Source organism: Aeromicrobium sp. (genome assembly GCF_023146395.1).
In the GTDB taxonomy this organism is placed as follows: Bacteria; Actinomycetota; Actinomycetes; order Propionibacteriales; family Nocardioidaceae; genus Aeromicrobium.
This window is the reverse complement of the sequence record NZ_JAGLCD010000010.1, coordinates 1-111,706: the sequence shown is the minus strand read 5'-3', so window position 1 is coordinate 111,706 and position 111,706 is coordinate 1. Positions and strand designations below refer to the sequence as shown.

The following is a 111,706-nucleotide window of genomic DNA, read 5'->3' as shown; positions in this document are numbered from 1 at the left end:
GGCGACCATCGCGTTCGTGACGTCGTCCTGTCCGCCGGCCCACGCGGCGACGGCCTGGTACGCCGCCTGCCGGTCTTGGTCCGACCCGAGGTCGCGGGCGTCGACGACGACGAGCATCGGCGCGAGACGACCCGGGCCGAACGCCTCGGTCACGAGATCGGAGGCCTCGCGCTGGGTCGTCCCCTCCGACGCCGTGCTGTCGCTCGGCAGCGCGAGGTGCATGTCCTTCGCGGGGATCGCCAGGGCGCCCAGGCCCAGGACCACGACGACGACCGCGACGACGGGGGCGCGGCCCAGGAGCCGGGCCCAGCGGACCCCGTTGTTGATGATCGTGCGGTCGGCCTCACGGCGCGGGCGGTAGTGACGGAAGCTGCCGCCGAAGGCCTTCGACTTGAGCAGCCCGAGGATCGCAGGAAGCAGCGTCAGCGCGACCAGGACCGCGACCGCGACCGTGACGGCAGCGCCGAGGCCCATCGCGGTCAGGAACGAGATGCCGACGACCCCGAGGGCCACGAGCGCGATGATGACCGTCAGTCCGGCGAACACGACGGCCGATCCTGCCGTGCCGACCGCGATGCCGATGGCCTCCTCGCGGTCGTCGGTGTGGTCGAGCTCGCCGCGGAACCGCGCGAGGATGAACAGCGTGTAGTCGATGCCGACCGCCAGGCCGAGCATGCTCGCCAGCGCCGTGGTGCTGGACGGGACCTCCGCGAAGGCCGTCATCGCGGTGATGCCGGCGATGCCGATGCCGACACCGACGCCGGCGGTGAGGATCGGCATGCCGGCGGCCACGAGCGATCCGAAGGTCAGGGCGAGGATCATGATCGCGACGGCGATGCCGATGAGCTCGGCGCTCGCACCGTGCTGCTCGACGACCTGCATGCCGGGACCCGAGACCTCCACGGTCAGGCCCGAGTCGCGTGCGGTGTCCATCAGGTCGAGGACCTCGTCCTGCGCCTCCGGCGACACGTCGAGCACCGTGGGCTCGTCGAACGCGAAGGAGATCGTGCCGATCCGGCCGTCCGCGGACAACGGGGTCGCGGAGGCCAGCTGCGCCTCGGCCGCCGCGAGCGCCGCGTCACGATCAAACGGCTGACCGGCCTCCTGCGCCGCAGCCTGCGCCTGGTCGACTCCCGCCAGGACCTGGGCCTCCAGACCGGCCGCGGCCTCGACGGGTCCGACGACACCCTCGGTGACGTCGGACAGTGCGCCGAGGTCCTGCGTCAGGGTGCTGATCGCTCCCGCGTAGGGCTCGTCGGCCAGCGTCTGGCCCTCGGGCGCGGCCACGACGATCGTGGCCGTCGGGGCGTCGACGGCCTCCGCCTCCGGGAACAGCTCCTGCTGGAGCTCGGCCGTGTCGACGGACTCGATACCGGGGATCGAGAACGAGTTCGACATCGGCTTGGACAGCAGTCCGGCGCCGGCGCCGAGGGTCGCGAGGGCGATGACCCAGGCGGCGAGGAAGATCGGCCAGCGCCGGTAGGCGGTCTTGCCGAGTCGGTAGAGAAGGGTGGCCATGTCAGGGATCTCCTGGGAGTGGTGGCAGATGGGACGAACAGAGGGCGGTGCCCCCGGGTCAGAGCAGGGTCAGTCGGGGTCGGACGGGGTGGGGTCAGGTGCGGGGTGTGGTCGGGGCGTCGCGCAGCAGCTCGACGACTCCGGCGTAGGCACGCCCCAGGTGCTCGACGAAGTCGATGCTGCCGTCGTCGAGCGACTCGTCCAGGGCGAGGTCGATGAGATTGATGGTCAGACGGGTCACGAGCAGGGCCGTCCACGGATCGACCGCGCCCTCGCGTTCGGCGATGACCTCGGAGAACACCTCGACGAGGCCGACGAGGCGCTCGTGCATCGCGGTGTACAGCCGAGCGTCGCTGCGGATCAGCTGCCGGAGCCGCGCCACCTCGGAGAGGGTGAGCTCATCGGCGCCGAACACCGTGCGAAGCAGGTCGATGACGTCGGTCATGAGGTGTCCGGTCGGCCCACCCGCGAGAAAGTCCGCCGCCAGGGCCGGGTCGGGGTCGTCGCCCGGCACGCCGAGCACGGCGTCGATCTTGCTGGGCACGTAGTTGAACAGGGTCCGGCGCGAGACGCCCGCACACGCGGCGAGCTGGTCCATCGTGAATCCGTCGAGGCCGTGCTCGAGGGCGAGGCGCTGCGCGCACTGCGAGATCGCCCGCGCCGTGCGTCGACGCCGCGCCTCACTTGCACTTTCAACCATGGAGTGCATTCTTGCACTATGGCCGACCAAGTGCAATCGGCCGGACGGGTGATTCGGCTCTCCCCTCGCGGACCGAGGAACGTCGCGCCAGGATGTCGAGAAATCTCGCCCTGCTCCGACCCCGGGGTGAGAGCGACCACCGAGGTCGCCGCGAGCAAGGAGAAGTCCATGGCCAAGTACCTGCTGCTGAAGCACTACCGCGGAGCCCCGGCCGCGCGGAACGACGTGATGATGGACCAGTGGACACCCGAGGAGATCTCGGCCCACATCCAGTACATGAACGACTTCGCCGACCGCCGCCGGGAGGCTGGCGAGCTCGTCGCCGAGCAGGCGCTGGCGCCCACGGGGCTGTGGGTGCAGTACGCCGGCGAAGGTCGGCCGCCGGTCACCGACGGGCCGTTCGCCGAGACCAAGGACCTCATCGCGGGCTTCATGATCATCGATGTCGACACCCCGGAGCGGGCCGTCGAGCTGGCCGGGGAGCTCTCCGCCGCACCGGGCAAGAACGGTGAACCGCTCCACGAGTGGCTCGAGGTCCGACCGCTCTACGGCGAGCCACCGCTCGTGCAGGACTGATGGGGACGACCCCGTTCGATCCTGCCGTCGTCCGGAGCCTCGCTCCGGACGTGCTGGCGATCCTCGTCCGTCGCGGAGCCGGTTTTGCGGCGGGCGAGGACGCCGTCCAGGAGGCGCTGGTCGAGGCCTGGCGCACCTGGCCGGACGACCCACCCCGCGACCCCAAGGCCTGGCTCGTCACCGTGGCGTGGCGCCGCCTCGTCGACGCGACCCGGTCCGAGGTCTCGCGTCGCGAGCGGGAGGAGCGGGTCGACGCGCGGCCCGCTCCCGGCCCTGCCGCCTCGACCGACGACTCCCTGCAGCTCTACTTCCTCTGCGCCCACCCGTCGCTCACGCCGTCGTCGGCCGCCGCCCTCACCCTGCGGGCGGTGGGAGGCCTCACGACGCGCCAGATCGCGGAGGCCTACCTCGTGCCCGAGGCGACGATGGCGCAGCGCATCAGCCGGGCCAAGCGCACCGTCTCCGAGCAGCGCCTCGACCGCCCCGGAGATGTCGCCACGGTGCTCCGCACCCTGTACCTGGTGTTCAACGAGGGCTATTCCGGCGACCTCGACCTGGCGTCCGAGGCGATCCGCATGACCCGCCAGCTCGCCGCCGCGGTCGACCATCCGGAGATCTCGGGGCTGCTCGCGCTCATGCTCTTGCACCACGCGCGTCGCGACGCCCGCACCGCGCCGGACGGTTCCCTCGTCCCCTTGGCCGAGCAGGACCGCACCCAGTGGGACACCGCGGCGATCACCGAGGGGGTCGCGATCCTGCAGCTCGCGCTGTCACGTGACCGCCTCGGCGAGTTCCAGGCGCAGGCGGCGATCGCGGCCCTCCACGCCGACGCCCGGGCGTTCACCGCAACCGACTGGGTCCAGGTCGTCGAGTGGTACGACGAGCTCGTGCGCCTCACGCAGAACCCGGTCGCGCAACTCAACCGGGTCGTCGCCCTCGCCCAGGCCGACGGCGCCCGGGCCGGGCTGGCCGCCCTCGCCGAGCTGGACGACTCGCTCCCCCGCTTCTCGGCCGTGGCCGCGCACCTGCACGAGATGGACGGCGACCTCGCGCTCGCGGCCCGGCTCTACGCCGAGGCCGCGACGAAGGCCACCAGCACGGCCGAGCGCGATCATCTGGTGCGCCAGGCCGCCCGCCTCAACGCAGCGACACGGTGACGGCAGTCAGGCGCTGACCGCGTCGCCCACGCTCGTGGCGGGGTCGGCCAGCAGGTCGAGCAGGATCTCCTGGACGACCTCGAGCACATCGGCGTCGGGGGCCACGCTGGCGGCGAAACCCGACAGGTAGAGCAGGTTCTTGAAGAACAGCACGAGGTCCTTCGGCATGCGGAAGCCGTTGCGGGCCAGGACCTGCAGCAGCCGCCCGAGCGTGAGTCCGAGCTGGTCGAACGTGACCGCGCCGCGCGACCTGTCCTGCAGCAGGTCGAGCTCGACCTGGAGCTCGGCGACCAGAGCGTCGATCTCGGCGTCGGCGGCGATCGCTCCGAACGACTGCATCGCCGCGATCTGCCCGGCGGCGTCGTTCATGGCCCACGCGGTCAGGTACTCGACCAGGCCGGCGCGCTGGGCGGAGTCGAGCCGGCCGGCGATGCCGAAGTCGACGAGCGAGAACGCGCCGGTGGCCTCGTCGACCAGGACGTTGCCCGCGTGCAGGTCGCCGTGGAAGACCCCGTGCTTGAGGGTCGCCTCGACGACGCCCTTGATCCCGTGGTGCAGGAGGCGGTGCCCGTCGAGGTCGGCCGCCGGGTCGAGCCGCGAGTACGAGACGCCCGGGAGCATCTCCATGACGAGGACGCGCTCGGTGACCATGCCCGGCAGCGGTCGCGGCGCGCGCATGTGGTCGGCACCGAGCGCCTCGAGCACGGCGCTGGAGTCGACGAGATTGGCCGCCTCCAGGCGGAAGTCCAGCTCCTCGAGCGCGAGCTGGGCGAACAGCTCCACGAATCCCGTGAGGTTCGCGGCGCGCGTTCCCTCGTGCAGCTTCTCGACCGCTGCCGCCGCGATCGCGAGGGTCTCGATGTCGGCGCGGAATCGGCGCCGGAGCCCCGGACGGCGCACCTTGACGACGACGTCGGTGCCGTCGACCAGGCGACCGCGATGCACCTGCCCGATCGAGCCGGCCGCGAGCGGGGTCTCGTCGATCCAGGACAGCCGCACCCGCGCGTCGCCGAGCTCCCGCTCGACGACCTCGAGAACGACGCCCGGCGGCAGGGCGGGAGCGTCGTCGCGGCACCAGGCGAAGGCCGTGACCCACTCGTCGGGGAGCAGACCGTCAGCCGTGGCGATGAACTGGCCGAGCTTGACGTACGTGGGCCCGCCGGCGCGCACCAGGCGCTGCGCACGTTCGAGCGTCCCGGCGCTCGCGTTCGGCGGCTCGACCCGCAGGCCGACCGCAGCCGAGGCGGCGCCCAACAGATGGATCGGCACGTCCGGAGCCGCCGTGCTGACCAGGCGCCACCCCATCGAGAACAGCGACCCGAGAGTGTCGGGCCACAGGCGAGGCGTCGCGAGGCGCTTCGCGTCCCGTGCGACGGCCACCCGCTGCTCGGCCGCCTCGTGGTGCCACTGCAGCGCCTGCTGCGTCAGGCCGGGGACCTCGGCAAGACGCTCGGAGCGGCGGATCAGGGCGTCGATGCTCGGCGGCGGGGGGATGATCATGCCACCGAGAGTGGCACATACCGACGGTATGGCGCGAGGGCTCCCGCGGGTGCGCGTCGTCACGCCACCTTCGGCACACTGGCGACCCACAGGCCTGTGGACGGCGATCCCCACCGGACGCGCTCTGCGCCGAGACTGCCGTCATGACCCCTGAACTCGATCACCCCATCCGCACCGTCCGCGACCTCGCGCAGGTCTGGGAGTTCATCGACGGCGGACACGGCTACGACGCCCCGCAGATGTTCGCGGTCGTCATCGACGCCGACGACCGACTCATACCGACCGTCGTGCAGATCTACGACGAGGAGTTCGAGGACGGCCCCGACGAGGAGGCGATGCGCCAGTTCCTCGCCGTCCACGACGCAGCCCTCGCCGGAGGCGTGTCCGGGGCGTCCGTGGCCGTCATGCGCGCCCGGCCCGGCGGAAGCGCCTTCACAGCGCAGGACCGGGCCTGGTGCGCCATGACCCATCGGCTGATGGGCGAGATGCGGTGCGGGACCCGGCCGCTGTTCTTCGCCACCGACCGGACTGTCGGCGTCGTGCCGCCAGACGTGCTCGTGGGGGCCACCGGGTGAGCCAGCCGCTGGTGGGTACTCCCGTGACATGAGCACCTCCGAGATGGATCGCCTGGTCGAGCTGACCCGAGACTCCCGCTTCTGCATGCTGACGACCCTCGACCCCGACGGCACGTTGGTCAGCCGGCCGATGTCGCGCCAGGAGGTCGACATCTCGACCGAGCTGTGGTTCATCGCCACCCGCGACTCGCGCAAGGTCGAGCACATCCGTCGAGATCCGACGGTGGGCGTCACCGTCGCCGGCGACACGTCCTGGGTCTCGTTGGCGGGCAAGGCCGAGGTCGTCGACGACCTCGAGAAGCTCCGCGAGCTCTGGAACACGTTCGCCGAGGCGTGGATCCCCGACGGGCCCGAGGACCCGAACGCGATCCTGATCCGCGTCGACATCGAGTCGGCGGAGTACTGGGACAACCCCGGCGGGCGCATCTCCACCGTCATCAGCCTCGTGAAGTCCACGATCACCGGCCAGCCCTACGACGGCGGCGACCACGCGAAGATCGCTGACGTCTGAGCGCGCCGGGTCGTAGGCTGACGGCGTGCACCGGATCTTCACCATGGCCGTCAAGGACGTGTACCCGGCCTACGTCGCCAAGGCCGAGCGCAAGGGGCGCACACAGGCCGAGGTCGACGAGGTCATCCGCTGGTTGACGGGCTTCGACGACGTCGAGCTGCAGCGTCACCTCGAGGAGGGCACGACCTTCCTCGACTTCTTCGACGCCGCCGACCTGAACCCCAACGTCGCCCTCATCACCGGGTCGGTGTGCGGCGTCAAGGTGCAGGAGGTCGAAGACCCCCTGATGCAGAAGATCCGCTATCTCGACAAGCTCGTCGACGAGCTGGCCAAGGGCAAGGCGATGGAGAAGATCCTCCGCAGCTGAACGTCAGGCGAGATTCAGCGCGACGGCGCCGCGAACGAGCTCGACGAACGCGTCCTCGTCGAGCGCGTCCGTCGCGCGGATGTCGACGGCGCGCCGGGTGCCGGCATCCAGACTGGCGTTGAACACGTGGTGCGGGTCGTCGATCGACGCGCCCTTCGCGAACGTCACCTTGACCTTGTCCCGGTAGGTCTCGAGGGTGCAGATGAGGCCCCCGAGCGAGAAGGTGGGCACGCCGTCAGGATTGGACGGCTTGCGCCACTTGGTCTCCTCGACCACCTCCGGCGCGGCCTGCGTGATCAACGTGCGGATCCGGTCGACGGTCTCACCCCGCCAGTCGTCGCTCATGACGTCAGGCTAGGCCCGTCCGGCGCGCCCGTCGAGACGTCGCACTTCCGCTCCAACGCCAGCAGAAGACCCTTGCCCTCGAACCCGTGCTCGAGAGCATGGGTGCATGTCCTCCTCGTTCCCGACGTTGCGCGATCTGCGTCGCGTGACGCGCGAAGGCCGAGGCTGCGGAGTGGTCCGCGATGGTCGGCTACCGCGATGGTGCGCTGGCCCGGGTGCGGCGTGATGCGACGCCGATGCGGCAGATGCTGGAGCGCTCGGCAGTCGCGTTGCAGATCGCGGCCGAGACGACCTGTCGGAGGGGCAGGTCGTCAACCGGCTCGCCGCGGCCGACCGGGTCATCGAGCACACCCGAAGGTGTGGACGGCCTTCAGTCGTGGGCACCTCGACGCGGGCCGGGTGCGGGAGATCTCGCTGACGATCGAGAAGCTCCAGCGAGACGACTCCCGCCAACGTCTCGACGACGAAGCCGCCCCCTACGCCCGCACCCACACCCTGGCCGAGCTGCGGCGGTGGTTGCGCCGCTTCGTCGCGCGGGTCGAGGCCGACCTGGTCCGCGAGCGTGCCGAGACCGAACGGACCAGACGCCACGGGCGCGTCGAGCACACCGACGACGCCATGGCCTGAATGCACCACGGGCCGAGCGAAGCGAGGCAGGCGCCCGCGCGAAGCGCGGCAGCGACGGAGTCGCTGATCGGGCGAGCGCCAGCGAGCCCTGCGCCGCTCCGACAAGGCTGACGGCCTCCAGCGGTCCCACGCCCAACGCCGCGCGGACCTGCTGGTCCACGTGCTGACCTCGGCCCCGGCCGACCACCTCCCCGGCACCCCCGGCCTGCGGTGCGACATCGCCGTCACGATCGACGCCGCCATCCTCACCGGCGCCACCGACGGACCCGTCGAAGCCGCCGACGGATCCTGGCAGGTCCCCACCGACTGGGCCCTGGAATCAGCCTTCGCCGGCGAAGCGTTCTGGCACCGCATGCACCTGGACCCCATCACCCACGACGTCCTCGCCCACCAATACGCTCGCGAACCGAGCCGTCGCGCTTGTCCGAACCCCAGGGCGGGCGGAGCCCGCCTGCCGGGCCCTGGCGAGCGCCAGCAAGTCAGGGAGCGAGCGCGAGGAACGAGCGCGTCCCGGCACCACCACGCCTACAAAGGCCACGACATCACCCCCCACCTCCTGGACCACCTCAGACACACCGGCCCCGGACGCACACTCACCATCGAGCTCAACCTCGACACCGCCGCCTAGCTCTTCGCACTGCCCTCGACCTCGTCGGCGACCGTCGAGCGGACATCGGGGCCCGTGCTGTAGGCCAAGGCCTCCTCGGCCTCGACGTGCTCGGGCTCGTCCGCAGCACGCGCGACGCGTTCGGCGACGTCGGCGGGCGTGGGCACGGCGCTGGACGCCGTCTTCTTGGTGGCCGTCTTCTTCGCCGTGGCCTTCTTGGTCGCCGGAGCCTTCTTCGCGGTCGTCGTGGCCCTTTCTGGAGCCGGCTCGACGTTCGTCGCCGCGGGCTTCGGCGCCGCGCGGGGCGGGGTGGGGTTGGGGGCCGGGACGGGCGGGCTGTCGCCATTGCCGCCTCCACGCACGGCCGAGATGACTGACGCGGTGGCGTTCAGCCCGACGTGGAGGGCGCTCAGCGCGCCGTGCTGGGCCATGCGGACAGGGCGCGACAGGACGGAGGGAAGCATCGGGAGGCCTTTCATGGAGGAACGGACGCCGGGGGCGTACCCCGTCCGCGCCGCCTCACGCAGGCCTCAGAGGATGTTGCCGACGAACGGCAGCACGAGCTGGCAGGGCACGGGCCGCGGGTGCGCCGGATCGAGGGCGTTCAGCACGAGGGCTGCCGCCACCGGGTCGGCGACGATCTGGAAGTGCTCGCTCAGATCGAGGCCGCAGTAGTCCTGCACGACGTGGTTGGTCATGCCCGGCTCGATGCCGCTGGTGTACGGGATCACGAGCTCGTCCAGTCGCGTGACGATGTTGGTGTAGGTGATGCCCGGCACAGCGGGGCCGCCGCCGGAGCGCATCTTCTCGATGAAGGGCGAGCCCGCCAGGAGCTGCGGACCAGACGCGAAGAAGGGCTGCAGGGCCGCGTTGATGACCGGCGTGACGCCGAAGGGCGTGCCGATCAGGCTCAGCGTGGCCAGACCGGCCGGGTCGGTGCCGTGCCACAGCGGGGCGATCGAGACGTACTTGTCGATCTTCGGTGCCCCGTCGAGGAACTTGGCGTAGTAGTTGGGCATCAGCGTGCCCTCGGAGTGGCCGACGATGTCGACCTTCGCCGCCCCGGTCGAGGCGAGCACCCGGTCGACGAAGGTCGACAGCTGCGCCGCGCTCTCCTCGATCGGGCCGAAGCCTCCGAACACCTGGTCGTACGGCGGCGACACGATGTTCTTCACCTGGCCGTAGGTCAACGCGTAGACGCAGTAACCCTCGTTGGCGAGCAGGGGGGCGTACGTCTGCCAGTTCGTCGCCTTGCTGCCCGTCAGCCCGTGGACCAGGACGACCGGGTTCGGGTGCGCCGCCGACGGCTGGCACGACCAGTCGTTCGCCCCGGGCGGGTCGGCGTCGATGCCCAGACCGGCGATGACGGCCGGCAGCAGGAACGAGTACGTCACCGGCAGCGGAGGCTTCGGCGCCTCAGCCTGCGCAGGCGCGGCGACCAGGCCCACCGCGAGCGCCGCCGCGGCGAGGACCGTTCCCAGGACTCGAGGTGTGCGCATGGCGAGGAGCCTCCGATGTGAGATGGGTAACACGAAGTTACCCCACCGAGGTCGGATCAGCGACTCTCGATCAGCCGATGACCTCGAGCGCCAGGTCGCGCGCCCGATCGAGCGGCTCGTCCCTACCGAACAGCTCACGGTGCGTGTTCGCCGCGCACAGGAAGGCATCGATGCGGAAGGCGTCATCGGCCGGGTCCGCCGCGCCCGCTGCGCGAAGCTCGCCTTCCAGCAGGTCGAGCCACTCGCGCTTCAACCGGCGCACCGCATCGGCCACGGCGCCGCTGCGCCGGCCGTACTCGGCCGTGCTCGCGACGATGAAGCACCCGCCAGGGAACACGCCGGCTCGCAGGTACGCGACCCAGGAGTCCATCAGGGCCCGCAGCCGCGGCGCACCCGGCTCCTCGGCCCACACCGGAGCAATCACCGACTCGCGGTAGATCTGCCGCGCCTCAGCGACGGCGGCGACCTGAATGGCCTCGCGCGTCCCGAACACGGTGAGGATGCCGCTCTTGCTCACTCCCGCGGCGCTCGCCAGGGAGCCGACCGTGATCGAGTCCAGTCCGTGAGTGGTGGCGATCGCCGCGGCGCGTCGCGCCACGGTGCGGCGCGTGGCATCCCCGCGCGCGCGCCGGCCATCGCGAGCCGATTCTGCTGTCACGCCACCACTGTAAGCGACCGAGTGGACGTGAATCTCCCGGTGCCCTAAGGTCCCACCATTACGTCCGATCGAACGCATAGTTGGGAGAGTGCTGTGACCACTGCCTACGACGAGCTCCTCGAGGAGTCGATCGTCATCGACGCCCCTACCTCGCAGGTCTGGAGCCTGATCGAGGACCCGCGTCGCCTGGCCGACTGGAGCCCCCAGGTGGAGTCGGTCCGGCTCCGCGACGGCTTCGATCGCATCGGCCCGGGCGCCGAGCTCACCCATCTCAACCGCGAAGGGGAGCTGACCTGGACGACCCACAGCACGATCGTGCGGTTCGAGCCCGAGCGCGAGCTGGCGTTCCGCATCACGGAGAACCGTGTCGTGTGGTCGTTCGAGCTCACCCCCACGGCTGCCGGCGGCACCCAGGTGGTCCAGCAGCGCCGCACCCCCGACGGCATCTCCGACTACTCGCTCGACCTCACCGAGAACTACCTCGGCGGCCAGAAGGCCTTCAGCCGGCTCCTGCGCGACGGCATGCGACAGACCCTGGACCAGATCAGGGCCGCCGCCGAGCGCCCGGGCAGGTGAGGTCGAGCCCGGCGCCGGCTACGTGACCTCGGAGCGGCGCAGGGTGAGCAGGCCGACCGCCAGCGGGACGACGATCCAGATCATCGTGGTCGAGCCGAGCATCGCCCACTCCTGGGCGCTGTCCATCGCGCCCTCGAGGAGTGCCACCTGCGTCTCGTTCCAGTCGACCCACGGCTGCAGCTCCTCGAACCACGGACGCACCTGGGCCAGGAGGAGCAGGACGCCCGGCAGGACGAAGGACGCGACGAAGTAGCCCACGATCGCGGCTGCGGAGCTGCGCAGCACGACCCCGATGGTGAAGCCGATGAGCATGCCGATCAGGTTGAAGAGCACCAGCTGCAGCGCCATCGTCACCGAGATGTTCCAGACGGTGTCGACGCCGGCGAGCGCGGAGCCGATCACGTTGCCGAAGGCACCCACCAGGAAGGCGAGTGCGACGGAGCCGACGCCCACCAGCAGGGTCGCGATCGCCTTGGCGCCGATCACGCGCCCGCGGCTCGGCACGAGCGTGAAGGTCGTGAGGCCGCTGCGTTGGCTCCACTCGCTCGTGACCGCCAGGATCGCGATGATCGGCAGGATCAGCGACATCGGGAACCCGCTCGCCCTCGTGAAGCTCTCGTAGGTGACGTCGCTGTCGGGCGCCAGGACGACGACCGATGCGGCCGCCACAAGCGTCAGCACGGCGATGCTGACGAGCAGCCAGAACCCCGAACGGGTGCTGAACATCTTGCGCAGCTCGACCGAGACGAGCCGGGTGATCGGAATGGTCGTGGTGGTCATGCCACGGCTCCTTCGCGCTGGGTGTCGGCGGTGAGCGACAGGAACATGTCCTCAAGTCCGGCGCCCTCGGCAGACCGGAGCTCGGTGAGGGCGATGCCGGCGGCCAGGGCCACGGCCCCGACCCGGGCGGGGTCGGCATCGCTGCGGACCGCGCCGTCACCCGCGACCGCGCTGGGGATCCCGGCGTGCTCGAGGGCACGCACGAGGTCGAGCGGAGCCGAGGAACGGGCCAGCGTCCCGGCAGTCGCGAGGAGCTCGTCCTTGCTGCCGGACGCGACGATCCTGCCGTGGCCGATCACGACGAGGTCGTCGGCGATGACCTCGATCTCGTGCAGCAGGTGCGACGACAGCAGCACCGTGCCGCCCCGTCCCGCGAAGTCCGTCAGGAGGTCGCGCATCCACCGAATCCCGGCAGGGTCGAGCCCGTTGGCGGGCTCGTCGAGGATCAGGACCCTCGGGTCTCCGAGCAGCGCGGTGGCGATGCCGAGACGCTGGCGCATGCCGAGGGAGTAGTTCCGCACCCGGCGCTTGGCCTCTCCGGGGGTGAGACTCACCAGCTCGATCATCTCGTCGACCCGTGCGCGCGGCAGGCCCATCGTGTCGGAGGCGATCGTGAGGGTCTCGCGTCCCGTGCGACCGGCGTGCTGGGCCGAGGCGTCCAAGAGGACCCCGACCTCGCGCCCGGGGTTGGGCAGGGCGGTGAATCGGACGCCGTCGATCGTGGCTGAGCCCGACGTCGGGGCGGTCAGACCCACCATGACGCGCATCGTGGTGGACTTGCCGGCGCCGTTCGGTCCGAGGAAGCCGGTCACGCGACCCGGCTCGGCAGTGAAGGAGACATCGTCGACGGCGGTGAAGCCGGCGTACCTCCGGGTCAGAGAATCTACGGTGATCATGGCTCAACCCTCGCGACATCGCGCCGCGCGCGGATCGGTTGATCGACCGGTCTTGACCTGGCCGAAAGTACGGTTCTCCCCTAGTCCCGAACCCGCCCGGTCTCGTATCCCCACATCGCGATCTCCACGCGGTTCCGGGCGCCGAGCTTGGCCATCAGGCTGCCGATGTGGGTCTTCACCGTGCTGAGGCTGATGTGGAGCTCGGCGGCGATCTCGGCGTTGGTGCGACCCCGTGCGATGGTCAGCAGCACCTGCTCCTCGCGGTCGGTCAACGGATCGATGGGCTGCGCGAGAGGCGCTGCCCGACCTGGGGCCGCGAAGGTCGACAGCAGCCGGCGGGTGATGCTGGGTGAGATGAGCGAGTCGCCTCGCGTGGCGGCCCGGATCGCCTCGCCGAGCAGCTCGGGCCCGGCGTCCTTCAGCAGAAACCCGACGGCACCGGCCGCCAGCGCACCGTGCACGTACTCGTCGAGATCGAAGGTCGTGATCACGACGACCGCGAGGGGATGTTCGACCTCGGGTCCGGCCAGCAGGCGGGTCGCCTCGACGCCGTCGAGGACGGGCATCCGGATGTCCATGAGGCACACGTCAGGTCGGAGCTCGCGGGCCAGTCGCACGGCCTCCTGGCCGTCGCGGGCCTCCCCCACCACCTCGATGCCGTCCAGGGTGCCGAGGATCAGCCGTAGCCCGGTCCGCACGAGGTCCTGGTCGTCGGCGACCAGCACCCGGATGCTCATGCCGGCACCTGGAGCGGCAGGGTCGCGCTGACGGCCCAGCCCCGACCCGGGCACGGACCCGCCTGGCACACTCCGCCCAGGAGGAGCGCGCGCTCGCTCATGCCGGTGAGCCCGAACCCGGCCTCGGGGACGGGGTCGGGAACGCCCGGGTCGCCGTCGTCACGCACGACGAGGCTGACGCTCGACCGGTCACCGGCGACACGCACGTCGACCAGGCTGGCGTTGCGAGCGTGCCGCAGGGCGTTCGTGACAGCCTCCTGGGCGATCCGGAAGACCGCGGCGTCGATCGCCGCGGGAAGGGCGGCCAGGTCGTCCGAGACGGTCACCTCCACGCGCGGTCCGGCGGGCGAGGCCCCGGCCAACCGCTCGAGATCGGCCACTCCGGGCTGAGGGGCGTACTCGACGGGTGCCTCGTTGCGCAGCACGCGCACCATCGCCCGCATCTCGGCCAGCGTGCGCGACGCCTCGACCTCGATGACCTCCAGCGCCTCCAACGGCGCTGCGGGGCCGGTCGTGGCGAGCGCTCGACCCGCCTGGGCGTGGATCGCGATCGCGGACACATGGTGCGCCACGGTGTCGTGCAGCTCCCGCGCCAGCAGGACCCGCTCCTGCGCCTTCGCCTGCACCAACCACCGCTCCCGGGCTCCGTGCTGGGAGCGCACGGCCCACCCGAGGGCGACCGAGGCCACGAGCACCGCGAACCCGCCGATCGCCTCGGCGAACCCGGTCCAGCTGACGACGACGGCCAGGGTGGCCGGGACCAGGATGATTGCCAGACCCGCCACCGCCTCCCGGCCGGACCCCCATCGAAAGAGCGAGTACGGCAGCAGCAGGACGTAGAGCAACGCGTATATGTCGAGTGCCGGCGCGTCGACGGCGACCAGGACGACGTCCACCACCGCGATCAGACCGAAGGTGGCGGCGACCACGGCAAACGGGTGGGTCCGTCGCCACAGCAGCAGCGGCGCCAGCGCGACGACCAGCACCACCGAGAGCACCGGCAGCGGCAGGTCCGGCCGCAGGGCGCCTTCCAGCACCGCGAGGACCACGACGGACGCGACCAGCGCCCAGTCCCGTCCGACCCTGACCGGCGGGGCCGACGGCCGGGGTTCGTCCAGCAAGGACCTCAGTGGAGTACTCACTCGCTCAGGGTAGGGACGCAACGCCGCCAGCGGACCGTCCGAAAGTCTGAGCTGGGGATGACGAAGGCCCGGGACCCCAACTGTCGTTGAAATCCCGGGCCTCTTTGGTAGCGGGGACAGGATTTGAACCTGTGACCTCTGGACGCCATCGGAGGCATCGCGACTGCTACGGTCTCGGGCCGGAAACTACCGATTCACTCGGTGTAGTAAGGGATTCGCCCTCGCTTCCAACCTCAGGATACCCGTCGAGTACCGACTGGGGCGGACCGAATGTGGACACTATCTGGACACCGTCGAATCCCCTTAACCTCGAACTAGTGCGAGGGCAGCTCGCCGGTCAGGCGTCCGTGCCGTTCGGCGCTGGCGTCGTTGAGGCCGACGATCTCGACGGTCTTGCCCTTGCGTTCGTACTTGGTGGTGATGGCGTCCAGCGAGGCGACGGTCGAGGCGTCCCAGATGTGCGACTGGGACAGGTCGATGACGACACGGTCGGGGTCATCGGCGTACTCGAACTGGGTGTAGAGGTCGTTGCTGGAGGCGAAGAAGAGCTCGCCGGTGACGGTGTACACCGCTGTGACGGTCCCGTCCGTGCCCTCGACGAGCTCGCGGTGGGTGTCGGTGAGGTGGGCGACCCGGCGAGCGAACAGGGTCATGGCGACCAGGACGCCGACCACGACGCCGATGGCGAGGTTGTGGGTGCAGACGGTCACGGCGACGGTGGAGACCATCACCATGGTCTCGGACTTCGGCATCCTGCGCAGCGTGGCGGGCTGGACGCTGTGCCAGTCGAACGTGCCGACGCTGACCATGATCATCACCGCGACCAGGGCAGCCATCGGGATCAGGGCGACCACGTCGCCGAACCCGACCACCAGGATCAGCAGGAAGACACCGGCGAGGAAGGTCGAGATCCGGGTCCGGGCGCCGGAGGCCTTCACGTTGATCATCGTCTGGCCGATCATCGCGCAGCCGCCCATACCGCCGAAGAAGCCGGTGATGACGTTGGCGGCCCCTTGGCCCCAGGCCTCGCGGGTCTTCTCGGAATGGGTGTCGGTGATGTCGTCGACCAGCTTGGCGGTCAGCAGCGACTCCAGCAGTCCGACCAGCGCCATCGCCAGGGCGTAGGGAGCGATGATCTCCAGGGTGTGCAGGTTCAGCGGCACGTCGGGGATGAACAGCGACGGGAGGCTGTCGGGGAGCTCACCCTCGTCGCCGACGTTGGGCACGTTGAGCGCCGCCAAGAGGGTGAACCCGGTTAGGGCCACAATGGCGACCAGAGGCGCGGGAACGACCTTCGTGACCTTCGGGAGCCCGACCATGACGGCGATGCCGACGGCGATCATCGGGTAGACCAGCCACGGCACGTCGACTATGTGCGGCACCTGGGCGAGGAAGATCAAGATCGCCAAGGCGTTGACGAAGCCGACCATCACCGAGCGCGGGATGAACCGCATCAGGCGGGCGACCCCGGCGAGGCCGAGGACGATCTGGAAGACGCCCGCGAGCAGCACCGTGGCGATGAAGTAGTCCATGCCGTAGTTGCGGGCGACCGGCGCGATCACCAGAGCGATAGCGCCGGTGGCGGCGGAGATCATCGCGGGGCGACCACCGAGGAAGGCGATGGAGACGGCCATCGTGAAGGAGGCGAAGAGTCCGACGCGGGGGTCGACGCCGGCGATGATCGAGAACGAGATCGCCTCGGGGATCAGGGCGAGCGCGACCACCAGGCCGGCCAGCACCTCGGTGCGCAGCAGCTTGGGTGAGCGCAGGGCGGCGCGCACCGTGGGCTCGGGTGCATGCGTGAGGGTGGTGCTCAAGTGTGGGGCTCCGTTCGTGGCAGCAGCAGGTTGCGTCCATGGCCTCGAAGGCAGGCCCGGACGACTTTGGATCTGGGTTGGGATGGTGCGCACCATGGGGGGGCACGTGCCGGCGTCCTCGCCGGCGGAAGTCTGCACACCACTGTAACCTCACGTAACGTGAGGGTTGAAATCCGAGCGACGTGAGAGAGCCCACCCCGTGACCAGCGAGCCCCCCTCGACCCCCGCCGCCGAGGCAACCCCGGCGGTGATGCAGATCGGTGAGGTCGCCACCCGAACCGAGCTCTCACTTCGCAGCCTGCGGCACTGGGAGGAAGTGGGCCTCCTGCGCCCCTCAGGGCGCACCGATGGTGGCTTTCGCCTCTACACGGAGGCAGACGTCGAGCGGATCATGGTGATTCGGCGGATGAAGCCCCTCGGGTTCACCCTTGACCAGATGAGCGCGGCAATGCGCGACATCGAGGTCATGCGGGACCGTGACGCGGGCGACCGGTATGGGGAGGCACGGGAGCGGCTGACGGCGATCCTGGCTGACGCTGCCGAGCGCCGGGAGAAGCTCGAGAGCCAGCTTGCGATGGCCGACGAGTTCATCAGCCAGCTCGGCCGCGAGCTGACCTGAGCTCCCCGGCTAACTGCGTCCCAGGGACGTCGTCAGCCGCGCGCCTCGGCTCGGACCTCATTAGCCCCAGGTCGCGACTGGAGGTGTACTCCAGCGCCTGGGCGGGGCGGATTTAGCGCTCGATCAGCGTGGACAGGCGCTTGTGGCGGGTCTGGGCGGCGATCCGGTCCAGGGCGACGCCGGCGACAGCGGCGCTGGTGGCGTGCCCGGCGCGCAGTGAGTGCGCGGTGATCCGCTCGGCCGCGAGCCCGGCGGCGCGGGCGCGTTTGCGGAGCACGATCGAGATCGGCTCCCCGGAGATCGGGTCGGTGGTGACCGCCCCGCTGCGCAGGCTGGTGAGCAGTCGCCCGGGGTCGGGTCTGCGGTGGCCCAGCCCGGCGTCGAGGGCGGCGATGGGGTCGGTGGCGACGTGCTGGCCGTGGACGACGGCGACGACCTGGCCGTTGGCGTACTGGTCGGTCTTCGAGCGACGGATGGTCAGCAGGACTCCCCCGGGCCGGAACTCGACGTCGGCCAGAGTGAGCGCGGCCAGCTCGGAGCGCCGCATCGCGGAGGTGAAGCCGAGCAGATGAGCGCGGCGTCGCGGGCACCCAGGGCGGTAGAGCGGTCGATGTGCGCGACGATCTGGCGGATCTCCTCGGTGCCGAGCGGTCGGGCCTGGCGGCGGGGAGCGGTGCCGATGATCCGGCGCAGACCGCGGCGGACCTGCCGAACCCCTTCGGTGAGGACCGGGTCCCTCAGGCCGTGCATCCGGTGGCGGTAGGCGATGGCGCCGCAGGCGAGCTCGATGGTGCCGACCGAGAGGCCGTCGGCGGCGCGTTCGGTGAGGTACGCGCAGATCAGCGCCGGCTCCGCGGGCAGCGGTGTGGCGCCGCGGGTGGAGCACCAGCCCTCCCACTGGCTCCACGCGAACTCGTACACGGTGCGGGTCGACTCGGCATGCGCGGCGGTGATCGCCTCGCTGATCCGGACGGCTTCGTCGACGGTGAGGCCGGCGAGCAGGTCGGGTGGTCGGGCGGCAAAGGTCAGGGCTGGCTTCACCCGGAAGTTGTACGGAGCGAGCACCGCATCTTCGTCGCCGGGTTCACTGCGGCGGTGGCGTCGCCGTCGTCTGGGCCACTCCCCTGGCCGTCCCTGACGAGTGCGGTGGAGGAAGGTGCCGCTCACCCTCGCTCCGCGATGGGGCTGGCGGTCGTGTCGATGAAAGGAGCACGAAGTCGGGAGGTTTACGATTCGAGGGCGAGGATTCGGACAGCGACTTCCGAGATCTTGCGCGCCGTCGCGGTTCGGTCCCACTTGGGCAGGGCCAGATGACTGACCGTCAGGCGCACCATGGTGTCGGCCGCGTCGATGACGTCGTCGGAGGGAAGATCGGGGTAGCTCTCCGCTACCCACCCGGCCAGCGTGTCGGAGGCGAGGTCGAGAAGCCGCGCGGAAGTCGTGAGGAGCGGGAGCATCCCCGTGGACGCATGACCCCCCTCATCGAGCTCACGGTGGGAGATGAGCACCGCCTTGAGCAGAGGGCTGCGTTCCGCCTCCTCCAGGGTGTAGTCGACGGCCGCGGCGATGCCGCGCTTCGCATCACCGACGTGCGCCTCCAACGCCCCCTGGATGCCCTCAAGAAAGCGCGAGGCCTCAGGGAGCACGACGGCCTCCCCGAGGCCGGCCTTGTCACCGAACTCTTTGTACAGAGCCGCTCGTGACACCCCGGCACGGTCAGCCACCTCCCCCATGCGCACCCGGTCCCAGCCGCGCTCGACCGTCAGGTCGTGGGCCGCCTCAAGGACAGCCGACCGCATGTGCTCCCTGAAGCGCTCGCGCATTGAGGGTCCCCGCATGAAAGACAGGCTAGCGATTTCTGTCTCCTTACCGGCTACCGCCACTGGTCTGGACAAGTTGAGGCGCTACTGTGCGTGTTCGTCGGCGAGCCGGTCAACCATTGGTGCGAGGGTGTCATGAAGCCTCTGCGCCGCCGCACGAACGGCCGTCGCCGGCGGCAGCTCTCGGAGGTCCTCGAGGGGCACGGGCTCCCCCACCAGCAGCGTGACCGTACGACGGTGTCCCAGCACGACCTTCCCTTCGTAGGCTGGCACTATCGTCTGAGCGCCCCATTGGGCAACAGGGATCAACGGGGCTGACGTCTCCAGCGCGATGCGCACAGCACCCGACCTGAGCGACATCAGGCGGCCATCCGACCGCTTCGTGATCGATCCTTCTGGGTACACGACGACGAGGTCGCCCCCCGCCACGGCTTCGATGGCGGCTTGGAGCCCGGCTCGGCCGTCGGTACGGTCGATCTCGACGTGACCGGCCGACCGAAACCACCAGCCGACCGCTCGGCTGCGAAACAGGCTTGTCTTCGCCATGAACCGGGGGGTGCGGCCCTGGGCGAGGATCATTTCCGCCAGGAACAGCGGGTCGGCTTGCGAGACATGGTTGACCGCCAGTACCGCGCCTCCCGACCGCGGAAGGCGCTCCGTGCCGCGCCAGTCCGCTCTCCTGGCCAGCAGCAGCAGCGGTTTGCAGACCAGCAGCGCCAGCCACCACGCAGGGCCGCGGGCGTCCGCGCGTGCGCGTCTCACGTCCGCGGACCGACGCGGTTCACTTACGCCCGAGACGAACGGCAGGATTCGCATCGACGTCCCTGCGGCTGACCCGCGAGTCGTTGTTGTACCGAACGGTTGAGCGGTGCCTTGGTGCTCACACGGCCACCTTCGCAGTCAGGGCGGCCACGTCGACCGCGGCCCGTTGGGCGAGCAGACGTTTGCTGGTCATGAAATCCCGGGGACGGTTGACGCAGTCAGCGGCTACCAGCTCGCCCTGCCGGAGGTAGTAGCAGGTGAAGTCGTGGTCACGGGTCGGGTCACCGCTCAGGACGACGTCGTCGTAGCCGGTGTTGAGGCCCGCGATCTGGAGTTTGAGGTCGTACTGGTCCGACCAGAACCACGGCAGCGCCGCGATGACCTTGTCGCGTTCGCAGATGGTCGCCGCTGCGACCTTGGCCTGCTCCACGGCGCTCGGGACCGACTCCAGGCGGATCCGTCGGCCGTAGCGGGGCACGTCCTGCGAAGTGCAGTCCCCGGCGGCCACGATGGTGGGATCACTGGTGCGCGCCTGGGCGTCGATCAGGATCCCGTCGGCCACGACCAGGCCGGCTGCCTCGGCCAGCTCCGTGCTCGGTTCGATGCCGATGCCGATGATCACGAGATCGGCTGGCACCGACTCGCCACTCGCCAGGACCACCCCTTGTACACGGCGGTCGCCGACAAGCGCCTCGACCGATGCATTGTTCCGCACGTCGACTCCCTCGTGTTCGTGGACGCGTGTGAAGAATGTCGACACCTCCGGAGCGCTCACTCGCTCGAGGACACGGTCTGCGGCCTCCAGGACCGTGACGTGGAGCCCCAATGCCCGCAGCGACGCGGCGGTCTCCAGACCGATGTAGCCACCACCGACGATGACGGCGTTGCGCCCGGGGATCGTGTCCTCGCGGATCCGCTCCACGTCCGACGACCGACGCAGGTAGTGCACCCCGTCGAGATCGGCACCCTCCGCGCGGAGTCGTCGGGGGTGTGCTCCCGTGCACAGAGCTAGAGCGTCATAGGCCAAGCGGTCGCCGGTGCCGAGCACGAGCTCGGCCGCCGACCGGTCGATCTCCTTCACGGTGGCGGCCACGCGCTTGATGTCCTGCTTGGCGTAGAAGTCCTCCGAGCGGATGGCCAGTTCCTTCAGTGAGCACTTGCCGGCCAGATATGCCTTCGACAAGGGAGGCCGTTGGTACGGCAGCACCGACTCGTCGCCGACGAGCACGATTTCGCCGGACCAGCCCTCCTGACGAAGGCTGGCGACCAGCTGCGCACCGGCATGGCTGGCGCCGACCACCACCGCGCGCGCTGTGCTCATCGGGCGCCCTTGGGGGTGAGCTCGACCATCAGCTGGCTGATGCCGCGAACGAAGTTGGACTGTACGTACTCCGGCTCCCCGACAACGTCGATCCTCTCGAAGCGCGGGAGCAGCTCCTCCCAGAGGATGCGCAGCTGCAGCTCGGCCAGCCGATTGCCCATGCACCGATGCACGCCGAACCCGAACGCAATGTGATTGCGAGCATTGCGCCGGTCGATGATCAACTCGTCCGGTCGCTCGAACACGGTCTCATCGCGGTTCCCCGACGCATACCACATGACCACCTTGTCGCCCTTGCGGATGAACTGGCCGTTGAGCACGGTGTCGGCCTTGGCGATCCGGCGCATGTAGCCAAGAGGGGTCTGCCAGCGGATGATCTCCGAGACCATGTTCGGGATCAGGTCCGGATTGGCCTTGAGCTTCTCGAACTGGTCGGGAAACCGGTTGAGCGCGAGAACTCCACCACTCATCGAATTGCGCGTCGTGTCGTTGCCCCCGACGATGAGCAGGATCAGGTTGCCGGCGAACTCCATGGGACGCTTGATCAGGTCCTTGGTGTTCTCGTCGCTCTGCAGCATGGTGATCAGGTCGAACCCGGGCTCTTCGCCGGCCGCGAGGCGGGCGGCCTTGTCATGCCACAGCGCGCCGAGTCCACGCGCCATGCCCACCATGCCGCGGAACAGCTCGTCGTTGTCGGAGGGGCCTCCGTTGGCCTGCTCCATCGAGGTGGCCAGATCCGACCACACGACGAGCTTGTGGCGCTGCTCGAAGGGGAAGTCCAGCAGCGTCGCCAGCATGCGGGCGGTGAGCTCGATCGACACGGTGCTCACCCAGTCGAACGGTTCGTTGACGGGCAGGTTGTCCAGGACGTCCCTGACGCGCTCGCGAATGAGGCTCTCCATCTCGCGGAGGTTCTTCGGAGCCACCACCCCTTGGACTGCGCGGCGCTGAACGTCATGCTTGGGCGGGTCCATGGCGATGAACATCGCGATGTCCATGAACCGCGGCGGAGCCCCGATGACGATGAGAGGTTCGGCGGAGAAGACCTCGTGGTTCTTGTCCACCGCAATGATGTCGGCGTGGCGCGTGACCGACCAGAACGGCCCGAAGGGACTGTGGGCCTGGTAATGGACAGGGGCCTCGTCGCGTAGGCGCTTGAAGTAGGAGGCCCAGCGCCCCTGCCGATAGAGGAACGGGTTGCTGAGGTCGATGTCTTCGAGCGCGACTTCCTCGACCGGCGGGATCGGACCTTCGACGAACATCTTCTGCCCGTTCGTACCGGTCAGCCAGCGTCGCCCCTTGTCGTAGAGGTGCGCGGCCTGGACCTGTCGATCCAGCGGGATGGCGGCCTCGACCTTCGTCTTCACTGCTTCAGGGATCTTCATCTCGTCGGACACCTCCTGCTACATCTGGAACTCGGGCAGTTGCACGGTCAAGCCGTCCCATGACTCGGAGACCTTGATCTGGCAGGAGAGCCGAGACGTCGCCTGTCGCTCAGGATTCATCGACAGCATCTCCTCCTCCTCCGGACCGGACGGGCCGACTTTGTCGGCCCACGTGGGATCGACGATCACGTGGCAGGTGCCGCATGCGGCCTCTCCGCCGCAGTCACCATCGATGCCGGCGATGGCGTTGTTCGTCGCGACCTGCATCAGCGAACAGCCCTCATCGAGGGGCGCCTCGCACTTCTCCCCGTCGTGCGACACGAACGTAACCGCTGCCATGTACAACTTCTCCACTCTTGACCGCCGGATAGACATTTCCTTCATGATTGTTGTTGACAACGGCCGGGGCCATGTTGAACCGTCTCACCCTGTTGTGAATTCGGATCACGAGAGGTCGCTGTGTGGAGAGACGATCCAGGCGTCCCAGCTCTTGCCTTCGCGCAGCTGCTGAGCAGTTCGGCGATCGATCAGGACTCCGTGGAGCGGTTCCGCGCCATCATGGCGCGCGAGGGAACCGACGAGCTGACTCTGATCCAGACCCAAGCCCAGGCGCCGCTGCGGTGGTTTCGCGGGGCCTACCCCGAACTCGATGCCGAGCAGGCGACCAGGCTGGGAATCGCCTGCGCAGAACAGGCACAGCTCACGTCCTTCGGGCCGCTGAGCGTGCCGCTGGTCAGCGCGGGAACCGTCGCCGAGGTCGTGCAGCTGCTGACCTACCTCCCGGTGATCACCCAAGCCGTCACCGCCCAGTTCCATCCCCAGCGCGATGACCTCACGATCCGGGTGTCCGGAAACACTGGAGATCCCGACCTGGACTGTCTGGTCGTCACCTACTGCGGACTGGCCCTCATGCGGTTGATCGACCTGCTTGCCGGGGACGCGTCAGAGGTGACGATGCATAGTCGCTGGCCGGAGCCGAAGTCCCTGCCTGCAGGGTCCGAGGCCGGGTCTCGGCTCATCTACAACGCGCCCTTGAACTACCTGCATGTCCCTGCACGGACGCTTCACACGAGCTGCCGCTTCCCCGACCCGCTCGCCTACGAAGTCGCCATCACCCACCTCGATCAGGCCCTCGAACGTCGGGCCGGCACCCCGGACTTCACCCGCAAAGTGCGGGCACTGCTGGACCACGGGCCAGGAGTGAGGACAATCCAGTCGGTCGCGAACGAGTTCTCAATCTCCTCGAGCACCCTCAAACGCCGCCTCGCCGCGGAAGGAACCAGCTTCCGCGAACTCCTCCAAGAGTCACTCCTCAACCGCGCCCAGCTACGGCTGCTCGACCGCTCCACGTCGGTCAGCGAGGTCGCCGCCGAACTCGGCTACAGCGACGTCACCAACTTCTCGCACGCCTTCAAGAGCTGGACCGGCACCTCACCCAGCCACTTCCGAAGCTGCGGGCCGGGAGTTCATGTCTGATTCGACGAAGCAGCCAAAGTCCCCGGTTGGAGTGATGTCTCCGTGGCGCAGATGTACAACTTGTCCCCTCGCCACCCACTCCTCGTGATGTCGGTCAAGCCAAAGCTGTTCGGAGCGTCCTAACAATCAATGGCCTGGGTATCGTCGAAGGCCGTCAATGCCGGGACAATCCACTTCCCGCATATTGCACACGCTGGTGACTCCGCGAGAGTTCTCATGGCTCCGGGCTGCCATCAACCCCCCGATCTCACCAACCCGCCATCCACGGCTATGGCCTGGCCGGTGATCCAGCCAGCATCGTCGGATGCCAGGAAGGCGACCGTCGGGCTGAGGTCATCAGGCTGGCCAACGCGCTTCAGAGCTTGCATTCCCATGACCATCTCGGTCATGGCCTCCATGTTGTCGAGCCCGGCAATCTCGTGGGGAAAGAGTCCAACAAGAATCGCGTTGACCGTGATGTTGTCCGTGCCCAGCTCGGTCGCCAGCGATCGAGTGAAGCCGATGACGCCGGCCTTTGCGCTGACGTAGGGCAAGAAGTTAGGCATCCCGATCATCATGGTGCCCGAGGAGATGTTCACGATCCGTCCGGAGCGTTGCTGCTGCATGGTCGGGTAGACCGCGCGGGCGCACATGAACATGCCCTTCAGATCGACGGCGAGGTTCCGATCCCATTCATCGGGGGTGAACTCTGTCCACGGCTTTTGGATGTTGGCTACGAGGGCCGCGTTGTTGACGAGGATGTCAATGCGCCCGTACTCCGCGCGCGTGTCATCGGCCATGCGCTGGACATCATCCCAGCTCGTCACGTCGACCCTTTGGAAGATGGCCTCGCCGCCAGCCTCGGTCACCGCGTCGACCGTCTTCTGCCCATCGATGATGTCCGTCACGACGACCCGGGCCCCCTCGCGTGCCATGTGCACGCTGTGAGCCATGCCCAAGTATCCGGCTGCGCCGGTCACGATAGCGACCTTGCCCTCTAGCCGTCCTGCCATCGGATCCTCCTCTAGTTTTCTTCTTCGTTGTCCCACGAGATAGGTGGCCTACTTGTCACGGCTCGGCCCGGAAATCGGCTTTGGGTGATGCCGATGAAGATCCGCGGCAGGATCTACCAACGAGTCGTGCCCAGCTCAGTCGAACAGATCGCCCATCAGCGGATCGGTGAGTGTGAGACCGAGGTCTGGTGTGGCAGCGAAGAAGGCGAACAGCATCAGCGCCGCCCCGGCGAGGGAGAGGTCCTTCAAGAACTGTGTCTGCTCCATCTGCTTGCCCTGCGGGTCAGACACGCTCCAGAAGCCGTGCATCACAATCGCGGTCGGGAGGAGGAACGCCACCAGAAGCAACGCACCCAAGTCCGCCCACACGCCCAGCAACACCATCGCGGCGCCCACGATGATCAGGACGCCGGTGCCCAGAACCGACGCTCGGGCGAACGGCACCCCTTTGCTCTGGGCGTAGCCAGCCATCATCTGCGTCTGCGTGAGGTGCCCTACTCCGCTCCCCAGAAACAGGACAGCGAACAATACCCGCCCGCCGAGCACGAACCACTCGACCACGGCTGTACCTCCTCGATATTCGCTTACGAAGCGTAGTTACTATTAGTAATCTACGGCGTAGCTGGCATTCGTGCAATGCTGTGAAGGTGGTGATCGAGGACTTGGATGCGAGCCACTGCCCGCGCTTCCAGGAGTCGATCGAGTTCCTGGGGAGACGGTGGACGTCTGCGATCGTGCGGCCGATGTTCGCCGGCCCGGTCCGCTTCACCGACCTGCTCGACGCGGTTCCGCATCTCTCATCGCGCTTGCTGACTCAACGGCTCGAGGAGCTCTGTCAGGCCGGCGTTGTCGTTCGGCGCTCCGACGATGGCTGCCTGCGCTATGAACTCACCGCCCGGGGGCGCGACCTCAGGCAGGTGTTTCTTGCCGTCGACCGGTGGAACGGTCGGTGGAATGCGGAGACTCCGGAGGGGCAGGAGCGCTAGTTCAAGCTCCAGTCGCGCACCCGGCCCTTGGCTTCGTGCAGCCAAGTCGACCGAGCGGCTGGGCGAGTGGTCAAAGATCCGCTTCGTCGCCTCTGCTTTGGGGCCGCCGTTTCGTCTCGGTTCCTTCCGCTGTCGCGACCGGCATCTCGTGTTGCAGGAAGTGTTCGACCTGCCGCAGCCCGACGTCGATTTCCCGCTGCAGGCGGCGCTCGGTCCGTTGCAGGCGCCGCTCGGCTCGTCGTTGACTCCAGTCGCGGTCCCATTCCTGCCACGCCCGGTATCCCCCATAACCCAGGCACCAGCAGCTGCCGAGGGCGACGAGGCCACCGTAGGTCAACCACATGAGGTACCAGCCTACGTCGAGGAGCAGGCTGGCCAGCGCTTGCCAGTCATTGTGAGCGCGCATCGCGACACCTCCGCCGGACATCGACCCTCTCGATCGTGTGCCTTGCATCGAGCATACATGCCGTCATGCATGTATGTAAGTCAGGGCAGCGTGGTACTACGAGTGCGTTCGCTTGTAGGTGAACGCGGTCCGGAGCCGACCAGAGGGACCACGACCGTGCACCTCATCCATTTCGGAGCACAAGGACTTGGTGTCGTTACGGACGCTTGGGCGCAGCGGTGCTCACGTGGCTGACCAGCGCTCGGCCAGCTCGGCGACGCACTCCTGGGCCAAGGCGATGCATTGGCGGGTCGACTCGAATCTGGCCCGGCCAGGGCTGCCCGGTTCGAGGAGCGACACGGCCGCGTCCAGGGATGCGAGGTAGTGCTCGAACTGGGCGTGCCTGGCGGCGATGAGGGTCGCCCAGACGTCTCCGTCGACAAGTCTGTACACGTCGCCGCGACCAGAAGGTCGGCGTTCCTTGACAACGAGTCCGTGCTGGGTGAGGAACCGCACCGCGCCCGAGACCGCGGCGGGTGAGACCCGCAAGGCAGCGGCCAGCTCCGCTGCGGTGCACTGCCCCCGGTCTTCGGCCATGAGGTGGGCGAGGACCCGGGACGGCATGCGCGGCATGCCGTTGTCCTCCAACGCGCTTCCCAGACGTTCGACCGCCCGCTGGACATCCTGCACAGACGGATCGTATCGAGCCCGCGCGTCGTTGAAGCGCCGACGCGGTCGACCACGGCCCCACGCACTTGCGGCGCAGACTAGGTGCCCGGTGGGCAGTCCATCCGGTTAGTTCCCCACGGGAGCTGTCAGGCAGTGTTGAAGGATGCCGCCGAGTGCCGTTGTGAGTCGGTCGAGGTCGCTGGCGCCCATCGCGTCGACCTCAATGATGTGCCGCGCGAAGATGAATCCGGAGATCTGAGCCATTGCGAGCTCGGCACGCAGTTCGGCGTCGGCCACGTCGAGGGCTGTCGTGATGGGCATCAGTACGTCGCCAACGACTGCCAGACGGATGAGTGTCGCGGTTTCGCGATCGTGACTGGCCGACCGCAGGAGTGCCAGCATCGCGGCACGGTTCCGGGCGTCGGCCAGCGTTTCGAGGACCACCCGGGCCAGGCGTCTTCCCACGGCTGCTCGTTCGCCGTCAAGCACGAGGCTCACGACTTGGGGTGCTTCGATGGGAAGACGCGTCACCTCATCGAACAGGCCGCGCTTGGAGCCGAAGAAGTACGCGATGAGTGCGGGGTCGACGCCCGCCAGTCGCCCGATCGATCTGACGCTCGCACCCTCGTAACCCGATGCGGCGAACTCGTGCAGGGCCGCCGTTGAGATGGCCGCCCGGGTGGTGCTAGGGCCGAGGCGGCGTCCCGTCCGCCCTGACGGCCCACGGCCCTGCGGGCCGCGATCTTCGGCGCCCCCGTCACGCATGGGACGTCTCTCGCCGGCGCTGGCGAGCCGGCAGCGGGAGCGGGCATCGCATGGTCGAAGGTTGATCTGAGCCAGTCGTGCCCATGACTCCCCCAGGCCCGGCCGTCACGGCGTTAGGAGGCTGCGTGGCGCAACGCTGCGAGTGCTCGATCCGCGTGTGCGTCCATCCGCAGTTCGCTGTGGACCACGGTCATGATGTGCCGATCAGGCGCGATGACGCACGTCGAGCGGCGCATCGGCAGGAGTCGGGCGGGGGCGCCGGTTCGGGCTACGCCGTACTTGCGGCAGACCTCTCCGGTCACATCCGCCAGCAGGGGGTAGCCCAGGTGGTTGGCCTCGTCGAACTGACGCTGGCGCTCCACGGAGTCCTGGCTGACGCCCACCAGGCTGGCACCGAGTTCGGCGAACTCTGCGCCGAGGTCGCGGAAGTGGAAGCTCTGTGCGGTACAGCCCGGACTCATTGCCGCCGGGTAGAAGAACATGACGAGGGCACCGTGACCGAGCAGCCCGGTCAGGCTGACTCGGTCTCCCGTCTGGTCGGGTAGCTCGAAGTCCGGTGCCAGTTCACCCACCGAGAGCAGGCCCGTTGCCGCCATTGCGCACCTCCATCATGAGTGAACAGATTGTGGTCGGCCTTCCCGACCTTGCGCCGCCACAGTGCGGTGCTGTCTGTGTGGCGTGCTCGGACATCGAGTGATTGCCGGAGCGCCTGCGTCGCCGTGCCTGTGGCCCTGTCGTCATTCGTCATCGATTCTTCCGGTCATGTCCCGGTGGAAGTGGTCCACACCGACGGTGACGAAGGTGGCTGTCGACGTTGCCACTTGTGCGCCGTTCGCCCCAGCGAGGGTGGCGGTGACGAACAGCCTGCGCCCTTCACGGCCGGTCACGGCTGCCTCCAGTGAGTAAGGCGTGCCGATCAGCGCCGGCGAGAGATACTCGACACTCAGCTGCCGGGTTACCGCGGGCTCGCCCGCCAGGTACAGGAGGAAGCCGAACAGGTCGTCAAAGACGGTCGCGACTGCTCCCCCGTGCACGATGCCTGGCGCGCCCTCATGACGATCGTCGAAGACGTGCTGCGCGACGACGCCTTCACCTCGGCGAGAGACGCGCAGGTGATGACCGTGGGGATTGTCGGGCCCGCATCCGAGGCATTGGCCATGGTGTGCGGGCAGAAGCGCGCCGTCGGGGTGCGGGCCGAACTTCTGCTCCCACGTCGCCAACAAAGCTTGGATGTCAACCACGAGGGTGCCCGGTCAGACGTCGCGTCCAGGCCGACAGAGCCTCGATCTCATGTGCCCGTTGATGAGGGATCAGCAGGCCGCTGACCCCGCGGCCAAGGAGCAGGTCGAGGGTCAAGCGAATCTCCACGGGATCGTCGGTGACGTAGGTGCGGCAGATCTCGGCAAGCTCGGCGTTGACGCGGTCTTCCGCCGGCACCAGCTCCTCCCGCAGGGTGGGGTCAGCACGGGCGGCCACCCACAACTCGAGCGACGCTGCATACAACGGTCCCGACAAGGCTTCCGCCAGAAGTCCCAGAGCAGCCTCCGGCCCCGCAGGCATCGCGTCGCCCTTCGCGCCCAGCTGCGACAGCTGCTCGCGCACGGCCCCCAGACGGAGGTGGGCCAGGTGCTCCACGGCGGCGACCACCAACTGATCACGACTACCGAAGTGGTGCAGCTGCGCTCCACGCGAGAAGCCAGCCCGATCCGCAACCGCTGCGCTGGTGGTCCCGGCGTAGCCGACCTCGGCCAGACAGGCCACGGTGGCGTCCAGCAGCGCTCGGCGGGTGGAGGCTGAGCGTTCCTCTTGCGTCTTCGTCTTCACAGGCACGACACTGGAGCATACATGCACGCACGTATGTATCGAAGGCTTGGGGCCGAGTGCCACTCCGCGCCGGCACTCGCTTTCACGATTACGGAGCACACACGATGGCAGGCAGACTGCAAGGGAAGGTGGCGTTCATCACCGGCACGGGCGGCGGCCAAGGCCGCGCGGCAGCGCTCCTCTTCGCGCACGAGGGGGCGCGCGTGGTGGGTGCTGACGTCAAGCAAGAGGGGGGCGACGAGACCGTCGAGCTGGTCGACGCCGCCGGTGGCGATTCAGTCTTCCGCGTGGTGGACCTCGCCGAGGGGGACGAGGTGAAGAGCTGGCTCGACTGGGGAATCGACCGCTATGGCCAGATCGACATCCTGTACAACAACGCCTCCGCGCCAAAGTTCGCCCCGGTGGAGCACATGACCTGGGACGTGTGGCAGTTCACGATCCGTAACGAGCTCGACCTGATCTACGGGGCATGCCATCACGCCTTCCCGCTTCTCAAGACTCGCGGCGGCGCGATCGTCAACACCGCGTCCACCGCCGGACTCATCGGCTTCGAGTCTCTCGGCGACTTCGCGCATGCGGCGACCAAAGGGGGCGTGATCGCGCTTATCCGCCAGCTGGCGGCGGAGGGTGCGGCGTTCGGTGTCCGCGCCAACAGCATCTCGCCCGGCTTGGTCGCCACTCCCGCGACGGCGCCCATGATGGAGGCTCCGGAGTTCCAGGACACGATGGCAGACCTGCTCCAGAAGCACATGATCAAGCGGGCTGGCACAGCAGACGACATCGCCTACGGAGCCCTCTACCTGGCATCGGATGAAGCTTCTTGGGTGACCGGTGCGAACCTGGTCATCGACGGCGGGCTCACCGCATGGTGACTCGCCTACCAGCGCGCGCCTGGTGACGAGCGGCATCTCGCCCGAGCGAGGCCTCCGTTGGTCGCGACTCGTGCTTCACTGGGCGACAGCGGCGGTGGGACAGGGCCCTGGCGCACCGCTGTAGGCGCCAGTCTCCAGAACCGCGGGACTGGCGCTGCACAAGCAGCGCCTGCGCGGGCACCACCGAGCGCAGTCCCCGGTCGCGACTGGCCTCACTCCTGCGGGTGAGTGCCTTCGCGGGCCCCCCGCCGTGGTTGACCGCGATCAAGCCTGTCCGTCGCGCGTCGCCCGCTCGCCTCGGTCCGGAGGTAGGCACTGGTGTTGAATGCCGCCACTCGTTCGACAGCGGAGTAACGCGACGACCAGCCATGCCTCGAGAACGGGGCTGCTTACGCCCACGAACGTTGCGCCCGCCCTTTGCTCCTGCCTGCTACCTCGTGCCAACCGTCTCAGAGCGCCGTCCCTCATCATCGTGCTCGTGCCGCTCGAGCATCTGCAGCAGGCGGTCGCCTTCGACGTCGAGGTCGGGCAGGATCCGGTCCAACCAGCGAGGCAGCCACCAGGCCCTGTCGCCGAAGACCGCCATCAGCGCCGGCGTCAAGGTGATGCGCACCAGGAACGCGTCGATGAGAATGCCCACCGCGAGGGCGAACCCGATCTGCTTGATCATCACGTCGTCGGTGAAGATGAACCCGGCGAAGACGGACACCATGATCACCGCGGCCGCGACGACTACCCGGCTCGCCTGGTCGAAGCCGTGCACGACGCTGGCTTGGCCGTGGTAGCCGTGCACGTAGGACTCGCGCATCGAGGAGACCAGGAACACCTGGTAGTCCATCGCCAGGCCGTACAGGATCCCGGTGACGATGACGGGGATGAAGCTCATCAACGGTCCGCCGGTGTCGACGCCGACCAGCCAACCGAACCAGCCCCAGGAGAAGACGGCGGTGGTCACGCCGAAGGTGGCCAGGATGCTGAGCAGGAACCCGAGCGTGGCCTGGACCGGCACGACGATGGACCGGAAGACCACCAGCAGGATCAGCAGCGAGAGGGCGACGATGAGGGCGAGATAGACCGGCACGACCTCGGCCAGCCGGTCGGACATGTCGATGCCGATCGCGGTGAAGCCGGTGACGCCCACCACGACGTCGTAGTCCTGGGCGATGGACGAGGACGGGGCGCGCAGGGTCTCGACGAGGTCGGCCGTGGCATCGTCGTCTGGACCGGAGGTGGGGATGACGCTCAGCACGGAGATCGCACCGTCAGGGCTGGTGCCGACCGGCACCGCGGCCACGATGTCGTCACGTTGCTGCAGCTGCTGGGTGACCTCACCGAGGGTTTGCGGGCTGACGGCAGTGCCCTGGGCGGACTCGACGGTCACGAGCAGGGGCCCGTTGAATCCCTCACCGAAGCCTCGGGTGACGGCCTCGTAGCTCTGCCGGGCGGCGGTATCGGTGTTCGCCGTGGCGCCGGTCGGGAGACCGAGATCCAAGCTGGCCGCAGGCACGGCACCCACCCCGAGTACGGCGACGACGCCGAGGACCACCGGCCAGCGGAAGCGCAGCACGGCCTTCACCCAGTGGTCGGCCACGGTGTGGGTTCCCTCTTTCTGCTTGGCGTGTCCCTTCTGCCGCGCCTTGGTGGAGACGATCCGCTCGCCAATGAGTCCGAGCAGCGCCGGGAGCAGGGTCAGCGCGATCAGGACGGCCAGCAGCACGGTGCCTGCGGCTACGAGAGCCATCGTGGTGAGCAACGTGATCCCGATGACGGTCAGCGCGACCAGAGCCACGATCACGGTCAGTCCGGCGAACAGCACGGCGCTGCCCGCGGTACCGACCGCGCGGCCGGCTGCTTCACGCGCCTCCAGCCGCTGGTCGATGATCAAGCGTCGTTGCCGGTTGACCACGAACAGCGCGTAGTCGATGCCCACCGCCAGACCCACCATCAGTGCCAGCACCGGGGTGGCGTTGTTCATCTCGACCGAGGTCGACAGCGCGAACGCGGAGCCGACGCCGATTCCGACGCCGACCAAAGCGGTGATCAAGGGCAGCCCCGCGGCGACGAGCGAGCCAAGGGTGAGCACCAACACCACGGCCGCGACCCCCAGGCCGACGACCTCGGCAGCACCGACCGGGATCTCGATCGCTTTCAGTGAGTCGCTCGGCAGCACGCGAAGGCCGGCTCCCCCGTTCTCGGCGTCCTCGACGACCTCGAGCACCGCGGACACCTCTTCGTCGGTCAGCGACGTCGAGGGCACGGTGAACTGGAACTGGAACAGAGCCACGGGCGCCTGGGTTGAGACCAGCACACCCGGTACAGGGGTGCCGTCGACGACGAGCGGCTGGTAGGGCGGCGGCTCTGCTCCTGGTTGTTCTGGGTTCGTCTGACCCGCGTCCGGAGCCTCCGGACCTGCGTCGGGCTGGTCCTGGCCAGAGGCACCCGGCTGCGCCTGGGCGTCGACCAGGTCGGCTGGATTGACCACCTGCTCCAGGGCGTAGACGTCCTGCACGGTCTGCGCGATGGTGGCGAGCCGTTGCGGCGTGTCCAGCTGTTCGCCCTCGGGAACGGTGAAGACCACGCTGGCCTGACCGCCAGATGCCTCGGGCAGTTCTTCCACGACGCGGTCGAGGACCTGCTGGGCCTCGGTGTTGTCAATCTTCATCTCGGAGGTGACCTTGACCCCGTTGACCACCAAGGCGCCGCCGACCGCGACAAGGACCAGCGCCCAGCCGAGGATCACCGGCCAAGGCTTGCCGTAGATGCCGCGACCGAGGCGGTACAAGAACGTGGACATGCAGGTCTCTCCTCTGGAGGAAGGGGGTGGATCCGGGATCAGAAACCGGTGCGCAGGTGGTTGAAGGCCACGTCGAGGAACTGGTCGAAGTCGATCGAATCAGGACTTACGTCGACGTCCCCGGGAAGACGGACATCCACCGACCCTTCCAGCGCGGCCGAGACCATGCCGTAGAGCGCGCTGAAGAGAAGTGGCACATAGGTCTGGCCGTATCGGTCGCCCGCCACCGATCGCACTCGCTGCTCAGCCTCCAGCCGCATCTGGTACTGCACAGCAAGCACGTGCGGTTGTAACGAGGGGAACCTGTCAGCCAGCCTGATGACCTCGCGCATGCGCGAGAGGCTCTCGGTCGTGAGCTGCAGCTGGAGCACCGCCTGGATCGCGTCGAGCAAGGGAACGTCCTCCGAGACGTCCTCCAGCGCGTCACCCGCTGCGGTGATGCCTGGGTAGGTCACCGCCGCCACGGCCGCCTCCTTGCACGAGAAGTGATTGGCAAACGTACGGCGCGAATACCCCGCCAGCTCTGCCACGTCATCGATCACGAAGCCGTCGAGCCCGCGCGTCCTGGTCAGCACGAAAGCAGCCTCGGCGAGGGCCTGTGCGGTCGCCTCACGTTTCAGCTCGCGCAGTCCCGTTCGCGTCATGTCATCAGCGTGGCAGTTCAGTGCCCAAAAGGCAAAACAGCACATTGGGAACCCAATCGGGGCGCTGCGCGTCCAGATGAGGCGTTCACCGGGGCTCGACCTCGGCAGCCAGCCCGCGCACGAAAGCCTTGAGCATCCGCGTCAGGACCTGGCGCATGGCAGCTTGAACAACGGCAGAGCCTGAGCGTGGCAGAGGGAGGCGTGCCGTCACGGTCATGGTGAAGTCCAGCAGCGTCGACCGATTCCCCTGGACAGGCGAGAGATCGAAACGGCCGTCGGCTCCAGCTACCTCCGGGCGGTCGCCTGGCAGATGGGTGAAGGTGAGGCAGCGCGGCGAGATCCGCCGCATCCGCTCGGTCATCACCGCCCCAATGGTGCCTCCGGGCCAGGCAATGCCCGCGATCTCCCATCGCCAATGATCCTCGTCAAGAACGGTGATGGCGCGAAGGAACGGGGTGTGACGCACCCAGACGTCGGGCTGGAGCAGCACGCTCCAGACGTCATCGATCTCCTGATCGATGACGATCTCCTCGCGACGGGTGACGCTGAAGCTGTTCAGCATGGGGATACTCGCTCTCTCGTGCGGGGACCGAGGCTGCGATCTGCCCGGGTCCTCAGGCCCCTGCCGGGCCGGCGTCGGGCCTCGAGGCGGACTCGCGTCGTCCCAGCGTCCGGTCGAGATATCCGATCACCCGGTCGAACAGTTCTCCCGCGCGGCGCAGGTCCTCGGAGGCGGGCGCAGGGTCGTCGAAGGGAATGAGGTCACTCAACGATCTCTGTCCGGGGAGGTGGTCGTCCGCGAGCGCCGCTGCCACCCGTGCCGCACTGCGCACGACGGCAGGGTCGGCGGACCAGACCATCTCGAAGGTGCGACCCCCGTCCGGGCGTGGGCGGCTCGCTGGCAGCTCCACAGCGATCAGCAGCGCCGGCAGATCCTCCGCATCGCAGATGACGAACCACTCCCTTCTCAGAGGCGATGCCGCAGGCGTGGGGATCTCCATGAGGGCACTAGGCGCCTCGTTCCGTCGGCTCGCCGATGCAACATCGACGAACGCGACCGTCACCTGGGAGGTTCGCGCCAACTCGTTCCACCGGATGCGCGAGGCGCGCAGAAACTCAGATGTCTGGAACCCCCCGAACAGCCGCGGAAGCGCCGCCCGCGCACAGCACTCGTCCTCGATCGCATGGCTCACAGCGGTGAGCGCAGCTTTCGACATCACCCGAGGCGTGAGTTCGGGATGCAGCCGACGCACCTGGGCGAACACGGAGCTGCCGTGACCCGAATCGATGGCAACTCGCCGGACTGCGGCAGCGAGGCCCAGGCCGGCACTGCGGTGCCGCTTCACCTGAAGGACGTCCTCGACGTCACCCTCGGAGAACCGACGATGACGCCCGGCCTCCCGGGCTGCCGACGGGAAGCCGTAGCGCTGCTCCCAGCTTCGCAAGGTGGCGACCGGTACGTCGGTGCGCGCGGACAGCTCACCGATGCTCAGGCTGTGGACCACACCGTCCGACATCAACCGATCCATTCATGATGCGTAGATTGAGTTGTCACTCTTGCATAGATTACTGTCAGACCTCCCGAGGAAAGAGACGCCATGCAGAACCGATCGACGGATGAGGCGCTGGCACGGCTGCTGGGCGCCGGTCGGGCTCGAGCCGAGTTCGTGGGTCCCGAGCAGGTCGCCTTGTGGGACTCACTGCGGTCCGCGACGGAGGGCGGCAGACGGTTCCGCCCGTACCTCCTGATGTCGACCCACGACGCGTTGGGTGGACACCAGGAGGCGGCGGCCGCCGAGGTGGGCGCCGCACTTGAGCTGCTCCACACGGCTTTCGTCATCCACGACGACCTCATCGACGGCGACGTGATGCGCCGGGGTCGACTGAACGTGAACGGTACGTTCGCCCAGACGGCGCTTTCCCTGCATCTGAACTCCGAGGACGCCGACCACTACGGCCGCACCGCAGCCATCCTCGCCGGCGACCTCGCATTGGCCACCGCGATCCGGGCGGTCGCCGTCTGTGGCGCACCCGCACCGGTGGTGCGTCAGCTCCTCGACCTCTTCGACGTCGGCCTGCACACCTCCGCCGCCGGCGAACTGGCCGACGTTCGACTCTCCCTGCATCACGCACGCGCGAGCCTTCAGGAAAGTCTGGCGATGGAGGAGCAGAAGACCGGCGCATACTCCTTCAGCCTTCCTCTGCAGGCTGGGGCACTGCTTGCTGGCGCCGACGAGGACACGGTCGAGCGGCTGGGGCAGGCCGGGCGTCTGGTTGGCATCGCCTTTCAACTCAAGGACGACCTCATCGGTGTCTTCGGTGATCCCGAGGTGTCCGGCAAGAGCGCGACCGGCGACCTTCGCACCAACAAGCAGACGCCGCTCATCGTCCACGCTCGATCAACGCCGACGTGGGCAGACCTGTCGCGCTATGTGGGTCGAGAACTCGACAGCGATGAGTTGCAACGCGCCCGGGACCTTCTGATTGCAAGCGGATCCAGACGTTTCGTCGAGCACCTCGTCGGCGAGTACGTGCAAGACGCGCGGTCGCTCCTGGACGAGGTCGGGCTCCCCACGCACATGCTCGTCGAGGCGCTCGCACAACCCGACGCGCTCACCGGCGGCCCGGGAGCCGCTGCATGACCCCGTGTCGGCGTCGAGATCGGATCGGCAATGTCTACGACGGTGTCGCCGAGAGCAGCGCCGCCGTGGTGATCCGCCAGTATTCCAGTTCCTTCGGGCTCGCCTCGCGGCTGCTGGCACAACCAGTTCGTAGCCAGGTCCGAAACGTCTACGCGCTCGTCCGGGTTGCCGACGAGATCGTCGACAACCCCGACCCCGGTCTCAGTCGAGCCGCCCGAGAGCGCATGCTCGACTGGCTACAGCAAGACGTGAACCACTCTCTCGACGTCGGCTACAGCGGGAACGTGGTCGTCCATGCGTTCGCCCGAACGGCTGTGTCCGTGGGAATTCGTGAGGATCTCGTGACCCCCTTCTTCGACTCAATGCGGATGGACCTGCGCCTCAGCGAGCACACCACAGCATCCTTCGGAACCTACGTGTACGGCTCGGCCGAGGTCGTAGGCCTGATGTGCCTTCGGGCGTTTCTCGCGGCACCGGACGGACCATCGGATCCGGCGGCAGCCTACGACCGGTTGTCGAACGGCGCGCGGCGGCTTGGAGCCGCATTCCAGAAGCTGAACTTCCTGCGGGATCTGGCCGAGGACCACGACCTGCTCGGGCGCGCCTACTTTCCCGGTCTCGACGTCGCCACCTTTTCTGAACGCGACCGTGATCGTCTTCTCGACGACCTCGACGGAGACCTCGTAGCCGCCGCAGCTGCGATCGAGCAGTTACCTCCGAGCAGTCGCCGGGCCGTGGTCGCGGCGCATGGAACCTTCACTGAGCTGTCCACCCGCCTGCGAAGCACACCCCCGTCGGAGATCCGTCGATCCCGGGTGCGTGTGCCGGATGGAGTCAAACTTCGAATCGTCGCGGGTGCGCTCTGGATGGGACACAAGTGAATTCCTCGTTCCCGGATCGGAGTCCTGTGTCTGCATCAACGCCACGGAGCAGCATCCTCGGCGTTGCATTGTTGCGGTTCCCCCGGGGATGCGGCCTGCAGCGCACCGACGCGAACTGCGGAGATCGCGCGTGAAGATCGGGCTGCGCGGCCGTCGAGTGACCTCGCCCCGGACTGGGTCCTCGCTCGAGGTCGTCGTCATCGGTGGCGGCATCGCGGGACTGGCCACGGCGGCCCTGCTTGCGGCGCACGGCCACCGCGTCGAACTGCTGGAGAAGAACGATGAGCTCGGGGGTCGGGTCGGCAGCATCGAGCGCGACGGCTTCCGCTTCGACACCGGCGCTTCGTGGTACCTCATGCCCGAGGTGTTCGACCACTTCTTCGCGCTGCTCGGCACGACCGCCGAGTCCGAGCTCGACCTGGTCACGCTCGACCCGAGCTACCGGGTCTTCTTCGAGCGCCACGGCGACCCCGTCGACGTCCGTCCCGACGTCGCGCACAACCGCGCACTGTTCGAGCGGCTGGAGCCGGGCGCCGGCGAACGCTTCGACGCCTACCTCGCCTCGGCGGGCGAGACGTACGACGTGGCGCTGCGAAGGTTCCTCTACAGCAACTTCGACTCCCCCTCCGCCTTCCTCCACCCCGACATCGTGAGGCGCGCGCCAACGCTGGCGCGTTTGCTGACGCGGTCACTCGAACAGCACGTGGCGTCTCGCTTCGAGGACGAGCGGATCCGGCAGGTGCTGGGCTACCCGGCGGTCTTCCTCGGCTCCTCACCGAACAGGGCCCCGAGCATGTACCACCTGATGAGCAGGCTCGACCTCGGCGATCGCGTGCTCTACCCGCAGGGCGGCTTCACCCGACTCATCGAAGTGATCGCAAACCTTGCTGAGAAGCACGGTGCTCGCCTTCGTACCGGCGCACCGGTCACCCGGGTCCTCGCGGCGGAGCGGGACGGGAGGATGGTCGTCACCGGAGTCGAGCACGGTGGTCCCAAGGGGCCGCGCACGGTCATGGCCGACGTGGTCGTCGGTGCGGCCGACCTCCACCACCTCGAGACCGCGCTGCTGCCACGCGAACTGCAGACCCATCCAGAATCCGCCTGGCGCGACCGCTCCCCCGGACCCGGCGCGGTGCTCGCGATGCTGGGCGTCGATGGTCGACTGCCCCAGCTCCCGCACCACTCGCTGTTCTTCACCTCCGACTGGGAGGCCAACTTCGGCGACATCTTCGGCACACACGCCCGGGTGCCTGAACCCGCGTCGGTCTACGTCTGCAAGCCCTCGGCTACCGATCCCTCGGTGGCGCCCCCGGACTGCGAGAACCTCTTCGTCCTGGTCCCGGTGCCGGCCGACGTCTCGATCGGGTCGGGCGGTGAGGACCGGGAGGGATCGGCACAGGTCGAGCGCGCTGCGGACGCCGCCATCGACCAGATCGCGGCGTGGGCAGGCATCGCCGACCTGCGCGAGCGGATCCGGGTGCGCCACACGATCGGCCCGCAGGACTTCGCGACCCGCTACCACGCCTGGCGGGGCGGCGCCCTCGGCCTCGAGCACACCCTGCGGCAGAGCGCCTTCTTCCGGCCGGGCAACGCCTCCACCAAGGTCGACGGCCTTCTCTACGCCGGCGCGAGCACGGTGCCCGGCGTCGGCCTGCCGATGTGCCTGATCAGCGCCGAGCTCGTGCTCAAGCGGCTCGCCGGTGACCGCTCGGTGCTCCCGGTGAGCCGATGAGCGACGCCCCATGACCTGGACCCACTGGGCGTACGTCGCCATGCTTGCCTTCTGCCTCGCCGGCACACTGCCGCTAGTGCCTGCGTTCGGGCTTTCGGTGCTTCGACAACCGCGCAGGCTGTTGCTGACCATCGGGCTCGCCGGAACACCATTCCTGCTGTGGGACCTCTGCGCCACCCACGCCGGGCATTGGTGGTTCGACGAGGACCAGACCCTTCCGCCGCGCGTCGCCGGACTACCGCTGGAGGAGATCGGGTTCTTCGTCGTCATCCCGATCGTGTCCGTGCTCACCTTCGAGGCCGTAGCGGTCGCCCGCCGACGCGGCCTGCAAGGGGGTGGGCGATGAGCTACACGGCCCTCGCGATGCTCGCAGTGGCGCTCGCCGTCGTCCTCGACAGATGGGTCGCCGGGACACGCGTGACGAGCACCCGGGACTGGTGGTCGGCCTACGCGATCATCGTGTTCTTCCAACTGCTCACCAACGGCTGGCTGACCGGACGCCGTATCGTCCAGTACAACCCCGAGACGATCGTCGGCAACGACCGCGTGGTACGACTCGGCGAGGGTCGCATCCTGTACGCGCCCCTCGAGGACCTTCTCTTCGGCTTTGCCCTGGTCCTCACCTCGGTCGTCGCCTGGGTCTGGCTCGGGCAGCGGTCCCGTGAGCCCGAGCCACACCGGACCAGCGCCGAGGAGCGCGACTCCACGTGAGTATCACCACCACCCGCCTCCAGTCGATGCAGCCCACCGACATCGGCGTCGACGGACCGACACCCTTCGACATGGCGAAGGCCTTCCACTCGGTGCGCCGCGACCCGCTGTCCTTCCTCAGACGGGTATCGGAGCAGTACGGCGACCTGGTGGCGTTCCCGGTCCCCGGCCCGCCTGCCCTGCTGGTCAACGACCCTGACGACGTTCGGCATGTGCTGCAGGAGGCCAATCGCAACTGGGTCAAGAGGACCGTCCAGTACGGCGCCCTGGCGCGAGTCACCGGTCAGGGACTGCTCGCCTCGGCGGAGCCGGCCTGGATCGAGCACAGACGGCTGGCGGCGCCGGCCTTCCACCACCAGCGGCTCGAGGCGGTCAGCGACGAGGTTCGCATGGCTGCTGACCACGCCCTCGTGGAGGGTCTTGGGCACCTCCAACCGGGCGCGAGTGACGTCGTCGACGTCGCGGCGCTGACCCACCACGTCGGGCTGGGCGCCGTGGGTCGGGCGCTCTTCTCTGCCGACCTGTCCGGCCACGCCCAGCGGCTGCTCGATGCGACCAGCAACGCCGCCGGCCTCGTGGTCCGGCTCGGTCGGTCGGTCCTGCCGACGGCCGACTGGGCGCCGACGCCGACGAACATGCGGCTCCGGATGACGCGCCGCCGACTCGACGCGATCACCGCCGACCTCGTGGCCGAGAGACGTGCATACGGTCGAGGCGGCCCCGGGTCCGTGTACGGCGACGACCTGCTGGGTCTCCTCCTCGACAGCGGGCTGAGCGACGCGCAGGTCCGCGACGAGCTGGTCACCATGGTGATCGCGGGTCACGAGACGGTTGCCGCGGCGCTCGCCTGGACCCTCATGCTGCTCGCCGAACAACCGGACGTGCAGGACCGGGTGCGCGAGGAACTGGTCGAGCTCGGCCGCCCGGTCTCGATGCTCGACCACCGCAAGGCCGTTCCCTGGACGCGGGCCGTGGTCGACGAGGCGCTGCGACTCTACCCGCCGGCCTGGGCCATCTCGCGCCGCTCGGTGGGTCCCGACATGATCAGCGGCATCGACGTCCCGGCCGGGACGATGGCGATCATCAGCCCGTGGCTCGTGCACCGGCGGGCCGCGTCGTGGTCCGAGCCGCTCGCGTTCCGGCCCGAGCGATTCCTCGGCGCAGGAACTGGACGAACCGGCTACCTGCCATTCGGTCAAGGCCCACGGCTGTGCATCGGTCGTGAGTTCGCGATCGGCGAGATGGTGGTCGTGCTGAGCCGACTGCTCATGTGCAACCGCGTGTCCGTACCGTCCGATTGGACGCGGCCGCGGCCCGCGGCACTGGTGGCGGTGCACCCCCGCGGCGGAATGCCGCTGCTCCTCACCCGCCTCGGACCGGGCCGTGGCTAACCTCCTGGTCCTCATGCTGGTGACGGCTGCGACGGCCGTGCCGTGGTGGCTGCTGCGCGTCCCGCGCGAGCTGACGACCGAGCCCTCTTCGGTCGCCCCGCCGACAATCTCAGTCATCGTCCCCGCGCGCGACGAGGAGGCGACGCTGCCAGCGTTGCTGGCCTCGCTGGCCGCCTCCGCAGGCCCGGTCGCTGAGGTGGTGGTCGTCGACGACGGCTCGCGCGACCGGACAGCCGCGATCGGCCGGGCGGCGCGCGCCCGCGTGGTCCCGGCTGGCACGCCGCCAGCCGGGTGGACCGGCAAGGCGTGGGCCTGCCACACGGGTGCCTCGATCACCACCGGCGACGTCCTGCTCTTCCTCGACGCCGACACCGTGCTCGCCACCGATGCGCTTGGCGGGCTGCTGCGACTGCACGCCGCGCACGGCGGGCTGATCTCGGTGCAGCCGCACCACCGGGTGGTCCGCTGCTACGAGCATCTCTCAGCGGTCTTCAACGCCGTGGCGCTCCTCGCGAGCGGGGCCTTCACCGGGCGACCGTCCGCCCGCCCGATGGCGTTCGGCCCGTGTCTGTTGACCACCCGCACCGACTACCAGCGGGTCGGCGGCCACGCCACGGTCCGCGCAGAGATCCTCGACGACGTTAGCCTCGCGGTGGCGTACGACGACGCCGGTCTTCCCGTCACCTGCGCGCTCGGCGGGCAGGCTGTCACCATGCGCAGCTACCCCGGCGGCCTGGGGCAGCTGGTGTCGGGCTGGACGAAGAACATCGCCTCCGGTGCCGCCGCGTGCGGGCTGCGCGCTGCGCTCGCGACGGTGCTCTGGATCAGCGCACTCCACGCAGTCGTGGTCGGCACCGTCCTCTCCCTGACCGGGTCATCGCTCGCGGCCGGGGCGCCCCTGGTCTGGGTGGCCGGCTGGGTCGGCCTCGCGCTCGGGCTGCGCGGCGTGCTGCGGCATGCCGGCTCCTTCGCCTGGTGGACGTGGGCAGCCTTCCCGCTGCCGCTGCTGTTCTTCGATCTCGTCTTCGCGCGCTCGGCGGCGCTGACCGTCGTACGTCGCTCAGTGCTCTGGCGCGGCCGGCCCGTCGACCTGCGACGCGACGGCGCACCGTCGCCGGACGGGCCCTCGGGAGGGGTGGCCTGATGCTCCGCCTCGTCATGCCGCAGTGGCTCACGGTCGTCCTCGACGTCCTGGCCTGGGGCCTTTTCCATGCGGCCACCGGCTACGCCGCGCACCGGCTCCCGGCACGACGGCTCGCTCGCGACGGCTGGCTGATGCGGCCCCGACACTTCGAGGACGGCGGGCGGTTCTATCGCCGACGGCTCCGCATTCACCGATGGAAGGACCGACTGCCCGAGGCCGGCGCGCTGTTCGAGGGAGGCGTCAGCAAGCGCGAGCTGCCCTCCCGCGACGCCGCCGGGCTCGAGGTCTTCGTGCGCGAGACCCGCCGCGCCGAGCTCGGCCACTGGTGGGCGATGCTCTGCTCGCCGCTGTTCCTCCTGTGGAACCCGCCGCTCGCCTCGGCGCTGCTGGTCTCCTACGGAGTCTTGGTGAACATGCCGTTCATCATGATCCAACGCCACAACCGCTTCCGCACCCAGGCACTCCTCGCCCGCCTCCATCGCCGCGGGAGCCCGCGGTGACGACCGAGGCTCAGCGACGCACGGTTCACGCTCCGACCGCGGCGACCGAGGGAAGCCCACTGACTCGCGTCGCCGTCAACCCTGGTCGAGCTTGGACGTCCTCGTCGAGCGTGGCATGCGGTTGGAGGACGTGCTGGCCGACGTCCTCGCGCCCGATGCGCGCCTCAGGTCGTCCTACCGGCGTGAGGAAAGCCGGCCGCTGCGACAGCACGCCCGAGCCCGCTCCCCCGGCCGGACAGCCATCGAGGCAGGCGGGTACGTCGGTGCCGTCACCGGCGAGCGGATCTCCCTCGGGCCGCCGCATCGGTCCGTCGCCGGCCTCGCTGCCGGCCGCAGCGAGGGCGACCACCGCGTCGCGCGCCGGCCCACGCTGCGTCAGGAGCACCTCACCCGCGCCCTGCTGAGCTGCACGCGGCACGCACCCGTGCGCCGACCCCTCGTGCCCATTGCCCACCGCGTCCCGAGGCTCTTCAGCGTCACCGTCAACCAGCCCTCCCGACCGATCGAGGTACCGACATGACCACCGACCCCGAACGCCCTGGCATCGCGGCCCCCACCCAGTCAGAGGCCGTCGTGCTCCTCGACGATGACGGCCACGCCATCGGGATCATGGACAAGCGGTCGGTCCATCACGCCGACACCCCGCTGCACCTGGCATTCTCCTGCTACCTCTTCGACGACGACGGCCGTGTCCTGATCACGCGTCGGGCCCTGCACAAGCACACCTTCGCCGGCGTGTGGACCAACGCCTGCTGCGGCCACCCGGCGCCCGGGGAGGCCCTCGATGACGCCGTACGCCGACGCGTGCGGCAGGAACTGGCCGTCGAGATCGAGGATCTACGGCTGCTGCTGCCGGCGTTCCGCTACGTCGCCGAGCAGGACGGCGTCATGGAGAACGAGATGTGCCCGGTCTTCGCGGCCCGCGTCACCAACCCGGCGGCCGTGCAGCCCGACCCCGAGGAGGTCGCCGACGCGTGCTGGGAGTCCTGGCCAACTTTCCGCCACGCCGTCCTGTCCGGGTCGCGAGCGGTCTCTACCTGGTGCCGCGAGCAGATCCGGCAGCTCCCCGCCGACCCGGCCTCCGCGATCGCCGTCGCACGCGACGCCCTGCCGCCAGCCGCGCAGCATCCATGAGATCAGCAAGTCACGACAAGGCCAGTATCGCCGCCCCAGCCCGCGCCCCAAGCTCACGTCCATGCCAGATCGCATGACCCCGGCAACGCGGAGCTTGTGCTCGACGCGGGATGGTCTGAGAAGGTCCTCAACGATGCCGTCTCGGTGTACGCCCTCTTCAACTTCATGAACCGCCTTGTCCGCGGTCTCGGCGTGAACGCCGACGCAACTACCTCGAGGCGTCGGGCGCGGCTGGCCAACGGTGGCTACGGAGCTCAAACGAGCTCCGCGAGCTCACCGGACGGCGAGCAGCGCGACACAGATCTGATGACGCGGGCGAAGGTCAAGCCGACGTCGCGGTTCACCCCAGACGGCCGCGCCTGTGACCACGCCGGCCCAGCCTCCCAGAAACGTAGGTGAGGGACATTCACCCCTCTGCGTGCTGCTCCGTTAGGTTCAGACGCGGCAGCTCTGGAGTTCACCAGGCCCGGCTTCCGTGAGCATCTGGATCCGGCGGGCGTTCAGCGGCGCCAGGACGCGGTCGAGTACCGTCTCCGCCAGTGCCTGCCATCCCCCGAAGTGCTAGTAGATCGCGCCGGGATCGGCGTCCGCCTCCCGCATGATCGAGCGGAGCGAGCCGCCGTCAAAGCCACCGCCTGCAAACTCCCTCTCGGCCGCGTCCAGCAGTGCGTCAACGCCGAGGCTAGGCATCCTCGAGGATCCTCTTGAGTGCTGCGAGGTTTCTCGTGGCGGCACGTCGCATCGCGATCCGGACAAATGGCGCCATAAACCAGGAGAAGCCCTAAGGGGCACCTCGGTTCCGCAATGTAACTGCGGTCGAGCCGTCGGGCAGAGGCTCATAGCGATAGCTGGTCTCCATCGGGAAGGGGCCCTGGGCCGTACGCATCACGAGCGATACGGGCGTGTCCTCGATGACCTCGTAGGTGTAGCGGAGCTCCCTGCCGAGGAAGCGAGCTACGAAGGCGCCCTCGGTCCCGACCTGCAGGGGTAGCGGCGCCTTCCACGCCACGGCCGCGATGTTTGCATACCACTCCGGAGCCCGAGCGGGGTCGGTCATGTAGGCAGCCACCACTGCGGACGGCCGTTCGATGATCTCCGTCACAACAACGTCAACGGATCCCGCGGGCCAGGCATCAGTCACCCGGACGATGGTAGTCCGGTCAAGTGACTGAATGGCAAGACATGAGACCGACTGTAGTCTCCTGCAACAGCACAAGGTCGTCGCGATCGTCCGGGTGGGTGATCACCGGCCCACTACCACCACCCGATGCCAGCCTCAGCGGCTATGCAGTGGGCTCATTCGACAATCAAGCCGCATGCTGGCGATGCGCTTCCCCACGCGCAAGGCCTAGCAGACTTCGGACGCAGCCCCAGAGACAGCGCAGCGCGTACACAGCGGATCCCGACCACCGCGCTGTCAGGACTCGCTGCGGAAGCAACCGCGCCGAGGCGGTGCGCCGCCGAGCGGGCCCGCGCGCGAGACCCGCGCCCGGCTGAGGAGCCTCAACGCTGCCGCCGTCTACAGGCCGCGACGATGGCCTGTCGGTGGTCGAGTACACCCCGCAGCAAGGTCCGAGACGTGCTGGACTACTGGGCCGAGACGTCGTACTCGAGGTCCGATACCGGGCCTGTCGTACAGCCATCCGCGCCGAGCGATCCCGCCGACGCCTCGCGACGATGAAGGTCGCCGGCAGTGCGAAGGCGCCGTTGGGTGCCAGTACCGTGAGGGGGGTGAGGCCGCCTGCAGAGACCACCGCGACCGCCCGTACTGGCACCGTTGACGTGGGTGCGCTGGTGAGCTTTCGAGCGGCGAAGCCGTGACCTGGGCTGACACGAACATCCCGAGCCAGCGTCACGCTGGATCCGGAGCAACGGCGCTGCGCCGGGGCGCTTACGTCACCGGGTTCGTCGCTGCCGGGTTCGTCGGGCGCGCCACCATCGTCGACGACCAAGCCCTCGCCCTCATCTGGCCGGCCGCCGGCGTCGCGTTGTTGTGGTTCCTCGGCGGGCCTGAAGGGCGGTGGTCCTGGGCCGATGTTGCGCTCCTCGCCGCCGCGACGTTCACAGTCAACGGGCTCACGGGATCAACTCCTGCTGCCGCCGGGATCCTTGTCGTAGCCAACGTCGTGCAAGTGGTCACAATCGTTGCCCTAACCCACCGTTGGGCGCCTGAGCTTTCTGGCCGCGAGCAGCACCGCACCCTGGACAACCCCGCCACGCTGAGCCGTTTCATCCTTGCCATCAGCGCTGGCGCTGCGATCGGCACCGCCATCGGAGTCGCCGGACTCGCGGCAATCACCGGGTTCTTCTCGGTCGAGGCGACCCTGACGTGGTGGGGCCGCAACGTGTGCGGCGCCCTCGCCGTCGCAGCCACCGGGATCCTGCTGACACACCGAGTCCTCCAACACCGCGGCGGGCTCCCGTTGCGGCCGTACCCCACCGCGCGCCTGGCGGAGCTCGGCGCGCTCGCTGGGTCCAGCGCACACTTCACGACGTGCTGCGTGATGACGTCGAACCGCACCCGGCGCCCGACACGGTTCGGCTGTTGGCCAGCCAGAACGGCAGCACCCGCTTCGTTCCGCAGCCTCCCTACGCAGAGGATCCGCTGCTGCGAGACACCTTCGATAAGCAGCGCCCGCTGCTTTCCGCCGAGGCCGGACTCACCAAGCTGACTCGGTACCTGTCCCTGACCAGGCTCGACGACGCTGTAAGACCTCAGCGCTGCCGTTCGGGGAGCACCACGATTCGACTTACGACGAAGTGGCCAAGCGCATCCAAGGCATCAAGCCGTATCTGTTCGCCCTGGTGCGGGCGGAGAACTCAAGTGCCGAGAACCGCGTTCGGCCCGCTCTGAGAAGCCTCGAACTGGTTGTTTGCGATCAGCTGCAGCTGAAGTATGACTACGACGGCACAGAGGTGACTCGCGACGACGCCGTCTGCTTCATCGCTAGCCGTCAAGAGAAGCGCGGGCGGCGCACGGTCAACGTCGGTACGGCCTACCTCGAACTCGACCCCACGTCGGGCCAGCCACACTGGTTCCCGCTCGGTCGGCAGCTTGCTCAGTTCCTGAACGTCCCCACGTTGTCGGATGCCTTCACCATGTTGCTCACGGCTGCCCCGGAGGACCGCAAGCGCATGATGGCCGATCGACAGATCCAGGACAGCGATGTCGCTGAGGCGCGCAAGCTCCTGCGGATCACCGCCGACGAAGATGAGGAACTGAGCAACGTCCTCGACAGCTTGGTCCCTGAGCCAGATGACGAAGACCAACGAGAGCCCGCCGAAGTTGCTGCGCTCAATCAAGCTGCCGCCGCGTCGGTCACCGCTAAAGTCACCGGCATTGACGACGAGCCGTCCAAAGGCTTCCACGTCGATGCCGGGTACCGCGGTGACCGCCGCAACGTCGCCGACCCGCTGCGTCGCTTGGGCTTCTTCGTTGAGAACCTCAATAGCGAGACCGAGAGCCCGGTGCACGCGGAGCTATCCGACATCCAGAGGTGGATGAGAGCATTCTCCGGACCGACAGATCAGTGGTCGGTGCGCAAGGCCCGTCGCGAACAAGCGATCCTGAGGGGTGCGCTGGGAATCGGTACCGGCGATGCTTCTCGTCTCCACGCTTGCGGCCTCTGCGAGCGGGATGTTCCGGAGATCCTGGTCGTCGCAGCGCATATCAAGCCCCGTCACCATGCAGTGATGCCGAGCGCCTCGACATCCCCCACATTGCGTTCCCCGCCTGTTTGCTCGGCTGCGACGCACTCTTTGAGCAGGGCTATATCGCTGTGGATTCGGATGGACGGGTGCTCGCCGCCGCCGACGCGCTGACGTTCGTGCAACATCACGGCAAGCGAGCACCCGCCTGGAACCGCAACCGCGAGGTGTACTTCGCGTGGCACCGCGCGAACCGCTTCCGGGCCCGCAACCACGACCCTGACCCGCGGCGCTAACGGACCACCTCGCTAGCGGACGCCAGGACCGGCCGGATCAAGCTCGCCAACGAGCCCACTCAAGCGCTCTGCGGCGACGGCGTCCTTCTACGGTTCGACCGGCGCGTCCAGGTCATCCCCCAGGCTGTCCTCGTCGACGTCGCCATCCTCCTCATCGGCCACCTGCACAACCGGGTCAGTGGCCGACTCCGACCATGTAAGCCCCAGCCAGTCCTTCAGGCGCAAGTACACGAGCCGGAGCAATACCTCGGCCCGGTCGTCCATAAAGACTGGATCCCATTCCGCATCCCGCTGGCCCAACGCGCGGAGATGTGGCATGTACCGGGACAGCGCTGCTAGATCCTCTGTGCTCTGGGCGAACACGATCCCAGAATTGGTGAGAACCGTCTTCGCCTCATCTGCGCTTGGCGCGCCGAGGGCCGAGTACAGCACCTTCTTCTCGGTCCACGGGCGCGAACTAAGAGAAGCGTTTGCAGCCCCGGGCGCGAGGACCAGATTGCCAAGGCGGTGGACAATCTCCTTGTCGCTGTAAAAGTCGGAGTTCCACCCGCTCGTCTCCTGCTGAGGTGCGATGTGCTCGAGGGCCAGGTGTGTCTCATCTGTGATGTCCAGGCAGGTTGTTGATCCTGCTGATGGGTGGGCCGCCGATGGCGGAGTGGGTCCGGTGGTGATTGTAGGAGTGGATCCAGGCTGGCAGGGCTGAGCGGCGTTCGTTCTCGTTGGAGTAGAAGCGGGCGTAGGCCCAGCCGTCGGCGAGGGTGCGGTGGAAGCGTTCGATCTTGCCGTTGGTCTGGGGCCGGTAAGGCCGGGTCTTCTTCGGGACGATCCCGAGCTCGTTGCAGGCCTCGCGCCAGCGGTGAGAGCGATAGCAGCTGCCGTTGTCGGACAGCACTCGTTCGACGGTGACGCCGTGGTCAGCGAACCAGGCCACGGCCCGGCGCAGGACTCCGATCGCGGTGACGGCCTTCTCATCGGTGCAGATCTCGACGTAGGCGACGCGAGAGTGGTCATCGATGACGGTGTGCACGAATGCGGTTCCGATGACTGGCCGGTAGGTCGGGCTCCGCTCACCGGTTCTGGTCGCGGTGGCAATCGCGTTGGCTCGTCCTCGCTGGCGGCCGACGAAGCGGTGCCCGCCTCCGTGGGGGATGTTCGCGAACTTGGTGACGTCGACGTGGATCATCGCCCCCGGGTGCGGGTGCTCGTAACGGCGGATCGGCTCGCCGGTGACCCGGTCGATGTGACTAAGCCGGTTGAGCCGGCAACGCACCAGGACGGCGTGAACGGTGGACGGTGCGACCCCGAGTTGACCACCGATCTGCACCGGACCAAGCCGTCGTCGCCATCGCAGCGCGACGATCCGCCGCTTCACCACCTCGGGCGTGCGATGCGGACACGTCCGCGGTCGGCTCGAGCGGTCGAGCATCCCGGCGGGCCCCTCGGACCGGAACCTCGCGGCCCACTTGCGGGCGGTCGGCACCGAGACCATGAACATCTTGGCCGCCGCCGTGGGTGACCAGCCGTCCTCGACGATCAGTCTCGCGAGCCTCAACCGGGCGCGAGGAGTCAGAGCAGCGTTAGCGTGGGACACGAAGGCCTCCTGGTGCGTGAAGCGGTTCCTAGACAGCTCCACTCTCACCACAGGAGGCCTTCACCCGTCACCCAGGTCGACAATAACGTCCCTGGACATCACACCTAGCCATGAGCCATCACGCCCCGTCGGGCACATGGCCGGGCTCCCGCTCGCGCTGACTGGCGAGCCAGTCGTGCACGTCGCTGACGAAGTAGCGCAATTGTCGACCGACGTGGATGGCGCATGGCCCCTTGCCAGCGAGGCGCCAGTCGTACAGCGTCCTGACCGGCACGTGGAGGTACTCCGAGAGTTCCTCGATGCTCATCAGCGGCTCGAGTCCGCTCAACGTGGGCGTGGTGGTCTCCATGCACCCTAGGTGCGCGGCCGGGTCCGCACAGGACCGCACCTACCGCTTCGACTCCGCAGCGCCTTCGTTTCCGAGGCTCCGGGGAGGTTCGTGGATCGGGTTCTTGGACCGTAAGTGGTACCTGGATCAAATCTCTAAATGCTTTCAGGCTCGGAATCCGTAGATTCCGAGCCTGAAAATTTGTAGCGGGGGCAGGATTTGAACCTGCGACCTCTGGGTTATGAGCCCAGCGAGCTACCGAGCTGCTCCACCCCGCGTCGCCTGCCCCACTTTACAGACCGGTGACGGGAGAGCCAAATCGGGGTGCCTCCGTTACCGTCAGGCGGGTGATCGCAGATCGGTACGAGCTCGACGAAGAGATTGGCCGCGGCGGAATGGGCGCGGTGTGGCGCGGCCGTGACACCCGCCTCGGACGAACCGTCGCGCTCAAGCGCCTCGGCGAGGTCGGCACGGCCGACGGGCCCGGACGCGAGCGCGCACACCGCGAGGCGCTCCTGGCCGCCCAGCTGAACCACGCCAACATCGTCTCGGTGCACGACCTCGTCGAGGACGACGAGGGGTGGACCTGGCTCGTCATGGAGCACGTCCCCGGCATCACGTTGTCGCAGGCCATCGCCCAGGGCTCGTTGCAGACCGAGGCGATCGCCCGCATCGGTCGGCAGGTCGCCGAGGCGCTCGCCGCGGCGCACGCTGCCGGCATCTCCCACCGCGACGTCAAGCCGTCGAACATCCTGCTGACCGAGGACGGCACCGCCAAGCTCTCCGACTTCGGCATCGCTCGCGGCGAGAACGATGCGTCGGTCACGCGCACGGGTCAGGTCACGGGCTCCCCGGCGTACCTGCCGCCGGAGGTCGCCCGCGGCAAGAGCGGCGGTCCGGCCGGCGACATGTGGTCGCTCGGCGCGACCCTGTTCCACGCCGCGAGCGGTCACACGCCGTACGCCGGCGAGGGCGACGGGGTCGCAGTGCTGTTCCGCATCGTCCACGAGCCGGCCCCCCGGCTCACCGGGCGTGGGGAGCTGGCAACGGTCGTCGCCGACCTCATGAACCACGACCCCGAGCAGCGGCCCGACGCCGCCAGCACCGCGGTGGCCCTGGCGGTCATCGCCGGCGAGTCCCGATCCGAGGCGACGCAGGCCATCGGACCGCTGGCCGGAGCGCCCGAGCCCGATGCCCAGGCGACCTCGGTCATCGCCGCGGCCGCAGCGGTGCCCGACAGCCCCACGGCCGCCTACGCCGCCGTGCAGCCGGACCCACCGAACCGCACGCCGTGGATCGTCGCCGGGATCGTCGCCGTCGCGGCCCTGGTGCTGCTCGGGGTGCTGGCCCTCGGCCTGGGCCGGGACGACGCCGGTACGCCGGAGGACGAGCCCTCCACCCCCGCGCCGAGCGAGTCCACCTCCCCGACCCCGTCCACGATCCCCACGCCGACCCCCTCGCAGACGCCGAGCCCGACCCCCACCCCGACGCCGACTCCGTCCGCGACCCCCTCCTCCACACCGACGCCGACGCCAGCGCCCACGACGACCGCCCCAGACCCGGACCCGCCGCCGAGCGAGCCAACAGTCCCGTCCCTCCTTCCGGCGCCCTGACGCCGGGCGACGATTCGGCTCCTCCGCTAGCGTCGGGCGGGTGATCGCAGGACGGTACGAGCTCGAGAGCGAGATCGGTCGGGGCGGCATGGGCGCGGTGTGGCGCGCGCACGACACCCTGCTCGGGCGGACCGTCGCGCTCAAGCGGCTGGGCGGCGTGGGCACCTCCGACGGCCCCGATCGTGCCCGCGCGCATCGGGAGGCCACGCTCGCGGCCCGGCTCAATGATGCCCACGTGGTCGCGGTCCACGACCTGGTCGAGGACGACGAGGGCTGGTCGTGGCTCGTCATGGAGCTGGTCGCGGGGCACACGCTCTCGCAGGAGATCGCTGCGCACGGGGCCCTTCCCGCCGCCCAGGTCGCCTCGGTCGGCCAGCAGGTCGCCGACGCCCTGGCCGCTGCGCATGCCGCCGGGATCGTGCATCGTGACGTCAAGCCGTCGAACATCCTGCTGACCCCCGCGGGCACCGTGAAGCTGTCCGACTTCGGCATCGCCCGCGGCGACGGCGACGACGCCCTCACCCGCACGGGGCACGTCAGCGGCTCCCCCGCCTACCTGCCGCCCGAGGTGGCGCGCGGCGAGACCGCGGGCCCGGCCGGCGACCTGTGGTCGCTGGGCGCGTCCCTGTTCCACGCCGCGAGCGGCCGTGCGCCCTACGCCACCCCCGACGGCGAGGCGTCGAACGCCGTCGGCACGCTGTTCCGCATCGTCCACGACAACCCGCCGCGGCTCGAGGGACACGGGGCCCTGGCGGCCCTCGTCGCCCGCCTCATGAGCCACGACCCCGCCGCACGTCCGAGCGCGGCCGAGGCGTCCGCCGCGCTCGCGCCCCTCGCCTCCGGGATCGGCACGGTCGAGGAGCCGAGCACGGCGGTCATGGACCTTCCGCCCGTGCCACTGCCCCTGCCTGACCTCCCGCCCCCGCCCGGCCGAGCCGCGACCACCCGTGGCCGCCGGCGAGCCCTCGTGGTCGCTGCCGCAGCACTCCTGGTCGTCGCCCTCGGCACGTTCGCCCTGGCGCTGGGTGGCGACGACTCCACCGACCTCGCCGACGCTGCAGAGACCAGCACGGCAGCACCGCCACCCACCGCGGAGGAGATCGACGCCGTCGTGCGTCAGTACGTCACGACGTCCGCAGCCGACCCGGGGGCCGGTTTCGCCCTGCTGACCGACGAGGCGCGCGACGACGTGGGGGGCTTCGAGCCGTTCCAGGCCTCCTGGGCCTCGATGCCCGGTGTCGTGATCGCCGCGATCACGACCGACCCGGAGGCCGGCACGGCCGAGGCGACCCTGCAGTACACCGTGACGTCGACCGTGGAGGTGCCGGCCGGCCCCGAGGAGAAGAAGGGCAAGAAGAAGGACGACGACGAGGATGACGACGACGCGGGTCCCGGCCCGGGCACGCGGACCGAGACCGTGTCGGAGACGGTCACCCGCACGTTGCAGGTGGGCGTGACACGCGAGGACGGCGAGCTGCGGATCGACCGCAGCAGCGTCAGCTGACGACCGCGCTGCCGATCACGGAGTTCGGCCGGAACGACACCGGCCCACCCCGCGTGGTGGGGCGCACCAGGTCGAAGCCGGCCGTGGTGACCACGACCCACTCCTGCGGCGCCTTCGCGTGACCCAGCACCGCCCCACGGGGCGCGTGCTCGCGCACCGCTTCCTCGGCGCACGTCGCGTGGCACGGCGGAAACAGGAACTCACCCGCGGACGCCTCCTCGGCCGAGCCGAGGAAGGCCACGGGTCGCGTGAGCACCTGGGCGCAGATCCCGCAGATGCGGCTCAGGGCGCACCGGATGACGCGAGCCTTCACGACCGCGTCGTGCCGGCCGCCGTCGGCATCATCGACACACGCGAACGGGAGCCGCACCCCGTCGACGACGGGCCGGTGCAGCCCCTCGATCACGCTCACAGGATCGACGCGGCGGCGTTGGTCCACCGCCCCAGCTCAGAACGGCGGCCGGGACGCTCGTCGTCGCGCTTGCGCCCCTTCGGGACCGGCGGCGGCGTGCTGTCGTCCTTCGTACGCCGGTTGGGCAGCGAGAGCTTCAGGATCGTGCGCAGCGTCTGCCCGTACTGGCGGTGGAGCGGACCCGTGGTGTACGGGATGCCGTACCGCTCGCAGAGGTCCTTCACCTTGACCGAGATCTCCGCATAGCGATTGCTCGGCAGGTCGGGGAACAGGTGATGCTCGATCTGGTAGCCGAGCTGACCGCTCATCAGGTGCAGCAGCTTGCCGCCGTCGAAGTTGGCCGACCCGAGCATCTGACGCAAGTACCACTCGGCGCGGGTCTCGTCCTCGAGCTCTTCCTCGTCGAAGTGCACTGCCCCGTCGGGGAAGTGGCCACAGAAGATGATCATGTACGCCCACACGTTGCGCACGAGGTTGGCCGTGACGTTGGCGCTGAGGGTGTGGAAGAAGGCGGGGCCGGTCAGGGCCGGGTAGACGATGTAGTCCTTGAGCGCCTGCTTGCCGATCTTGTCGCCGATCTGCTTGAGCTGCTTCTTGAGCAGCTTCGGGTCCTTCTTGCCCGTGCGGATCGCCTCGATGTCGAGGTCGTGCAGCGCCACGCCGTACTCGAAGAACAGCGCGAGCAGGGCGTTGTAGACCGGCTGGCCGAGGTTGTAGGGCGTCCACTTCTGGTCGCGGCTCATGCGCAGGATGCCGTAGCCCACGTCGTTGTCGTGACCCAGCACGTTCGTGAACTGGTGGTGGATGTAGTTGTGCGAGTGCTTCCACTGCTCGGCCGGCTGGGTCGTGTCCCACTCCCAGTTGCTGGAGTGGATCTCCGGGTCGTTCATCCAGTCCCACTGGCCGTGCATGGTGTTGTGGCCGATCTCCATGTTCTCGAGGATCTTGGCCGACGACAGCAGGGCCGTGCCGAGCAGCCAGGCCGGCGGGAACATGCTGGCGAACAGCGTGATGCGGCCGGCGACCGCGAGCCGGCGCTGCAGGGCGATGACCCGCAGCACGTAGTCACGGTCGGCCTGGCCCCGTGAGGCCTCGACCTCGGCACGGATCTCGTCCAGCTCCCGCCCGATCGCCTCGACCTCGTCGTCGGTCAGGTGGGTGTACTCACGCACGTCGGAGTAAGCCATGGGATCTCCTTCTGGGGTGGGAACGGACTGATGGGTCAGAGTGAGAGCGTGCAGTCGCCGACAGCGACCGAGACGCAGGTCTGGATGTACTGGCCGGGCTCGCCGTGCTCGTCGCCGTTGCGCAGGTCGCGGACACGCCCGGAGGCCAGCGGCACGTCGCACGTGTGGCAGATGCCCATGCGGCAGCCGAACAGCATGTTGACGCCCGCGCGCTCACCCGCTTCGAGCAGGGTCTCGGCGCCGTCGACCTCGACGGTCGGTCCACCGACGCCGAACGTGGCCGTTCCGCCGGCGTCGCCGCCGTCGACGCGCTGGAGCGTGAAGCGCTCGACGTGGATGTTGTCCTCCAGGCCTGCCTCGGCGTAGTGCTCGGTGAAGGCGTCGAGCATCGGCCCGGGACCACAGGCCCAGGTCTCGCGCTCGCGCCAGTCCGGGCACACGTCGTCGAGCTGGTCGGCGGTGAACATGCCGTCGCTGTCGGTGAAGCGCTCGTGGAACGTGAAGGTCGGGTACCGCAGGGCCAGCACCCGCAGCTCGTAGAGGAACATCATCTGCTCCTCGCTGACCGCCGAGTAGACGAGCTCGACGTCGGGCATCTGATCACGCCGGTCGAGCGTGCGCAGGATCGACATGACCGGGGTGATGCCACTGCCGCCGACGATGAACAGCATCTTGGCCGGCGGCGGCTCGGGCACCGTGAAGTCGCCCTGCGGGGCGGCCAGACGCACGATCGTGCCCGGTTCGACGCCTTCGACGAGGTGGTTCGAGAGGAATCCCTCGGGCATCGCCTTGACCGTGATGCTCACGGTCTTGCCCTCGACCAAGGGCGTGGACGACAGCGAGTAGGAGCGCCAGTGGAACTTGCCGTCGACCTCGATGCCGATGCCGATGTACTGGCCCGGCTTGTGGTCGAACTGCCATCCCCAGCCGGGCCGGATCACCAGGGTCGCCGCGCGGTCGGTGACCGGCTCGACCCGCTCCACTCGGCCGCGAAGCTCGCGCGCGGACCAGAGCGGGTTGACCAGGCTCAGGTAGTCGTCGGGGTGCAGCGGCGTCGTCAGCGCCTTGCCCACGCGGCGCACCTGACGCAGCACGCGCGACCTCTCGATCAGCGAGTCCGCCACGTCGACACTCCTTCGCCCAGACCAGTGTTTCCTCACTGTGACACCCGGTTACATCTCAGGCAAGCCGAAATCTGGCGGGTTCACAACGCCGCAGGTCAGAGGGGTCCGGCGTGCGCGACATCACGGGCCGAGGCCCCCGGGGAGCTCCCCGGGGGGCCTCGGTCGTGCCGGGCCTACGACGCCGGCTGGTTGAGCGACTCGGTCGCCCCGTTGATCGCTGCGTTCATCTCGTCGATCTTCGACTGGTAGCCCGAGAGGTCGCCCGCGGCCAGGGCGTCCTGGGCCGCGTTGTAGGCGGCCGACGCCTCGGCGAGCCACTGGGCCGTGGTCTTACCCCCGGTGTCGGCCGGCGGCTGCGCGACGTCGTCGTCGTTGCTCGGCGGCGGCTCCTCGGTGTCCGTGGGGATGTCCGGCGGCTGCAGACCCAGGGCGTTAGCCAAGGCGTCCTCCAACGTCGTGCCGAAGCCGACGTCCTCACCGAACGAGACGGCCACGAACTGCAGGACCGGGAACGAGCCGTCACCAGCACTGCGCTGGATGTAGACCGGCTGCACGTAGAGCAGGGCTCCGCCCACGGGCAGGGTCAGCAGGTTGCCCCGCAGGATCCGTGCCTCGTTGGACTGCGCGAACGGCAGCAACGCCTGCGTCACGGCGCTGTCGGTCTCGAACTGGTTGGCGATCTGCGACGGTCCCGGGACCTGCGTGTCGCTCGGCAGCTGCAGGATCTGCATCGTGCCGTAGTCGTCGCTCGAGGCCTCGGAGTTGACCGACACGAACGACGCCAGGTTCTGACGGCTGTTCGGCAGGAAGACGCTCGTGAGCGAGAAGTTGGGCGTCTCGTTCGCGCCGGGCCGGCTCATCGTCAGGTAGTACGGCGGTTGGAGCACGCCGGAGTCGCCGCTCTGCGTCGGGTCGCTCGGCACGCGCCAGCGCTCGCCGTCCTCGTAGAACGTCTGGGCGTCGGTCACGTGGTACCGGGCGAGCACGTCGCGCTGCACCTTGAACAGGTCCACGGGGTAGCGCAGGTGGCGCAAGAGGTCCTCGCTGATGTCGGACTTCTTCTCGACCGTGTCGGGGAAGACCTTCATCCACGCCTTGAGGATCGGGTCGTCCTCGTCCCACTGGTACAGCACGACGCTGCCGTCGTAGGCGTCGACCACGGCCTTGACCGAGTTGCGCATGTAGTTGATCTCGTCGGACGGCAGCGCCGCCTGGGCGCTGTTCTGCGTCAGCGTGTCCGCGGTGGCCGTGCGCAGCGAGCGGTGCTCGGAGTACGGGTAGGAGTTGCTCGTCGTGTAGCCGTCGACGATCCACACCACGCGTCCGTCGACCACGGCGGGGTAGACGTCGCCGTCGACCGTGAGCCACGGCGCGACCTTCTCGACCCGCTGACGCGGCTCGCGGTCGTACAGGATCTTGGAGTTGGAGTTGACCCGGTCCGAGAGCACGATGTTCGGCTCGTTGAACTTGACCGCGTACAGCACCTGGCGGAACAGGTTGCCGATGCCGACACCGCCCTCGCCGTCGTAGGTGTTCTGTGTGGCCTGTGCGTCGCCGTCGGTGCCGCCGTCGTCGCTGGCCGAGCTGCCACCGCGCGGGATATCGACCTCGATCGGGTCGGCTCCGGCGGGACGTCCGACGATCGAGTAGCTCGGCGAGTTCTCGCCGAAGTAGATGCGCGGCGGGATGTCGGTCTCGATCTGACCGACCGGCGGGATGTCCTGCACGGCCCACACGGGCTCGCCCTGCTCGCCGCGCTGGTTGCCGTACGCCGCGATGACGCCGTAGCCGTGCGTGTACACGGTGTGGTCGTTCGACCACGTCCGCTGGCTCTCCTGCAGTCCGGCGAGATCGACCTCGCGTGCCGCGATGATGACGTCCTGCGGGACGTCGCTGCCGTCGAGCAGGTACCGGTCGACGTCGAGGGTCGACGGCACGGTGTAGTAGCCGCGCACCTGCTGCAGCTGCTGGAAGGCGTCGGAGATCAGCGTGGGATCGAGCAACCGGCTGCTGACACGGGACTCGGCCGATCCGGCGAGCTCCTCCGGCGTCAGCTCGGTCTTGGCGGTGTAGTCCTCGGTCTCGGAGTCCGCCACCCCGTAGGCCTCGCGGGTCGCCTCGATGTTCTTGGCGATGTAGGGGCCCTCGCGGTCGGGCTCGGACGGACGCACCTGGAACGACTGCATCGCGTAGGGCCAGATGCCACCGATCACGATCGACGCGAGCAGCAGACCGGCCAGGCCCAGGCCCGGGAGGGTCCACGACTTCAGGAAGATCATCGCGAAGAACAGCAGCGCCACGACGATCGCGACGATCGCGAGCACGTTGCGGGCCGGGATGCGGGCCATCGCGTCGGTGTAGCCGATGCCGTCGAACAACGAGGAGTTGCCGACCGCGTAGCCGAAGCGGTCCAGGTAGTAGCCGAACGCGCGCAGCAGCAGACCGACGCCGACCAGGACCGACAGGTGGACCTGGGCGGCGCGGGTGACGCGGATGCCGCCCATGACCCGGATGCTGCCGAACACGTAGAGCGTGAACGCCGTGACGACGAACGCGATGATGAGCGTCGTGAAGCCGAACGTCGACAGGAACCGGAACCACGGGTAGTCGAACACGAAGAACCCGATGTCACGCGAGAAGTGCGCATCGGTCACGCCGAACGAGCCACCGGCGCGCCACAGCTGGAACGTCTGCCACTGACCCTGGGCGACCGAGCCCGCGAACGCTGCGAGCACCAGCGCACCGACGATCGTGACCGGGCGCAGGATCGGCGACAGCGCCTGGCGGTACCGGACGGCCGGATCGTCACGACGCGCCGGCGGGTTCTCGGGGCGGAACCGCCACGCCAGGTACGCACTGCCCATGACGACCAGCGCGAACAGCAGCCCGAAGACGGCGAACATGCCGATGCGGGTGAGCAGCACCTTGGTGAAGACGTCGGTGTAGCCGACTGACCTGAACCACAGCCGGTCGGTGTAGATGTTCGTGAAGATCGACCCGAGGAAGATCAGTACAGCCACCGTCACGAGCGTCGGCACCAGCACGCGGCGACGCCGCTCTGGGGCAGGCTGGACGGGCTGGTCGGGGGTACCGAAGATGTCGCTCACAGCGTCACTGGGCTCCTGCGTAGGGATGAGTCCGTGGATCCCGAACTCTACGTCACGGGTCCTCAGCGAGGGTCTGGTCGAGAAGTGCAACCAGTCCGGGCACCAGGTCGGGGCCCTCGAGCAGGTCGGAGTCCGGGAGCTCCTCCCCCGCTCCGCGCCGGCGGACGGCACTGTGCGAGCTGCCGCCGCGCAGCACGGCCGCAACGAGCCTGACCTCCTGGCGGTCGGGGTGCGCCGCGAGCGCCGTGGCGGCCAGGGCGGGGTCGTCGGGCAGCCCCTCCTCGGCCTCCGGAGGCACCATGTAGCGCTCGATCACCGCGGCGCACCCGTGCACCTCGCCCGGCCAGGTGAGGCGCGTCAGCGCGGACTCGAAGTCGTCGGTGGGCACGCCGTCCTGCTCGATCGGCGTGAGCGACCCGTCGGCGCCGTCCCCGACCTGGTCGGCCAGCGCCGGCTGCTTCGCGACGAGCTCGGCAGTGCGCACGAGCGCGAACAGCCGGGGCGGCTGGTCCCACCCGGCCTCGGCGACGTGCTGCTCGACCTCGAGGGCGGCGCGGCGCAGGGGCGAGTCGGGGTGCAGCTCCAGCACGCCGTCGTCGGTGGGCAGGTCGATGTTCATGAGCAGCTCGGGACCTTCGCGTCGGGATCTGCGGCGAGCGACTCCAGCGAGGAGATCGCGTCGTCGAGGGCGGTGATCTTGACCAGGGTCATGCCGAAGTCGTCGCCGTCCGCGGCCTCGGCGCAGTTGTCGGCCGGCACCAGGAACACCTCGGCGCCGTCGGCGTGCGCCCCGGCCATCTTCTGCCGCACGCCGCCGATCGGTCCGACCACGCCCTCGGGCGAGATCTCACCCGTGCCCGCCACCCGCCGGCCGCCCGTCAGGCTGCCAGGGGTCAGCAGGTCGTAGATCGCCAGGGCGAACATCGTGCCCGCACTCGGTCCACCGACCGAGTCGCCCACGTTGTTGTCGATCTGCAGGGGCAGGTCGAAGCTCGCCGCGAGGCTGACGCCGATGCGCGGCAGCTCCGGGTCATCGGCTGCCGGTCGGGTCGTGATCGCGACGTCCTGCGACACCCCGTCACGCTCGATCGCGAGCGTCACCACGTCACCGGGTGTCACCCCCGCGACGGCGTCGACGGCCTCCTGCGGCGTGCCGACGGCCGTGCCGTCGACCGCCTGCACGACATCGCCGCTCTCGAGCAGGTCGGCCGAGGCGCCGTCGTCGGCGACGTCGCCGATGCGCACCTGCTCGGGCACCTCGTAGCCGAGCGCACGGAGCGCCGCGACCGACGAGTTGTCCTTCGACGACGCAAGCTGCGCGGCGGACTGGGCGTCGGACTCCTCGGCAGTCTCGCCCTCCGGGTAGAGGAAGTCCCTCGGCACGACGTTGACGTCCGGGTCGAACCAGGCCAGCAGCGCCTCGCTGAACCCGACCTTGCCGTCCGGGCTCGTGACCGAGACCGTCGTGAAGTCGAGCGCGCCGTCGGTGGGGTACGTCTGGACGTCGCCCGAGATCGAGAGCATGGGCTCGCCGTTGAAGTCACCGAGGGTGTCGAACACGGGCCCCGGCTGGAGCGTCGCGTACGGGACGGGCAGCAGGAAGGCCACGATGGTCAGCACGATCGTCGTGACCGCGGCGACCACGACCGTCACGTACCGGCGGCTCACGGTGGGCTCGAGGCCGATCCACGGGTCGTGATCAGGCTGCGAAGGGGTCAGGGACACGGGCCCACGATAGGGCCGGTCTGGTTGGGACGGCCCCGATATCGTGGGTCCATGTCCGACCATGGCGCAGACCGCCCCGACGACTCCGGCGACGACACCCCGCAGAACCCCTTCGCGGGCACTCCCTTCGAGGCCCTGTTCTCGCAGCTCGGCATGCCCGGGCAGCCCGGTGCGGCCGGTCCCGCCGGCTTCCTGCCCAACGGCCCGTCCGGCGGCGCCGCACCCGACCTCAACGCGCTGATGGCCCAGGTCCAGCGCATGTTCCAGCCGCACGAGGGCACGGTCGATGCCTCCGTCACGCTCGACGTCGCCCGCCACACCACGGCGGCCGCAGGCCCTGATCCCTCCCCCACGGCCGCCGAGGAGGCCGCCGTCGCCGATGCCGTGCAGCTGGCCGAGATGTGGCTGGACCACGCGACCGGTCTGCCGCGCGGCGCCACCACGGCAGCTCCCTGGAGCCGTGCCGAGTGGATCGAGCACACCGCTGACACCTGGCACACCCTGGCCGAGCCGGTCGCCGAGCACGTGGTCGACGCGATGAGCCAGGCCCTGCCCGAGGAGATCAAGACGATGGCCGGCCCGCTGATCGGCATGCTGTCGCAGGCGGGCAGCGCCATGTTCGCCCAGCAGCTCGGCCGCGGCCTCGGCGAGCTGGCCGGCGAGGTCCTCAGCTCGACCGACATCGGCCTCCCGCTCGGGCCCGCCGGCGTCGCCGCCGTGCTCCCGGCCAACCTGGCGTCCTTCGGTGACGGGCTCGAGCTGCGCACCTCCGACGTCCTGCTGTACGTCGTGCTGCGCGAGTGCGCGCACCACCGCCTGTTCGCCGCGGCACCGTGGCTCAAGGGAGCCCTCGTCGCCGCGGTCGAGGAGTACGGGCGCGGCACCCGCATCGACCTCGAGGCGATCGAACGGCGCGCAGCCGAGTTCGACCCTTCCCGTCCGCAGGAGATCGTCGACGCGCTGCAGAACGGTCTGTTCGACCCCGAGCCCACGCCCGAGCAGCAGCACGCGCTCGCTCGTCTGGAGCACCTGCTGGCGCTGGTCGAGGGGTGGGTCGACGAGGTCGTCACGCAGGCCACGCACGACCGGATGCCCGCGGCCGTCGCCCTGGCCGAGACGATGCGCCGCCGCCGCGCCAGCGGCGGGCCCGCGGAGCAGACCTTCGCCAGCCTCGTCGGGCTCCAGCTGCGTCCGCGTCGTCTTCGCGACGCCGTCAACCTCTGGGCCGCGGTGCGCGACCGACAGGGCGCCGAGGCGCGCGACCGTTTCTGGCAGCACCCCGACGTCCTGCCCGCCCCGGCCGATCTCGACGACCCGCTCGGCTTTGCCGAGCCCCGCTCGACGCAGGACGGTGACGACGCGTTCGACGACGAGCTGCGCCGGCTGCTCGACGGCGACGCGTGACCGGAGGCCTGCACGCCGACGCGGTCGCGACGCTGACCTCCTGGCGCGCGCCCAGCCCTGAGCAGGAACGCCTCCGGGAGCTGTACCTGACCGTGCTGGCGCAGCGCGGCGACGCGATGTACCGGTCCAGCCGCCCCGATCACCTGACCGGCAGCGTCCTGGTGTTCTCCGCCGACCACCGGCAGGTCCTGCTCACGCTGCACGCCAAGGCGGGCCTCTGGCTCCAGACCGGCGGCCATTGCGAGCCGTCCGACACGACTCTGGCCGGCGCGGCCCTGCGAGAAGGCGTGGAGGAGTCGGGCATCGACGACCTCGCGATCGACCCCGTACCCGTGCTGCTCTCGCGGCACGCCGTGCCGTTCTGCGTGCCGGGCGGGCACCACCTGGACGTGCAGCTCGTGGCCGTGGCTCCCGGCGGCGCCACCGCCGTGCGCTCGGAGGAGTCTGCGGACCTGCGCTGGTTCGACGTCGCGCACCTGCCCGCCAACACCGACGACGACGTGCGCCACCTCGTCAGTGCTGGTGCGCGACGCCTTCGAGAAGATCACGTGGCCGCTCCGCCCGCGGAGAACGACTGAAAGTCCGGCAGGAAGCGGCTGTTCCCACACCCCGTCCACCGACGCGTCCACACCTCATCCCGGCGATTCCCCCAGGCTGTCCCCAGGTTTATCCACAACGGTGGACAGTTTGTTCGCGAACCCCTTGACGGACCGCCTCTCCCGCCCTATCGCTTCCTGACCCTATGCTCGGATGTGATGGGCATCACAGTGGTGCCGCCGGACGGAGGAGTCGACCATGTCGGAGACCTGGAGTGGTGAGTTCTACTGCGTGAAGTGCCGCGAGAAGCGCGAGGCCAGCGGCCCGATCGAGGTCAACGCGAAGGGCACGAAGCTCGCGAAGGGCGTCTGCCCGGTCTGCTCGACCAACCTGACCCGCATCCTCGGCAAGGCCTGACCCCGCACTCGGACCGGTCGCCTGTGGACGGGGGCGCGCGGCCGGCGGCCGCTGGCCTGAGGCTGGGCCCATGGTCCGACGTCCCGCCCTCGCCCCGGGCACCCACCTGACCCGTCACGACGCCCTCCGCCTGCGCCTCGGCTCGCACCCGGGCGTGGTGGTCGACGACTCCGCGCTCCTGCGCGCCCTCGTGGCCGCGATCGACGGCGTGCAGAGCCGCGCCCTCGTGTGCCGCGCTGCGGCCGAGGCCGCGGGTTGTGCGGCCCGTGCGGCCGACGCACTGCTCGACGAGCTCGTCGCTCGCGGCGCCGTCGTGGAGGCGGCGGACTGGATCCGGTGCCGGGCCCCGCGCGACGAGGTCGCCGCCGCGGTGCTGCGCGGGCGCGACCCGGCCGCCCTCTCGGCTCGTGCCCGCACCGTGCTGTCGGTGCACGCCGGTCCTGGATGTCACGACCTCGCCGACCTCGTGCGCCTGGGCGCCCGTATCGCCGGCGTCTCCCTGCGCGGGGACCGGCCGGCGCACGTGCTCGTCGTCCTGACCGTCGGTGAGCCGCACCGCGACACGATCGAGTCGCTCACGGCCACCGGCGCCATGGTGCTGCCGGTCGTGCTGGACGAGGGGCGCTGCGTCGTCGGGCCGTGGACCAGCCCCGGTCGGACGCCGTGCCTGCGCTGCGCCGATCTCGCCCGCGCCTCCTGGTCCACGAGCTGGGCCGGGCACTGGCCCTCGCTCGACCGCCCGGACCGCCCGCACGCCGTCGGTGCGGAGCTGACCCAGTCGGTCGCGGCCCTCGTCGTCTCCGACGTCCTCGCCGCCTGTGACCGGCAACCGGTCCGGACGGCAGGCGCCCAGCTCACGGTCGGACCCGAGCCGGACCACGCGACCCGGCTCAGCGTCGCGTTCCACCCCGACTGCCCGTGTCACCTGCTGACGGCGCACGAGACGGCATCATCCGTATCCTGAAGGCGTGGCACAGGGCGATGACTCATCGGACGACCGCAAGACGGTCATGCCGGGCAGCGCCTTCGGACGCACCGCCCGCCTCGCCGCCCTGCCTGTCGGTTTCGCCGGTCGCGCCACCTTGGGTGTCGGCAAGCGCATGGTGGGGCGGCCGGCCCAGGCGGTCCTGACCGACGTGCAACGCCGCACCGCCGACCAGATCTTCTCCGTGCTCGGCCAGCTCAAAGGCGGCGCCATGAAGTTCGGCCAGGCCATGAGCGTGTTCGAGGCGGCCCTGCCCGACGAGCTCGCCGGCCCGTACCGCGAGGCGCTCACGAAGCTGCAGGACGCCGCTCCCGCGATGCCGGCGTCGACGGTGCACGGCGTGCTGGAGAACGAGCTCGGCGAGTTCTGGCGCGACCGGTTCACCTCCTTCGACGACACCCCGGTGGCCGCCGCCTCGATCGGACAGGTACATCGCGCGGTCTGGGCCGACGGGCGCGACGTCGCCGTCAAGATCCAGTACCCGGGCGCCGCGCGAGCGCTGCGCGCCGACCTGCGTCAGATCGCGCGACTGTCACGCCTCTTCTCGATCCTCGCGCCGGGCCTGGACGTCAAGCCCCTCATCGCCGAGCTGCAGGCCCGCGTCGAGGAGGAGCTCGACTACTCCCTCGAGGCCGCCTCGCAGGCCGTCTTCGCGGCCGCCTACGCCGACGACCCGGTGTACCTGGTGCCCGGCGTCGTGGCCCACACCGAGCGCGTCCTCGTGAGCGAGTGGATCGAGAGCACGGGATCACTCGCCCAGGTCATCGCGACGGGCAGCCAGGAAGAGCGCGACCTCCGCGGCGAGCAGTTCGCGCGCTTCCTGATCGGCAGTCCACGGCGATCGGGCCTGCTGCACGCCGATCCGCATCCGGGGAACTTCCGCACCCTGGCCGACGGCCGTCTCGGCGTGGTCGACTTCGGTGCCGTGGCGCACCTCGAGCACGGCTTCCCGCCCGCGATCGGCACCCTGCTCCGGCACGCCATCGCCGGCGATGCCGAGGCCGTGACCCAGGGGCTGCGCGACGAGGGCTTCATCCGGCCCGGGGTCACGATCGAGCCCACGACGATCGCCGCCTACGTGGCCCCGTTCGTCGAGCCGGCCACGGTCGAACGGTTCAGCTTCAGCCGGATCTGGCTCCGCGACCAGCTGGCGCGCGTGACCGCACCGGGCGCCGAGGGCATGGGCACCGCGATGAAGGTCAACCTGCCGCCGGAGTACCTGCTGATCCACCGGGTCTGGACCGGGGCGATCGGGGTCCTGAGCCAGCTCGAGGCCACCGCGCCCTTCCAGCAGATCCTGCAGGAAGACCTACCGGGCTTTGCCCACGATGTCGAGCAGTGACTCGCCGAACTCGTCGAGCTTGCGCCGCCCCACGCCACTGATGCGCAACAGCGCCGGGCCGTCGGCGGGCTTGACCTCGGCGATGAGCTTGAGGGTGTGGTCGTTGAAGACGACGTAGGCCGGGACCTTGCGGTCGGTGGCAACCTCGGTGCGCCACGAGCGCAGGCGCTCGTACAGCTCTTCGTCGTACGTGACCGGACAGTCGGCGCAGCGCCCGCGCTTGCGATCGGCCGAGGTGGCCAGCACCTGCCCGCAGACCGGGCACGTGCGCACCTTGCGGTCGGCGCTGCGACTGGCTCGAGCGGCGTGCCCCGCCGGCAGGAGCGGATCGAGGAAGCGGGTGGGGTTGCGCTTGGTGCGCGCGGTGGCGGTGCGGGCCGTGGCCCAGGTCAGGTACAGGTGACGACGCGCCCGGGTGACGCCGACGTAGAACAGCCGCCGCTCCTCCTCGACCGCCTCGGGGGTCTGCGCGTGGACGATCGGCATCATGCCCTCGTGCAACCCCGTGCAGAACACGGCGTCCCACTCCAGGCCCTTGGCGGCGTGGAATGTGGCCAAGGTGACGCCGTCGGCGGTGGGTGCGTGCGCCGACTCGGCGCGCCGCTCCAGGTCGGCCACGAGACTCGCGACGGTGGCCTGCGGGTCGGCCTCGGCGAGGTCGGCCGCCATCGTGGTGAGCGCGTGCAGCGACTCCCACCGGTCGCGGGCCGCGCCGGTGCCCTTGGGCGCCTCGTCGGGATGCCCCATGCCCGCCAGCACCGCACGGACGTCAGCCATGAGATCGCCGGAGTCGGCCGCGACGGCCGCGCCCCGCAGCAGCGTGACGGCCTGGCGCACCTCCGCGCGCTGGAAGAATCCCTCGACGCCGCGCAGCATGAACGGCACACCCCGGGCGCCCAGCGCCTCCTCGAAGGCCTCCGACTGCGCGTTGATGCGGAACAGCACGGCGCACTCGCGGTAGGGCACCCCCCGGCGGTGCAGCGCGACGATCTCCTCGGCGACGGACTCGGCCATCGTGGCCTCGTCGGCGTAGCCGGTGTAGTCGACCGGATCGCCCGCCGGGTTCTGGGGCTGCAGCGTGACGCCCGTGCGCTGGGACCCGCTGAACACCGCGTTGGCGGCCGCCACGATCTGCGGCGACGACCGGTAGTTGCGCACGAGCTCGACCCGCGTGGTGTCGTCGAACCGGCCCGCGAACGTGCGTAGGGCGGCGGGTGAGGCCCCCGCGAAGGTGTAGATGGTCTGGTACGGGTCGCCCACGACGCACACGTCGGAACGTCCGCCGAGCCAGAGGTCGAGCAACGTGGACTGGAGCGGGTTGACGTCCTGGAACTCGTCGACCACGAACCAGCGGTACTGGCTGCGCACCTGCGCGGCGATGCGTTCGTCGGAGTCGAGCATCGAGGCCGTGAAGAGCAGGATGTCCTCGAAGTCGATGACGCGACGCTCGCGCTTGAGCTCCTCGTACGCCGCGTAGGTGGCCCCGACGTCGCCGAGGTCGAGGTCGCCGACGGACCGACCGGCCGCGCGACCGGTGTAGTCGTGCGGGACGACGTTGCTGACCTTGGCCCACTCGATCTCGGACGCCAGGTCGCGGATGATCGCGTTGTCGGCGCGCAGGCCCACCCGGCGCGCCGCACCCGCGACGAGGGCGAACTTCGAGCCGATGATCTCGGGCAGGTCGCCGCCGTAGAACTGCGGCCAGAAGTACCGGAGCTGCCGCAGCGCCGCCGAGTGGAACGTGCGCGCCTGCACCCCCGGGGCGCCGAGCCGCGAGAGCCGCCCGCGCATCTCCCCCGCGGCCCGGGTGGTGAACGTGACCGCCAGGACCTCCTGCGGCTTGTAGACGCCTGTGTCGACGCCGTAGGCGATGCGATGGGTGATCGCCCGGGTCTTGCCCGTGCCCGCGCCGGCGATGACGGCAACAGGGCCCTTGAGGGCGACCGCGACCTCGCGCTGCTCGGGATCGAGCGCGTCGAGCAGAGGGTGGGACGTCGTGCTGATGCTGGGCTCCTGCGAGGAATCAGATGCTGGGGGGCGTGGTTGACTCCAGCGTAGAGGTCGAAGGAGACAGTCCATGAGTGAGACGTTCACGATGTACAGCACCCCGTGGTGCGGCTACTGCCACCGGCTCAAGTCGCAGCTCACGCGCGAGGGCATCACGTTCGACGAGGTCGACATCGAGCAGGTCCCCGAGGCCGCCGCGATCGTCGAGAAGGCCAACAACGGCAACCAGACCGTGCCGACCCTCGTCTTCGCCGACGGCACCGCCCTGACCAACCCGTCGGTCGCCCAGATCAAGGCCCAGCTCGCCCTGGCGTGAGGGTCAGGCCTTTCCGCTGGTTGAGGTGCGAGGAGCTCTCGGCGACGAGCCTCGAAACCTCCGGCACCTGACCGAATCCCGTCGTCACGGACAAGCGGCACGGACCAGAAGCCGATGGCCCGCCCGGCGGTCACCTGACCACATCCCACGGCTTTTGGTGACTTCCCAAGGCACCTGTGCCGTGCTAAGTAACCAGTCGCCGTGGGATGCGAAGACCATGGCGGGAATCCGCGGTGCCGTCACCACGCTGTTCGTCCGAGGCCGCTTGTCCGTCCGGTTCGCTGAGCCGATCCTCGCGTCCCGCTCCGCCCGTCAGGAGCTCCGGAGGTCCACGTCGCCGGAGTCGGACTCGACCGCGATGAACCCCTCGGCGTTGTCACCGCCTGGCTCGAGATCGGACTCCACGCCACCGGACGCCGACGTCGTGACGACGTCGTAGGAGACCTCGCCCTGCGGTACCGCGACGTCGACGTCGCCGGACGTCGTCGTGGCCTTGACGCTGTACGGCTGCTGCGCGAAGGCCAGGTTGACGTCGCCCGAGCCCGTCGTGACACCGAGGTCGACGAGCGCCAGGTCGCGTCCGGTGACGTCGCCCGACCCGGTCCGGACCGTCGCGACGCCGTCGATGCCGGCGAGGTCGACGTCCTGGCCCGTGGCCTGCAGCTCGAACTGGGTCCCCGCCGGCACCCCGATCGTGACGCTGCCGCCACACCCGGGGATCAGCAGTGGCTGACAGCTCGCGGCGAGCAGGATGTCGCCACCGTTCTGCTCGCTGTCGAAGTCGGTGCCCAGCCATCCGCTGACGAGGTCGACGTCGACCGTGATGGTGTCGGCCGTTGCCGGCACGACCGTGACGTCGAGATTCTCGACGACGAAGCGCAGCGGCTCCACGGGGTCCACCGCGAAGGTCTGGGACGTCGTCGAGGTCGACCGGGTGAGCCGCCCGACGCCGAGGACCAGGCCGATGACCAGCAGGACGACAACCGCCGTGGCGGCCACCGTGATGAGGGTCCGGGACAGCGGTGACCGCGGGTCGCCGAGGTCGTCGATCTCGGGCTCGACCGGGTCGAAGCCGCTCACGCGCTCACCTGCACGGGCACGACGTCCGGCGCCCCCATCCGGGCCGCGTCGGCCGTCTCGTCGTCCGGCATCGTCTGGCTCTCGCGCTCGGCCTCGACCCGCTTCAGGTAGTGCTCGACCTCACGCTGGCGCTGCGCCTTGTTCCAGCCGAGCGCCTTGCCCATCAGCTCCGACACCTCCCGGGCGACCTCGGTGCCCCGGTCGAAGGTCTCGAACGAGATGCGGGTGCGACGGGCGATCACGTCGTCGAGGTGACGCGCGCCCTCGTGGGTCGTGCCGTACACGACCTCGGCGCGCAGGTAGTCGTCCGCACCGCCGAGCGGCCTGCCCAGGTCGGGGTGTCTGCCGACCAGGTCGAGGACCTCCAACGCCAACGATCCGTAGCGGTTGAGCAGGTGCTCGATGCGGGAGACGCTCAGACCCGAGGACACCGCGAGCTGGTGGCGCTGGTTCCACAGCGCCTCGTAGCCGTCGGCACCGAGCAGCGGGACGTCCTCGGTGCACGACGGCGGCACCTTGCGGTCCAGGTCGGCACTCATCGCGTGCACGGCGGCGTCGATCGCGTCCTTGGCCATGACGCGGTAGGTCGTGTACTTGCCGCCCGCGACGACCACGAGGCCCTGGGTGCTGGTGGACACGGCGTGCTCACGCGACAGCTTGCTGGTGGCGTCGGACTCACCGGCCAGGAGCGGGCGCAGTCCGGCGAACACGCCCTCGACGTCGTCGTGGGTCAGCGGTTCGACGAGGACCGCGTTGACGTGGTCGAGCAGGTAGTCGATGTCGCTGCGGCTGGCCGCGGGGTGGTCTTTGCTGAGCGACCAGTCGGTGTCCGTCGTGCCGATCATCCAGTGGCGGCCCCACGGGATGACGAACAGGACCGACTTCTCGGTCCGCAGGATCAGGCCGGACTCGCCGCGGATCCGGTCGCGCGGCACGACGAGGTGGATGCCCTTCGAGGCGCGGACGTGGAACTGCCCGCGCTCCCCCGCGAACGACTGGGTCTCGTCGGTCCAGACGCCGGTGGCGTTGACGACCTGGCGGGCGCGGACCTCGATCTGCCGACCGGTCTCGAGATCGGCGACCCGCGCGCCGACGACCCGGCCGCCCTCGCGTAGCAGGTCGACGACGCGGGCCCGCGTAGCGACGTGCGCCCCGTAGGCGGCGGCGGTGCGGGCGATCATCATGGTGTGGCGGGCGTCGTCGACCTGTCCGTCGTAGTAGTGCAGCGCGCCGACCAGCGCGTCCTTGCGCAGCGCGGGCATCATCTTGCGCGCACCCCGGCGCGTCAGGTGCGTGTGGTGCGGCACGCCGCGGGACCGGCCGGACAGCCGCGCCAACGTGTCGTACAGCAGCACGCCGGAGCCGGCGTAGAAGCGCTCCCACACCCGGTGCGTGAGCGGGTAGAGGAACGGCACGGGCTTGACCAGGTGCGGGGCGAGCTTCTCGATCAGCAGGCTGCGCTCGGCCAGCGCTTCCGCGACGAGGCGGAAGTCGAGCATCTCGAGGTACCGCAGGCCGCCGTGGATCAGCTTGCTGGACCGGCTGGAGGTGCCGGAGGCGAAGTCACGCGCCTCGACGAGGCCGACCGAGAGGCCGCGCGTCGCGGCATCGAGCGCGGCTCCCGTGCCGACGACACCACCACCGATCACGAGCACGTCGAGGTGCTCCGTGGCCATGGCCTCGAGCGCGGCCTGCCGCTGGTCCGGGGAGAGCGCTACCGATCGCATGCGCCCAGTCAATCACCCACGGCAGGCGCGCGCGCCTCAGCGCACCGGCCACTGCAGCTCGGTGACCCAGGCGCCGGGATCGTCCATGGGCATGTGGATGTAGACCTCACGGACCGCTGCCCCGCTGGGCTCCAGGCCGTCGCTCGCCATCGCGGCGCCCAGCGCCTGCCACGCCTCGGCCGCCTCGTCGAGCGGACCGAGGTGCTGCGTCACGATCGCGTGCTCCTCGGCCGGCAGGAGCGTCACGGTGTTACCGACGCCGGGATCGTCCCCGGTCGGCAACGGGAACGCCACGTGAACCCCGACCGTGCCATCGTCGTGCAGCTCGTAGAACGCCATGGCCGGGTCCTGCAGCGGTGCTCCCGTGGCCGCGAGTGCCCCGGCCAGCTCGCCGAACAGGGGCTGGACGACCGCGGCGACCTCCTCGAGCGATGCAGCCTCGCCCCGACGCTCAGCGACACGGATCGAGGGCAGGGTGGTGACGGTGGTCTCAGTCATGTCGTGCTCCTTCTCGATGGTTCGGAGACGCCGTTCGACGCGGTCGAGCCGCGACCGGTCGGCCGCGATCTGCTCGACCAGCTCGGCATGGCGCAGGCGCAGCATGCCGCGAAGCTCGTCGGCCTCGAGCGCCTCGTCGAGGAGGAGACGGACCTGGTCGAGCGAGAAGCCCAGGTCCTTCAACGCCACGAGGCGGTTGAGGCGCGCGAGCTGAGCAGCGGCGTACGAGCGCCGACCCGTGAAGGGGTCGACCTCAGCGGGCTCGAGCAGACCCAGGGCGTCGTAGTGACGCAGCATCCGCACCGAGACGCCCCCGAGGCGAGCGAGCTCTCCGATGGTGAACATGTGACCACTCCACCTCCTGACACCGTGTCAGGATCAACCCTGCGCGTCAGACCCAGCCGTGCGTGCGCTCGACGGCCTTGGTCCACTGCGCGTGCGAGACCTCGCGATGCTCGTCGTCCCAACGGGGGGCCCACTGCTTGCTCTCCTGCCAGTTGTCGACGAGCTCCTCGCAGCTCGTCCAGAAGCCCACCGCGAGGCCGGCGGCGTAGGCCGCGCCGAGCGCCGTGGTCTCGGTCACGACGGGGCGGCTGACCTCGACGCCGAGCACGTCGGCCTGGATCTGCATGCACAGGTCGTTGGCCGTGACACCCCCGTCGACCCGCAGGATCGAGAGCTCCAGGCCCGCGTCGACGACCATCGCGTCGACGACATCCTTGCTCTGGAAGCAGATCGCCTCGAGCGCCGCGCGAGCGAGGTGGGCCTTGGTGTTGAACCGCGAGAGGCCCACGATGACGCCACGAGCGTCGGGCCGCCAGTGCGGGGCGAACAGGCCGGAGAAGGCCGGCACGAAGCACACGCCGCCGGTGTCCTCGACGCTCGCGGCGAGCGTCTCGGTCTCGGCCGCGTCCTCAATGATGCCGAGCTGGTCGCGCAGCCACTGCACCGCCGACCCGGTCACGGCGATCGATCCCTCGAGCGCGTAGACCGGCGCCTCGTCCCCCAGCTGGTAGCCGAGTGTCGTGAGCAGGCCGTGGCTCGACCGCACGATCTCGGTGCCGGTGTTGAGCACCAGGAAGTTGCCGGTGCCGTAGGTGTTCTTGAGCTGGCCCGGCTCGAAGCACGCCTGCCCGACGAGGGCCGCGTGCTGGTCGCCGAGGTCACCGGCGAGCCGGACCTCGCCGCCGAAGGGCCCGTCGGCCAGCGTCGTGCCGTAGACCTCCGACGAGGACCGGATCTGCGGCAGCATCTGCTCGGGCACCCCGAAGACCTCGCGCAGCTCGTCGTCCCACGCCAAGGTCTCCAGGTCCATCAGCATCGTGCGGCTGGCGTTCGTGACGTCGATCAGGTGCTGACCGCCGTCGGGCCCGCCCGTGAGCCACCACAGCAGCCACGTGTCGATCGTGCCGAAGATCGCGTGACCCGCCTCGGCGTCCTCGCGCACCCCCTCGACGTTCGCGAGGATCCAGGCGATCTTGCCGCCGGCGAAGTAGGCCGCGGGCGGCAGGCCGGACCGGTGACGGATCAGGTCGCCGTGCTTCTCGTCGGCCTGTGCGGCGATCTCGGCCGTGCGGGTGTCCTGCCACACGATCGCGTTGGTGTAGGCCTGCCCCGTGCGGCGGTCCCACACCACCGTCGTCTCACGCTGGTTGGTGACCCCGACCGCGACGAGGTCCTCGTGGGTCAGCTCGGCGCTCGAGAGCGCCTCGCGGATGCACAGCTCGGTGTTGCGCCAGATCTCGGCCGGGTCGTGCTCGACCCAGCCCGCGCGCGGCAGGATCTGCTCGTGCTCGACCTGGTGCCGGACGACCTCGGCGCCAGCGTGGTCGAACACCATGAAGCGGGTGCTCGTGGTGCCCTGGTCGATCGCTCCGACGTACCGGGCTCGTGCGGAGGAGGCCTGCGTCATGGGGGCAGCCTAGTGACGCAGGCCTCCTTCCGTCAGAACTCAGACCAGCGTGCGGAGCGTGTCGACCAGGGGCGTAGTCGGCCGACCGATCAGGGTCGACAGGGTGCCGGGCGTGGCGGCCAGGTGGCCCGCGGCGATGTGGCCGTCGGTCGCCACGACGAACTGCACGGTGCCCTCGTCGAGACCGGCACCGCTCAGGATCTCGGCGTGCTTCTCGGCGTCGACGTCGAGCACCGACACCTCCGAGCCGATGACCTGTGCGATCGCGGCGGCCAGATCGGCCTGCGACCAGGCGACGTCGCCGGACAGCTCGTAGACCCGCTCGGGGTTCTCGGTCGTGACGACGACCGCGGCGGCCGCGGCGAAGTCGTCACGCGACGCGCTGGCGACCTTGCCGTCGCCGGCGCTCGTCACGACGGCGCCCGAGGCGCGCGCCGCGTCGATGCTGGTGGCGTAGTTCTCGTGGTACCAGCCGTTGCGCAGCAGGCTGTAGGACAGGCCGGAGTCGGCCAGCAGGGCCTCGGTCGCGACGTGCTCGGGGGCGACCAGCAGCGGCGAGCCGTCGGCGTGCAGGACGCTCGTGTACGCGATGAAGCCGACGCCTGCGGCCTTCGCGGCCTCGATCACGTTGCCGTGCTGCACGGCGCGCTGCCCGATCTCGTTGCCCGACACGAGCACGACCTTGTCGACGCCGGCGAATGCGGCGTCGAGGGCGGGGACGTCGGTGTAGGTCGCGACGCGCACCTGGACGCCCTGCTGGGCGAGCGGCGCGGCCTTGGCCTCGTCCCGGACGACGGCGACGATCTCGGACGCGGGGACGCGCTCGAGGAGCTGGGCGACGATGCGGCGGCCGAGCTGGCCGGTGGCTCCGGTGACGGCGATGGTCATGGGGTTCTCCTGAGTTCGAAGGGGGATTCTACTCACCCGAGGTTAGCACTTACTTCTCGTAAGTACTACCTGTGGGTTAGCATGAGCTCAGGAGGTCGACCATGAGTGCACCCGAGTACGACGTGTTCGCGACGCAGTGCCCGTCGCGCGAGACGCTCGAGCTCGTGACGAGCCGCTGGGGCACCCTGACGCTGGCGGCCCTGAACGACGTCGAGAGCGCACGCTTCGGCGAGCTGCGGCGCCGGATCGACGGCATCAGCGACAAGATGCTGTCGCAGACGCTCAAGCAGCTCCTGGCCGGCGGGCTGGTCTCGCGGACCGAGCACGACACGCTCGCCCAGCACGTCGACTACGCCCTCACCGACCCCGGGCGGACCGTGGCCCGCTCCGTCATGGCGCTGGTGCAGTCGGTCTACCGCGTCCAGCCCACGCTCCGCTGACCTGCGCGGTGGAGCGGTGAGTTGTCCACCTTTCGGAACCCTCCCGGGGGTGGGCGGTGAGTTGTCCACCGCATGAGCGCTCATACCGTGGCTGAGCCACCGCCCTGGGTGGAACACTCACCGCCCGCACACCGCGGGGGCTCAGAAGACCCCGGTGACGGCCTTGTAGAGCTCGTTGGCGCCCACGGCGATGAACATGACGGCGCAGATGCTGAGCACGACGTTGCCGAGCAGGCCGTTGCGCCACTCGCGCGGCACCCGGTCGGTGTTGAGCAGGCCCAGAAGCGTGAGCGCCAGGAACGGCATGAAGATCGATCCCAGCACGCCGTACGCCAGGATCACCGCGACCGGCTCGTCGAGGAACAGCAGCGCCATCGACGGGAACGTCAGCCACAACACGTAGGCGCGGTAGTACGTGCCCCGGGCGTGCATCCGCGGATCGTCCTGGTCCAGGCCGCGCGACGTGCCGAGGTAGTCCGCGAACATCAGCGAGACGCCGTGCCAGACCCCCAGCAACGACGAGAACGACGAGGCCCAGAAGCCGAACAGGAACAGCTTGCCGAAGAACTCGCCGTACCGGTCGTCGAGCACGTCCGAGAGGCCGATCAGCGCTCGGTCGCCCGTACCGACGGCGATGTTGCTGCTGTAGAGCAGCTCGGCGCCGACGACCAGCATCGCGACGACGAAGATGCCGGTCATGACGTAGGCCATCGAGTTGTCGAGGCGCATGACGCGCATCCAGCCCGGCGTCGACCAGCCCTTCTCGCGCAGCCAGTAGCCGTACGCCGCGAGCGTGATCGTGCCGCCCACGCCGCCCGCGACCGCGAGGGTGTTGACGAGGCCGCCCTCGGGGATGCGCGGCGCGAGCCCACCCACCATCTCGGGCAGGTTGGGCGTGGCCAGGATCGCCGCCCCCACGACGGTCGTGAACATGATCCCGACGAACGTCGCCATGAGCTTCTCGACCAGGCCGTACCGTCCCAGCCACACGAGCGCGAAGCCGGCCAGGCCCATCGCGATGGCCCAGACCTTGAGGTCGGGACCGTCGGGGAACAGCGCCACGAGCGGGAGCGCCGAGGACGACATCGCGGTCGCTCCGTAGACGACGCCCCAGATCACGATGTACGGACCGAAGTACCACCCGGTCCATCGGCCGAGCGTCTGCCAACCCTGGAAGATCGTGCGGCCCGTGGCCAAGGTGAACCGGCCGGCCCCCTCGACCAGCGCGATCTTGAACAGCGTGCCGAGCACGACCGCCCACAGCAGCGCGTAGCCGAACTTCGAGCCCGCCGTCAGGGTCGCGACGAGGTCACCCGCACCGACACCCGTGCCGGCCACCACGAGCCCTGGCCCGACCAGCTTCCACCGCGCCCTGACCTGACGCGCCTCCTGCTCTCCCCCGTGATCGTCCATCGACCCACCGTAGGTTGAGCACGTGACCAGCACCACCGAGCACCGTGACGTCGTGATCGTCGGCGGGGGCCACAACGCCCTGGTCGCCGCGACCCTGCTGGCTCGCGCCGGCCTGGCCGTGGCGGTGCTGGAGCGCCTCGAGCACGTGGGTGGTGCCGCGGTGAGCGCCCAGGCGTTCCCGGGCCTCGAGGCCCGCCTCTCGCGGTACTCCTACCTCGTGAGTCTCTTCCCCGACCGTCTGCGGGAGGAGCTCGGCCTGCGCCTCGAGCTGCGGTCGCGCGACACCGCCTCGTACAGCCCCTACGTCCGCGACGACGGCTCGCCCGACGGACTCCTGGTCGAGACTGTCGTGGGTGATCCCACGCGGGAGTCGTTCCGACGGCTCACGGGCGGCGACGACGAGCTGGTCGCATGGGAGCGCTTCTACGCCGATGTCGAAGGCCTGGCGGCGGCCGTGGCGCCGACCCTGCTCGGGCCCCTGCCGTCGGTCCGCGACGTCCGCGCTGGCATCGATCCCGCGACGTGGCGCGACCTGGTGGAGCGACCCCTCGGCGAGGCGATCGAGCGCCGGTTCACCGACGACCTGGTGCGCGGGGTCGTGGCGACCGATGCGTTGATCGGCACGTTTGCCTCGCTGCACGAACCGTCCCTGAGCCAGAACCGCTGCTTCCTCTACCACCTCGTCGGGAACGGGACGGGTGAGTGGCGCGTCCCCGTGGGCGGCATGGGGGCCGTCACGGGTGAGCTGGAGCGAGTGGCTCGCGAGGCCGGAGCCGAGATCGTCACAGGCACCCCGGTCGAGACCGTCAGTGCGGGCGAGGACGCGGTGCTCGTGACCTCCGGCGATCGCACCTGGCGCGCCGCGCACGTCCTGTCGGGCGTGGCTCCCGCGGTCCTGGCCGATCTGCTCGGGTCACCCGTCGACACGCGCCCCGAAGGGTCGCAGCTCAAGGTCAACCTGCTGCTGTCGCGTCTCCCGCGCCTCCGCAGCGGACTCGACCCGCAGGTCGCGTTCGCCGGCACGCTGCACCTCGGCGAGTCCTACACCGAGCTCGAGACCGCGCACGCCGAGGCCTCGGCTGGCCGCCTGCCCACCCGCGCCGCGGGCGAGGTGTACTGCCACACCCTGACCGACCGCAGCATCCTCGGCCCCGAGCTCGCGGCCACCGAGGCTCAGACCCTGACCTACTTCGGACTCCACACGCCGCCTGCCACGCTGGGCGATGCCCCGGCAGCGGAGGAGGCCTACGCGCGGGTCGTGGCGGCGATCGAGGAGCACCTGGCCGAGCCGCTCTCCCCTTTGGTGCTCGGCGTCGAGGTCAAGACCCCGAGCGACATCGAGACGGCGCTCGCGATGCCCGGCGGCCACATCTTCCACGGCGATCTCGCCTGGCCGTGGCTGGAGGAGGGCGAACCGGCCGACACTTCCGCGACCCGCTGGGGCGTGGCCACCGCGCACCCGCGGGTGCTGTTCTGCGGCAGCGGTGCGCGGCGCGGCGGTGCCGTCAGCGGCCTGGGTGGCCATGCGGCGGCCGCAGCGCTCGTGGAGCAGCTGGGGCTCGGGGACCTGGACCTGTCGTGAGTCCGCGCTCGGAGGCCGCCCGATTTCAGAACCGGGGCCCCGGCTGGTAACGTTCTTCCCCGCGCACCCCTAGCTCAATTGGCAGAGCAGCTGACTCTTAATCAGCGGGTTCTCGGTTCGAGTCCGAGGGGGTGTACCACTCGCCCTCCGACCTCCGGGTCGGAGGGCGTTTCGCGTTTCTGGGCTGCGGTGCCCGTCAGGCGCGCATGGGGTAGTCGGTTCTTCGCGCGCGTGCGGCGTGGCGGATGGCGCGGAGGTGGTGGCGGGTAGTGCGGCGTCGGGTGAGGTCGATGGGTCTGCCGTCGCGGGTGGACAGGTCGAATTTGCCGTGGCCGAGGGCGTCGATGATGAGTAGGCCGCGGTGGACGAGTGAATGGCAGTTGGTGCAGAGGCCGATGAGTCCGTCGAGGTCGGTCTTGCCGCCGTTGGACCACCAGGTGGTGTGGTGGATCTCGAGGTGGGTGTGGGTGCAGCCGGGTGCTGCGCACTGGCCGTGCTGTCGGGCGTTGACGGCTTTGCGTTGGGGTGGGGTGGCGAGGCGGATGGTGTCGCCGACGTTGAGGATCTGTGCCTGCTCGATGTCGTCATCACTGGTGAGGATGGGGGTGATGTCGCCGGTGCAGGCCAGGTAGGAGAGGAGCTGGGGTCCGATGGGCCCGAAGCCGGTCAGCTCGGCCGGCTCACCGACCGGTTGGGCCGTCCCGGGTTCCGCGGTCATGGCCTCGTGGAGGGTCTCGACCCCCACGATGACCGAGAGCTGGGGGCGGATGCCCTTGCTCGACGGCAGCCCGGATTCGAGGACGGACGAGAGGAGCCGGTCGAGTCCGGCGACACGACGCTCGGCACTGCTGCGGTCGTCGTTCGCGACCGTGGGGATCGACAACGAGTCGAGGACGGCCTTGAGCTTCGCGCCGGTCTCAGTCTTGAGGAACCCCGTCAGGTGCCAGCCCTCGGGCACGGGTGAGAGTTGGAGGTCTTCTTTGGCCATCCCGTTGATCCACGCCTCATCCAACGCCTCGGGGTAGACCGCATCCCGCAGGGCGCGAACCACCCGGCGCAGCTGCACGGGTTCATGGGTGGTCGCGACCGCCAGGAGCCACGGTTCAGCATCGGTGACGATCTCCGTGCCGATGTGCTTGAGCCCGAAGGTGAAGAGCTTGACGTGGTCCAGACGGATGTCACCAGCGACAGCCGCCTCGGCCACGGCGGGCAGCTCACGCATCGTGTGGTCCGCGGCGATCAGGCTGCGGGTGGTGCGGGCGTCGAGGCGCAGGTGGTCCCGCGCCCAGGCGGTGACGGTCGAGGCGCCGTCGAGCTCGTGGTCGGCGGTGCGTTCCAGCTCCGCCAGATGGTGAGCCTTGGCGGCGTCGAGCGCGTCCTGGGCGGTCTGGATCGCGACCAGGGCGGATCGGTGGTCGGTGCCGGTGACGGCGTGCGCGGCGGTACGGAGCGCGTGCACTGTGGGCCCCGAAACCATGATTCGAGTGTAGTCGAACAGGTGTTCGATGGCAAGGGGTTGGGGGCAGATTTCCGCTGGGGTTGCAGGTCTTTCTGACAGGCAGTCCGGTCAGATCGGGGCGGGCGGAAACCACCTGCTTCTGGTCGTTGCTGCTTGTACGGGGTGACGGTTCGCGGTCAGCTGTCCGGGGTCTCGATACTGGTCCTCGTCCCTCGGACCAACTCGACCACCGGGTGGGGTGGTGACGGCGCGAGGTCGGCTGTCCGGGGTCTCGATACTGGTCCTCGTCCCTCGGACCAACTCGACCACCGGGTCGGGTGGTGGCGGGGTGCCGTGAGGTGTCGGGGTCTCGCTCCCCCTAGGACTTCGTTCTGGGAGGTACCCCCACGGCCGCTCGCAGAGCTCGCGAGCCACCCGACCAGCAGGGGGCGGGTGGCGACGACCTGCTCTGGTCCTTGCTGCTTGTCCGTCACGACGGCGCGAGGTCAGCCGTGGGGGTCTCGATACGGCCGCTCGCAGAGCTCGCGAGCCACTCGACCAGCGGTGGGGGCCGCGCTCGCGAGCCGCTCGACCGGCGGGTGGCGCTGGCGGGCCACTCGACCGGCGGGGGTGGTTAGCGGCGGTTCCACTCGATCGCGGGGCAGGTGTCCATGACCATCGGCACACCGGCAGCGGCGGCCCGGTCGAACGCGGCCTCGTCGATCACCCCGAGCTGGAGCCAGATGGCCTTCGCTCCCACCTCGATCGCCTCGTCGACGAACTGACCCGCGGCCTCGGACCGGCGGAACACGTCGACCACGTCGATCTCGAAGGGCACGTCGGCGAGGGTCGCGTACCCCTGCTCCCCCAGCACGACCGGCGCGTCCGGGTGGATCGGCACGATGCGCTTGCCACGCTGCTGCAGGAGCGCCGCGATCGAGTGGGCGGTGCGGCTCGTGTCGGTCGACAGGCCGACGACGGCCCACGTGTGCAGCTCGTCGAGCATCAGGTCGACGGCTGCCTTGTCCTGCCAGTTCGCGCTCATGAGGCCACGGTAGGCCGGAACTCCCGGAGCCGCGCGCGCGTTGCGTGATCAGAAGGAGCTGATGACCACGATGAAGTGCCCCACCGACGGAACGACGCTCACCATGAGCGAGCGAGCCGGCGTCGAGATCGACTACTGCCCCGAGTGCCGCGGCGTCTGGCTGGACCGCGGCGAGCTCGACAAGATCCTCGACCGCGCCGCCGCCGAGGTCGCCCCGGCTGCACCCGCCGCGCCGCCGATGACGCCCGCGGCCCCGCAGCCGCCCTACCGCGACGAGCCCTACCGCGACGATCGCTACTCCGGGGACCGCGGCTACCGGGGCGACTCTTACGGCAAGCCGTACCGCCGGAAGAAGAAGGAGCACTGGCTCTCCGAGCTCTTCGACTGAGCCGGGAACACCCCGCCGCAGCTCCCGGTTGAGGATGACATGAAGATCGTGCTCACCGGGGGAACCGGCTACATCGGGTCAGCCGTGCTCGACCGTCTCACGACGGCCGGTCACGAGGTCACGGCGATCGTGCGCAGCGACGCCTCACGCGCCACGGTCGAGCAGGCCGGCGCTACCGGCCTCGTCGGCGATCTGTTCGACTCGACCTGGCTGCGCGAGCAGCTCGTGCAGCACGACGCCGCGATCCACACCGCGGCCGGCAGCGACGCCGACGACCAGGCGCTCAACACCTCCGTCGTCGAGGCGGCGATCGCGGCCTTCGGCGGGACGACCAGCCCGTTCGTGCTGACCGGCGGGGTGTGGACCTACGGCTCGGGCACTGACCTCGCCGAGGACGCCGCAGCGAACCCGGTGCCACTCACGGCGTGGCGAGTGCCGCTCGAGCGACAGCTGCTGGCGTCCGACGTGCGAGCCAGCGTCATCCAGCCCGGCATCGTCTACGGTCACGGAGCCGGCATCCCGGCGATGATCATCAGCCAGAAGTCCTACCCCGGCACCGGCGACCAGCACTGGACCACGGTCCATGTCGACGACCTCGCCGAGCTGTACCTGGCGGCCCTCGACGCGCCCGGCGGCCAGGCGTACCTGGGCGTCAGCGGCGAGAACCCGATGGTCCGCGAGATCGGCGGGGCCATCGGCCCCGAGGTGACGGCCCAGGGCGACGAAGCCACGCTCGAGACGCTCGGCGCGTTCGGCGAGGCGCTGCTGCTCGACCAGCAGGCCTCCGGCGCCAAGGCCCGAGCCGATCTCGGCTGGACTCCGAGCCGTCCCACGCTCGTCGAGCTGCTGCGTGAGGGCTATTCCTCGGACCGCTGAGCCACCAGGCGGTACCCCTGGCCCGGATCGGTCAGGAACAGCACGGGGTGCGCCGGATCGGGCTCGAGCTTGCGCCGCAGCTGCGCCAGGTAGACGCGCAGGTAGTGCGACTCGCGCCCGTAGCCGGGACCCCAGACCTCCCGGAGCAGGTCCTGCTGCGAGACGAGGTGGCCAGCCCGTCGGGCGAGCACCTCGACGAGATGCCACTCGGTGGGCGTCAGACGCACGACCTCGCCCTCGCGCTCGGCTCGGCGCTCGGTCACGTCGAGACGCACACCTGAGCCCGTCACGACGAGCGGGGGCTCCCCCGCTGCCGTGCGCCGGACCGCGGCCCGCACTCGTGCCATGAGCTCCTCCATCTCGAAGGGCTTCGTCACGAAGTCGTCCGCACCGGAGTCGAGCGCCTCGACCTTGTCGTCGGTCTCGTGGCGGGCCGAGAGGATCACGACGGGCACCGCATGCCGCTCGCGCAGCCGTTGGAGCACCGCGAGCCCGTCCAGGTCCGGCAGACCGAGATCGAGGATCACGGCATCGGGCAGACGCTCCTGCACGATCTGCAGCGCGGAGCGGCCGTCCGCCGCGGTCTCGACCTCGTAGCCGCGCGCCCGCAGGTTGATGCCGAGCGTGCGCACGATCGCCGGGTCGTCGTCGACCACGAGGACGAACGTCATCGAAGCCCTCCCTCCTCGCCCCGCGCCGGCAGGTCGACCACGAAGGTCGTGCCGCCGCCGGGCGTGTCGTCGAGCGCGAGGGTACCGGCCATCGCCTCGGTCAGCCCTCGCGCGACGGCCAGTCCCAGCCCGATGCCGGAGCCACCAGGCACGTCGCCGAGCCGTTGGAACGGGGCGAAGACCCGCTCCCGATCGGCCGCGGCGATGCCCGGGCCGGTGTCGGTGACCCGCAGCACGACCCGCGCCCCGACGAGGGTGGCGTCGACCCGCACGGCGGCGGGGGCCGGGGCGTGGCGGACGGCGTTGCTCACGAGGTTGTCGACGACGCGCTCGAGCAGGCCGCCGTCGGCCCAGGCGAGCAGCCCGGGGTCCAGGTCGATCTCCACCCGCTGCGCGTCGCGCGGCTCCAGGGTGGCCACGACGACCCGCACCAGAGCGTCGAGCTCGACCGGTCCGCTCCGGGTGCTCACGGCCCCCGCCTCCAGCCGGCTCATGTCGAGCAGATTCGCGACCAGGGCGTCGAGACGGTCGGCCCCCTCCTCGATCGTGGCCAGAAACGCCTCGGTGTCGTCCGGGCTCCAGTCGATCGCGCCGTTGCGCAGGCTCGACGCGGCGGCCTTGACCGAGGCGAGCGGCGTGCGCAGGTCGTGCGAGACGGCCGCGAGCAGGGCCGCGCGCGCCCGGTCGGCCTCGGCGAGCGCCTCGCGCTCGGCACTCTCGCGGGCCGCCGCCCGCCGTTCGGCCAGGACCCGCACGTGGGCCGCGTAGGCCGTCATGAGCCGCAGCTGGTCGGGCGAGGGCGCGTGGCCGGTGAACACCAGCGAGGTCGTCTCGTCGACCTCGATCGTGGTCCGGACGTCGCCCGTGTCGCCAGCCCCCTCGTCCGACACCACCAGCTCGGCGCCGTCGCGGTCCACCACGGCCACGCGGCGCAGGCCGAACACCTCACGCGCCCGGCCGACGACGTCGCCCACGTCGAGGCCGGCGTGCAGGAGCCCGTGCGCGAGGGCCGACAACGCGTCGGCCTCGGCGGTGGCCCGCAGGGCCTGCGCCGTGCGGCGGGCTGCCAGGTCGACGACCGAGGAGACGGCGACCGCCACCACGATGAACAGGGCCACGGCGTACGCGTTCTCGGCCGAGCCGATGATCAGCGTGCGCAGTGGAGGCGTGAAGAAGTAGTTGAGCGCGAATCCGCTGACGAGCGCGGCGACGACGGCGGGAGCCAGGCCCCCCACGAGCGCGGTCGCCACCACCACGACCATGAACAGCATCGACTCGCTCGGCAGCGAGTGCAGGTCGGGCGTCACGAGCATGCCGGCGGCCAGGGCGAGCGGCCCGAGCACCGCCAGCACGAAGCCGGCGATCCGTCGCCGCACCGCGAGGGCGGGTCTCGCGCGGACGTCACCGCGCTGCCGGCGGGCCTGGTCGTGCGTCACGATGTGCACGTCGATGTCGCCGGACTCCGCGATCACGACCTCGCCGATGCCGGGGCGCACCAGGGTCGAGACACGGCCGCGCCGGCTCGCACCGATGACGACCTGGGTCGCGTTCTCGGCCCGGGCGAATGACAGGATCGCGCCGGCCGCGTCGTCTCCCACGACGCTGTGGAAGGACCCGCCCAGGTCGGCGGCCATCGCGCGCAGCTCCTCGAGCCGGACCGTGGGGTGGTGCACGAGCCCGTCGCCGCGGGCGACGTAGAGCGCCATCCACTGCCCGCCGCCCGTGCGCGAGGCGATCCGGGCCGCCCGTCGCATGAGCGCCTCGGACTCCGGCCCTCCGGTCACCGCCACGACGAGGCGTTCCCGGGCGGCCCACGTCGCGTCGATGTCGTGCTGGGCCCGGTAGCGGGCGAGGCCCTCCTCGACCCGGTCGGCCAGCCACAGCAGGGCGACCTCGCGCAGCGCGGTGAGGTTGCCCTCGCGGAAGTACTGCCCGAGGGCGGCGTCGACCCGGTCGGCCGGGTACACGTTGCCGTGGGCCATGCGTCGCCGGAGGGCCTGCGGGCTCATGTCGACGAGCTCGATCGCGTCGGCCGACCGGACGAACCGGTCCGGCACGGTCTCGCGCTGCTGCACCCCCGTGATGGCCTCGACGACGTCGTTGAGCGACTCCAGGTGCTGCACGTTGACCGTCGTGATGACGTCGATCCCGGCGGCGAGCAGGGCCTCGACGTCCTGCCAGCGCTTGGCGTGCTCCAGCCCCGGCACGTTGGTGTGGGCCAGCTCGTCGACGACCGCGACCTGTGGGTTCCGGGCGAGCAGACCGGGCAGGTCGAGCTCGGTCTGCTCGGTGCCCCGGTACGTCACGGTGCGCCGCGGCAGCACCTCGAGCCCGCCGATCCGCTCGGCGGTGTGGGTCCGGCCGTGCGTCTCGACGACCCCGACCACGACGTCGGTGCCGCGGCCCGCGCGCCGGCAGGCCTCGTCGAGCATCCGGTAGGTCTTGCCGACACCGGGAGCCGCGCCGAGGTAGACCCGCAGGGCACCTCGCCCCGGCTCCTGGAGATCGCTCACGGGATCAGTCTGCTCCCTCGAGGGCGCGGTTGAGCGCCAGGACGTCGACCCGGGGCTGACCGAGGAAGCCGAGCTGGCGGCCCGAGGTGTGGGCCCGCACGAGCCGCTCGACCTCCGCGACCGACAGCCCCCGGTCCTGCGCCACCCGGTCGACCTGCAGTGCCGCGTACTCCGGGGAGATGAACCGGTCCAGGCCCGAGGCCGACGCCGTCAACGCATCGGCCGGCACCGATCCCGGGTCGACGCCCTCGACCTGCGCCACCGCGGCGCGGCGCTGCTCGATCAGGTCGAGCAGGTCGGGGCTCGACGGGCCGAGGTTGGAGGGGCCGGACGCGAGGCCGTCGTCGTCGTTCGCGGACGGACGGCCGTGGAACCAGTCGTCGTCGGCGACCGGGAAGTCCTGGCCGATCGAGGCCTCGTGGCCCGGCACGACCTGACCTGCGGCCCAGATCACCGCGGGGTACCCGATGCCCAGCAGGAGCGTGGCTACGAGGAGCAGACGCGCCCCGACCCAGGCCTGGCGGCCGGTCGACGTGAGCACGTGCGTGAGGTTCGACATCTGGTTCACCCGATTCCCGGAATCATCGACACCACGAGGTCGATGAGCTTGATGCCGACGAACGGGACGACCAGGCCGCCGAGTCCGTAGACGAGGACGTTGCGGCGCAGCAGCGCCTCGGCCGACAGCGGCCGGTACTTCACGCCGCGCAGCGCGATCGGGATGAGCGCCACGATCACGAGCGCGTTGAACACGACCGCCGACGCGATCGCCGACTGCGGCGTCGAGAGCCGCATGACGTTGAGCGTGTCGAGCGCGGGATACGCGGCCAGGAACATCGCCGGCAGGATCGCGAAGTACTTGGCCACGTCGTTGGCGATCGAGAACGTCGTCAGGGCACCGCGCGTGATCAGCAGCTGCTTGCCGATCGCGACGACGTCGATCAGCTTGGTCGGGTCGGAGTCGAGGTCGACCATGTTGCCGGCCTCCTTCGCCGCCGACGTGCCGCTGTTCATCGCGACGCCGACGTCGGCCGCGGCCAGGGCGGGGGCGTCGTTGGTGCCGTCGCCGGTCATCGCGACGAGGCGTCCGCCCCGCTGCTCGGTGCGGATCAGCGCGAGCTTGTCCTCCGGCGTCGCCTCGGCGAGCACCTCGTCGACCCCGGCCTCACGGCCGATCGCGGCGGCCGTCCGGGGATTGTCGCCCGTGACCATGACGGTCCGGATCCCCATCGCGCGAAGCTGGGCGAACCGCTCGACCATGCCGTCCTTGACGACGTCCTTGAGGTGCACGACCCCGAGCGACCGCCTGCCGTCCGGCCCGGACTCCGCCACGACCAACGGTGTCCCGCCGGCGCCGCTGACCTCGTCGACCTGCTCCTGCACCGCGGCCGGGAGGTCGGCGCCGAGCCAGGCCTGCACGGCGGAGCCGGCGCCCTTGCGCAGGGACCGCCCGTCGGCCAGGTCGACCCCGGACATGCGGGTCTGGGCCGTGAACTCGGCGAACGTCGCGCCCGCCGGGAGGTCGCGGTCGTCGGCCCCGCGCTCCAGGGCGAGATCGACGATCGAGCGGCCCTCCGGCGTCTGGTCGGCCAGGCTCGTGAACCGCGCGACGTCGCGCAGCTCGTCGGCCGTGACCCCGGGGGCCGGCCGGAAGTCGGCCGCCCGCCGGTTGCCGTACGTGATCGTGCCGGTCTTGTCGAGCAGCAGGGTGCTGACGTCGCCGGCGGCCTCGACGGCGCGTCCGGACATCGCGAGCACGTTGACCCGGACCAGCCGGTCCATGCCGGCGATGCCGATCGCCGAGAGCAACGCCCCGATCGTGGTCGGGATCAGACACACCAGCAGCGCCACCAGCACGAGCGGCTCCTGCGGCGCGCCGGCGTAGTCCGCCATCGGCGCCAGCGTCACGACCGCGACCAGGAACACGATCGTCAGGGTCGTGAGCAGGATCGACAGGGCGACCTCGTTGGGTGTCCGCCGCCGCTCCGCGCCCTCGACCAGCGCGATCATCCGGTCGAGGAACGTCTCCCCCGGGGCCGCCGTGATCTGCACGACGATCCGGTCCGACAGCACCCGCGTGCCGCCCGTGACGGCCGAGCGGTCGCCGCCGGCTTCCCGGATGACCGGCGCGGACTCCCCCGTGATGGCCGACTCGTCGACGGACGCGACGCCCTCCACGACGTCGCCGTCACCGGGCACGACCTCGCCGGCCTCGACCACGACGCGGTCACCGATCGTCAGGGCACTGCCTGGCACGACGGTCTCGGTGCCGCCCGGCTCCAGGCGCCGTGCGGTGACGTCGTTGCGCGCCGCCCGCAACGAGTCCGCCTGGGCCTTGCCGCGCCCCTCCGCGACGGCCTCGGCGAGGTTGCCGAACACGACGGTGAGCCACAGCCACACGGCGATGAACCAGGCGAAGACCGACGGGTCGGTGATCGCGACCGCAGTCGTGGCGATCGAGCCCGTCCACACGACGAACATCACGGGGCTGCGCCACAGGTGGCGGGGGTCCAGCTTGCGCAGGGCTTGCGACAGCTGAGCCGCCAGCATCGGCAGCAGCGACGAGGTGGTCACGAGAGGGCTCCGTTCGTGAGGGCCTCGGCGACGGGCCCGAGGGCGAGGGACGGCAGGTAGGTCAGGCCGGTCACGAGCAGCACGACCCCGACGAGCAGCGAGCCGAACAGCACGGTCTGGGTCGAGAGCGTGCCGGCCGTGGTCGGCACGGGACGTTGGCGCGCCAGCGAGCCCGCCAGAGCCAGGACGAGGACGATCGAGCCGAACCGGCCCAGCAGCATCGCCGTGGCCAGCGCGAGCTGGAAGAACGTCGAGGTCACGGTGATGCCGCCGAAGGCGCTGCCGTTGTTGTTCGCCGCGGAGGTGAAGGCGTAGACGACCTCGCTGAAGCCGTGCACGCCGGTGTTGCCCAGCGCGTCACGGGTGGACGGCAGCGCGATCGCCACCCCCACCCCGATCAGCACGATCGCCGGCGTGATGAGCGTCGTCAGCGCGACCCACGTGATCTCGGGCCGCCCGATCTTCTTGCCGAGCAGCTCGGGCGTGCGCCCGACCATGAGTCCGGCGACGAAGACCGTCACGACGGCCATCACGAGCATCCCGTAGAGCCCCGATCCGACGCCGCCGGGCGAGACCTCGCCGAGCATCATGTTCACGAGTGCCGCACCACCACCCGCGGGTGTCAGCGAGTCGTGGGAGGCGTTGACGGCGCCGGTCGAGGTGCTGGTCGTCGCGGTCGAGTACAGGATCGAGCCCCACGCGCCGAACTGCGTCTCCTTGCCCTCCATCGCCGCTCCTGCGGCGCGGGCGGCGACGCCCTGACCCGTGGTCTCGGCCCAGGCCGCGACGGCCAGGGAGGCCGTGAACAGCGCGGCCATCGCGCCCAGGACCGTCAGGCCCTGGCGACGGGAGCCGATCATCGTGCCGAACGTGCGGGTCAGGCAGACCGGCACGAGCAGGAGCATCAGGATCTGCAGCAGGTTCGAGAACGGCGTGGGGTTCTCGAACGGGTGCGCCGAGTTCGCGTTGAAGAAGCCGCCGCCGTTCGTGCCGAGCTGCTTGATCGCCTCCTGGCCGGCGACCGGTCCGCCGGGCACGACCTGGCTGCCACCGGTGACGGTCGTGATGGTCTGGTCCGCGAAGCTCTGGACCACCCCCTGCGTGAGGAGGAGGACGGCACCGACGACCGCCACCGGCAGCAGGACTCGGCCGGTCACGCGCACGAGGTCGACCCAGAAGTTGCCGACCGTGCCGGACCGGGAGGCCAGGAAGCCGCGCACGAGGGCCACCGCGACACAGATCCCGACGGCTGCGGAGAGGAAGTTCTGCACCGCGAGGCCGGCCATCTGGGCCGTGAAGCCGAGCGTCGACTCCCCCGCGTAGGACTGCCAGTTCGTGTTGGTCACGAAGGAGACGGCCGTGTTGAGGGCCATGTCCCACGGCATGCCCGGCAACCCGCGCGAGAACGGCAGGTGCTGCTGCCCCATGAGGATCGCGACGAGCAGGGCGATGCCGACGGCCGAGAACGCGAGCACGCTCGTGGCGTAGGAGCGCGCACTCTGCTGCGCCTCGGGATCGACGCCGAGCAGGCGGTACAGGCCTCGCTCGAGGCGGGCGTGGCGCGTGCCGGTCACGACGCGCGCCATGTGGTCGCCGAACGGGGCCCACAACAGGGCCAGCAGGAGGCCCAGGACCGCGATCGTGAGCAGGCCGGAGGTGGTGTCGTTCACGCGCGCCTCAGAACCGGTCCGCCAGGACCAGCGCGACGAGCAGGTACACGATCAGGGCGCCGGCGAGCCCCAGCCAGAGCGCGGAGGAGAGTTCCATGCGCTCATCGCACACCCGCGGCGAGCCCGCTGCGCCGCCGCTGACGGAGCCTTGACCGGTCTTGACGCGATCTTGACGCCGGTGGGGGTGCCCGAGGCGGGCAGCTCCGACGGTCGGCATACTGACCCTCGTCGTGACGCCTGTCGAAAGGGACCTCGTGCGCAATCCCCGTGCCTTCCTCCGCCCCCTCGCCGTCGGCGCTCCCGCGCCCGTGTCGGAGGTGCCGTTCCGGCCCAGCCGGATGATCCACTTCTTCGACCCGAGCAACGAGAAGATGGCCGCGAAGGTGCCGGACATCGCCGCCAAGGTCGACATCATCCTCGGCAACCTCGAGGACGCGGTGAAGACCGAGAAGAAGGAGGCCGCCCGGCTCGGCCTGGTCGAGATCGCGAAGCAGACCGACTTCGGCGACACCCAGCTCTGGGTCCGCGTCAACAGCCTCGACTCCCCGTGGGTCCTGGACGACCTCACGACGCTCGTGACCGAGATCGGCGACAAGCTCGACGTCATCATGGTGCCGAAGGTCGAGGGCGCCCAGGACATCCACTACGTCGACCGCCTGCTCGCGCAGCTCGAGGCCAAGGGCAACGTCCAGAAGCCGCTGCTCGTGCACGCGATCCTCGAGACCGCGCTCGGCGTGACGAACGTCGAGGGGATCGCGGCCGCCAGTCCGCGCATGCAGGGCATCAGCCTCGGCCCGGCCGACCTGGCCGCCTCGCGCCGCATGAAGACGACCCGTGTGGGGGGCGGCCACCCCGGCTACCTCGTGCGCCAGGACCCCACGGGCGAGGACCTCCACGAGGGCCGTACGACGTACCAGCAGGACCTGTGGCACTACACGATCGCGCGCATGGTCGACGCCTGCGCCGCGAACGACATCCTCCCGTTCTACGGGCCGTTCGGCGACATCAAGGACGTCGTGGCCTGCGAGGACCAGTTCCGCAACGCGTTCCTGCTGGGCTGCGTCGGCGCCTGGAGCCTGCACCCCGTGCAGATCGACATCGCCAAGAAGGTGTTCTCGCCCTCGAAGGAGGACGTCGAGCACGCCAAGACCGTCGTCGAGGCGATGGGTGACGGCTCCGGCGCCGTCATGATCAACGGCAAGATGGAGGACGACGCGTCCTGCAAGCAGTGCCTCGTGATGCTCGACCTGGCCCGTGAGCTGGCCGAGCGCGACCCCGAGCTGAAGGAGCTGTACGACCTGTGAGCACCGATTCCGTGGAGCTGCGCCCCCGCCGTTCCGTGCTGTACATGCCGGGGGCCAACGAGCGCGCGCTCGAGAAGGCCAAGACGATCGACGCCGACGCGCTGATCCTCGACCTGGAGGACTCCGTCTCGCCCGACGCCAAGGAGGACGGCCGCGCCAACGTCGTCGCCGCCGTGCGGTCCGGCGAGTACGGCCACCGCGAGCTCGCGATCCGCGTCAACTCGATCGGCACGCAGTGGCACGACGACGACGTCAAGGCCGCCTCCGAGGCCGGTCCCGACGCGATCCTCGTGCCCAAGGTCGAGTCGGCCGAGCAGGTCCGTGGCCTCGTCGCCGCGATGGAGGCTGCCGGCGCGCCGGAGCACACCCAGCTGTGGGCCATGATCGAGACGCCTCGCGCCCTGCTGCACGCCGAGGAGATCGCGGCGGCCCACGATCGCCTGACCGTCATCGTGATGGGCACGAACGACGTCGTCAACGAGACCTACGGTCTGCACGTGCCGGGCCGCAACGCGGTCGTGCTGACCTCGCTCGCCTGGACGCTCCTCGCGGTGCGCGCCGCCGGCAAGGTCATCATCGACGGTGTCTACAACGACGTGAAGGATCCCGAGGGCTTCGAGGCCGAGGCGCGGCAGGGCCGCGAGATGGGCTTCGACGGCAAGACGCTGATCCACCCGTCGCAGGTCGAGCCCGCCAACGTCGCGTTCAGCCCGTCGGAGGCCGACATCGAGCGCGCCGAGGGCATGATCGCCGCCTTCGAGGAGGCCGCCCGCGAGAAGAAGGGCGTGGCCACCTACAAGAACAAGATGATCGAGGAGCTGCACATCCGCGACGCGAAGCGCATCCTCGCCTTCGCGGAGGCCCTCAAGAACCGCTGACCCCAACCCCCGGGCGGTGAGCTAGTCGCCTATTCCACCCGCGGGCGGTGAGCTAGTCGCTCATGGGGAGCCTCCACAGGCGACTAAGTCACCGCTCCCGGGGAGCAGCAGCCGTCACCGCAGTCGCCGGTGGCGGCTGCTGCCGATCCTGGCATGGCAGGGGCGCAGCAGGCGTCGCCGCGCCAGGCGCGCCGGGCCTCGACCAGGGCCACGGCGGCGATCGCGAGCGCGACGACCGGGTCGGCCCAGGTGATGCCCCAGGCTGCGTTGAGCAGCAGCCCGAGCAGCAGCGCGCCCGAGAGGTACGTGCACAGCAGCGTCTGGTGGGAGTCGGAGACCGCCGACGACGAGCCGAGCTCGCGGCCCGCACGTCGTTGGGCGAACGACAGGAACGGCATCAGCATCGTGCTGACCGCGGCCAGCACGATGCCGGTGCGCGACTCGTCGGCCTCCGCGCCGGTCACCAGCGCCTCGATCGCGTGGTAGCCCACGATGAGCGCGAGCCCCACGAACGAGGCGGCGATGACGCGCAGGGCGACGCGCTCGCGCCGCTCCTGAGAGGCGTGGTCGCGTGCGGCGAACTGCCACGCCACGGCCGTCGCCGAGGAGACCTCGACGACCGAGTCCAGGCCGAAGCCGATCAGGGCCGTCGACGACGCCGCGAACCCCGCGGACAGGGCGACGACCGCCTCGACGACGTTGTAGGCGATCGTCAGGGCCACGAGGAGGCGGATGCGGCGCACGAGGGTGTCCCGCCGGGAGGGCGCGGGACCGAGGATCAGCGACACGTGCACGCCCCCGTCGCGCAGTCGCCGTCGCACGACGCCACGAGGTCGAGAGCCACGATGGCCGAGAGGACGCCAGCCAGGGCCGGGTCGGCCAGCTCGTACCGCATCCGCCGCCCCTGAGGAACGACGACCACCAGCCCACACCCCCGCAGGCAGGCTAGGTGGTTCGAGACGTTCGACCGCGTGAGCCCGAGATCGGTCGCGAGGTCGCCGGGGTATCGCGGTGCCTCCGTGAGCGCCAGCAGGATCCGCGCCCGATTCGCCTCGGAGAGGGCGTGGCCCACTCTCTGCACCACGTCGACCCGTGAAGAAAGCGTCAGCATGTAGTGAACAGTACAGCAGTCGCTGACGCTTTGCTCCCCGTGGGGCGGGTCAGGCGGTGAGTCGCTGGGCGGCGGCGGCAATGCGCTCGTCGGTGGCGGTGAACGCGATCCGCACGTGCTGGGCTCCGGCCGGGCCGTAGAACTCCCCCGGCGCGGCGAGGATGCCGCGACCCGCGAGCCAGTCGATCGTGGCACGGCACGGCTCCCCGCGGGTGGCCCACAGGTACAGGGCGCCCCCGGAGTGGTCGATCGTGAATCCCGCCGCCTCGAGCGCCGCACGCAGCTGCAACCGGCGGCGCGCGTACCGCTCGCGCTGCTCCACGACGTGCGCGTCGTCGCCGAGGGTGGCGGCCAGAGCCTGCTGCACCGGGGTGGGCACCATGAACCCGAGGTGCTTGCGCACCGCGAGCAGCTCCCCCACCACGTCGGCGTCGCCGGACAGGAACGCCGCCCGGTATCCCGCCAGGTTCGAGCGCTTCGAGCTGGAGTGCAGCGCGACCAGACCCGTCAGGTCGCCGCCGCAGACGTCAGGGTGCAGGACCGACACGGCCGGAACGTCCCACGCGAAGTCGAGGTAGCACTCGTCGGACACGACCAGGACGTCACGCTCGCGCGCCCAGTCGACGACCTTGCGCAGGTGGTCGACGCCCAGGATCTGGCCGCTCGGATTGGCCGGCGAGTTCAGGTACAGCAGCGCCGGCGTCCGCGGGCCGATCGCCAGCGTGGAGTCGGCGGCGAGCACGTCGCAGCCGGCGTAGCGCGCTCCCACCTCGTAGGTCGGGTACGCCAGCTCGGGGTAGACCACGAGATCGCCCTCGCCCAGGCCGAGCTGGGCCGGGAGGTTGGCGATGAGCTCCTTGGAGCCGATCGTCATGAGGACCTGGTCGCGGGTGACCGAGGCGGCACCCGTGGCGCGCTCGACCCAGGCCGCCACGGCGTCGCGGACCTCGTCAGGACCGGCCACGGTCGGGTAGCCGTGCGCGTCGACGGCCGCCGTCAGCGCCTCACGGGCCACCGACGGCACCGGGTCGACCGGGGTGCCGATCGAGAGATCGACGATCCCGTCCGGATGCGCCGCGGCCCGGGACTTGGCCGCCGCGAGGGTGTCCCACGGGAAGTCCGGGAACCGGGCCGAGACACGGGCCACCCGGGTCAGTCCTGGTTCTGGGGCGGGAGCTCGGCGATCAGCGGGTGATCGGCCTCGATCACGCCGAGCTTCGCGGCGCCGCCGGGCGAGCCGAGCTCGTCGAAGAAGTGCACGTTCGCGTCGTAGTAGCTGGCCCACTCCTGCGGCGTGTCGTCCTCGTAGAAGATCGCCTCCGGCGGACACACCGGCTCACACGCACCACAGTCGACGCACTCGTCAGGGTGGATGTAGAGCATGCGCTTGCCCTCGTAGATGCAGTCGACCGGACACTCGTCGACGCACGCGCGATCCTTCACGTCCACGCACGGCTGGGCGATCACATACGTCACTGCTCTGACTCCTTGTCGACGGTCCGCCCACCAGTATCGCGGCTCGCGGGCACTCCCCACACGTTAGGTTCGCCTGATGGACACCAGCCCCGTGCGCCCGCCTGGGGCAGACGTCGTCGGCCGCCGCGTCAGCGTACGGCACCGCACTCCAGACGGTTCGGCGAGCGACGTCGTCGGGCGTCTCCTCGCGGCCGGGCCGGTCCTGCGGCTCGAACGTCGCGACGGCTCGGTGGCCACGGTCGAGGCAGCCACCGTGATCATCTGGCGGCTCGTGCCGGACCGTCCGGTGCGCTCCCGTCGCGCGACCGCCACGCCGGTCGACCAGCTCGCGCGGATCATGGCCCGCGGGTGGCCCGCCCTCGAGACCGCGCCCCTCGGGGAGTGGCAGCTGCGCGGCTCCGGCGGGTTCACCAAACGGGCGAACTCCGCCGCGGCGTTCGGCGACCCCGGGACCGACCTCGACGAGGCCCTGACCCAGGTGCAGGCGTTCTACGCCGACCGGGGGCTGCGCCCCCTCGTCGCCCTCGAGGCCGCAGGGCCGTGGGAGGCCCCGCTCGCCGCCCGCGGGTGGACGCCCGTCGCGGGCGGCGACACCGCTGCGCTCGTCGCCCAGCTCGACCGGCGCTGGCCGCTGGACGCCGCCGCCGAGGTCGCGAGCGATCCCGACGACGCCTGGCTGGCCGCCTACGTCACCCCCGGCGAGTCGGTCGACCTGGCCCGGAAGGTCATGACGGGCGCGCCGACCGCGGCGCACCTCAGGCTCGACGGGGCCATCGCGCGGGTCGTCGTGACGGGCGAGTGGGCCGGATTGAGCGCACTCTGGGTGCCCGAGGAGCAGCGAGGACGGGGCCTGGCTCGGCGTCTGGTCACGACCTCGCTCGGCTGGGCGGTCGAGCAGGGCGCCGACAAGGCCTACCTGCAGGTCGTCACCGACAACGAGCCGGCCGAGCGGCTGTACCGCACGTTCGGCTTCGTCGACCACCACGAGTACCGGTACCTGACGCTCCCCGAGCCCGGGCCGCCGAGCTCCTGACGGTGTCCCGGCGCTGCGCCCGGACAGGCGGTGGATCGCTCAGGCGGGTGGGGGCCCGCAGACCACGGCGTCGCCCGCGCGGTAGACCGCGGTCTTGGTCTCGGTCTTGACGACCTGCCCGTTCTGCTTGAACGTGCGGGTGACGTCGACGTCGAATCCCTGGATCGCCGCCTGGGGCGAGCACTCCGGCGAGGTGTCGTAGATCGTCGACCCGGAGCGGAAGTTGCGCTTGGACGAGACGCTCGCCTCGATGTCCCAGTACTTCGTGCTCCACATCTCGACGTGCATCGTGCCCTGACGGCTGGAGTTGCTCGGGACGACCCAGGCCTTGATCAGGATCCCGTAGGGGGTCGAGTTCGTGAACTTGAGATCGATCGTGCCCCAGTTGACGGTGGCCTCACGGCCGAGCGGATACCGGCTCAGGTAGAGCGAGTGCGGCTTGTGCTCGTCGTCGTCCAGTCCGGCGAAGAACGCCGCGTTGTAGGTCGTGGTGGCCACCTGCGACACGCCACCGCCGTACGACTCCACGAAGCGGCCGCCCTCGATGACGCCGCCCTGGACGAAGCCGTTGGCCGCCGTGCGCTTGCCAACGACCTTGTCGAAGCTGAACTGCTCGCCGGGCTCCAGGATCGTGCCGTCGATCAGCTCGGCCGCGCGGCCCTGGTTGATGTTGCGGTACTGCGTGTTGGGGTAGTTCGTCTCGAACTCGCTGACCTTCTCGACGATCTGCAGGGCCTCGGCGTCGGCGGTCGTGAACTCGGGCTCGACCGGCTGGGCCTCCACGGGCAGGATCCGCTCGGGCCCCGAGGCGGTCAGCACCGGCAGCAGGTCGACCGCGAGCACATCGGGCTGCAGGCCGATGCCGGGCTTGCCGGGGGTGATGACCGGAACGCCTCCCTCGATGTCGATCGTGGCGTCGACGGCCTTCTCCCCGATGCCGGTCGTGGAGTCGGTCAGCGGACCGGCCAGGGCGGCCGGGTCGATGAACGGCACCATCTCGTCGCCGTCGGTCTGGATCTGCAGGGCCGGGGCGTAGGCCGTGACCGGGAGCTCGACCTGGGTGCCGCCCACGTCGAGGACCACCGGGGCGCTGACGGCGGGAATGGCGATCTCCTGCATCGCCTGCTCGAGGCCCTCGGCATCGACGCCGGGCTCGACGACCGCCGTGGGGATCTCGATCGGGTCGTCGCTCAGCAGGTACACCTCCCGCAGCGCCTCGAGCAGGTCGTCGGACCTGACCTGACGGCCGTCCGCGGGCTGCACGGCGACGGGCTGGGCCTCGGGGAACGTGATGAGCGCCTCGGTGACCGGGATGTCGACGGCCTCGCCGATCCCGGCGCGAGCGGTGTCGAAGAGCTCCTGGTCGACCGTGAGCACGGCGTCGTGGTCCTCGCCGCCGAACAGGGTCGTGACCATGTCGACGGGATTCCAGCTGCGTTGGCCGCCGGCCGCCTCGACCGACCCGGCGGCGTCCAGGGACAGCCCCATGTCGGCGGCGGCGAACGTGAACTGCTGGTCCTCGAGCACGAAGACCAGGTTCTGGTTCTCGCGCGGGCCGAGCTCCTCGGTCAGGGTGGCTTCAGCCGTGGCCGGGTCCTGGCCGCCGACGTCGACCCCGGCGATCGTGGTGTCGGCGGCGAGCCGGTCACCGATCAGGACGTAGGCGCCGACGTAGACGACACCGAGCAGCACCGCGGCGGCCGCCGCCGCGACCCAGGGCCAGCGCCGGCGGCGGCGCGGCTCGTCGCCGTCGGCGTCGGTGGGCGCCGCGTCGACCGGCGGGTCCTGCGGCGGCTCGTCGACCGGTGGGAGGTCGGACGTGGCGTCGTCGTCGACGCCCGCGGCCTCGCGGACCGCGGCATCGGGGTCGACGTACTCCGGCTCGTCGGCCAGCCCGTCGTCGGGCTGCTGCTGCGGCGGTGCCCCCGCACTCTCGTCGCTGCTCATGACACTCCCTGACGACTCTCTGACGATGTCTCCCGCGACCGTGCGATGGCGCCGGAGCCGGCCCAGCATCGCACGGGGAAGACCGTGTTCATCGTCTCAGCCTAGAGTTCTGGAGCACGACCGCCACGAGCAGGGCCAGACCGAGCAGGGTGAACGTCCAACCGACGCGGTCCCCGGCGATCAGGTACTGCCCGCGCCCGGTCGCGCCCTGCAGCACGAGGACCAGGCCCCAGCCGATCATGACCGCCGCGCTGCCGAGCGAGACCGTGCGGTCGGCGAGCAGCCCCACTGGCACGAGCGGCGCGACCGCCAGCAGCAGACCCCACGGGACGTCGACGCCGAGCACGCCGGTGTCGTGCCGGTGCACGAGCGCGCCGAGCACCCCGACGTAGAGACCCGCCAGGACCCAGGCCCCCCGGGTCAGAGCCCGGCGAACAGGTCCTCCTCCAGGCCCGACGCGCCCACGGGGCCGCGGGTGCCGCGCACGAGTCGGTAGTGCTCGGTGCCCCAGGCGATCGTGGCCAGGTCGACCCCCATCGCGAAGAACATGCCGTCCGGCGTGATCTGCGAGGCGTGCGCCCGCATCGCGGCGAGCTTGGCGCTCGTGTGCTCCGGCGACTCGATCACGGCGTCGAGCTGGTCGTCCTCGACCATGAACGGCGGCAGGTTGTCGGGGTCGAAGTCCTCGAAGCCGCCCACGCCCGACTCGCGCATCATCCGGATGCCCTCGCGCATGCGACCGGCCGACATGGCCCCCCAGTACAGCTTGGCGACGTCCCAGGCCTCCCCGAGATCAGGACGGTGGCTGCGGGCGGCGGCGAGGTCGACCGCGTAGTGCGCGACCCGGTGGGCCTGCACGTGGTCGGGGTGGCCGTAGCCGCCGAACGTGTCGTACGTGACGACGACCTGGGGGCGCACCTCCCGGATGATCTCGACCAGCAGGTCGGAGGCCTCGAGGAGGTCGGCGTTCCAGAACGACCGGGGATCGACCTCGTCGGCCGCGGTGGCGTGGCCGTTCTCGTCCCACTTCATGCCCGAGTCGCGGAACCGGCCCGGTCCGCCCAGGATCCGATGGTCGGTGACGCCGAGCTCGGCCATGGCGGCGGCGAGCTCACCCGCCCGGTGCTCACCCAGGCCGTCGTCGCGGTCGGCGGCCAGGTGCTCGAGCTCGGGCACCAGGATCTCGCCGAGATCGCCGAGCGTGCAGGTCACGAGCGTGACGTGGGCTCCCTCGGCGACGTAGCGCGCCATCGTGACGCCGTTGCCGATGGACTCGTCGTCGGGGTGCGCGTGGACCAGCAGCAGCCGGCGGTCGGGAAGGGTCATGGGGTCAGATTAGAGGGCCGGCATGATCGAATGGCGCCATGACCGACGACGCCCCGTCCTACCCCCGGCTCGCCGCCCGCACCCTGCGCTTCACCCTCGGGGTGCCGCGGGCCGTCACCGTCTCGCCCGACGGCTCGACGGTGCGATTCATCCGCACGCCCGACGGGGTGACCCGCACGGGCCAGCTCTGGGAGCACGACGTCGAGTCCGGGGTCGAGACGCTCCTGGTCGACCCCGTCGCACTGCTGGGCGCCGGCGACGAGGAGCTGTCGCCGCAGGAGCGCGCCCGACGCGAGCGCAGCCGCGAGGGCGCCGCGGGGATCGTGGGGTACGACGTCGACGAGACGGGACGCTGGGCCACCTTCGCCCTGTCCGGACGCCTGTGGGCCACGCACCTGGGCACCCGGGCCACCCGCGAGCTCCCGTCGGCCGGTGCCGTGATCGACCCCCGGCTCGATCCCACGGGCCAGCGCGTCGCCTACGCGGCCGCGGGGGGCCTGCACGTCGTCGAGCTCGGCGACGCGGACCACACGACGCTCGCGACGCCGACGAGCGACACCCAGGTGTGGGGGCAGGCCGAGTTCATCGCCGCCGAGGAGATGGAGCGCATGCGCGGCTTCTGGTGGGCGCCTGACGGTCGCTCCCTGCTGGTCGAGTGCTACGACGAGGCCGAGGTCGCGATCTGGCACGTCGCCTCGCCCGAGCACCCCGAGCGTCCCGCGGCGGCCCACCGCTACCCCGCGGCCGGCACGACCAACGCGGAGGTCTCGCTCTGGCACGTGGGCCTCGACGGCGGTCGCACCGAGGTCACCTGGGACCGCGAGGCCTTCGAGTACCTCGCACGGGTCACGTGGACACCGGAGGGGCCGCCCCTGCTGCAGGTGCTGTCGCGCGACCAGAAGCTCTCGCAGGTGCTTCGGGTCGACACCACGTCCGGGACCACCGAGGTGCTGCGCACGCTGCAGGACCCCGCCTGGGTCGAGCTCGGCCCCGGCCCGCGCTGGTCACCGGCCGGCGCACTCCTGACGATCGAGGACGCCGGTGGCTGGCGCCGCGTCGTGGTCGACGGCGAGCCCGTCAGCCCGGACGGCTGGCAGGTGCGCAGCGTCGTCGCCACGCTGGACGACGCGGTCGTCGTGACGGCGTCCCAGGAGCCCACCGAGGTCCAGGTCGTGCGGATCGGCACCGACGGGGCGCTCGAGCCGCTCACGCAGGGACGCGGCGTGCACGGTGCCGTGATCGGCGGCGGCACGACCGTGCTCACCCGCACGAGCCTGGACGACACGCTCGTGCACCACACGGTGCTCCGCGACCACGGACCCGAGGAGACCGTCGAGACCGCGACCCTCACCAACGTCTCGGTGCCCCTGCCCGTGATGCCGTCGGTGCACCTGCTCAGCGCCGGACCGCACGAGATCCGCACCGCCGTGGTCTTCCCCTCGGACCACGAGCCGGGAACCCCGCTGCCGGTGCTGCTGGACCCCTACGGCGGCCCGGGAGCGCAGCGCGTGTGGGCCTCGGCCCGGGCGTTCGCCGAGGCCCAGTGGCTCGCCGACCAGGGATTCGTGGTCGTCGTGGCCGACGGCCGCGGCACGCCGGGCCGCGGGAGCGCCTGGGACCGCGCGCTCCACCACGACTTCGCCGGGGTGACGCTGGACGACCAGGTGGAGGCGCTCGACGCCGTCGCGGCCGCGTTCCCGGCCGAGGTCGACCTCAGCCGGGTCGGCATCACGGGCTGGTCGTACGGCGGCTACCTCGCCGCGCTCGCGGTGCTGAAGCGGCCGGACGTGTTCCACGCGGCCGTCGCCGGCGCGCCCGTGACCGAGTGGCGCCTCTACGACACCTGCTACACCGAGCGCTATCTCGGCGATCCCGCCGAGGTGCCGGAGGTCTACGACCGCAACTCGCTCCTGCCGCTCGCCGCGGGCCTGGAGCGTCCGTTGATGCTGATCCACGGACTCTCCGACGACAACGTCGTGGCGGCCCACACCCTGCAGCTCTCGTCGGCACTGCTCGCCGCCGGCCGCCCCCACACCGTCCTGCCGCTCTCGGGCGTGACCCACATGACGCCGCAGGAGACCGTGGCCGAGAACCTCAAGCTGCTCCAGGTGCAGTTCCTGCGCGAGCACCTGGGCTGACACCGCACAGTCGCACGCACAGGGCCCCCGCACGCACAGCACCCCCGCACGCACAGGGCCCCCGCACCGGTGTCGGTGCGGGGGTCCTGTGACGTCAGGCGTGAGTCAGCCCTGGCGACGCGCCAGCGCCGCGTCGACCTCCGGATCGCCGAGCTGGCCGAGCCACTCGAGCATGCCGGGGTAGGCCTGCGGGTTGCCGGCCGCGGCGGCCCGCGCCTGCGGGTGGTTCTGCACCAGGTCGGCCAGCTCGGCCTGGGAGATCGTGGGATCCGAGGCCCGCTGCACGATCGGGTCGACCGCGACCTGCTCGGTGGGGGCCTCGGCCACCGGGATCTCCTGCGTCGGAGCCGGGGCGTCCACGGCAGGTGCCGGGGCGGGAGCCGCCGGAGCCGGAGCAGAAGCCGCCGGAGCCGGCGGGGTCACGATCGGGGCCGTCGGGGCCGGGGCGCCCGGGAGCGGCGCGCCGGGCGCCGGGCCCGCGGCCTGGGCGTTGGCGAAGAGCTTCTTGACCGCACCGCCGATCGTGCCGGCACCCAGGATCGCGAACGCGACGAACAGCCCCGCGAGGATCGAGCCGAGCCAGGTGTGGGCCGGGATCGAGCCCGCGCTGCCGATGCTCGCGAAGCCGGGCGAGACCTCGTCGATGATCGCCATGATGATCGAGGCGAGGATCCCGAGGACGGCCCAGACCGCAGCCGCGACGAGCGGCAGGGCCTTGGCCCCGGTCGACGACGTCGTGACGAAGCCGAAGACCGCCACGACGGCCGCGAGCACCGAGAGGATGATCGAGACGATGACCGCGGCGCCGAAGTCGTCGGAGGCGATGCCGACGAACACCGCGCCGAGCACGTGGAGCAGCGAGGCGAGGGCCAGCAGCAGGAAGCCCGACTTGGCGGCGCCGGCCAACGAGATCGGGTGAGAGGCCCCGCCCGTGGCGCGCGAGGCTCCCGGGGACAGCGCCGCCGCGGCGGCCCCCACCAGGAGGAAGGCACCGAAGCCCGGCGCCTGGAAGGACTCGAACCCGGCGAACAGCGTCGCGAAGCCCGTGAGCTGCGAGGCGTTCTCACCGTCGATGTGCAGCATCCCGAGAATCAGGACGAGGAGTCCGAACCCGGCGATCAGGGCGATGCCCGCAGGCTTGGAGAGCAGCGCCTGCACGGCGCCGTACGCCAGCAGGACGGTGTAGACGATCGCCGCGATGACGAAGACGATGATCTCCGGAGCCTCGGCGCCGAAGTCGTCGAGGTCACCGATGTAGAGCAGCGACGTGACGAGCGCGAGCAGCGCCGACAGGGCGACGAGGCCGCCCGTGACGTAGACCCAGATCCTGTCGCTCGGGGCGAGTGACGTCGGCGGCAGCTCGTGCTTGCGCGGCTGCGCCACGAGGATCGCGGCGAACAGGCCGATCGCGACACCGATGCCGACGGCGCGCTCGTCAGCGAGGTCGAGAATCACCACGGCGAGGACGCTGACGAAGTAGGGGACGGCGGCGATCAGGCGGATCAGACCGTTGGTGCGGACGTTCCAGGCCTGCCCGAACACGCCGAGCTTCCAGAGGTACGTCGCCCCAAGCGAGACCACGGCGAGACCCGTGGCGACGTCGACGTACCAGAGATTGGCGCCGCTCTTGATGCCGGCGTCGAAGTTCCAGTCGTAGAACAGTGCGGTGACCAGGAGCAGGAGGGCCGCGACGTCGCGCAGGACGTCGACCACCGGGATGCCCGAGAAGGGATTGGCGACCTGGGCCGGAGCGCCGGGAGCCTGCTGGTACTGCGGCTGCGGCTGCTGCGGTGGATAGGGCTGCGAAGTCATGAGCAGCACCCTAGCCCGATCGGGCCATGCAAGCAGTGCGGCGTCCACCACCCGGCATGGGGAGCAGTCCCCCGTCTCACTCCCGCTTGAGCCGCTTCGGGGCATCCGGCAGCGGCGGCCCCTCGACCGGCTCGCCGGGCAGCCGTTCGTCGCCCGGCATCCAGCCGCCGTACACGTCGACCATCTCCACGACCCGGTCGTCGAACGGGGTCACGACCAGGACCCAGGCGCGGTCCTCGGCGTCGTCGTCACCGGCGAAGGCCTCGCGGCGCAGATCGGTGGTGTAGCCCTCGGACTGCAGGGCCTTGACGAGCTCGGTCGCGTCGTCGGCCTCGTCGAAGAAGATCTCGGGTCTGGGTCCTGGCACGGTCTACCTCCGGATGAGCTCGAGCACCTCGTCGCGTACGCGCGCCATCGTGGCCTCGTCGTCGCCCTCGACGTTGAGGCGCAGCAGCGGCTCGGTGTTCGAGGCGCGCACGTTGAACCACCAGGTGTCGGCCGTGACCGTCAGGCCGTCGAGGCGGTCCTGCTCCTGGTCGGCGTAGGTCTCGACGAGACGAGCGATGACCTCGTCGGCGTCGGTGACGGTGCTGTTGATCTCCCCGGACGCGGCATAGCGGGAGAACTGCGCCATGAGCTGCGAGACCGTGCCGTCGGACTCGGCGAGCGCGCCCATGACGTGCAGCGCGGCCAGCATCCCGGAGTCCGCCAGGTAGAAGTCACGGAAGTAGAAGTGGCCGGAGTGCTCGCCGCCGAAGACCGCGTCGGTGCGCGCCATCTCGGCCTTGATCAGCGAGTGGCCCACGGGCGTGCGGATCGCGGTGCCCCCGTGCTCGGTGATGATCTCGGGCACGGCGCGCGAGCAGATCACGTTGTGCAGGATCGTGGCACCGGGCTGCTGGGCGAGGTACCGGGTGCCGATCAGCGCCGTGATCGCCGAGGGGGCCACGAGCTCGGCGCGCTCGTCGACCACGAAGCAGCGGTCGGCGTCACCGTCGAACGCGAGGCCGAGATCGGCCCCGTGCTCGGTGACGGCCGCCTGGAGGTCGACCAGGGTCGAGGAGTCGAGCGGATTGGCCTCGTGGTTCGGGAACGTGCCGTCGAGCTCGAAGTAGAGCGGCACGACGTCGACGTCGATCTTGCCCAGGACGGCGCGGGCGGTGTGCCCGGCCATGCCGTTGCCGGCGTCGACGACGACCTTCAGCCGGCGGCCCGAGACCGGCGCGAGCGAGACGACGAGCTCGGCGTAGTCCTCGAGGAAGTCACGCTCGGTCAGGGTGCCACGCAGCGCCCCGGCCGGTTGGTCGAGCAGCTCCCCGGCCGCCTCGGCGATCGTGCGCAGGCCGGTGTCCAGGCCGATGGGGCGTGCACCCGCGCGGCACACCTTGAAGCCGTTGTACCCGGCCGGGTTGTGGCTCGCCGTGATCATGACCCCGGGCAGGTCCAGCTGGCCGGACGCGGCGTAGAGCAGGTCCGTCGACGCGAGGCCCACCAGCAGGACGTCACCGCCCTGCGCGCGGATGCCGTCGGCGATCGCTGCCGCGAGCTCGGGCGAGGAGTCGCGCATGTCGTGACCCACCACGACCTCGCCCCCGCCCTCGCTGACCCCGACCTCGTCGGCGTAGGCCCGGCCGAAGGCCAGAGCGAGCTCGGCGTCGAGCTGGTCCGGGGTCGTGCCACGGACGTCGTACGCCTTGGTCACGGCAGCGAAACGGGGGTGCATGGGACGGGGTCCTCCTGCGGTCGGCCGACGGGGTGCCACGAGCCTAGTGGTGCCGGGTCGCACCCACTCTGTGAGTCGATGCCGTCAGTCGCGCGGAGGGACCGAGCGGAGCCCGGGCGGCCCCGGTGGCTCGGCCTCGGGGCGAGGCCGCCCCGCCTCGCGGACCGCGTCGGCCAGGGCCAGCAGGTCGTCGCGCGACGGCTCGCTCGTGGCCGTGTCGATCGCGAGCCGGATGACGTTCCACCCCTGCGGCACCGAGAGACGCTGGGCGTGCTCGACGCACAGGTCGTAGGTGTGCGGCTCGGCGGCCGTCGCGAGCGGGCCGATGACGGCGGTCTGGTCGGCGTAGACGTAGGTGAGCGTGGCGACGGCCGCGGCGGGGCATGCGGCTCGGGTGCATCGTCGGACACTCACGCGGCGAGACTACCTCGCGACGCGCGTGGGGCTGGCTAGGCTCGCACCGTGGGTCACCCTCCGCGCGGCACGCGTCGCTTCGTCGGCCCCGGGCTGGATCCGATCGTTCTCGGACCACGACCCGGGCGACTGCGCGACCGCCGAGGCCGGGGCGCCCGCGGACCGCTGGCGCTGCCCGGCCCCCTCTCCCCGGCGAGCGTTCCGCTGCACCGCTCCCCCCGTGACGCGTTCGACCGGATCGTGTCGGAAATCCTGGCCGCGCTCGAACCGCACTTCGTGCGCGAGACCGACGACGTCGACATCGTGGTGGAGGAGGCTCCGCTGCTCCCCCCGGAGTGGGACGACCCGGTCCCGAGCAGCGTCGTGGCCCAGCACCTGACACCTGCCCGGCTCATCTTGTACCGCCTCCCCCTCAGCCGTGGCTGCACGAGCCGGGCCGACCTCGAAGACGCGGTCTGGGACGCGGTGCTCGACGGCCTGGCCGAGGTCTGGCACGTCCCGCCGGACTCGTTGGATCCGAGGTGACTCAGCGCCGAGCGCACCCCAACCGGGGCTCGTGGAGCGGGACAAGCGGCCAACCCGAGGGGTTGAGGGTGCCAGAACACCCTCAGCCCCTCAGATTCAGCCGATCGGCCCCTCGCACCTGCCGTGGCTAGAACCCGGGCTCGACGTTCGGGCCGAGGGCCGTGAGGGGCGCCTCCACGAGGCTGACCAGCGCGAGCAGGTTCGAGGTCCGGTAGACGGCGGTGCCGTGGACCGGGGCATCGGATCGCACCACGACGTAGGCGACGTCGGGAGAGGCGAATGCCTCGGGATCGGCGAGGTCGACCGCTGCGAGGACCTCGTGGCCCACCGTGACCGTCGTCGACCCGACGGAGGTCAGCGTCGCGTCGAACGCCTCGACGGTGACCTGCGCCTCGGCGTCGTCGGCGAGCAGCTGGAGCACGGGCCGCACGGGTCCGAGACCGGTGGCGACCGGGACGACGACCGGACCGGTGACGGCGGGCGCGGCCGTCGCGTACGCGAAGTCACGATCGGACGACGTCACGCGGACGACCGAGAGCACCGGCTCGTCGGAGGTGATCCGGAAGGCCGTGGCCTCGGTGCCCGAGGCCTGCGGTATCGGCACCGCCAGCACCGTTCCGGCCGGCACCTGCACGGCGTCGAGTCCCTCGGGCACGAAGTCGGCGTCCGCCCCGGTCTGGTTGACCGTGACGGTCGCGGCGGTCGAGCCGGGATTGGCGAGCAGCAGCGACCGGGTGCCCGCCGCGGCGACGCCCGGGAGCACGGTCTCGGTCGACGGCTCGCCGGACGAGCTCAGCACCTCCGACCCCGCCAGCACCGAGGTCGAGGTGTCGACCATCGACGTCACGACGGCTCCGCGCGTGCGCGTCACGTGCACCGCGACGTCGTCGGCCCCGACAGCGAGGTCACTGATCGCGATCGTGCGGGTCTGGCCCGGCTCGACCACGATCCCGGTCTCGTCGACCGCGTCGATCGGACCCGCTGGCCCCCACAGCTCGACGTCGACGCTGCCCACGACGTCGGCGACGTTGGTCAGCACGAGCGACGACGCATGCCGCTCGCTGGTGCCGGCGCCCAGGTACCACGAGTCGTCGGCGACCTGCGGGCACGGAGTCACGACCAGACCGTTGCCGGGCGGCAGCTGCCCGGCGGCGTACGCGACTCCCCCGGCCGAGCCCTCGTGGCGCACGATCGCGGCGTCACCCGCGCCGGCCGACGCCGTCCAGGCAGCCGGATCGAGATCGGTCGTGACGGACTCCTCGCCCGTGATGCTCGTGATCTCGCTCGCGCCGCCCGCCTCCGGCTGGCCCACGGACGCGGTCAGCGCACCCTGGAGCGGGCAGGCGACGACCGAGGAGACCAGCGGCACCTCGCGCGGACCGGTGGCCGGCTGCTCGGCCGGGCCGACCACGACACCCACCGCGACCAGCAGCACGCCCACGACCGGCAGGGCCAGCACCTTCAGCGCGTCGGCACCCGCGCGGCGCTGCACCGCACGACGCCGGCTCATGCCAGCACCACGCTGTCGGTCTCGTCGTCGGCCTCGTCGACGTAGGGCTCGGGTTCGGGCCGGCGGCGCACGGGAGCGGTGAGCACGAGCGCCAGGAGCCAGACGAGGGTCTGCACGGCCCCCAGACCCACCCGCCACCACGGCGCGTCACGCGCCGGGTCGTCGGCGTCGCCCTGGACGGTCCAGACCCGCGACGTGGGGCTCTCGCTGCCGGCCGGCTGCATCGACGGGGCCGCGTCGACGCGCGAGGCGAGGCGGTCGTCGGCATCCGGGAGGTAGACGGCGGTGATCCCAGCGTCGAGCAGGACCTGCACGTCCTCGTCCGACGGCGAGCTGAGCAGCCGGTCGACCGCGGCCCGGACGTCCTCGGCCGTGTCGGAGGGGCCGATCATCGCCTCCTCGCCGAGCACGGGTCCGCTGCCGCGCACCACGGTGTACCGCACGCCGGCGTCGAGGCTGCCCCGCACGACGAGGGTCGAGCCGTCACGCTCGGCCAGGTAGGCCGGCACGATCTCGTTGGACGCGTTGGTGAGCGGGTCGCTCGAACCCCGCACGAGCCAGTGGACGCCGGCGGCCACCGGGAAGACGAGGGCGACCGCGACGACCGCGGCCGCGAGGCGCCGCGGCAGGAACTCGAGCTCCTCCGAGGCCAGCAGTGCCGCACCGAGCATCGCGCCGAGGAAGAGCCCGGCCGGCAGAGCCAGCGAGGGCGTGATGCCGAGCTCGCCGCTCGGGGTGCCGTAGGTGACCAGGTGACCCAGCACGGCCACGGCCAGACCGACCAGGCCGATGGCCCACGCCCAGCGCACCTCGGCGCGCGTCAGCGCCGGCACGAGGGCCAGCACGCCGAGAACCACGATCGAGACCCCCATCCACCCCGGGGCCGATCCGGCCCCGTCCCAGCCTCCGAGCACGGCCGAGGGGAGCGAGGTGTCGGCGGCGGTGGCGAGACCGGCGTCCCACCACACGCGCACGGGGTTCAGGGCCCGCTGCGCCAGCCACGGCCCCAGCAGCACGGCCGCGACACCGAGCGCGGCACCGACGTGGAGCGCGAGGGTGCGCAGCTCCTCGTGGCCACGTCGCGCGACGAGCACGATCGCCAGGACCGCGATCGTCATCGGCAGCAGAAGCGGGGCGAAGGCCGCCCCCACCGCGACCCAGATGCCCAGCCGCAGCGCGGTCTGCCAGTGCGGCACCGTGACGAGCTGCAGCGCGACGTTGACGAGGATCGGCGCGACGACGAGCCCCAGGACCGTGCCGATCCGGCCCTGGTCGATCGCGCCTCCGGCCGCGACGACCAGGGCGTAGGAGACCGCGAACAGGATGCGGGCGGGCCGCTGGCTGCTGACGAGTCGCGCGAGCCGGTGGGCCGTCAGCCCGGCGAGCACCGGCGCCAGCAGCAGCAGGACCCACACCAGCAGCTCAGGCGCGAACCACACTGGGACCGCGCCGAGGCCGAGCAGCAGCACGTACGGCGGCGCGAGCGCGAGCGACGGCAGCCCGATGTCCTGCGCACCGCGCAGCACGAGGTCCCACCACCCGCCGGTCGTGGGCGGGGCCGGGAGCAGGGCGCCGCCGGACAGGCCCGGCGTCAGGGGGCGAGCGGCCAGCACGGCCGCGACGAGCAGCAGGACCGTGGCGGTCAGCCACGGACGGCGGCGCCAGATCGAGGGGCCCTCCTCGACCTCGAGCTCCTCGCCGTCCTCGGGGTCCGGGGCGAACGTGCGTCGCCCGACCGTCTCGGTGGTCTCCGGGCGCACCATCGCGCGCACCGTCTCGACCAGACCGTCCCACCCGTGCTGGTACGGCTGCCACCACGGCGGGAACAGGTGGGCGATGTCCTCGTGCTGGCGCCGCGATGTCGACTGACGCCAGCGACGCGCGTTCTTCAGGCGGCCGGGGTGGAGGTAGATCGACCGCAGGGCGAGCAGCTCGTCGGCAGCTCCCTCGGGGTACCGGCCGACCAGCTGGGTCACGAACCGCAGCAGCGAGCCGAAGAACAGCCGGACGTACTGCCACGCGAACCGGCGCCGGGACACGTTGGCGAGCACCGTGAACATCTCGGCCCGGCGGCGCTCGTGGTGTGGCGGGTCGCCGGCGCTGCGCTCGCGCACCCGGCGACGGCTCGCCTCGGCGTGGAACACCACGGCGCCGGGTGCCGTGCGGACGCGGTAGCCGGCGCGATTGGCCCGCCAGCCGAGGTCGAGGTCGTCGGCGAACAGCGGCAGCTCGGGGTCGAGGCCGCCGAGCTCGTCCCAGACGTCGCGGCGCACGAGCATGCCCGCGGTGTTGACGGCGAGGACGTCCTCGGCCCAGTCGTGCTGGCCCGCATCGGGCTCTCCCGTCTCCAGGCCGGTCTCCCGCGAGGCCGTGCCGGACAGCGTGAGTCCGACCTCCAGGAGACGGCGGAGCGAGGGCCACTCGCGGATCTTCGGACCCACGATCGCGACGTCGTCGGACGCGGTGGCCTCGTCGAGCAGGCCCGCGAGGGTGCCCGGCGTCACCGTCAGGTCGTCGTGCAGCAGCCAGATCCAGTCGGTGCGGGGCAGCTCGGCCAGGCCGAGCCGGACCGCCTGGCCGAAGCCCGTGCCCGACGGTGCGTACGTGATGCGCTCGCCACCGAAGGAACGGCGCAGCAGCTCGGCCGAGCCGTCGGTCGAGCTGACGTCGACGGCGTGCCAGGCCGTGGGGGCGTGGCTCAACCCCGCCAGGGAAGCCAGAACCTTGGGCAACCAGGGCGCTCCGTCATGGCTGACCAGGACCGCGGCCACGGTGGGTGGACTGCTCCGCCACGCCGCGATCACCTGCTCGTCGTCCACGAGCGTCGACACTACTGGACCAGCGGTTGCCCCTCAGGCGCGCTTCTTGAGCTTGCGCCTCTCGCGCTCGGAGAGGCCGCCCCAGATGCCGAAGCGCTCGTCGTGCTCCAGTGCGTAGTCGAGGCAGGTGCTGCGGACGTCGCACGTCAGGCAGACGCGCTTGGCCTCGCGGGTGGACCCACCCTTCTCGGGAAAGAACGCCTCGGGATCAGTCTGGGCGCACAGGGCGCGCTCCTGCCACAGGAGTTCCTCGGTATCGCCCACCGGTAGGCCCAGATCGAATGACATGCATGTGATTACAGTCCCTCAACTGCCACACGTCAAGCCGAATGGTCAAGATTCAGCCCCTCGACGGCGTGTCGCGCTGACGTTGCGGCACGATGGGTGTCATGCGACTCGTCCTGCTCGCCGGTGCCGCCGGCACGGGCCTCGCCCGGGAGCTCGCCGATCGGTGCGAGCTCACGGTCGTCGCTCCCACGACCCGAGACTCCTGGGCCGACGGCCTGAAGCGCTCCCCCGACATCGACGCCTTCCTCACCGACCCGGCCCACGAACCCACCTACGGGGTCGCCCGGGCGCTCGAGGAGCTGGCCTTCGGTGCGGCGTGGCAGCGCGCGCACGACGACGAGGTCGCGCTGCGGATCATGCGCACCGAGCTGCTCCACGCCGACTTCACGCTGACCGACGCCGTCAGCGCGCTGGCAGCGCGCCGCGACCTGGGATTCACCCTGCTCCCGCTCAGCGACGACCGCGGCGAGATGCGCTACGTCGTCACCGACGACGACGGCTCGCGCGCGGTGCACCACGACGAGTTCCACGCCGGCCTGCCCGAGGGCGACGCCCCCGAGCCCGCGGTCGTCGCGCTGACCTGGGGCGTGACCGACCGCGTCGTCGAGGCGGTCCGGGCGTCGCACGAGACGACCGTGGCGGTGCACGGGGCCGACCCGGTCCTGCGCCACGCCGTGGAGGCCATCGCGGCGCAGGTGCCGGAGGCCCGCTTCGTCGACGTCGCCGACGCGGGCGTCGCCGAGGTCCTGCGCGCGGTCACCGCCCCCCGATGACCCGCACCCTCGTCGACCTCGCGGCCCACGTCGACCGCCCCACGTCGCCCCTCGTCACCTACTACGACCTCGACACCGGCGAGCGGGTCGAGCTCAGCGGCGTCACGACCGCGAACTGGGTCGCGAAGACCGCCAACTTCCTCAACGACGAGCTCGACGTCGAGATCGGCACCCGCCTGCGGATCGGCCTGCCGAGCCACTGGCTGCGCCTGGTCTGGCTGCTCTCGGCCTGGCAGGTCGGGGCCGTCGTCGTGCAGCACGATGCACGGATCGCCGTGACGGGACCCGATCTCGCGGCCGACGAGCCCGATCGCGTGGCGTCGGCGCTCCTGCCGTTCGGCGTCCGCTTTCCGCAACCACCGGCCGGGTTCTGGGACATCGGCGCCGAGGTCCCCGGCCACCCGGACCTCTACCTCGGGACGAACTTCCCCTCCCCCGACGACGCGGCCGTCGACCTCCCGGGCCTGGCGGCGACACACGCCGACCTGCTCGCCACGCCCCCCGACCCCCGACGGCTCGTGCTGACCGAGGGCGAGGTCGTGCGCGACGTCGGGCTCCTGGTCGCCGCATGCCTCGGGGGCGGCTCGCTCGTGCTCTGCCGCGGGGGCGACCCCGAGGCCGTCGAGCGCGCGGCCGTTCAGGAGCAGGCCACCGTCTGGACCCCGACTGTTTGACTCCGGGCCCTAGCGTCCCGTCGCGTGGTGACCACCGACCGTGACGCGCTCGTCACCGCGACGACGCCAGGTCCGGAACCGCTGACCCTGGTGGGCGGCCGGCCGACCCTGCCTGCGTACCTCCGCCAGGTCTGGCAGCGCCGCTCCTTCATCGCCGCCCTGGCCCGGTTCCGGATCGAGGCCGAGAACCAGCAGAACCGCCTCGGCATGGCCTGGGTGGTCCTCAAACCACTGCTCAACGCCGGGCTCTACGGCACGATCTTCGGCGTCCTGCTCGCGAGCGGGCGGCCGCCCCACTTCGTGGAGTTCCTCGTGATCGGCGTATTCCTGTTCGAGTTCTTCGCGACCTCGTTCACGAGCGGGGCGAAGTCGATCACCGCCAACACGGCCCTGGTGCAGAGCCTCGCGTTCCCGCGGATGGCCCTGCCGGTCGCCGTGGTCGTGCAGCGACTGCTGCAGTTCGTGCCGATGCTGGCGATCATGGTCGTCGCGGTCGCGGCGCTCGGCCACCCGGTGGAGGTGGACTGGCTGCTGCTCGTGCCGCTCACGGCCCTGTTCTTCCTGTTCAACACCGGCCTCGCGCTGATCGCGGCCCGGCTCACGGTGCACGTGCGCGACCTGACGCACCTCCTGCCGTTCCTGACCCGGATCACGTTCTACACGACCGGGATCTTCTTCAGCATCGAGCAGCGGTTCGCCGACGACCCGCTCGTGCTCCGCATCGCGTCGTTCGTCCCGCTCCACGAGTTCCTGACCCTCGCCCGCGGGATCCTCCTCGACGATCCCGCCTTCGCGGCGCCCGGTGAGTTCTGGCTCTACGCGACCGGGTGGTCGGTCGCGATGCTGGTCCTCGGCGTCCTGTTCTTCTGGTCCGCGGAGGAGCGCTATGGCCGCACCGACTGACTCCGCCCGGCGACCCGTCGTCGTGGTCGACGACCTGCACGTGGAGTACCGGGTCCTCGCGACCGGCAAGCGCGCTGCGGCGGTGGACGCCCGCGGCGGGCTGCTCCACCGCGGGCGGAGCACCCGGACGGTCCACGCGCTGCGGGGCGTGGACCTCGTCGTCCGCGAGGGCGACAGCATCGGCGTGATCGGTCCCAACGGCTCGGGCAAGTCGACCCTGATGCGCGCGATCGTCGGTCTGACCCCGGCGACCCGGGGCACCGTGCGGGCGGCCGGGCGTCCCAGCATGCTGGGCGTCGGCGCGGCCCTGGTCAAGGAGCTGTCCGGATCGCGCAACATCGTCCTGGGGGGCCTGGCGCTCGGCTTCTCCCGGCAGGAGATCGAGGACCGGCACGACGACATCGTCGCCTTCGCCGGGCTCGAGGAGTTCATCGACCTGCCCATGCGCACGTACTCCTCCGGCATGACCGCACGGCTCAAGTTCGCCCTCGCGGCGGCCCGCGACCACGACATCCTGGTCGTCGACGAGGCGCTCGCCGTGGGCGACAAGGCGTTCCGGGAGAAGAGCGAGCGCCGCATCCGCGAGATCCGCGACGACGCCGGCACGGTGTTCCTCGTGAGCCACTCGATGCGGTCGATCCGTGACACCTGCAGCCGCACGATCTGGATCGAGCGGGGTCGCGTCGTGATGGACGGCCCGACCGACGAGGTCGTCGACGCCTACGAGGCGAACTAGGTGTGATGTCCAGTCACGTTG

At 70.3% G+C, this 111,706-nt stretch carries 115 protein-coding genes, 2 tRNA genes and 1 pseudogene (1 of these 118 cut by a window edge); 46 read left to right on the top strand and 72 right to left on the bottom strand.

The window, feature by feature from the left end; all coding sequences use genetic code 11:
- On the bottom strand, positions 1-1,518 hold the 5' portion of the coding sequence (locus tag KAG51_RS09105) for an MMPL family transporter (protein ID WP_290582847.1). The gene continues 822 nt to the left of window position 1, outside the view; 1,518 of the gene's 2,340 nt are visible here — the first part of the coding sequence; the start codon lies at positions 1,516-1,518; its stop codon lies beyond the left edge, outside the window.
- A 94-nt stretch (positions 1,519-1,612) separates the two neighbouring features.
- Positions 1,613-2,218 (bottom strand): TetR/AcrR family transcriptional regulator, encoded by a 606-nt coding sequence (locus KAG51_RS09100; RefSeq protein ID WP_290582845.1) that lies wholly within the window; start codon positions 2,216-2,218, stop codon positions 1,613-1,615.
- Positions 2,219-2,386: 168 nt separating this feature from the next.
- Between KAG51_RS09100 and KAG51_RS09095 the strand changes: the two genes are divergently transcribed.
- Together KAG51_RS09095 and KAG51_RS09090 are read left to right on the top strand one after the other, a co-directional pair.
- On the top strand, positions 2,387-2,794 hold the full coding sequence (locus KAG51_RS09095) for a YciI family protein (RefSeq protein ID WP_290582843.1): 408 nt from the start codon (positions 2,387-2,389) through the stop codon (positions 2,792-2,794).
- Positions 2,794-3,951, top strand: a complete 1,158-nt coding sequence (locus KAG51_RS09090) for a DUF6596 domain-containing protein (RefSeq protein ID WP_290582841.1) — start codon at positions 2,794-2,796, stop codon at positions 3,949-3,951. Before KAG51_RS09095 ends, KAG51_RS09090 begins: the two co-directional genes overlap by 1 nt.
- 6 nt (positions 3,952-3,957) lie before the next feature.
- Here KAG51_RS09090 and KAG51_RS09085 read toward each other — a convergent pair whose 3' ends face one another.
- The gene (locus KAG51_RS09085; protein ID WP_290582839.1) at positions 3,958-5,451 is read right to left on the bottom strand and encodes an AarF/UbiB family protein; all 1,494 of its coding nucleotides are present in this window, start codon (positions 5,449-5,451) and stop codon (positions 3,958-3,960) included.
- A gap of 143 nt (positions 5,452-5,594) precedes the next feature.
- Here KAG51_RS09085 and KAG51_RS09080 point away from each other — a divergent pair, with 143 nt between their 5' ends.
- From KAG51_RS09080 to KAG51_RS09070, 3 genes are read left to right on the top strand one after another with little or no spacing between them, the layout of a single operon-like run.
- On the top strand, positions 5,595-6,026 hold the full coding sequence (locus KAG51_RS09080; RefSeq protein ID WP_290582837.1) for a hypothetical protein: 432 nt from the start codon (positions 5,595-5,597) through the stop codon (positions 6,024-6,026).
- A gap of 28 nt (positions 6,027-6,054) precedes the next feature.
- The gene (locus KAG51_RS09075) at positions 6,055-6,537 is read left to right on the top strand and encodes a pyridoxamine 5'-phosphate oxidase family protein (protein WP_290582835.1); all 483 of its coding nucleotides are present in this window, start codon (positions 6,055-6,057) and stop codon (positions 6,535-6,537) included.
- A gap of 25 nt (positions 6,538-6,562) precedes the next feature.
- The gene (locus KAG51_RS09070; protein ID WP_290582833.1) at positions 6,563-6,904 is read left to right on the top strand and encodes a DUF2200 domain-containing protein; all 342 of its coding nucleotides are present in this window, start codon (positions 6,563-6,565) and stop codon (positions 6,902-6,904) included.
- Between the two features lie 3 nt (positions 6,905-6,907).
- Here the strand turns inward: KAG51_RS09070 and KAG51_RS09065 are convergent, their stop codons facing one another.
- Positions 6,908-7,249: a DUF1801 domain-containing protein gene (locus KAG51_RS09065; protein WP_290582831.1), complete on the bottom strand. Its 342-nt coding sequence runs from the start codon at positions 7,247-7,249 to the stop codon at positions 6,908-6,910.
- Positions 7,250-7,606: 357 nt separating this feature from the next.
- Here KAG51_RS09065 and KAG51_RS09060 point away from each other — a divergent pair, with 357 nt between their 5' ends.
- Together KAG51_RS09060 and KAG51_RS09055 are read left to right on the top strand one after the other, a co-directional pair.
- Entirely contained in the window at positions 7,607-7,876 is a 270-nt protein-coding gene (locus tag KAG51_RS09060) for a hypothetical protein (protein WP_290582829.1), read from the top strand.
- A gap of 160 nt (positions 7,877-8,036) precedes the next feature.
- The gene (locus KAG51_RS09055; RefSeq protein WP_290582827.1) at positions 8,037-8,504 is read left to right on the top strand and encodes a hypothetical protein; all 468 of its coding nucleotides are present in this window, start codon (positions 8,037-8,039) and stop codon (positions 8,502-8,504) included.
- On the opposite strand, the gene KAG51_RS09050 is transcribed toward KAG51_RS09055, so the two are convergent.
- From KAG51_RS09050 to KAG51_RS09040, 3 genes are all read right to left on the bottom strand, one after another.
- On the bottom strand, positions 8,501-8,947 hold the full coding sequence (locus tag KAG51_RS09050; protein ID WP_290582825.1) for a hypothetical protein: 447 nt from the start codon (positions 8,945-8,947) through the stop codon (positions 8,501-8,503). The two genes, KAG51_RS09055 and KAG51_RS09050, sit on opposite strands and share 4 nt — an antisense overlap.
- 66 nt (positions 8,948-9,013) lie before the next feature.
- On the bottom strand, positions 9,014-9,982 hold the full coding sequence (locus tag KAG51_RS09045) for an alpha/beta fold hydrolase (RefSeq protein ID WP_290582823.1): 969 nt from the start codon (positions 9,980-9,982) through the stop codon (positions 9,014-9,016).
- A gap of 70 nt (positions 9,983-10,052) precedes the next feature.
- Complete coding sequence (locus KAG51_RS09040) at positions 10,053-10,718, bottom strand: TetR/AcrR family transcriptional regulator (protein ID WP_290582820.1); 666 nt, start codon at positions 10,716-10,718, stop codon at positions 10,053-10,055.
- Positions 10,719-10,733: 15 nt separating this feature from the next.
- On the opposite strand from KAG51_RS09040, the gene KAG51_RS09035 reads away from it, so the two are divergent.
- Positions 10,734-11,216, top strand: a complete 483-nt coding sequence (locus KAG51_RS09035) for an SRPBCC family protein (RefSeq protein ID WP_290582818.1) — start codon at positions 10,734-10,736, stop codon at positions 11,214-11,216.
- Between the two features lie 18 nt (positions 11,217-11,234).
- Here KAG51_RS09035 and KAG51_RS09030 read toward each other — a convergent pair whose 3' ends face one another.
- The 5 genes from KAG51_RS09030 to KAG51_RS09010 all read right to left on the bottom strand — a co-directional run bounded on the left by KAG51_RS09030 (position 11,235) and on the right by KAG51_RS09010 (position 16,588).
- Positions 11,235-11,996 carry an ABC transporter permease subunit gene (locus KAG51_RS09030; protein ID WP_290582817.1) on the bottom strand — a complete coding sequence of 254 codons (762 nt, stop codon included), beginning with the start codon at positions 11,994-11,996 and terminating at the stop codon, positions 11,235-11,237.
- Positions 11,993-12,892: an ATP-binding cassette domain-containing protein gene (locus tag KAG51_RS09025; RefSeq protein ID WP_290582815.1), complete on the bottom strand. Its 900-nt coding sequence runs from the start codon at positions 12,890-12,892 to the stop codon at positions 11,993-11,995. Before KAG51_RS09025 ends, KAG51_RS09030 begins: the two co-directional genes overlap by 4 nt.
- An 80-nt stretch (positions 12,893-12,972) precedes the next feature.
- The gene (locus KAG51_RS09020; protein ID WP_290582813.1) at positions 12,973-13,629 is read right to left on the bottom strand and encodes a response regulator transcription factor; all 657 of its coding nucleotides are present in this window, start codon (positions 13,627-13,629) and stop codon (positions 12,973-12,975) included.
- Positions 13,626-14,771 (bottom strand): histidine kinase, encoded by a 1,146-nt coding sequence (locus KAG51_RS09015; RefSeq protein ID WP_290582811.1) that lies wholly within the window; start codon positions 14,769-14,771, stop codon positions 13,626-13,628. Before KAG51_RS09015 ends, KAG51_RS09020 begins: the two co-directional genes overlap by 4 nt.
- A gap of 314 nt (positions 14,772-15,085) precedes the next feature.
- Positions 15,086-16,588, bottom strand: coding sequence for a SulP family inorganic anion transporter (locus tag KAG51_RS09010; RefSeq protein ID WP_290582809.1), 1,503 nt, complete (start codon positions 16,586-16,588; stop codon positions 15,086-15,088).
- Between the two features lie 199 nt (positions 16,589-16,787).
- Between KAG51_RS09010 and KAG51_RS09005 the strand changes: the two genes are divergently transcribed.
- On the top strand, positions 16,788-17,207 hold the full coding sequence (locus tag KAG51_RS09005; RefSeq protein ID WP_290582807.1) for a MerR family transcriptional regulator: 420 nt from the start codon (positions 16,788-16,790) through the stop codon (positions 17,205-17,207).
- Between the two features lie 112 nt (positions 17,208-17,319).
- Here the strand turns inward: KAG51_RS09005 and KAG51_RS09000 are convergent, their stop codons facing one another.
- The 7 genes from KAG51_RS09000 to KAG51_RS08970 all read right to left on the bottom strand — a co-directional run bounded on the left by KAG51_RS09000 (position 17,320) and on the right by KAG51_RS08970 (position 22,834).
- Positions 17,320-17,754 carry a tyrosine-type recombinase/integrase gene (locus KAG51_RS09000; protein WP_290582805.1) on the bottom strand — a complete coding sequence of 145 codons (435 nt, stop codon included), beginning with the start codon at positions 17,752-17,754 and terminating at the stop codon, positions 17,320-17,322.
- Entirely contained in the window at positions 17,685-18,248 is a 564-nt protein-coding gene (locus KAG51_RS08995) for a hypothetical protein (RefSeq protein WP_290582803.1), read from the bottom strand. Before KAG51_RS08995 ends, KAG51_RS09000 begins: the two co-directional genes overlap by 70 nt.
- A 185-nt stretch (positions 18,249-18,433) precedes the next feature.
- Entirely contained in the window at positions 18,434-19,030 is a 597-nt protein-coding gene (locus KAG51_RS08990; RefSeq protein ID WP_290582801.1) for a TetR family transcriptional regulator, read from the bottom strand.
- 81 nt (positions 19,031-19,111) lie between these two features.
- Positions 19,112-19,843, bottom strand: a complete 732-nt coding sequence (locus tag KAG51_RS08985; protein WP_290582799.1) for a lysophospholipid acyltransferase family protein — start codon at positions 19,841-19,843, stop codon at positions 19,112-19,114.
- A 64-nt stretch (positions 19,844-19,907) separates the two neighbouring features.
- The gene (locus KAG51_RS08980) at positions 19,908-21,110 is read right to left on the bottom strand and encodes an FAD-dependent oxidoreductase (RefSeq protein WP_290582797.1); all 1,203 of its coding nucleotides are present in this window, start codon (positions 21,108-21,110) and stop codon (positions 19,908-19,910) included.
- Positions 21,107-22,507: a cytochrome P450 gene (locus KAG51_RS08975; protein WP_290582795.1), complete on the bottom strand. Its 1,401-nt coding sequence runs from the start codon at positions 22,505-22,507 to the stop codon at positions 21,107-21,109. The genes KAG51_RS08980 and KAG51_RS08975 overlap by 4 nt, the downstream gene beginning before the upstream one ends.
- Positions 22,508-22,513: 6 nt before the next feature.
- Positions 22,514-22,834, bottom strand: coding sequence for a 2Fe-2S iron-sulfur cluster-binding protein (locus KAG51_RS08970; protein WP_290582793.1), 321 nt, complete (start codon positions 22,832-22,834; stop codon positions 22,514-22,516).
- Between the two features lie 198 nt (positions 22,835-23,032).
- Between KAG51_RS08970 and KAG51_RS08965 the strand changes: the two genes are divergently transcribed.
- Complete coding sequence (locus KAG51_RS08965) at positions 23,033-23,971, top strand: AraC family transcriptional regulator (protein ID WP_290582791.1); 939 nt, start codon at positions 23,033-23,035, stop codon at positions 23,969-23,971.
- A gap of 233 nt (positions 23,972-24,204) precedes the next feature.
- On the opposite strand, the gene KAG51_RS08960 is transcribed toward KAG51_RS08965, so the two are convergent.
- Positions 24,205-24,963 carry an SDR family oxidoreductase gene (locus KAG51_RS08960; protein ID WP_290582789.1) on the bottom strand — a complete coding sequence of 253 codons (759 nt, stop codon included), beginning with the start codon at positions 24,961-24,963 and terminating at the stop codon, positions 24,205-24,207.
- Positions 24,964-25,098: 135 nt separating this feature from the next.
- Positions 25,099-25,524, bottom strand: a complete 426-nt coding sequence (locus tag KAG51_RS08955) for a DoxX family protein (RefSeq protein WP_290582787.1) — start codon at positions 25,522-25,524, stop codon at positions 25,099-25,101.
- 86 nt (positions 25,525-25,610) lie between these two features.
- Here KAG51_RS08955 and KAG51_RS08950 point away from each other — a divergent pair, with 86 nt between their 5' ends.
- On the top strand, positions 25,611-25,949 hold the full coding sequence (locus KAG51_RS08950) for a helix-turn-helix domain-containing protein (protein WP_290582785.1): 339 nt from the start codon (positions 25,611-25,613) through the stop codon (positions 25,947-25,949).
- A 70-nt stretch (positions 25,950-26,019) separates the two neighbouring features.
- On the opposite strand, the gene KAG51_RS08945 is transcribed toward KAG51_RS08950, so the two are convergent.
- The 6 genes from KAG51_RS08945 to KAG51_RS08920 all read right to left on the bottom strand — a co-directional run bounded on the left by KAG51_RS08945 (position 26,020) and on the right by KAG51_RS08920 (position 29,592).
- Positions 26,020-26,355 (bottom strand): hypothetical protein, encoded by a 336-nt coding sequence (locus KAG51_RS08945; RefSeq protein ID WP_290582783.1) that lies wholly within the window; start codon positions 26,353-26,355, stop codon positions 26,020-26,022.
- A gap of 222 nt (positions 26,356-26,577) precedes the next feature.
- A complete protein-coding gene (locus KAG51_RS08940; protein ID WP_290582781.1) occupies positions 26,578-27,024 on the bottom strand; it encodes a helix-turn-helix domain-containing protein in 447 nt (148 codons plus the stop codon).
- 105 nt (positions 27,025-27,129) lie between these two features.
- Positions 27,130-27,768 (bottom strand): TetR family transcriptional regulator, encoded by a 639-nt coding sequence (locus tag KAG51_RS08935; RefSeq protein WP_290582780.1) that lies wholly within the window; start codon positions 27,766-27,768, stop codon positions 27,130-27,132.
- Between the two features lie 113 nt (positions 27,769-27,881).
- Positions 27,882-28,364 carry a peroxiredoxin gene (locus KAG51_RS08930; protein WP_290582778.1) on the bottom strand — a complete coding sequence of 161 codons (483 nt, stop codon included), beginning with the start codon at positions 28,362-28,364 and terminating at the stop codon, positions 27,882-27,884.
- Between the two features lie 141 nt (positions 28,365-28,505).
- A complete protein-coding gene (locus KAG51_RS08925) occupies positions 28,506-29,009 on the bottom strand; it encodes a PaaI family thioesterase (RefSeq protein WP_290582776.1) in 504 nt (167 codons plus the stop codon).
- Positions 29,002-29,592, bottom strand: coding sequence for a TetR/AcrR family transcriptional regulator (locus KAG51_RS08920; protein ID WP_290582774.1), 591 nt, complete (start codon positions 29,590-29,592; stop codon positions 29,002-29,004). Before KAG51_RS08920 ends, KAG51_RS08925 begins: the two co-directional genes overlap by 8 nt.
- A gap of 128 nt (positions 29,593-29,720) precedes the next feature.
- Between KAG51_RS08920 and KAG51_RS08915 the strand changes: the two genes are divergently transcribed.
- Positions 29,721-30,464, top strand: coding sequence for an SDR family NAD(P)-dependent oxidoreductase (locus KAG51_RS08915; protein WP_290582772.1), 744 nt, complete (start codon positions 29,721-29,723; stop codon positions 30,462-30,464).
- 430 nt (positions 30,465-30,894) lie between these two features.
- On the opposite strand, the gene KAG51_RS08910 is transcribed toward KAG51_RS08915, so the two are convergent.
- The 4 genes from KAG51_RS08910 to KAG51_RS08895 all read right to left on the bottom strand — a co-directional run bounded on the left by KAG51_RS08910 (position 30,895) and on the right by KAG51_RS08895 (position 35,431).
- Positions 30,895-33,258: an MMPL family transporter gene (locus KAG51_RS08910; protein WP_290582771.1), complete on the bottom strand. Its 2,364-nt coding sequence runs from the start codon at positions 33,256-33,258 to the stop codon at positions 30,895-30,897.
- 38 nt (positions 33,259-33,296) lie between these two features.
- Complete coding sequence (locus KAG51_RS08905) at positions 33,297-33,902, bottom strand: TetR/AcrR family transcriptional regulator (RefSeq protein ID WP_290582769.1); 606 nt, start codon at positions 33,900-33,902, stop codon at positions 33,297-33,299.
- A gap of 85 nt (positions 33,903-33,987) precedes the next feature.
- Positions 33,988-34,464 carry an SRPBCC family protein gene (locus KAG51_RS08900; RefSeq protein WP_290582767.1) on the bottom strand — a complete coding sequence of 159 codons (477 nt, stop codon included), beginning with the start codon at positions 34,462-34,464 and terminating at the stop codon, positions 33,988-33,990.
- Positions 34,465-34,516: 52 nt separating this feature from the next.
- Positions 34,517-35,431 carry a DICT sensory domain-containing protein gene (locus KAG51_RS08895; RefSeq protein ID WP_290582765.1) on the bottom strand — a complete coding sequence of 305 codons (915 nt, stop codon included), beginning with the start codon at positions 35,429-35,431 and terminating at the stop codon, positions 34,517-34,519.
- Between the two features lie 69 nt (positions 35,432-35,500).
- Between KAG51_RS08895 and KAG51_RS08890 the strand changes: the two genes are divergently transcribed.
- The 10 genes from KAG51_RS08890 to idi all read left to right on the top strand — a co-directional run bounded on the left by KAG51_RS08890 (position 35,501) and on the right by idi (position 44,037).
- Positions 35,501-36,544, top strand: coding sequence for a polyprenyl synthetase family protein (locus KAG51_RS08890; RefSeq protein WP_290582763.1), 1,044 nt, complete (start codon positions 35,501-35,503; stop codon positions 36,542-36,544).
- Positions 36,541-37,425 carry a squalene/phytoene synthase family protein gene (locus tag KAG51_RS08885; protein WP_290582762.1) on the top strand — a complete coding sequence of 295 codons (885 nt, stop codon included), beginning with the start codon at positions 36,541-36,543 and terminating at the stop codon, positions 37,423-37,425. The genes KAG51_RS08890 and KAG51_RS08885 overlap by 4 nt, the downstream gene beginning before the upstream one ends.
- Before the next feature lie 130 nt (positions 37,426-37,555).
- Positions 37,556-39,157 (top strand): phytoene desaturase family protein, encoded by a 1,602-nt coding sequence (gene crtI, locus KAG51_RS08880; RefSeq protein ID WP_290582760.1) that lies wholly within the window; start codon positions 37,556-37,558, stop codon positions 39,155-39,157.
- 10 nt (positions 39,158-39,167) lie between these two features.
- On the top strand, positions 39,168-39,503 hold the full coding sequence (locus KAG51_RS08875) for a lycopene cyclase domain-containing protein (RefSeq protein WP_290582758.1): 336 nt from the start codon (positions 39,168-39,170) through the stop codon (positions 39,501-39,503).
- Entirely contained in the window at positions 39,500-39,868 is a 369-nt protein-coding gene (locus KAG51_RS08870) for a lycopene cyclase domain-containing protein (protein ID WP_290582756.1), read from the top strand. Before KAG51_RS08875 ends, KAG51_RS08870 begins: the two co-directional genes overlap by 4 nt.
- A complete protein-coding gene (locus KAG51_RS08865; protein ID WP_290582754.1) occupies positions 39,865-41,259 on the top strand; it encodes a cytochrome P450 in 1,395 nt (464 codons plus the stop codon). The genes KAG51_RS08870 and KAG51_RS08865 overlap by 4 nt, the downstream gene beginning before the upstream one ends.
- Positions 41,252-42,403 (top strand): glycosyltransferase, encoded by a 1,152-nt coding sequence (locus tag KAG51_RS08860; protein WP_290582751.1) that lies wholly within the window; start codon positions 41,252-41,254, stop codon positions 42,401-42,403. The genes KAG51_RS08865 and KAG51_RS08860 overlap by 8 nt, the downstream gene beginning before the upstream one ends.
- Positions 42,403-42,903 carry a hypothetical protein gene (locus KAG51_RS08855; RefSeq protein WP_290582750.1) on the top strand — a complete coding sequence of 167 codons (501 nt, stop codon included), beginning with the start codon at positions 42,403-42,405 and terminating at the stop codon, positions 42,901-42,903. Before KAG51_RS08860 ends, KAG51_RS08855 begins: the two co-directional genes overlap by 1 nt.
- Positions 42,904-42,994: 91 nt before the next feature.
- Entirely contained in the window at positions 42,995-43,423 is a 429-nt protein-coding gene (locus tag KAG51_RS08850; RefSeq protein WP_290582748.1) for a hypothetical protein, read from the top strand.
- Positions 43,420-44,037 (top strand): isopentenyl-diphosphate Delta-isomerase, encoded by a 618-nt coding sequence (gene idi / locus KAG51_RS08845; protein WP_290582746.1) that lies wholly within the window; start codon positions 43,420-43,422, stop codon positions 44,035-44,037. The genes KAG51_RS08850 and idi overlap by 4 nt, the downstream gene beginning before the upstream one ends.
- Positions 44,038-44,598: 561 nt before the next feature.
- Here the strand turns inward: idi and KAG51_RS14035 are convergent.
- Both KAG51_RS14035 and KAG51_RS08840 read right to left on the bottom strand, forming a co-directional pair.
- The gene (locus tag KAG51_RS14035; RefSeq protein WP_363316154.1) at positions 44,599-44,727 is read right to left on the bottom strand and encodes a TetR family transcriptional regulator; all 129 of its coding nucleotides are present in this window, start codon (positions 44,725-44,727) and stop codon (positions 44,599-44,601) included.
- 91 nt (positions 44,728-44,818) lie between these two features.
- Complete coding sequence (locus tag KAG51_RS08840) at positions 44,819-45,139, bottom strand: SRPBCC family protein (RefSeq protein ID WP_290582986.1); 321 nt, start codon at positions 45,137-45,139, stop codon at positions 44,819-44,821.
- Positions 45,140-45,854: 715 nt separating this feature from the next.
- Here KAG51_RS08840 and KAG51_RS08835 point away from each other — a divergent pair.
- Both KAG51_RS08835 and KAG51_RS08830 read left to right on the top strand, forming a co-directional pair.
- Positions 45,855-46,709, top strand: coding sequence for a hypothetical protein (locus KAG51_RS08835; protein WP_290582744.1), 855 nt, complete (start codon positions 45,855-45,857; stop codon positions 46,707-46,709).
- Between the two features lie 88 nt (positions 46,710-46,797).
- A complete protein-coding gene (locus tag KAG51_RS08830; RefSeq protein WP_290582742.1) occupies positions 46,798-47,859 on the top strand; it encodes a hypothetical protein in 1,062 nt (353 codons plus the stop codon).
- A 209-nt stretch (positions 47,860-48,068) separates the two neighbouring features.
- Here the strand turns inward: KAG51_RS08830 and KAG51_RS14030 are convergent, their stop codons facing one another.
- The 5 genes and pseudogenes from KAG51_RS14030 to KAG51_RS08810 form a co-directional block, all read right to left on the bottom strand.
- Positions 48,069-48,344, bottom strand: coding sequence for a hypothetical protein (locus tag KAG51_RS14030; RefSeq protein WP_363316157.1), 276 nt, complete (start codon positions 48,342-48,344; stop codon positions 48,069-48,071).
- Between the two features lie 36 nt (positions 48,345-48,380).
- Positions 48,381-48,569: pseudogene (locus KAG51_RS14025) on the bottom strand (HNH endonuclease family protein); the annotation flags it as partial.
- A 7-nt stretch (positions 48,570-48,576) separates the two neighbouring features.
- The gene (locus tag KAG51_RS08820; protein ID WP_290582740.1) at positions 48,577-49,572 is read right to left on the bottom strand and encodes an IS481 family transposase; all 996 of its coding nucleotides are present in this window, start codon (positions 49,570-49,572) and stop codon (positions 48,577-48,579) included.
- A 118-nt stretch (positions 49,573-49,690) separates the two neighbouring features.
- A complete protein-coding gene (locus tag KAG51_RS08815) occupies positions 49,691-49,921 on the bottom strand; it encodes a helix-turn-helix domain-containing protein (protein WP_290582738.1) in 231 nt (76 codons plus the stop codon).
- A gap of 183 nt (positions 49,922-50,104) precedes the next feature.
- A tRNA-Met gene (locus KAG51_RS08810) sits at positions 50,105-50,178 on the bottom strand.
- A gap of 69 nt (positions 50,179-50,247) precedes the next feature.
- Here KAG51_RS08810 and KAG51_RS08805 point away from each other — a divergent pair.
- Together KAG51_RS08805 and KAG51_RS08800 are read left to right on the top strand one after the other, a co-directional pair.
- The gene (locus KAG51_RS08805; RefSeq protein WP_290582736.1) at positions 50,248-51,513 is read left to right on the top strand and encodes a serine/threonine-protein kinase; all 1,266 of its coding nucleotides are present in this window, start codon (positions 50,248-50,250) and stop codon (positions 51,511-51,513) included.
- A gap of 40 nt (positions 51,514-51,553) precedes the next feature.
- Entirely contained in the window at positions 51,554-53,017 is a 1,464-nt protein-coding gene (locus KAG51_RS08800; protein WP_290582733.1) for a serine/threonine-protein kinase, read from the top strand.
- Here the strand turns inward: KAG51_RS08800 and KAG51_RS08795 are convergent.
- The 6 genes from KAG51_RS08795 to KAG51_RS08770 all read right to left on the bottom strand — a co-directional run bounded on the left by KAG51_RS08795 (position 53,010) and on the right by KAG51_RS08770 (position 60,572).
- Positions 53,010-53,423 (bottom strand): hypothetical protein, encoded by a 414-nt coding sequence (locus tag KAG51_RS08795; RefSeq protein ID WP_290582731.1) that lies wholly within the window; start codon positions 53,421-53,423, stop codon positions 53,010-53,012. The two genes, KAG51_RS08800 and KAG51_RS08795, sit on opposite strands and share 8 nt — an antisense overlap.
- A 2-nt stretch (positions 53,424-53,425) precedes the next feature.
- Positions 53,426-54,616, bottom strand: coding sequence for a fatty acid desaturase (locus KAG51_RS08790; protein WP_290582729.1), 1,191 nt, complete (start codon positions 54,614-54,616; stop codon positions 53,426-53,428).
- Positions 54,617-54,651: 35 nt separating this feature from the next.
- Positions 54,652-55,740 carry a ferredoxin reductase gene (locus KAG51_RS08785; RefSeq protein WP_290582727.1) on the bottom strand — a complete coding sequence of 363 codons (1,089 nt, stop codon included), beginning with the start codon at positions 55,738-55,740 and terminating at the stop codon, positions 54,652-54,654.
- Between the two features lie 173 nt (positions 55,741-55,913).
- A complete protein-coding gene (locus KAG51_RS08780) occupies positions 55,914-58,847 on the bottom strand; it encodes a UPF0182 family protein (RefSeq protein WP_290582725.1) in 2,934 nt (977 codons plus the stop codon).
- 52 nt (positions 58,848-58,899) lie between these two features.
- Positions 58,900-59,466 (bottom strand): PPA1309 family protein, encoded by a 567-nt coding sequence (locus KAG51_RS08775; RefSeq protein ID WP_290582723.1) that lies wholly within the window; start codon positions 59,464-59,466, stop codon positions 58,900-58,902.
- Positions 59,463-60,572 carry a S16 family serine protease gene (locus KAG51_RS08770; RefSeq protein ID WP_290582720.1) on the bottom strand — a complete coding sequence of 370 codons (1,110 nt, stop codon included), beginning with the start codon at positions 60,570-60,572 and terminating at the stop codon, positions 59,463-59,465. The genes KAG51_RS08775 and KAG51_RS08770 overlap by 4 nt, the downstream gene beginning before the upstream one ends.
- Before the next feature lie 51 nt (positions 60,573-60,623).
- On the opposite strand from KAG51_RS08770, the gene KAG51_RS08765 reads away from it, so the two are divergent.
- The 5 genes from KAG51_RS08765 (at position 60,624) to KAG51_RS08745 (ending at position 65,257) form a co-directional block, all read left to right on the top strand.
- Positions 60,624-61,976, top strand: coding sequence for a zinc-dependent metalloprotease (locus KAG51_RS08765; protein WP_290582718.1), 1,353 nt, complete (start codon positions 60,624-60,626; stop codon positions 61,974-61,976).
- The gene (locus KAG51_RS08760) at positions 61,973-62,554 is read left to right on the top strand and encodes an NUDIX domain-containing protein (protein WP_290582716.1); all 582 of its coding nucleotides are present in this window, start codon (positions 61,973-61,975) and stop codon (positions 62,552-62,554) included. The genes KAG51_RS08765 and KAG51_RS08760 overlap by 4 nt, the downstream gene beginning before the upstream one ends.
- A gap of 217 nt (positions 62,555-62,771) precedes the next feature.
- Positions 62,772-62,930 carry a DUF5679 domain-containing protein gene (locus KAG51_RS08755; protein WP_290582714.1) on the top strand — a complete coding sequence of 53 codons (159 nt, stop codon included), beginning with the start codon at positions 62,772-62,774 and terminating at the stop codon, positions 62,928-62,930.
- Positions 62,931-63,000: 70 nt separating this feature from the next.
- Complete coding sequence (locus tag KAG51_RS08750) at positions 63,001-63,894, top strand: hypothetical protein (RefSeq protein WP_290582712.1); 894 nt, start codon at positions 63,001-63,003, stop codon at positions 63,892-63,894.
- Between the two features lie 4 nt (positions 63,895-63,898).
- On the top strand, positions 63,899-65,257 hold the full coding sequence (locus KAG51_RS08745; RefSeq protein WP_363316153.1) for an AarF/ABC1/UbiB kinase family protein: 1,359 nt from the start codon (positions 63,899-63,901) through the stop codon (positions 65,255-65,257).
- On the opposite strand, the gene KAG51_RS08740 is transcribed toward KAG51_RS08745, so the two are convergent.
- Positions 65,225-67,336 carry an ATP-dependent DNA helicase UvrD2 gene (locus tag KAG51_RS08740; RefSeq protein ID WP_290582710.1) on the bottom strand — a complete coding sequence of 704 codons (2,112 nt, stop codon included), beginning with the start codon at positions 67,334-67,336 and terminating at the stop codon, positions 65,225-65,227. The two genes, KAG51_RS08745 and KAG51_RS08740, sit on opposite strands and share 33 nt — an antisense overlap.
- Here KAG51_RS08740 and KAG51_RS08735 point away from each other — a divergent pair.
- Positions 67,335-67,580, top strand: coding sequence for a mycoredoxin (locus KAG51_RS08735; protein ID WP_290582708.1), 246 nt, complete (start codon positions 67,335-67,337; stop codon positions 67,578-67,580). The two genes, KAG51_RS08740 and KAG51_RS08735, sit on opposite strands and share 2 nt — an antisense overlap.
- A 312-nt stretch (positions 67,581-67,892) precedes the next feature.
- Here the strand turns inward: KAG51_RS08735 and KAG51_RS08730 are convergent, their stop codons facing one another.
- Genes KAG51_RS08730 through KAG51_RS08710 form a run of 5 tightly spaced genes read right to left on the bottom strand, consistent with a single transcriptional unit; the run spans position 67,893 to position 73,685 of the window.
- Entirely contained in the window at positions 67,893-68,660 is a 768-nt protein-coding gene (locus tag KAG51_RS08730) for a DUF4097 family beta strand repeat-containing protein (protein WP_290582706.1), read from the bottom strand.
- Positions 68,657-70,387 (bottom strand): glycerol-3-phosphate dehydrogenase/oxidase, encoded by a 1,731-nt coding sequence (locus KAG51_RS08725; protein WP_290582705.1) that lies wholly within the window; start codon positions 70,385-70,387, stop codon positions 68,657-68,659. The genes KAG51_RS08730 and KAG51_RS08725 overlap by 4 nt, the downstream gene beginning before the upstream one ends.
- Before the next feature lie 36 nt (positions 70,388-70,423).
- Positions 70,424-71,230, bottom strand: a complete 807-nt coding sequence (locus KAG51_RS08720) for a MerR family transcriptional regulator (protein ID WP_290582703.1) — start codon at positions 71,228-71,230, stop codon at positions 70,424-70,426.
- A 46-nt stretch (positions 71,231-71,276) separates the two neighbouring features.
- Positions 71,277-72,797: a glycerol kinase GlpK gene (gene glpK / locus KAG51_RS08715; RefSeq protein WP_290582701.1), complete on the bottom strand. Its 1,521-nt coding sequence runs from the start codon at positions 72,795-72,797 to the stop codon at positions 71,277-71,279.
- Between the two features lie 39 nt (positions 72,798-72,836).
- Positions 72,837-73,685 (bottom strand): SDR family oxidoreductase, encoded by an 849-nt coding sequence (locus KAG51_RS08710; protein WP_290582699.1) that lies wholly within the window; start codon positions 73,683-73,685, stop codon positions 72,837-72,839.
- 101 nt (positions 73,686-73,786) lie between these two features.
- Here KAG51_RS08710 and KAG51_RS08705 point away from each other — a divergent pair, with 101 nt between their 5' ends.
- A complete protein-coding gene (locus KAG51_RS08705) occupies positions 73,787-74,125 on the top strand; it encodes a helix-turn-helix domain-containing protein (protein ID WP_290582697.1) in 339 nt (112 codons plus the stop codon).
- Between the two features lie 141 nt (positions 74,126-74,266).
- Here the strand turns inward: KAG51_RS08705 and KAG51_RS08700 are convergent, their stop codons facing one another.
- Positions 74,267-75,538, bottom strand: a complete 1,272-nt coding sequence (locus KAG51_RS08700) for an Nramp family divalent metal transporter (RefSeq protein ID WP_290582695.1) — start codon at positions 75,536-75,538, stop codon at positions 74,267-74,269.
- 22 nt (positions 75,539-75,560) lie between these two features.
- Between KAG51_RS08700 and KAG51_RS08695 the strand changes: the two genes are divergently transcribed.
- Together KAG51_RS08695 and KAG51_RS08690 are read left to right on the top strand one after the other, a co-directional pair.
- The gene (locus KAG51_RS08695) at positions 75,561-77,120 is read left to right on the top strand and encodes an NAD(P)/FAD-dependent oxidoreductase (RefSeq protein ID WP_290582693.1); all 1,560 of its coding nucleotides are present in this window, start codon (positions 75,561-75,563) and stop codon (positions 77,118-77,120) included.
- 63 nt (positions 77,121-77,183) lie between these two features.
- Positions 77,184-77,259, top strand: a tRNA-Lys gene (locus tag KAG51_RS08690).
- A gap of 57 nt (positions 77,260-77,316) precedes the next feature.
- Here the strand turns inward: KAG51_RS08690 and KAG51_RS08685 are convergent.
- Both KAG51_RS08685 and KAG51_RS08680 read right to left on the bottom strand, forming a co-directional pair.
- On the bottom strand, positions 77,317-78,597 hold the full coding sequence (locus tag KAG51_RS08685; RefSeq protein ID WP_290582691.1) for an HNH endonuclease signature motif containing protein: 1,281 nt from the start codon (positions 78,595-78,597) through the stop codon (positions 77,317-77,319).
- Positions 78,598-79,192: 595 nt separating this feature from the next.
- On the bottom strand, positions 79,193-79,603 hold the full coding sequence (locus tag KAG51_RS08680; RefSeq protein WP_290582689.1) for a CoA-binding protein: 411 nt from the start codon (positions 79,601-79,603) through the stop codon (positions 79,193-79,195).
- Between the two features lie 61 nt (positions 79,604-79,664).
- Between KAG51_RS08680 and KAG51_RS08675 the strand changes: the two genes are divergently transcribed.
- Complete coding sequence (locus tag KAG51_RS08675) at positions 79,665-79,991, top strand: zf-TFIIB domain-containing protein (protein WP_290582687.1); 327 nt, start codon at positions 79,665-79,667, stop codon at positions 79,989-79,991.
- A gap of 39 nt (positions 79,992-80,030) precedes the next feature.
- Positions 80,031-80,867 carry an NAD-dependent epimerase/dehydratase family protein gene (locus tag KAG51_RS08670; RefSeq protein WP_290582685.1) on the top strand — a complete coding sequence of 279 codons (837 nt, stop codon included), beginning with the start codon at positions 80,031-80,033 and terminating at the stop codon, positions 80,865-80,867.
- Here the strand turns inward: KAG51_RS08670 and KAG51_RS08665 are convergent.
- The 5 genes from KAG51_RS08665 to kdpA are packed head-to-tail and all read right to left on the bottom strand — an operon-like array spanning position 80,849 to position 88,295.
- Complete coding sequence (locus KAG51_RS08665) at positions 80,849-81,538, bottom strand: response regulator transcription factor (protein WP_290582683.1); 690 nt, start codon at positions 81,536-81,538, stop codon at positions 80,849-80,851. The genes KAG51_RS08670 and KAG51_RS08665 overlap by 19 nt on opposite strands.
- Positions 81,535-84,051, bottom strand: a complete 2,517-nt coding sequence (locus tag KAG51_RS08660; protein ID WP_290582681.1) for an ATP-binding protein — start codon at positions 84,049-84,051, stop codon at positions 81,535-81,537. Before KAG51_RS08660 ends, KAG51_RS08665 begins: the two co-directional genes overlap by 4 nt.
- Positions 84,052-84,055: 4 nt before the next feature.
- The gene (locus KAG51_RS08655) at positions 84,056-84,610 is read right to left on the bottom strand and encodes a potassium-transporting ATPase subunit C (RefSeq protein WP_290582679.1); all 555 of its coding nucleotides are present in this window, start codon (positions 84,608-84,610) and stop codon (positions 84,056-84,058) included.
- Between the two features lie 5 nt (positions 84,611-84,615).
- Positions 84,616-86,601, bottom strand: coding sequence for a potassium-transporting ATPase subunit KdpB (gene kdpB / locus KAG51_RS08650; protein ID WP_290582980.1), 1,986 nt, complete (start codon positions 86,599-86,601; stop codon positions 84,616-84,618).
- A gap of 20 nt (positions 86,602-86,621) precedes the next feature.
- Positions 86,622-88,295, bottom strand: a complete 1,674-nt coding sequence (kdpA, locus tag KAG51_RS08645; protein WP_290582677.1) for a potassium-transporting ATPase subunit KdpA — start codon at positions 88,293-88,295, stop codon at positions 86,622-86,624.
- Between the two features lie 254 nt (positions 88,296-88,549).
- Between kdpA and KAG51_RS08640 the strand changes: the two genes are divergently transcribed.
- Both KAG51_RS08640 and KAG51_RS08635 read left to right on the top strand, forming a co-directional pair.
- Positions 88,550-89,599, top strand: a complete 1,050-nt coding sequence (locus KAG51_RS08640; protein ID WP_363316156.1) for a CoA ester lyase — start codon at positions 88,550-88,552, stop codon at positions 89,597-89,599.
- Entirely contained in the window at positions 89,596-90,477 is an 882-nt protein-coding gene (locus tag KAG51_RS08635) for a CoA ester lyase (protein ID WP_290582673.1), read from the top strand. Before KAG51_RS08640 ends, KAG51_RS08635 begins: the two co-directional genes overlap by 4 nt.
- An 83-nt stretch (positions 90,478-90,560) precedes the next feature.
- Here the strand turns inward: KAG51_RS08635 and KAG51_RS08630 are convergent, their stop codons facing one another.
- Genes KAG51_RS08630 through fdxA form a run of 4 tightly spaced genes read right to left on the bottom strand, consistent with a single transcriptional unit; the run spans position 90,561 to position 93,064 of the window.
- Complete coding sequence (locus KAG51_RS08630) at positions 90,561-91,298, bottom strand: cation transporter (RefSeq protein ID WP_290582671.1); 738 nt, start codon at positions 91,296-91,298, stop codon at positions 90,561-90,563.
- Positions 91,256-91,588, bottom strand: a complete 333-nt coding sequence (locus tag KAG51_RS08625) for a metalloregulator ArsR/SmtB family transcription factor (RefSeq protein WP_290582669.1) — start codon at positions 91,586-91,588, stop codon at positions 91,256-91,258. The genes KAG51_RS08630 and KAG51_RS08625 overlap by 43 nt, the downstream gene beginning before the upstream one ends.
- A gap of 49 nt (positions 91,589-91,637) precedes the next feature.
- Entirely contained in the window at positions 91,638-92,735 is a 1,098-nt protein-coding gene (gene dapC / locus KAG51_RS08620; protein ID WP_290582667.1) for a succinyldiaminopimelate transaminase, read from the bottom strand.
- Between the two features lie 5 nt (positions 92,736-92,740).
- On the bottom strand, positions 92,741-93,064 hold the full coding sequence (fdxA, locus tag KAG51_RS08615) for a ferredoxin (protein WP_290582665.1): 324 nt from the start codon (positions 93,062-93,064) through the stop codon (positions 92,741-92,743).
- A gap of 76 nt (positions 93,065-93,140) precedes the next feature.
- Here fdxA and KAG51_RS08610 point away from each other — a divergent pair, with 76 nt between their 5' ends.
- The gene (locus KAG51_RS08610) at positions 93,141-94,097 is read left to right on the top strand and encodes a GNAT family N-acetyltransferase (protein ID WP_290582663.1); all 957 of its coding nucleotides are present in this window, start codon (positions 93,141-93,143) and stop codon (positions 94,095-94,097) included.
- A gap of 39 nt (positions 94,098-94,136) precedes the next feature.
- Here KAG51_RS08610 and KAG51_RS08605 read toward each other — a convergent pair whose 3' ends face one another.
- From KAG51_RS08605 to mshB, 3 genes are all read right to left on the bottom strand, one after another.
- A complete protein-coding gene (locus KAG51_RS08605; RefSeq protein ID WP_290582661.1) occupies positions 94,137-96,044 on the bottom strand; it encodes a VanW family protein in 1,908 nt (635 codons plus the stop codon).
- An 88-nt stretch (positions 96,045-96,132) separates the two neighbouring features.
- Positions 96,133-96,411 (bottom strand): hypothetical protein, encoded by a 279-nt coding sequence (locus KAG51_RS08600; protein WP_290582660.1) that lies wholly within the window; start codon positions 96,409-96,411, stop codon positions 96,133-96,135.
- 53 nt (positions 96,412-96,464) lie between these two features.
- On the bottom strand, positions 96,465-97,370 hold the full coding sequence (mshB, locus tag KAG51_RS08595; RefSeq protein WP_290582658.1) for an N-acetyl-1-D-myo-inositol-2-amino-2-deoxy-alpha-D-glucopyranoside deacetylase: 906 nt from the start codon (positions 97,368-97,370) through the stop codon (positions 96,465-96,467).
- 38 nt (positions 97,371-97,408) lie between these two features.
- Here mshB and KAG51_RS08590 point away from each other — a divergent pair, with 38 nt between their 5' ends.
- Entirely contained in the window at positions 97,409-99,508 is a 2,100-nt protein-coding gene (locus tag KAG51_RS08590; RefSeq protein WP_290582656.1) for a prolyl oligopeptidase family serine peptidase, read from the top strand.
- Between the two features lie 105 nt (positions 99,509-99,613).
- On the opposite strand, the gene KAG51_RS08585 is transcribed toward KAG51_RS08590, so the two are convergent.
- The 4 genes from KAG51_RS08585 to KAG51_RS08570 form a co-directional block, all read right to left on the bottom strand.
- Complete coding sequence (locus KAG51_RS08585; protein WP_290582654.1) at positions 99,614-101,320, bottom strand: hypothetical protein; 1,707 nt, start codon at positions 101,318-101,320, stop codon at positions 99,614-99,616.
- Between the two features lie 76 nt (positions 101,321-101,396).
- Positions 101,397-101,687 carry a hypothetical protein gene (locus tag KAG51_RS08580; RefSeq protein ID WP_290582652.1) on the bottom strand — a complete coding sequence of 97 codons (291 nt, stop codon included), beginning with the start codon at positions 101,685-101,687 and terminating at the stop codon, positions 101,397-101,399.
- 3 nt (positions 101,688-101,690) lie between these two features.
- Positions 101,691-103,043 carry a phosphomannomutase/phosphoglucomutase gene (locus KAG51_RS08575; RefSeq protein WP_290582650.1) on the bottom strand — a complete coding sequence of 451 codons (1,353 nt, stop codon included), beginning with the start codon at positions 103,041-103,043 and terminating at the stop codon, positions 101,691-101,693.
- 84 nt (positions 103,044-103,127) lie between these two features.
- A complete protein-coding gene (locus KAG51_RS08570) occupies positions 103,128-103,457 on the bottom strand; it encodes a DUF3499 domain-containing protein (protein WP_290582648.1) in 330 nt (109 codons plus the stop codon).
- Between the two features lie 48 nt (positions 103,458-103,505).
- Between KAG51_RS08570 and KAG51_RS08565 the strand changes: the two genes are divergently transcribed.
- Positions 103,506-103,982 carry a metallopeptidase family protein gene (locus KAG51_RS08565; protein ID WP_290582646.1) on the top strand — a complete coding sequence of 159 codons (477 nt, stop codon included), beginning with the start codon at positions 103,506-103,508 and terminating at the stop codon, positions 103,980-103,982.
- Between the two features lie 127 nt (positions 103,983-104,109).
- On the opposite strand, the gene KAG51_RS08560 is transcribed toward KAG51_RS08565, so the two are convergent.
- From KAG51_RS08560 to KAG51_RS08550, 3 genes are read right to left on the bottom strand one after another with little or no spacing between them, the layout of a single operon-like run.
- Positions 104,110-105,492 carry a DUF5719 family protein gene (locus tag KAG51_RS08560; RefSeq protein WP_290582644.1) on the bottom strand — a complete coding sequence of 461 codons (1,383 nt, stop codon included), beginning with the start codon at positions 105,490-105,492 and terminating at the stop codon, positions 104,110-104,112.
- Positions 105,489-108,311: a glycosyltransferase family 2 protein gene (locus KAG51_RS08555; RefSeq protein ID WP_290582642.1), complete on the bottom strand. Its 2,823-nt coding sequence runs from the start codon at positions 108,309-108,311 to the stop codon at positions 105,489-105,491. Before KAG51_RS08555 ends, KAG51_RS08560 begins: the two co-directional genes overlap by 4 nt.
- Before the next feature lie 33 nt (positions 108,312-108,344).
- Positions 108,345-108,599: a WhiB family transcriptional regulator gene (locus KAG51_RS08550; protein WP_290582640.1), complete on the bottom strand. Its 255-nt coding sequence runs from the start codon at positions 108,597-108,599 to the stop codon at positions 108,345-108,347.
- Positions 108,600-108,700: 101 nt separating this feature from the next.
- Here KAG51_RS08550 and KAG51_RS08545 point away from each other — a divergent pair, with 101 nt between their 5' ends.
- Genes KAG51_RS08545 through KAG51_RS08530 form a run of 4 tightly spaced genes read left to right on the top strand, consistent with a single transcriptional unit; the run spans position 108,701 to position 111,685 of the window.
- A complete protein-coding gene (locus KAG51_RS08545) occupies positions 108,701-109,372 on the top strand; it encodes a 2-phospho-L-lactate transferase CofD family protein (protein WP_290582638.1) in 672 nt (223 codons plus the stop codon).
- On the top strand, positions 109,369-110,046 hold the full coding sequence (locus tag KAG51_RS08540) for a TIGR03089 family protein (protein WP_290582636.1): 678 nt from the start codon (positions 109,369-109,371) through the stop codon (positions 110,044-110,046). Before KAG51_RS08545 ends, KAG51_RS08540 begins: the two co-directional genes overlap by 4 nt.
- A gap of 24 nt (positions 110,047-110,070) precedes the next feature.
- Positions 110,071-110,949 carry an ABC transporter permease gene (locus KAG51_RS08535; protein ID WP_290582634.1) on the top strand — a complete coding sequence of 293 codons (879 nt, stop codon included), beginning with the start codon at positions 110,071-110,073 and terminating at the stop codon, positions 110,947-110,949.
- Positions 110,933-111,685 carry an ATP-binding cassette domain-containing protein gene (locus KAG51_RS08530; RefSeq protein WP_290582632.1) on the top strand — a complete coding sequence of 251 codons (753 nt, stop codon included), beginning with the start codon at positions 110,933-110,935 and terminating at the stop codon, positions 111,683-111,685. The genes KAG51_RS08535 and KAG51_RS08530 overlap by 17 nt, the downstream gene beginning before the upstream one ends.
- The last annotated feature ends 21 nt before the right edge of the window (positions 111,686-111,706 follow it).

Coding starts and splice junctions, on each gene's coding strand:
- KAG51_RS08980 (WP_290582797.1), bottom strand. CDS start 21,110: ATGAGCACAGCGCGCGCGGTGGTGGTCGGCGCCAGCCATGCCGGTGCG.
- KAG51_RS09090 (WP_290582841.1), top strand. CDS start 2,794: ATGGGGACGACCCCGTTCGATCCTGCCGTCGTCCGGAGCCTCGCTCCG.
- KAG51_RS08655 (WP_290582679.1), bottom strand. CDS start 84,610: ATGTCGAACCTCACGCACGTGCTCACGTCGACCGGCCGCCAGGCCTGG.
- KAG51_RS09085 (WP_290582839.1), bottom strand. CDS start 5,451: ATGATCATCCCCCCGCCGCCGAGCATCGACGCCCTGATCCGCCGCTCC.
- KAG51_RS08670 (WP_290582685.1), top strand. CDS start 80,031: ATGAAGATCGTGCTCACCGGGGGAACCGGCTACATCGGGTCAGCCGTG.
- KAG51_RS08575 (WP_290582650.1), bottom strand. CDS start 103,043: ATGCACCCCCGTTTCGCTGCCGTGACCAAGGCGTACGACGTCCGTGGC.
- kdpB (WP_290582980.1), bottom strand. CDS start 86,601: ATGCTGGCGGCTCAGCTGTCGCAAGCCCTGCGCAAGCTGGACCCCCGC.
- KAG51_RS08665 (WP_290582683.1), bottom strand. CDS start 81,538: ATGACGTTCGTCCTCGTGGTCGACGACGACCCGGCGATCGTGCGCACG.
- KAG51_RS08815 (WP_290582738.1), bottom strand. CDS start 49,921: ATGGAGACCACCACGCCCACGTTGAGCGGACTCGAGCCGCTGATGAGC.
- KAG51_RS08755 (WP_290582714.1), top strand. CDS start 62,772: ATGTCGGAGACCTGGAGTGGTGAGTTCTACTGCGTGAAGTGCCGCGAG.
- KAG51_RS09080 (WP_290582837.1), top strand. CDS start 5,595: ATGACCCCTGAACTCGATCACCCCATCCGCACCGTCCGCGACCTCGCG.
- KAG51_RS09000 (WP_290582805.1), bottom strand. CDS start 17,754: ATGCGGCGCTCCGAGCTGGCCGCGCTCACTCTGGCCGACGTCGAGTTC.
- KAG51_RS08930 (WP_290582778.1), bottom strand. CDS start 28,364: ATGGCGGCAACGGGCCTGCTCTCGGTGGGTGAACTGGCACCGGACTTC.
- KAG51_RS08605 (WP_290582661.1), bottom strand. CDS start 96,044: ATGAGCAGCGACGAGAGTGCGGGGGCACCGCCGCAGCAGCAGCCCGAC.
- KAG51_RS08990 (WP_290582801.1), bottom strand. CDS start 19,030: ATGCGCGAGCGCTTCAGGGAGCACATGCGGTCGGCTGTCCTTGAGGCG.
- KAG51_RS08970 (WP_290582793.1), bottom strand. CDS start 22,834: ATGGCAGCGGTTACGTTCGTGTCGCACGACGGGGAGAAGTGCGAGGCG.
- KAG51_RS08895 (WP_290582765.1), bottom strand. CDS start 35,431: ATGGATCGGTTGATGTCGGACGGTGTGGTCCACAGCCTGAGCATCGGT.
- KAG51_RS09045 (WP_290582823.1), bottom strand. CDS start 9,982: ATGCGCACACCTCGAGTCCTGGGAACGGTCCTCGCCGCGGCGGCGCTC.
- KAG51_RS08960 (WP_290582789.1), bottom strand. CDS start 24,963: ATGGCAGGACGGCTAGAGGGCAAGGTCGCTATCGTGACCGGCGCAGCC.
- KAG51_RS09020 (WP_290582813.1), bottom strand. CDS start 13,629: ATGAGCATCCGGGTGCTGGTCGCCGACGACCAGGACCTCGTGCGGACC.
- KAG51_RS09050 (WP_290582825.1), bottom strand. CDS start 8,947: ATGCTTCCCTCCGTCCTGTCGCGCCCTGTCCGCATGGCCCAGCACGGC.
- KAG51_RS08910 (WP_290582771.1), bottom strand. CDS start 33,258: ATGTCCACGTTCTTGTACCGCCTCGGTCGCGGCATCTACGGCAAGCCT.
- KAG51_RS09065 (WP_290582831.1), bottom strand. CDS start 7,249: ATGAGCGACGACTGGCGGGGTGAGACCGTCGACCGGATCCGCACGTTG.
- KAG51_RS08590 (WP_290582656.1), top strand. CDS start 97,409: ATGACCGACGACGCCCCGTCCTACCCCCGGCTCGCCGCCCGCACCCTG.
- KAG51_RS08710 (WP_290582699.1), bottom strand. CDS start 73,685: ATGACCATCGCCGTCACCGGAGCCACCGGCCAGCTCGGCCGCCGCATC.
- KAG51_RS08750 (WP_290582712.1), top strand. CDS start 63,001: ATGGTCCGACGTCCCGCCCTCGCCCCGGGCACCCACCTGACCCGTCAC.
- KAG51_RS08935 (WP_290582780.1), bottom strand. CDS start 27,768: ATGCGTGACGGGGGCGCCGAAGATCGCGGCCCGCAGGGCCGTGGGCCG.
- KAG51_RS08550 (WP_290582640.1), bottom strand. CDS start 108,599: ATGTCATTCGATCTGGGCCTACCGGTGGGCGATACCGAGGAACTCCTG.
- KAG51_RS09095 (WP_290582843.1), top strand. CDS start 2,387: ATGGCCAAGTACCTGCTGCTGAAGCACTACCGCGGAGCCCCGGCCGCG.
- KAG51_RS08585 (WP_290582654.1), bottom strand. CDS start 101,320: ATGACTTCGCAGCCCTATCCACCGCAGCAGCCGCAGCCGCAGTACCAG.
- KAG51_RS08530 (WP_290582632.1), top strand. CDS start 110,933: ATGGCCGCACCGACTGACTCCGCCCGGCGACCCGTCGTCGTGGTCGAC.
- KAG51_RS08610 (WP_290582663.1), top strand. CDS start 93,141: ATGGACACCAGCCCCGTGCGCCCGCCTGGGGCAGACGTCGTCGGCCGC.
- glpK (WP_290582701.1), bottom strand. CDS start 72,797: ATGACGCAGGCCTCCTCCGCACGAGCCCGGTACGTCGGAGCGATCGAC.
- KAG51_RS08870 (WP_290582756.1), top strand. CDS start 39,500: ATGAGCTACACGGCCCTCGCGATGCTCGCAGTGGCGCTCGCCGTCGTC.
- KAG51_RS08765 (WP_290582718.1), top strand. CDS start 60,624: ATGTCCGACCATGGCGCAGACCGCCCCGACGACTCCGGCGACGACACC.
- KAG51_RS08700 (WP_290582695.1), bottom strand. CDS start 75,538: ATGGACGATCACGGGGGAGAGCAGGAGGCGCGTCAGGTCAGGGCGCGG.
- KAG51_RS08945 (WP_290582783.1), bottom strand. CDS start 26,355: ATGCGCGCTCACAATGACTGGCAAGCGCTGGCCAGCCTGCTCCTCGAC.
- KAG51_RS08675 (WP_290582687.1), top strand. CDS start 79,665: ATGACCACGATGAAGTGCCCCACCGACGGAACGACGCTCACCATGAGC.
- KAG51_RS09100 (WP_290582845.1), bottom strand. CDS start 2,218: ATGGTTGAAAGTGCAAGTGAGGCGCGGCGTCGACGCACGGCGCGGGCG.
- KAG51_RS08905 (WP_290582769.1), bottom strand. CDS start 33,902: ATGACGCGAACGGGACTGCGCGAGCTGAAACGTGAGGCGACCGCACAG.
- KAG51_RS08560 (WP_290582644.1), bottom strand. CDS start 105,492: ATGAGCCGGCGTCGTGCGGTGCAGCGCCGCGCGGGTGCCGACGCGCTG.
- KAG51_RS08855 (WP_290582750.1), top strand. CDS start 42,403: ATGCTCCGCCTCGTCATGCCGCAGTGGCTCACGGTCGTCCTCGACGTC.
- KAG51_RS08540 (WP_290582636.1), top strand. CDS start 109,369: ATGACCCGCACCCTCGTCGACCTCGCGGCCCACGTCGACCGCCCCACG.
- KAG51_RS14035 (WP_363316154.1), bottom strand. CDS start 44,727: ATGCCTAGCCTCGGCGTTGACGCACTGCTGGACGCGGCCGAGAGGGAG.
- KAG51_RS08875 (WP_290582758.1), top strand. CDS start 39,168: ATGACCTGGACCCACTGGGCGTACGTCGCCATGCTTGCCTTCTGCCTC.
- KAG51_RS08720 (WP_290582703.1), bottom strand. CDS start 71,230: ATGTTCACCATCGGAGAGCTCGCTCGCCTCGGGGGCGTCTCGGTGCGG.
- KAG51_RS08685 (WP_290582691.1), bottom strand. CDS start 78,597: ATGGTTTCGGGGCCCACAGTGCACGCGCTCCGTACCGCCGCGCACGCC.
- KAG51_RS08740 (WP_290582710.1), bottom strand. CDS start 67,336: ATGGACTGTCTCCTTCGACCTCTACGCTGGAGTCAACCACGCCCCCCA.
- KAG51_RS08545 (WP_290582638.1), top strand. CDS start 108,701: ATGCGACTCGTCCTGCTCGCCGGTGCCGCCGGCACGGGCCTCGCCCGG.
- KAG51_RS08885 (WP_290582762.1), top strand. CDS start 36,541: ATGACCCCGTGTCGGCGTCGAGATCGGATCGGCAATGTCTACGACGGT.
- idi (WP_290582746.1), top strand. CDS start 43,420: ATGACCACCGACCCCGAACGCCCTGGCATCGCGGCCCCCACCCAGTCA.
- KAG51_RS08775 (WP_290582723.1), bottom strand. CDS start 59,466: ATGAACATCGACCTGCCCACCGACGACGGCGTGCTGGAGCTGCACCCC.
- KAG51_RS08985 (WP_290582799.1), bottom strand. CDS start 19,843: ATGCGAATCCTGCCGTTCGTCTCGGGCGTAAGTGAACCGCGTCGGTCC.
- KAG51_RS09075 (WP_290582835.1), top strand. CDS start 6,055: ATGAGCACCTCCGAGATGGATCGCCTGGTCGAGCTGACCCGAGACTCC.
- KAG51_RS08900 (WP_290582767.1), bottom strand. CDS start 34,464: ATGCTGAACAGCTTCAGCGTCACCCGTCGCGAGGAGATCGTCATCGAT.
- KAG51_RS08680 (WP_290582689.1), bottom strand. CDS start 79,603: ATGAGCGCGAACTGGCAGGACAAGGCAGCCGTCGACCTGATGCTCGAC.
- KAG51_RS09040 (WP_290582820.1), bottom strand. CDS start 10,718: ATGCGTTCGATCGGACGTAATGGTGGGACCTTAGGGCACCGGGAGATT.
- mshB (WP_290582658.1), bottom strand. CDS start 97,370: ATGACCCTTCCCGACCGCCGGCTGCTGCTGGTCCACGCGCACCCCGAC.
- KAG51_RS08705 (WP_290582697.1), top strand. CDS start 73,787: ATGAGTGCACCCGAGTACGACGTGTTCGCGACGCAGTGCCCGTCGCGC.
- KAG51_RS09030 (WP_290582817.1), bottom strand. CDS start 11,996: ATGACCACCACGACCATTCCGATCACCCGGCTCGTCTCGGTCGAGCTG.
- KAG51_RS09025 (WP_290582815.1), bottom strand. CDS start 12,892: ATGATCACCGTAGATTCTCTGACCCGGAGGTACGCCGGCTTCACCGCC.
- KAG51_RS08790 (WP_290582729.1), bottom strand. CDS start 54,616: ATGGCTTACTCCGACGTGCGTGAGTACACCCACCTGACCGACGACGAG.
- KAG51_RS08735 (WP_290582708.1), top strand. CDS start 67,335: ATGAGTGAGACGTTCACGATGTACAGCACCCCGTGGTGCGGCTACTGC.
- KAG51_RS08725 (WP_290582705.1), bottom strand. CDS start 70,387: ATGCGATCGGTAGCGCTCTCCCCGGACCAGCGGCAGGCCGCGCTCGAG.
- KAG51_RS08890 (WP_290582763.1), top strand. CDS start 35,501: ATGCAGAACCGATCGACGGATGAGGCGCTGGCACGGCTGCTGGGCGCC.
- KAG51_RS08625 (WP_290582669.1), bottom strand. CDS start 91,588: ATGCTGACGCTTTCTTCACGGGTCGACGTGGTGCAGAGAGTGGGCCAC.